Annotated in this window: 130 protein-coding genes, 3 tRNA genes and 1 other RNA gene (1 of these 134 running past the window's edge); 79 read left to right on the top strand and 55 right to left on the bottom strand. The window is 44.8% G+C overall.

From position 1 onward, the window contains the following. Positions 1–193 carry the 5' portion of a tyrosine-type recombinase/integrase gene (locus BMX02_RS12205; protein WP_210409172.1) on the bottom strand. It extends 92 nt beyond the left edge of the window, so 193 of the gene's 285 nt are visible here — the first part of the coding sequence; it begins with the start codon at positions 191–193; the stop codon falls past the left edge of the window. Positions 194–197: 4 nt separating this feature from the next. Continuing rightward, on the bottom strand, positions 198–407 hold the full coding sequence (locus tag BMX02_RS12325; protein WP_394328875.1) for a tyrosine-type recombinase/integrase: 210 nt from the start codon (positions 405–407) through the stop codon (positions 198–200). A gap of 71 nt (positions 408–478) precedes the next feature. On the opposite strand from BMX02_RS12325, the gene BMX02_RS11720 reads away from it, so the two are divergent. The 7 genes from BMX02_RS11720 to BMX02_RS00600 all read left to right on the top strand — a co-directional run bounded on the left by BMX02_RS11720 (position 479) and on the right by BMX02_RS00600 (position 5877). Then, complete coding sequence (locus tag BMX02_RS11720) at positions 479–664, top strand: hypothetical protein (protein WP_177165233.1); 186 nt, start codon at positions 479–481, stop codon at positions 662–664. Between the two features lie 167 nt (positions 665–831). Further along, the gene (locus tag BMX02_RS00625; protein ID WP_091688146.1) at positions 832–2094 is read left to right on the top strand and encodes a rhodanese-like domain-containing protein; all 1263 of its coding nucleotides are present in this window, start codon (positions 832–834) and stop codon (positions 2092–2094) included. Beyond that, positions 2091–3053: an L-histidine N(alpha)-methyltransferase gene (gene egtD, locus BMX02_RS00620; protein WP_091688144.1), complete on the top strand. Its 963-nt coding sequence runs from the start codon at positions 2091–2093 to the stop codon at positions 3051–3053. The genes BMX02_RS00625 and egtD overlap by 4 nt, the downstream gene beginning before the upstream one ends. Then, a complete protein-coding gene (locus BMX02_RS00615; RefSeq protein ID WP_091688142.1) occupies positions 3050–4231 on the top strand; it encodes an aminotransferase class V-fold PLP-dependent enzyme in 1182 nt (393 codons plus the stop codon). Before egtD ends, BMX02_RS00615 begins: the two co-directional genes overlap by 4 nt. Next, on the top strand, positions 4228–4644 hold the full coding sequence (locus BMX02_RS00610) for a SufE family protein (RefSeq protein ID WP_091688140.1): 417 nt from the start codon (positions 4228–4230) through the stop codon (positions 4642–4644). Before BMX02_RS00615 ends, BMX02_RS00610 begins: the two co-directional genes overlap by 4 nt. 21 nt (positions 4645–4665) lie before the next feature. After that, entirely contained in the window at positions 4666–5151 is a 486-nt protein-coding gene (locus BMX02_RS00605; protein WP_091688137.1) for a hypothetical protein, read from the top strand. Between the two features lie 141 nt (positions 5152–5292). After that, entirely contained in the window at positions 5293–5877 is a 585-nt protein-coding gene (locus BMX02_RS00600) for a metal-dependent hydrolase (protein ID WP_091688135.1), read from the top strand. Positions 5878–5918: 41 nt separating this feature from the next. Here the strand turns inward: BMX02_RS00600 and BMX02_RS00595 are convergent, their stop codons facing one another. The 3 genes from BMX02_RS00595 to BMX02_RS00585 form a co-directional block, all read right to left on the bottom strand. Then, positions 5919–6434, bottom strand: coding sequence for a phosphate-starvation-inducible PsiE family protein (locus tag BMX02_RS00595; RefSeq protein ID WP_244625081.1), 516 nt, complete (start codon positions 6432–6434; stop codon positions 5919–5921). A 130-nt stretch (positions 6435–6564) separates the two neighbouring features. Next, complete coding sequence (locus BMX02_RS00590) at positions 6565–7080, bottom strand: GNAT family N-acetyltransferase (protein ID WP_091688133.1); 516 nt, start codon at positions 7078–7080, stop codon at positions 6565–6567. Positions 7081–7137: 57 nt separating this feature from the next. Beyond that, the gene (locus BMX02_RS00585; RefSeq protein WP_091688131.1) at positions 7138–7740 is read right to left on the bottom strand and encodes an IMPACT family protein; all 603 of its coding nucleotides are present in this window, start codon (positions 7738–7740) and stop codon (positions 7138–7140) included. A 128-nt stretch (positions 7741–7868) separates the two neighbouring features. On the opposite strand from BMX02_RS00585, the gene BMX02_RS00580 reads away from it, so the two are divergent. From BMX02_RS00580 to comE, 10 genes are all read left to right on the top strand, one after another. Beyond that, positions 7869–9002 (top strand): aldo/keto reductase, encoded by a 1134-nt coding sequence (locus BMX02_RS00580; protein WP_091688129.1) that lies wholly within the window; start codon positions 7869–7871, stop codon positions 9000–9002. 87 nt (positions 9003–9089) lie between these two features. Further along, a complete protein-coding gene (locus BMX02_RS00575; protein ID WP_091688127.1) occupies positions 9090–11087 on the top strand; it encodes a PAS domain-containing sensor histidine kinase in 1998 nt (665 codons plus the stop codon). 242 nt (positions 11088–11329) lie between these two features. Then, the gene (locus BMX02_RS00570; RefSeq protein WP_091688125.1) at positions 11330–14080 is read left to right on the top strand and encodes a PAS domain S-box protein; all 2751 of its coding nucleotides are present in this window, start codon (positions 11330–11332) and stop codon (positions 14078–14080) included. A gap of 33 nt (positions 14081–14113) precedes the next feature. Further along, complete coding sequence (locus BMX02_RS00565; RefSeq protein ID WP_244625079.1) at positions 14114–14362, top strand: cytochrome b5 domain-containing protein; 249 nt, start codon at positions 14114–14116, stop codon at positions 14360–14362. A 185-nt stretch (positions 14363–14547) separates the two neighbouring features. Further along, entirely contained in the window at positions 14548–15801 is a 1254-nt protein-coding gene (locus BMX02_RS00560) for a cysteate synthase (protein WP_091688123.1), read from the top strand. Between the two features lies 1 nt (position 15802). Then, the gene (locus BMX02_RS00555; protein ID WP_091688121.1) at positions 15803–16567 is read left to right on the top strand and encodes an ATP-binding cassette domain-containing protein; all 765 of its coding nucleotides are present in this window, start codon (positions 15803–15805) and stop codon (positions 16565–16567) included. Continuing rightward, positions 16564–17262, top strand: coding sequence for a GTP-binding protein (locus BMX02_RS00550; protein ID WP_091688119.1), 699 nt, complete (start codon positions 16564–16566; stop codon positions 17260–17262). Before BMX02_RS00555 ends, BMX02_RS00550 begins: the two co-directional genes overlap by 4 nt. Positions 17263–17265: 3 nt before the next feature. Next, a complete protein-coding gene (locus tag BMX02_RS00545) occupies positions 17266–17892 on the top strand; it encodes a (Fe-S)-binding protein (protein ID WP_091688117.1) in 627 nt (208 codons plus the stop codon). A gap of 4 nt (positions 17893–17896) precedes the next feature. After that, complete coding sequence (comD, locus tag BMX02_RS00540) at positions 17897–18394, top strand: sulfopyruvate decarboxylase subunit alpha (protein ID WP_091688115.1); 498 nt, start codon at positions 17897–17899, stop codon at positions 18392–18394. Then, complete coding sequence (comE, locus tag BMX02_RS00535) at positions 18391–18954, top strand: sulfopyruvate decarboxylase subunit beta (RefSeq protein WP_091688113.1); 564 nt, start codon at positions 18391–18393, stop codon at positions 18952–18954. Before comD ends, comE begins: the two co-directional genes overlap by 4 nt. Here comE and BMX02_RS00530 read toward each other — a convergent pair. The 6 genes from BMX02_RS00530 to BMX02_RS00505 form a co-directional block, all read right to left on the bottom strand. After that, positions 18923–20200, bottom strand: a complete 1278-nt coding sequence (locus tag BMX02_RS00530) for a methanogenesis marker 16 metalloprotein (protein ID WP_091688111.1) — start codon at positions 20198–20200, stop codon at positions 18923–18925. The two genes, comE and BMX02_RS00530, sit on opposite strands and share 32 nt — an antisense overlap. 19 nt (positions 20201–20219) lie before the next feature. Continuing rightward, a complete protein-coding gene (locus BMX02_RS00525) occupies positions 20220–22220 on the bottom strand; it encodes a monovalent cation:proton antiporter family protein (RefSeq protein ID WP_091688109.1) in 2001 nt (666 codons plus the stop codon). 131 nt (positions 22221–22351) lie between these two features. Continuing rightward, the gene (locus BMX02_RS00520) at positions 22352–23488 is read right to left on the bottom strand and encodes a hypothetical protein (RefSeq protein WP_091688107.1); all 1137 of its coding nucleotides are present in this window, start codon (positions 23486–23488) and stop codon (positions 22352–22354) included. 98 nt (positions 23489–23586) lie between these two features. Continuing rightward, entirely contained in the window at positions 23587–24540 is a 954-nt protein-coding gene (locus tag BMX02_RS00515; protein ID WP_091688105.1) for a tyrosine--tRNA ligase, read from the bottom strand. A gap of 121 nt (positions 24541–24661) precedes the next feature. After that, a complete protein-coding gene (locus BMX02_RS00510) occupies positions 24662–25393 on the bottom strand; it encodes a tRNA(His) guanylyltransferase Thg1 family protein (protein WP_091688103.1) in 732 nt (243 codons plus the stop codon). 8 nt (positions 25394–25401) lie between these two features. Beyond that, positions 25402–25674 (bottom strand): PRC-barrel domain-containing protein, encoded by a 273-nt coding sequence (locus tag BMX02_RS00505; protein ID WP_048195595.1) that lies wholly within the window; start codon positions 25672–25674, stop codon positions 25402–25404. A 180-nt stretch (positions 25675–25854) separates the two neighbouring features. On the opposite strand from BMX02_RS00505, the gene BMX02_RS00500 reads away from it, so the two are divergent. The 3 genes from BMX02_RS00500 (at position 25855) to BMX02_RS00490 (ending at position 29337) form a co-directional block, all read left to right on the top strand. Further along, the gene (locus BMX02_RS00500) at positions 25855–26616 is read left to right on the top strand and encodes a ribonuclease H-like domain-containing protein (RefSeq protein WP_091688101.1); all 762 of its coding nucleotides are present in this window, start codon (positions 25855–25857) and stop codon (positions 26614–26616) included. 49 nt (positions 26617–26665) lie between these two features. After that, the gene (gene uvrC / locus BMX02_RS00495; RefSeq protein ID WP_091688099.1) at positions 26666–28471 is read left to right on the top strand and encodes an excinuclease ABC subunit UvrC; all 1806 of its coding nucleotides are present in this window, start codon (positions 26666–26668) and stop codon (positions 28469–28471) included. 164 nt (positions 28472–28635) lie between these two features. Further along, positions 28636–29337, top strand: coding sequence for a YkgJ family cysteine cluster protein (locus BMX02_RS00490; RefSeq protein ID WP_091688097.1), 702 nt, complete (start codon positions 28636–28638; stop codon positions 29335–29337). Positions 29338–29343: 6 nt separating this feature from the next. Here the strand turns inward: BMX02_RS00490 and BMX02_RS00485 are convergent, their stop codons facing one another. From BMX02_RS00485 to BMX02_RS00460, 6 genes are all read right to left on the bottom strand, one after another. After that, the gene (locus BMX02_RS00485) at positions 29344–30450 is read right to left on the bottom strand and encodes a TIGR04013 family B12-binding domain/radical SAM domain-containing protein (protein ID WP_091688095.1); all 1107 of its coding nucleotides are present in this window, start codon (positions 30448–30450) and stop codon (positions 29344–29346) included. Positions 30451–30460: 10 nt separating this feature from the next. Further along, a complete protein-coding gene (locus tag BMX02_RS00480; protein ID WP_091688093.1) occupies positions 30461–31579 on the bottom strand; it encodes a site-2 protease family protein in 1119 nt (372 codons plus the stop codon). 18 nt (positions 31580–31597) lie between these two features. After that, complete coding sequence (locus BMX02_RS00475; RefSeq protein WP_091688091.1) at positions 31598–32011, bottom strand: phosphomevalonate dehydratase small subunit; 414 nt, start codon at positions 32009–32011, stop codon at positions 31598–31600. Next, entirely contained in the window at positions 31998–33185 is a 1188-nt protein-coding gene (locus BMX02_RS00470) for a phosphomevalonate dehydratase large subunit (protein ID WP_091688089.1), read from the bottom strand. Before BMX02_RS00470 ends, BMX02_RS00475 begins: the two co-directional genes overlap by 14 nt. A gap of 18 nt (positions 33186–33203) precedes the next feature. Then, on the bottom strand, positions 33204–34469 hold the full coding sequence (locus tag BMX02_RS00465; protein ID WP_091688087.1) for an anhydromevalonate phosphate decarboxylase: 1266 nt from the start codon (positions 34467–34469) through the stop codon (positions 33204–33206). Between the two features lie 575 nt (positions 34470–35044). After that, the gene (locus BMX02_RS00460; RefSeq protein WP_091688085.1) at positions 35045–35509 is read right to left on the bottom strand and encodes a DUF5806 family protein; all 465 of its coding nucleotides are present in this window, start codon (positions 35507–35509) and stop codon (positions 35045–35047) included. Positions 35510–35634: 125 nt separating this feature from the next. Here BMX02_RS00460 and BMX02_RS00455 point away from each other — a divergent pair, with 125 nt between their 5' ends. The 3 genes from BMX02_RS00455 (at position 35635) to BMX02_RS00445 (ending at position 36984) form a co-directional block, all read left to right on the top strand. Further along, a complete protein-coding gene (locus BMX02_RS00455) occupies positions 35635–36066 on the top strand; it encodes an ABC transporter permease family protein (RefSeq protein ID WP_135644015.1) in 432 nt (143 codons plus the stop codon). A gap of 8 nt (positions 36067–36074) precedes the next feature. Then, positions 36075–36401, top strand: a complete 327-nt coding sequence (locus BMX02_RS00450) for a Fe-S-containing protein (RefSeq protein ID WP_091688081.1) — start codon at positions 36075–36077, stop codon at positions 36399–36401. 172 nt (positions 36402–36573) lie between these two features. Then, positions 36574–36984, top strand: coding sequence for a universal stress protein (locus BMX02_RS00445; protein WP_091689029.1), 411 nt, complete (start codon positions 36574–36576; stop codon positions 36982–36984). Positions 36985–37061: 77 nt separating this feature from the next. Here BMX02_RS00445 and BMX02_RS00440 read toward each other — a convergent pair whose 3' ends face one another. Further along, on the bottom strand, positions 37062–37871 hold the full coding sequence (locus tag BMX02_RS00440) for a sugar phosphate isomerase/epimerase family protein (RefSeq protein ID WP_091688079.1): 810 nt from the start codon (positions 37869–37871) through the stop codon (positions 37062–37064). A 94-nt stretch (positions 37872–37965) separates the two neighbouring features. Here BMX02_RS00440 and BMX02_RS00435 point away from each other — a divergent pair, with 94 nt between their 5' ends. The 10 genes from BMX02_RS00435 (at position 37966) to mtrH (ending at position 44491) form a co-directional block, all read left to right on the top strand. Further along, positions 37966–39000 carry a peptidase U32 family protein gene (locus BMX02_RS00435; RefSeq protein ID WP_091688077.1) on the top strand — a complete coding sequence of 345 codons (1035 nt, stop codon included), beginning with the start codon at positions 37966–37968 and terminating at the stop codon, positions 38998–39000. Continuing rightward, a complete protein-coding gene (locus BMX02_RS00430) occupies positions 38997–39383 on the top strand; it encodes a DUF5402 family protein (protein WP_091688075.1) in 387 nt (128 codons plus the stop codon). Before BMX02_RS00435 ends, BMX02_RS00430 begins: the two co-directional genes overlap by 4 nt. 185 nt (positions 39384–39568) lie before the next feature. Continuing rightward, on the top strand, positions 39569–40474 hold the full coding sequence (mtrE, locus tag BMX02_RS00425) for a tetrahydromethanopterin S-methyltransferase subunit E (RefSeq protein ID WP_091688073.1): 906 nt from the start codon (positions 39569–39571) through the stop codon (positions 40472–40474). A gap of 5 nt (positions 40475–40479) precedes the next feature. Further along, the gene (gene mtrD, locus BMX02_RS00420) at positions 40480–41190 is read left to right on the top strand and encodes a tetrahydromethanopterin S-methyltransferase subunit D (protein ID WP_394328874.1); all 711 of its coding nucleotides are present in this window, start codon (positions 40480–40482) and stop codon (positions 41188–41190) included. A 1-nt stretch (position 41191) separates the two neighbouring features. Next, a complete protein-coding gene (gene mtrC, locus BMX02_RS00415) occupies positions 41192–42004 on the top strand; it encodes a tetrahydromethanopterin S-methyltransferase subunit MtrC (protein WP_091688069.1) in 813 nt (270 codons plus the stop codon). Then, positions 42001–42324, top strand: a complete 324-nt coding sequence (locus BMX02_RS00410; RefSeq protein WP_091688067.1) for a tetrahydromethanopterin S-methyltransferase subunit B — start codon at positions 42001–42003, stop codon at positions 42322–42324. The genes mtrC and BMX02_RS00410 overlap by 4 nt, the downstream gene beginning before the upstream one ends. 1 nt (position 42325) lies before the next feature. Beyond that, a complete protein-coding gene (gene mtrA / locus BMX02_RS00405; protein WP_091688065.1) occupies positions 42326–43051 on the top strand; it encodes a tetrahydromethanopterin S-methyltransferase subunit A in 726 nt (241 codons plus the stop codon). A 5-nt stretch (positions 43052–43056) separates the two neighbouring features. Further along, positions 43057–43296, top strand: coding sequence for a tetrahydromethanopterin S-methyltransferase subunit F (locus tag BMX02_RS00400; RefSeq protein ID WP_091688063.1), 240 nt, complete (start codon positions 43057–43059; stop codon positions 43294–43296). After that, positions 43293–43520 (top strand): tetrahydromethanopterin S-methyltransferase subunit MtrG, encoded by a 228-nt coding sequence (gene mtrG / locus BMX02_RS00395; protein ID WP_091688061.1) that lies wholly within the window; start codon positions 43293–43295, stop codon positions 43518–43520. Before BMX02_RS00400 ends, mtrG begins: the two co-directional genes overlap by 4 nt. Positions 43521–43534: 14 nt before the next feature. Beyond that, positions 43535–44491 carry a tetrahydromethanopterin S-methyltransferase subunit H gene (gene mtrH, locus BMX02_RS00390; RefSeq protein WP_091688059.1) on the top strand — a complete coding sequence of 319 codons (957 nt, stop codon included), beginning with the start codon at positions 43535–43537 and terminating at the stop codon, positions 44489–44491. A gap of 112 nt (positions 44492–44603) precedes the next feature. On the opposite strand, the gene hdrB is transcribed toward mtrH, so the two are convergent. Together hdrB and hdrC are read right to left on the bottom strand one after the other, a co-directional pair. After that, positions 44604–45485, bottom strand: coding sequence for a CoB--CoM heterodisulfide reductase subunit B (gene hdrB / locus BMX02_RS00385; RefSeq protein ID WP_091688057.1), 882 nt, complete (start codon positions 45483–45485; stop codon positions 44604–44606). A gap of 25 nt (positions 45486–45510) precedes the next feature. Next, on the bottom strand, positions 45511–46005 hold the full coding sequence (gene hdrC / locus BMX02_RS00380; RefSeq protein ID WP_394328870.1) for a CoB--CoM heterodisulfide reductase subunit C: 495 nt from the start codon (positions 46003–46005) through the stop codon (positions 45511–45513). Positions 46006–46224: 219 nt separating this feature from the next. Here hdrC and BMX02_RS12200 point away from each other — a divergent pair, with 219 nt between their 5' ends. The 8 genes from BMX02_RS12200 (at position 46225) to BMX02_RS00345 (ending at position 53891) form a co-directional block, all read left to right on the top strand. Further along, positions 46225–46347, top strand: a complete 123-nt coding sequence (locus BMX02_RS12200; protein WP_135644011.1) for a hypothetical protein — start codon at positions 46225–46227, stop codon at positions 46345–46347. Between the two features lie 71 nt (positions 46348–46418). Continuing rightward, positions 46419–47471, top strand: a complete 1053-nt coding sequence (locus BMX02_RS00375) for a class II glutamine amidotransferase (protein ID WP_091688055.1) — start codon at positions 46419–46421, stop codon at positions 47469–47471. Beyond that, complete coding sequence (locus BMX02_RS00370) at positions 47468–48979, top strand: glutamate synthase-related protein (RefSeq protein WP_091688053.1); 1512 nt, start codon at positions 47468–47470, stop codon at positions 48977–48979. The genes BMX02_RS00375 and BMX02_RS00370 overlap by 4 nt, the downstream gene beginning before the upstream one ends. Positions 48980–48983: 4 nt before the next feature. After that, positions 48984–49727, top strand: a complete 744-nt coding sequence (locus BMX02_RS00365) for a GltB/FmdC/FwdC-like GXGXG domain-containing protein (protein WP_091688051.1) — start codon at positions 48984–48986, stop codon at positions 49725–49727. A gap of 4 nt (positions 49728–49731) precedes the next feature. Next, positions 49732–50748 carry a Coenzyme F420 hydrogenase/dehydrogenase, beta subunit C-terminal domain gene (locus tag BMX02_RS00360; protein ID WP_091688049.1) on the top strand — a complete coding sequence of 339 codons (1017 nt, stop codon included), beginning with the start codon at positions 49732–49734 and terminating at the stop codon, positions 50746–50748. A 139-nt stretch (positions 50749–50887) separates the two neighbouring features. Continuing rightward, on the top strand, positions 50888–52111 hold the full coding sequence (gene xseA, locus BMX02_RS00355) for an exodeoxyribonuclease VII large subunit (RefSeq protein ID WP_091688047.1): 1224 nt from the start codon (positions 50888–50890) through the stop codon (positions 52109–52111). A gap of 4 nt (positions 52112–52115) precedes the next feature. Beyond that, on the top strand, positions 52116–52397 hold the full coding sequence (gene xseB, locus BMX02_RS00350) for an exodeoxyribonuclease VII small subunit (RefSeq protein WP_091688045.1): 282 nt from the start codon (positions 52116–52118) through the stop codon (positions 52395–52397). Between the two features lie 111 nt (positions 52398–52508). After that, complete coding sequence (locus BMX02_RS00345; protein ID WP_091688043.1) at positions 52509–53891, top strand: ATPase domain-containing protein; 1383 nt, start codon at positions 52509–52511, stop codon at positions 53889–53891. Positions 53892–53960: 69 nt separating this feature from the next. Here the strand turns inward: BMX02_RS00345 and BMX02_RS00340 are convergent, their stop codons facing one another. Then, positions 53961–54188, bottom strand: a complete 228-nt coding sequence (locus BMX02_RS00340; RefSeq protein ID WP_342210523.1) for a transcriptional regulator — start codon at positions 54186–54188, stop codon at positions 53961–53963. A gap of 122 nt (positions 54189–54310) precedes the next feature. Here BMX02_RS00340 and ffs point away from each other — a divergent pair. The 3 genes from ffs to BMX02_RS00325 all read left to right on the top strand — a co-directional run bounded on the left by ffs (position 54311) and on the right by BMX02_RS00325 (position 55092). Further along, positions 54311–54625, top strand: an RNA gene (gene ffs / locus BMX02_RS00335) — signal recognition particle sRNA. A gap of 79 nt (positions 54626–54704) precedes the next feature. Then, positions 54705–54789: transfer RNA gene (locus tag BMX02_RS00330), tRNA-Ser, on the top strand. Between the two features lie 57 nt (positions 54790–54846). Continuing rightward, positions 54847–55092, top strand: a complete 246-nt coding sequence (locus BMX02_RS00325) for a hypothetical protein (protein ID WP_091688039.1) — start codon at positions 54847–54849, stop codon at positions 55090–55092. Here BMX02_RS00325 and BMX02_RS00320 read toward each other — a convergent pair. Further along, the gene (locus BMX02_RS00320; protein ID WP_091688037.1) at positions 55089–55421 is read right to left on the bottom strand and encodes a ribonuclease P protein component 4; all 333 of its coding nucleotides are present in this window, start codon (positions 55419–55421) and stop codon (positions 55089–55091) included. The genes BMX02_RS00325 and BMX02_RS00320 overlap by 4 nt on opposite strands. A gap of 45 nt (positions 55422–55466) precedes the next feature. After that, positions 55467–56132, bottom strand: coding sequence for an MBL fold metallo-hydrolase (locus BMX02_RS00315; RefSeq protein ID WP_091688035.1), 666 nt, complete (start codon positions 56130–56132; stop codon positions 55467–55469). A gap of 263 nt (positions 56133–56395) precedes the next feature. On the opposite strand from BMX02_RS00315, the gene BMX02_RS00310 reads away from it, so the two are divergent. After that, positions 56396–56791 carry a DUF1699 family protein gene (locus BMX02_RS00310; protein WP_091688033.1) on the top strand — a complete coding sequence of 132 codons (396 nt, stop codon included), beginning with the start codon at positions 56396–56398 and terminating at the stop codon, positions 56789–56791. Between the two features lie 84 nt (positions 56792–56875). Here the strand turns inward: BMX02_RS00310 and BMX02_RS00305 are convergent, their stop codons facing one another. Continuing rightward, complete coding sequence (locus BMX02_RS00305; protein WP_091688031.1) at positions 56876–57295, bottom strand: secondary thiamine-phosphate synthase enzyme YjbQ; 420 nt, start codon at positions 57293–57295, stop codon at positions 56876–56878. 13 nt (positions 57296–57308) lie between these two features. After that, positions 57309–57488 carry a hypothetical protein gene (locus BMX02_RS00300; RefSeq protein WP_091688029.1) on the bottom strand — a complete coding sequence of 60 codons (180 nt, stop codon included), beginning with the start codon at positions 57486–57488 and terminating at the stop codon, positions 57309–57311. 109 nt (positions 57489–57597) lie between these two features. On the opposite strand from BMX02_RS00300, the gene BMX02_RS00295 reads away from it, so the two are divergent. Beyond that, positions 57598–58098 carry a hypothetical protein gene (locus BMX02_RS00295; protein ID WP_091688027.1) on the top strand — a complete coding sequence of 167 codons (501 nt, stop codon included), beginning with the start codon at positions 57598–57600 and terminating at the stop codon, positions 58096–58098. Between the two features lie 22 nt (positions 58099–58120). Next, the gene (locus BMX02_RS00290; protein ID WP_091688024.1) at positions 58121–59509 is read left to right on the top strand and encodes a RecJ family nuclease; all 1389 of its coding nucleotides are present in this window, start codon (positions 58121–58123) and stop codon (positions 59507–59509) included. On the opposite strand, the gene BMX02_RS00285 is transcribed toward BMX02_RS00290, so the two are convergent. Continuing rightward, positions 59510–60268 carry a DUF128 domain-containing protein gene (locus BMX02_RS00285; RefSeq protein ID WP_091688022.1) on the bottom strand — a complete coding sequence of 253 codons (759 nt, stop codon included), beginning with the start codon at positions 60266–60268 and terminating at the stop codon, positions 59510–59512. A gap of 93 nt (positions 60269–60361) precedes the next feature. Further along, positions 60362–61093 carry a glucose-6-phosphate isomerase family protein gene (locus BMX02_RS00280; RefSeq protein ID WP_091688020.1) on the bottom strand — a complete coding sequence of 244 codons (732 nt, stop codon included), beginning with the start codon at positions 61091–61093 and terminating at the stop codon, positions 60362–60364. Between the two features lie 201 nt (positions 61094–61294). Between BMX02_RS00280 and BMX02_RS00275 the strand changes: the two genes are divergently transcribed. The 9 genes from BMX02_RS00275 (at position 61295) to thiC (ending at position 75012) form a co-directional block, all read left to right on the top strand. Continuing rightward, a complete protein-coding gene (locus tag BMX02_RS00275) occupies positions 61295–62746 on the top strand; it encodes a metallophosphoesterase family protein (RefSeq protein WP_091688018.1) in 1452 nt (483 codons plus the stop codon). Beyond that, entirely contained in the window at positions 62743–65409 is a 2667-nt protein-coding gene (locus BMX02_RS00270; RefSeq protein ID WP_167879293.1) for an AAA family ATPase, read from the top strand. The genes BMX02_RS00275 and BMX02_RS00270 overlap by 4 nt, the downstream gene beginning before the upstream one ends. A gap of 111 nt (positions 65410–65520) precedes the next feature. Continuing rightward, positions 65521–66297 carry a magnesium transporter CorA family protein gene (locus tag BMX02_RS00265; RefSeq protein WP_091688014.1) on the top strand — a complete coding sequence of 259 codons (777 nt, stop codon included), beginning with the start codon at positions 65521–65523 and terminating at the stop codon, positions 66295–66297. A gap of 20 nt (positions 66298–66317) precedes the next feature. Then, positions 66318–69842 carry a chromosome segregation protein SMC gene (gene smc, locus BMX02_RS00260; RefSeq protein ID WP_091688012.1) on the top strand — a complete coding sequence of 1175 codons (3525 nt, stop codon included), beginning with the start codon at positions 66318–66320 and terminating at the stop codon, positions 69840–69842. Continuing rightward, positions 69839–70660, top strand: a complete 822-nt coding sequence (locus tag BMX02_RS00255; protein WP_342210522.1) for a segregation and condensation protein A — start codon at positions 69839–69841, stop codon at positions 70658–70660. The genes smc and BMX02_RS00255 overlap by 4 nt, the downstream gene beginning before the upstream one ends. 19 nt (positions 70661–70679) lie before the next feature. Beyond that, complete coding sequence (gene scpB, locus BMX02_RS00250) at positions 70680–71783, top strand: SMC-Scp complex subunit ScpB (RefSeq protein WP_091688010.1); 1104 nt, start codon at positions 70680–70682, stop codon at positions 71781–71783. 103 nt (positions 71784–71886) lie between these two features. Beyond that, a complete protein-coding gene (locus BMX02_RS00245; RefSeq protein WP_091688008.1) occupies positions 71887–72438 on the top strand; it encodes a TATA-box-binding protein in 552 nt (183 codons plus the stop codon). Further along, complete coding sequence (aglJ, locus tag BMX02_RS00240; RefSeq protein WP_091688007.1) at positions 72439–73368, top strand: S-layer glycoprotein N-glycosyltransferase AglJ; 930 nt, start codon at positions 72439–72441, stop codon at positions 73366–73368. Between the two features lie 360 nt (positions 73369–73728). After that, positions 73729–75012, top strand: coding sequence for a phosphomethylpyrimidine synthase ThiC (thiC, locus tag BMX02_RS00235; protein WP_091688005.1), 1284 nt, complete (start codon positions 73729–73731; stop codon positions 75010–75012). A gap of 232 nt (positions 75013–75244) precedes the next feature. Here the strand turns inward: thiC and BMX02_RS00230 are convergent, their stop codons facing one another. After that, complete coding sequence (locus BMX02_RS00230) at positions 75245–75505, bottom strand: hypothetical protein (protein ID WP_135606474.1); 261 nt, start codon at positions 75503–75505, stop codon at positions 75245–75247. Between the two features lie 335 nt (positions 75506–75840). On the opposite strand from BMX02_RS00230, the gene BMX02_RS00225 reads away from it, so the two are divergent. From BMX02_RS00225 to BMX02_RS00215, 3 genes are all read left to right on the top strand, one after another. Further along, positions 75841–76266: a peptidylprolyl isomerase gene (locus BMX02_RS00225; RefSeq protein ID WP_091688001.1), complete on the top strand. Its 426-nt coding sequence runs from the start codon at positions 75841–75843 to the stop codon at positions 76264–76266. A 162-nt stretch (positions 76267–76428) separates the two neighbouring features. Next, on the top strand, positions 76429–77172 hold the full coding sequence (locus BMX02_RS00220) for a hypothetical protein (protein WP_091687999.1): 744 nt from the start codon (positions 76429–76431) through the stop codon (positions 77170–77172). Between the two features lie 66 nt (positions 77173–77238). Then, positions 77239–77451, top strand: coding sequence for a DUF1059 domain-containing protein (locus BMX02_RS00215; RefSeq protein WP_091687997.1), 213 nt, complete (start codon positions 77239–77241; stop codon positions 77449–77451). Between the two features lie 23 nt (positions 77452–77474). Here the strand turns inward: BMX02_RS00215 and BMX02_RS00210 are convergent, their stop codons facing one another. Further along, on the bottom strand, positions 77475–77831 hold the full coding sequence (locus tag BMX02_RS00210; RefSeq protein WP_091687995.1) for a winged helix-turn-helix transcriptional regulator: 357 nt from the start codon (positions 77829–77831) through the stop codon (positions 77475–77477). A gap of 90 nt (positions 77832–77921) precedes the next feature. Between BMX02_RS00210 and BMX02_RS00205 the strand changes: the two genes are divergently transcribed. The 6 genes from BMX02_RS00205 (at position 77922) to BMX02_RS00180 (ending at position 81785) form a co-directional block, all read left to right on the top strand. Next, on the top strand, positions 77922–78581 hold the full coding sequence (locus tag BMX02_RS00205; RefSeq protein WP_091687993.1) for a nitrite/sulfite reductase domain-containing protein: 660 nt from the start codon (positions 77922–77924) through the stop codon (positions 78579–78581). Between the two features lie 133 nt (positions 78582–78714). Beyond that, the gene (locus BMX02_RS00200; protein WP_091687991.1) at positions 78715–79497 is read left to right on the top strand and encodes a DUF166 domain-containing protein; all 783 of its coding nucleotides are present in this window, start codon (positions 78715–78717) and stop codon (positions 79495–79497) included. A 27-nt stretch (positions 79498–79524) separates the two neighbouring features. Continuing rightward, a complete protein-coding gene (locus BMX02_RS00195) occupies positions 79525–79845 on the top strand; it encodes a CGGC domain-containing protein (protein WP_394328869.1) in 321 nt (106 codons plus the stop codon). Between the two features lie 30 nt (positions 79846–79875). Further along, complete coding sequence (locus BMX02_RS00190) at positions 79876–80244, top strand: ATP-binding protein (RefSeq protein ID WP_091687987.1); 369 nt, start codon at positions 79876–79878, stop codon at positions 80242–80244. Positions 80245–80250: 6 nt separating this feature from the next. Further along, positions 80251–81225, top strand: coding sequence for a formylmethanofuran dehydrogenase (locus tag BMX02_RS00185; protein ID WP_244625077.1), 975 nt, complete (start codon positions 80251–80253; stop codon positions 81223–81225). Between the two features lie 107 nt (positions 81226–81332). Beyond that, positions 81333–81785 carry a metal-dependent transcriptional regulator gene (locus BMX02_RS00180; RefSeq protein WP_091687985.1) on the top strand — a complete coding sequence of 151 codons (453 nt, stop codon included), beginning with the start codon at positions 81333–81335 and terminating at the stop codon, positions 81783–81785. A gap of 67 nt (positions 81786–81852) precedes the next feature. Here BMX02_RS00180 and BMX02_RS00175 read toward each other — a convergent pair whose 3' ends face one another. Further along, a complete protein-coding gene (locus tag BMX02_RS00175; RefSeq protein ID WP_091687983.1) occupies positions 81853–82116 on the bottom strand; it encodes a helix-turn-helix transcriptional regulator in 264 nt (87 codons plus the stop codon). Between the two features lie 406 nt (positions 82117–82522). Here BMX02_RS00175 and BMX02_RS00170 point away from each other — a divergent pair, with 406 nt between their 5' ends. Further along, the gene (locus BMX02_RS00170; protein ID WP_091687981.1) at positions 82523–82963 is read left to right on the top strand and encodes a flavodoxin; all 441 of its coding nucleotides are present in this window, start codon (positions 82523–82525) and stop codon (positions 82961–82963) included. Positions 82964–83016: 53 nt separating this feature from the next. Further along, positions 83017–83409 carry a DUF2023 family protein gene (locus tag BMX02_RS00165; protein ID WP_210409171.1) on the top strand — a complete coding sequence of 131 codons (393 nt, stop codon included), beginning with the start codon at positions 83017–83019 and terminating at the stop codon, positions 83407–83409. 617 nt (positions 83410–84026) lie between these two features. Here BMX02_RS00165 and BMX02_RS12045 read toward each other — a convergent pair. From BMX02_RS12045 to BMX02_RS00130, 8 genes are read right to left on the bottom strand one after another with little or no spacing between them, the layout of a single operon-like run. Then, positions 84027–84215 carry an iron dependent repressor, metal binding and dimerization domain protein gene (locus BMX02_RS12045; protein ID WP_244625075.1) on the bottom strand — a complete coding sequence of 63 codons (189 nt, stop codon included), beginning with the start codon at positions 84213–84215 and terminating at the stop codon, positions 84027–84029. A gap of 23 nt (positions 84216–84238) precedes the next feature. After that, the gene (locus BMX02_RS12040; protein ID WP_244625073.1) at positions 84239–84451 is read right to left on the bottom strand and encodes a metal-dependent transcriptional regulator; all 213 of its coding nucleotides are present in this window, start codon (positions 84449–84451) and stop codon (positions 84239–84241) included. Beyond that, the gene (locus tag BMX02_RS00155; RefSeq protein WP_091687979.1) at positions 84432–84776 is read right to left on the bottom strand and encodes a hypothetical protein; all 345 of its coding nucleotides are present in this window, start codon (positions 84774–84776) and stop codon (positions 84432–84434) included. The genes BMX02_RS12040 and BMX02_RS00155 overlap by 20 nt, the downstream gene beginning before the upstream one ends. A gap of 39 nt (positions 84777–84815) precedes the next feature. Continuing rightward, complete coding sequence (locus tag BMX02_RS00150; protein WP_091687977.1) at positions 84816–85106, bottom strand: FeoC-like transcriptional regulator; 291 nt, start codon at positions 85104–85106, stop codon at positions 84816–84818. Between the two features lie 9 nt (positions 85107–85115). Next, positions 85116–85556: a hypothetical protein gene (locus BMX02_RS00145; RefSeq protein WP_091687975.1), complete on the bottom strand. Its 441-nt coding sequence runs from the start codon at positions 85554–85556 to the stop codon at positions 85116–85118. Positions 85557–85577: 21 nt separating this feature from the next. Next, positions 85578–87605 carry a ferrous iron transport protein B gene (feoB, locus tag BMX02_RS00140; protein WP_091687973.1) on the bottom strand — a complete coding sequence of 676 codons (2028 nt, stop codon included), beginning with the start codon at positions 87603–87605 and terminating at the stop codon, positions 85578–85580. A 29-nt stretch (positions 87606–87634) separates the two neighbouring features. Next, positions 87635–87865, bottom strand: coding sequence for a FeoA family protein (locus BMX02_RS00135; protein WP_091687971.1), 231 nt, complete (start codon positions 87863–87865; stop codon positions 87635–87637). 6 nt (positions 87866–87871) lie between these two features. Next, positions 87872–88111 (bottom strand): FeoA family protein, encoded by a 240-nt coding sequence (locus BMX02_RS00130; protein ID WP_091687969.1) that lies wholly within the window; start codon positions 88109–88111, stop codon positions 87872–87874. Positions 88112–88324: 213 nt separating this feature from the next. Between BMX02_RS00130 and BMX02_RS00125 the strand changes: the two genes are divergently transcribed. Continuing rightward, entirely contained in the window at positions 88325–88816 is a 492-nt protein-coding gene (locus BMX02_RS00125; protein ID WP_091687967.1) for a metal-dependent transcriptional regulator, read from the top strand. 166 nt (positions 88817–88982) lie between these two features. Here BMX02_RS00125 and BMX02_RS12035 read toward each other — a convergent pair whose 3' ends face one another. Continuing rightward, positions 88983–89150 (bottom strand): PAS domain-containing protein, encoded by a 168-nt coding sequence (locus BMX02_RS12035; RefSeq protein ID WP_244625071.1) that lies wholly within the window; start codon positions 89148–89150, stop codon positions 88983–88985. A gap of 624 nt (positions 89151–89774) precedes the next feature. Between BMX02_RS12035 and BMX02_RS00115 the strand changes: the two genes are divergently transcribed. The 5 genes from BMX02_RS00115 (at position 89775) to BMX02_RS12195 (ending at position 96697) form a co-directional block, all read left to right on the top strand. After that, entirely contained in the window at positions 89775–90959 is a 1185-nt protein-coding gene (locus BMX02_RS00115) for a nucleotidyl transferase family protein (RefSeq protein WP_167879292.1), read from the top strand. Positions 90960–91106: 147 nt separating this feature from the next. Next, complete coding sequence (locus BMX02_RS00110) at positions 91107–95234, top strand: DUF7286 family protein (protein ID WP_244625069.1); 4128 nt, start codon at positions 91107–91109, stop codon at positions 95232–95234. Continuing rightward, a complete protein-coding gene (locus BMX02_RS00105; RefSeq protein ID WP_091687960.1) occupies positions 95231–95821 on the top strand; it encodes a sarcinarray family MAST domain-containing protein in 591 nt (196 codons plus the stop codon). Before BMX02_RS00110 ends, BMX02_RS00105 begins: the two co-directional genes overlap by 4 nt. Positions 95822–95921: 100 nt before the next feature. Further along, positions 95922–96332, top strand: coding sequence for an HIT family protein (locus BMX02_RS00100; RefSeq protein ID WP_091687958.1), 411 nt, complete (start codon positions 95922–95924; stop codon positions 96330–96332). A gap of 230 nt (positions 96333–96562) precedes the next feature. Beyond that, complete coding sequence (locus tag BMX02_RS12195) at positions 96563–96697, top strand: hypothetical protein (RefSeq protein WP_280176517.1); 135 nt, start codon at positions 96563–96565, stop codon at positions 96695–96697. 193 nt (positions 96698–96890) lie between these two features. Here the strand turns inward: BMX02_RS12195 and BMX02_RS00095 are convergent, their stop codons facing one another. The 3 genes from BMX02_RS00095 to BMX02_RS00085 form a co-directional block, all read right to left on the bottom strand. Next, entirely contained in the window at positions 96891–99782 is a 2892-nt protein-coding gene (locus BMX02_RS00095) for a DEAD/DEAH box helicase (protein WP_245725348.1), read from the bottom strand. Between the two features lie 34 nt (positions 99783–99816). Next, a complete protein-coding gene (locus BMX02_RS00090; protein ID WP_091687954.1) occupies positions 99817–100212 on the bottom strand; it encodes a (deoxy)nucleoside triphosphate pyrophosphohydrolase in 396 nt (131 codons plus the stop codon). A 149-nt stretch (positions 100213–100361) separates the two neighbouring features. Beyond that, a tRNA-Gln gene (locus BMX02_RS00085) sits at positions 100362–100433 on the bottom strand. A gap of 368 nt (positions 100434–100801) precedes the next feature. Here BMX02_RS00085 and BMX02_RS11535 point away from each other — a divergent pair. After that, positions 100802–101008 (top strand): hypothetical protein, encoded by a 207-nt coding sequence (locus tag BMX02_RS11535; protein ID WP_143052414.1) that lies wholly within the window; start codon positions 100802–100804, stop codon positions 101006–101008. A gap of 410 nt (positions 101009–101418) precedes the next feature. Here BMX02_RS11535 and BMX02_RS11715 read toward each other — a convergent pair whose 3' ends face one another. The 4 genes from BMX02_RS11715 to BMX02_RS00070 form a co-directional block, all read right to left on the bottom strand. After that, positions 101419–101559, bottom strand: a complete 141-nt coding sequence (locus tag BMX02_RS11715; RefSeq protein WP_177165232.1) for a hypothetical protein — start codon at positions 101557–101559, stop codon at positions 101419–101421. Continuing rightward, the gene (locus tag BMX02_RS00080; protein WP_091687952.1) at positions 101559–102185 is read right to left on the bottom strand and encodes a hypothetical protein; all 627 of its coding nucleotides are present in this window, start codon (positions 102183–102185) and stop codon (positions 101559–101561) included. The genes BMX02_RS11715 and BMX02_RS00080 overlap by 1 nt, the downstream gene beginning before the upstream one ends. Positions 102186–102549: 364 nt before the next feature. Next, on the bottom strand, positions 102550–103239 hold the full coding sequence (locus BMX02_RS00075; RefSeq protein WP_167879290.1) for a minichromosome maintenance protein MCM: 690 nt from the start codon (positions 103237–103239) through the stop codon (positions 102550–102552). Positions 103240–103361: 122 nt separating this feature from the next. Beyond that, positions 103362–103592 carry a hypothetical protein gene (locus BMX02_RS00070; protein ID WP_135644007.1) on the bottom strand — a complete coding sequence of 77 codons (231 nt, stop codon included), beginning with the start codon at positions 103590–103592 and terminating at the stop codon, positions 103362–103364. A 397-nt stretch (positions 103593–103989) separates the two neighbouring features. Here BMX02_RS00070 and BMX02_RS00065 point away from each other — a divergent pair, with 397 nt between their 5' ends. After that, entirely contained in the window at positions 103990–104547 is a 558-nt protein-coding gene (locus tag BMX02_RS00065) for a c-type cytochrome (protein ID WP_244625060.1), read from the top strand. A 53-nt stretch (positions 104548–104600) separates the two neighbouring features. Here the strand turns inward: BMX02_RS00065 and BMX02_RS00060 are convergent, their stop codons facing one another. From BMX02_RS00060 to cas1, 6 genes are all read right to left on the bottom strand, one after another. After that, the gene (locus tag BMX02_RS00060; RefSeq protein WP_091687946.1) at positions 104601–106232 is read right to left on the bottom strand and encodes an ABC1 kinase family protein; all 1632 of its coding nucleotides are present in this window, start codon (positions 106230–106232) and stop codon (positions 104601–104603) included. Between the two features lie 474 nt (positions 106233–106706). Continuing rightward, positions 106707–106781: transfer RNA gene (locus BMX02_RS00055), tRNA-Thr, on the bottom strand. A gap of 89 nt (positions 106782–106870) precedes the next feature. After that, the gene (locus tag BMX02_RS00050) at positions 106871–107950 is read right to left on the bottom strand and encodes a radical SAM protein (RefSeq protein WP_091687944.1); all 1080 of its coding nucleotides are present in this window, start codon (positions 107948–107950) and stop codon (positions 106871–106873) included. Positions 107951–108201: 251 nt separating this feature from the next. Continuing rightward, positions 108202–109287 carry a radical SAM protein gene (locus BMX02_RS00045; protein WP_091687942.1) on the bottom strand — a complete coding sequence of 362 codons (1086 nt, stop codon included), beginning with the start codon at positions 109285–109287 and terminating at the stop codon, positions 108202–108204. A gap of 127 nt (positions 109288–109414) precedes the next feature. Continuing rightward, complete coding sequence (locus BMX02_RS00040; RefSeq protein ID WP_091687940.1) at positions 109415–110065, bottom strand: Dph6-related ATP pyrophosphatase; 651 nt, start codon at positions 110063–110065, stop codon at positions 109415–109417. A gap of 69 nt (positions 110066–110134) precedes the next feature. Further along, a complete protein-coding gene (gene cas1, locus BMX02_RS00035; RefSeq protein ID WP_244625058.1) occupies positions 110135–110536 on the bottom strand; it encodes a CRISPR-associated endonuclease Cas1 in 402 nt (133 codons plus the stop codon). On the opposite strand from cas1, the gene BMX02_RS12190 reads away from it, so the two are divergent. The 4 genes from BMX02_RS12190 to BMX02_RS00020 all read left to right on the top strand — a co-directional run bounded on the left by BMX02_RS12190 (position 110445) and on the right by BMX02_RS00020 (position 112446). Continuing rightward, entirely contained in the window at positions 110445–110738 is a 294-nt protein-coding gene (locus BMX02_RS12190; RefSeq protein ID WP_280176516.1) for a Sir2 family NAD-dependent protein deacetylase, read from the top strand. The two genes, cas1 and BMX02_RS12190, sit on opposite strands and share 92 nt — an antisense overlap. A 1-nt stretch (position 110739) precedes the next feature. Then, entirely contained in the window at positions 110740–111024 is a 285-nt protein-coding gene (locus BMX02_RS00030) for a Sir2 family NAD-dependent protein deacetylase (RefSeq protein ID WP_280176515.1), read from the top strand. A gap of 77 nt (positions 111025–111101) precedes the next feature. After that, the gene (locus BMX02_RS00025; RefSeq protein WP_091687938.1) at positions 111102–111803 is read left to right on the top strand and encodes an SDR family NAD(P)-dependent oxidoreductase; all 702 of its coding nucleotides are present in this window, start codon (positions 111102–111104) and stop codon (positions 111801–111803) included. Between the two features lie 13 nt (positions 111804–111816). Continuing rightward, positions 111817–112446, top strand: a complete 630-nt coding sequence (locus tag BMX02_RS00020) for a phosphoribosyltransferase (protein WP_342210527.1) — start codon at positions 111817–111819, stop codon at positions 112444–112446. Positions 112447–112485: 39 nt separating this feature from the next. Here the strand turns inward: BMX02_RS00020 and BMX02_RS00015 are convergent, their stop codons facing one another. From BMX02_RS00015 to BMX02_RS00005, 3 genes are all read right to left on the bottom strand, one after another. Beyond that, positions 112486–112995 (bottom strand): archaemetzincin family Zn-dependent metalloprotease, encoded by a 510-nt coding sequence (locus BMX02_RS00015; RefSeq protein WP_091687935.1) that lies wholly within the window; start codon positions 112993–112995, stop codon positions 112486–112488. A gap of 25 nt (positions 112996–113020) precedes the next feature. Then, the gene (locus BMX02_RS00010; RefSeq protein ID WP_091687932.1) at positions 113021–113323 is read right to left on the bottom strand and encodes a secondary thiamine-phosphate synthase enzyme YjbQ; all 303 of its coding nucleotides are present in this window, start codon (positions 113321–113323) and stop codon (positions 113021–113023) included. A gap of 182 nt (positions 113324–113505) precedes the next feature. Then, the coding region (locus BMX02_RS00005) for an SDH family Clp fold serine proteinase (protein WP_449288723.1) at positions 113506–113828 on the bottom strand (323 nt) is incomplete at its 5' end.

Raw genomic sequence — 113828 nt, 5'->3', positions numbered from 1 at the left:
TGCTATGATTCAACCTGAACGAAATAACTTCCATAGGAACACCTTGTGACAGCAAATACGTCGCCAATCCATGCCTGAAAAAGTGTGGATGAATCTTCCTTATTCCTGCAATTTCCGAGTACTCTTCAAGCATCCTATTGACATACTGCCTCGTAATCACCTTCTCGTCCTTGCCAAAGCCCTTGAAAAGCACGCCTTCAACCCTTCCATGTCCTGATATAATTGGAAATAATCAATGCAATATCCGAATCAATACTCAATGTATGCCAAATCCTCCTATTTTTCACATAGAAGCGGATTGTCAGTTTGTTGAAATCAATATCCTCAGTCCTGATACTCAGAACATCGCTAATCCTTCCTCCTGTAACCCACATCATCTGCAAGAGGAGTTTGTTCCTTTCCTTAATCTGAAGGTTCCTGAGAGCCTTCCTTTCCTTTCCATTCCATCATACTTCACCTCAACTGCTCTGAGCAGGGTTTGATACTCGTTGATTGTGAGGTGGTCGGTCTGTTCGCACTGGGAGGGATCGGGCCGACCCTCAGTGCCATTGTCCTGACATACCGTACACAGGGTCGGGAAGGGCGTTATAATACGCTGACTCAGCTTGACAAAATCCCCTTATGTGCTTTCACCATTTCCTTTTTGCTTCCCGGTCATAAATGATGGTACAAGATCATGCAGTTCCTCCGGAGAATACCTGATCGCAAGCCTACGCACGATTCCCAGTACCAGTATCAATGCTGCAAGAGCAAGGATGAATCCGGCATCTAAGGATTATTACAATGTCAAATCCCAAACAATAATATAATAATTAAGATAAATTATATTGTATGGGGGAAATTACAACTAAAGAATTAGCTGAAAACTTGCATAAGTATAAGGTAATTGATATCAGGCCTATTGATGCTTATAATGGATGGAAGGAAGGTGGAGAGGCAAGAGGCGGACACATAAAAGGTGCAAAAACGCTACCGTACAAATGGTTACACTATATTGACTGGATAGAGATCGTCAGAAATAAAGGAATTCTGCCGGAAGATCCTCTGGTCATTTATGGGTATGACATGCATAAAACAGAAGAAGTGGCAAGGCAATTTGAAAAGGCCGGCTACCCTGATGTAACTGTTTTCAACTCTTTTCTTGAATGGGCGGAAAAAGATCTACCCATGGAACATCTTGAAAGATACAGTCAACTGGTCTCAGCGGATTGGCTCGATCAATTGATCACTACAAATAACGCGCCGGAATATAACAATAATAAGTTCGTGTTATGTCATTCTCACTACAGGAACCCTTCCGATTATGAGAAAGGGCATATTCCGGGAGCAATATCTATTGACACCAACTCCCTTGAATATGAGGACACATGGAATCGCCGCTCGCCTGAAGAACTAAAGGAAGTCCTGGAAAATGCAGGCATAACACATGATACCACAGTCATTCTTTATGGAAGATTCTCCTCACCAAATAATGATGATCCGTTTCCAGGAAGCAGCGCAGGCCATCTGGGTGCAATGAGGTGCGCATTCATCATGCTTTATGCCGGCGTAAAAGATGTTCGCATACTTAATGGCGGTATTCAGTCATGGCTTGATTCAGGTTATGAGATCACCAAGGATCCTGCTAAAAATAATAAAGTATCTTTTGGAATTGACATTCCTCAAAAACCGGAAATTCTTGTTGATCTTGAAGAAGCAAAAGAGATCCTTTCCTCTCCTGACAAAAACCTGGTGTGCATTAGAAGCTGGAGAGAATACATTGGAGAAGTAAGTGGTTATCATTATATTGAGGAGAAGGGAAGGATCCCGGGAGCAGTATTCGGAGATTGCGGAACAGATGCCTACCACATGGAAAACTACAGGAACCTGGATCATACCATGAGCGAAGCTCAGGAAGTTGCAGAAATTTGGGAGAAGATCGGAATTGTTCCCGAAAAGCGCAACGCATTCTACTGCGGAACAGGCTGGAGGGGTAGTGAAGCTTTCTTTAACGCATGGCTTATGGGCTGGGATAAAGCAGCAGTCTATGATGGTGGATGGCTTGAATGGAGCAATAACGATCTTCCTTCTGAAAGGGGAGTACCCAAACAATGATCATAGAAGATTTCATGCCAAAGATCGGAGATAGTTCCATTAGGGAAAAACTAGCAGCGTGCCTGAGATCAGATCCTAAAACACTTCCTTCCATGTTCTTCTACGACCATCATGGATCCGAATTGTATGAGAAGATCACTAAGTTAGAAGAATACTATTCTTCAAAGATCGAGATCCCATTGCTTAGGTCAACTGCTCAAAAATTGAAACAAGAGCTGGAAGAAAGCGATCTTGTGGAGCTTGGAAGTGGGGACTGTTCTAAAATTTCAGTATTTCTCGATGAAGTGCCAAGAGAGATTCGTCAGACTATAGTATACTATCCAGTTGACGTCTGCAAAGATTCTATAGAGAAATCTGCCTGTAACCTTCAGGATAAATATCCCGAAATGGGAATCCATGGTATTACTGCTGACTTCCTTGAGCATATTGAAAAGATTCCGGGAAAAAGAAAAAGGTTCTTCTGTTTCTTCGGAAGCACAAACGGCAATCTTACTGAAGAAAAAGCAATTGAATTCATGGCAGATCTCGGCAAGGTCATGAATGAGAACGATAGGCTTCTCCTTGGAGTGGATATGGTAAAAGATATTGGCATCATCGAGAAAGCCTACAATGATAGCCAGGGGATCACTGCAGAATTCAATAAGAACATATTGAAGGTTGCAAATGATCATCTTGAGACCGATTTTGATCCGGAGGAATTTGAGCATGTTGCATTCTTCAACAGGGAATATTCCCGGATCGAGATGCACCTGAAAGCAAAAACAGATCAGGAAGTAGCAAGCCCCATATTAAATGAGAAAATAATCTTCAAAAAAGGAGAGATGATCCACACAGAAAATTCTCACAAATATACTGTTGATGGTATCAAAAAAATGGCAGAGGCTGCAGGGCTTTCCGTAGAGAATATCTTTAGCGATGATAAAAAATGGTTCTCTCTTGTTGAAATGGTGAAAAGATGACAGATTTTGCAAAAGATTTTCCGATACTTGCACAAAAGGTGTACGGGAAAAGATTGGTTTATCTTGACAATGCAGCAACAACCCAAAAACCAGACTCTGTGATCGATACGATATCTGAGTTCTATAGGACAGATTATAGTAATATCCATAGGGGCGTGCATTACCTGAGCGAGGTCTCAAGTGAAAGGTATGAGGAAGCAAGAAAAAAAGTTAGTGACTTCATAGGTGCTCGCAACCCGAGTGAAGTGACATTTACTTCCGGAACAACCGGTTCCATTAATCAGGTCGCACGCTCGCTTGGATCTTCCTTAAGGGGAAACGAAGTTTTGGTAACCGGTGTGGAACACCACTCAAATATTGTACCATGGCAGCTTGCAGGAGCAAAAGTAAAGGCAATTCCGATGGATGACGATTGCAATTTGCTGATAGACTCAATGGAGATCACGAATAAAACAAAATTGATAGCGATAGCTCATGTTTCAAATGTTCTTGGTTCTGTAAATGAGATCAAAGAGATCACTGAAATTGCCAAAGATCACGACATCCCGGTTCTGGTGGATGCAGCCCAGTCAATACAGCATTTACCTCTTGACGTAAAAGACATCGATTGCGACTTTTTGGCTTTCTCAGGCCATAAGATGTATGCATCAACCGGAGTTGGAGTGCTTTATACAAGCGATCGCTTCAGTGATATTATGCCGGCAATAGGCGGAGGGGGCATGGTTGATAAAGTAAGTCTTGAAAAAACAACTTATCTAGATCCTCCTTTGAGGTTTGAAGCAGGCACACCAGATATTGCAGGAGCAATAAGTATCGGTGCAGCAATTGATCACATGCAAAAAATAGGCATGGATAAAATAAAAAAGCATGAGCATGATGTCCATTCCTACGCAAGAGATAAACTGCTGGAAATGGATATTGTGACAGTTTATGGAAATACTAATGAGATGTGCGGAGCTGTCTCATTCAATCTGGACAATATTCACCATTATGATACAGGATTGATATTAGACAAGATGGGGGTTGCTGTCAGGACCGGACATCATTGTGCCCAGCCACTGATGAGATTCCTCGGAGTAGAAGGCACAGTGAGAGCAAGTTTTGCATTGTATAATACAAAAGAAGATGTTGACATGCTGGTTGAAGGAATAAATAAAGTAGAGATGATGTACAAGTGAACGATGCTATTCAGGATGAAATTATAAAAGAATTTGACGGTCTTGAATGGTTTGACAAATATGGTCTCCTTATTTCTTTTGCTAAAGAACTCGAACCGATGGATGAAGAGTTTAAGACTGAAGACAATTCGATCAGCGGATGCCAATCCAAAGTTTGGATCAGAAGTTATAATAAAGATGGCAAATTGATCTTTGATCTCGATAGTGATGCGATGATAACTAAAGGGATCATTGCTCTTGTAGCTAAGGTAGTAAACAACCGAGCCCCTCAAGAGATATTAAATGCTGACCTATATTTTATTGACAAAATTGGATTGAAGTCAAATCTCTCCCCTGCAAGATCAAATGGACTGGAGTCGATCATCAGTAGGATAAAAGAGGTAGCTGAAAAAGAGGCTTCCCAAATAAATTGATTAAGATGGGATGTGATTGAGATGAACGATAAGCAAAAAGAAGGTATGAGAGTCTTAATGAGAGAGGTCGGTGTTGAGGATAATGAGGAGGCTGTCAAGATTGCAAAGATTGGAGTGGGTATTGGCCTAGTTGGCCTGATCTTTGGGCTGGCGGCTATTGGCATGGTTTTGCAGAGCAATGGACTTGTTGAGGAAGTTGTGGATACTATTGTTTTGATGGGAGATGTTCAGAACAATCATGTGAATCTGACGATGCAGGATAACCAGAGGATTGACAGATTGGAAGAAGAGGTTTTCGAGAAGGAAGAGTCTTTGATTAAAATAACTAATGATACGATTGAATATTATGATTTGGAGTATCTGGTTGTGAGAGAGAATATGAGTGGGAATGTGATGATTTTCGGGGATTTTAATGCCGATGGTTCACATGTAGAATGGGATAGTTCTGTGATGTATTCTGTTTTGGAAGATACTAATGAGAGTATAACGATTCGGATGGAGAAGTGATTGTGGTGATGGTGAAAGGGCATAGAGTGTGAAGCGGAATTTTGGAGAATGATCTTTTCATTGGATCAGTAGTAGAGCCATTAAACACCCCACCAGCATATCTCAGATAATTTTATACCCTCAGGTGTTCTATCTATTAATATGCCATATCCAGTTGCGCATGTTATGTTCTTCGTGTTCTGCATCTGTGCAATAGCAGTCTATACAATCTTTGTGGCGCTCCTTCGCAGAGATATTTCATCCAGAGATATCAGGCATCTCCTGTTGCTGCTGTTTATAGGAGCGTTTTTTGCACTGTACCCGGACATTACGGCTGGTTATAATATCATTGTGAATGGTACTCTGGAACACACCCTGATCGGACCAATCCCAACGCATTCACTGCTGTTCAGTTCCTTTGCACTCCTGTTTGGAGCGATTATTGGATATATGCTATATCGGGAATTTGGCAAGGCTGTATATATGGGGCTTTTTGCCGAGTCTGCGTCCCTTTCGCATCTATTGCTGGATGATCTTGCCAGAGGCGGCATACATTATTTTTATCCAATATCCAGTAGAGCGATCAGTGTGTTCTCGTATATGGATGTAGGATTGGCATGTGGTAATCTCATAAATTATATGCTCGCATCCTATGCAGCGGTTTTCTATCTCATTGCTGTGATGATGATGGCATTGTTTGCGTTGAATCACCTTGGTTTTGAGTTCAGATATAGGTCCGAAAAGTGAGATCCTGTCTAGATATAGAAACATCCCTGTTGTCTTAAACCTCATTCATTTCCTGTTTCTTTTTGCTTTCCGGTCATAAATGATGGCACAATATCATGCAGGTCCTCAGGTGAATACCTGATCGCAAGCACACGCACAATTCCAAGTACCAGTATCAGTGCTGCAAGAGCAAGGATGAATCCGGACTCGAACTCCTTTGCGTACATGCCCACAGCGATCTCGCGCATCACGATCAGGATGGTGGCGTCAGTAACGTATGTCAGTTTGATGCGCTCATGCTCGTGGTAATCTACAAAAGTGTTGAACAGGTCGATCAGTATGAAGATCGTGAGGACACTGGAGACCATGTGATTAAAACCAACATCCAGAGATGAGAATATAGTGAACCTCAGGTCCAGCACTGTTTTAGCCATTCCAACGACCAGTGTCAGGAGAAGGATGTACAGGACAAGGGTCGTTATTGAATCGATTATTTTTCTAAATACTTTTGTATTGTCTATCATAATGTTGCCTGAAGGAGGAGCCATTTTCACGACCCTCAGGCGAGGAATAGACATTGGGATATATAGAGCTTGTCTGGATAGAATATAGATAGGACTGTAGAATAAATAGAGTATATAGATAAAGAAGGGGAGAGGAGAGAATAACTGGAGGGTTGAATTATGGAAAAGCCTGGTTTAAAGAACTTCAGACCTCACAGAATTCCTCAGGATATTCCACAACACCTCTGACATTATCCAGTGCGCCATCAACAAGCTCTATTGCCATGAATGCCTCATCCGGCACATCTTCAAAAGGAGCTCTGATATCCCACTGAGATGCAGGCCTGAAACCAAAGCGTGGATAGTACTCGGGATGTCCCAGAACAATGACCGAACTGTATCCGAGGTTCTCAGCCACAGTAAGTCCTTCCTTTACAAGGGTACTGCCAATACCCTGCTTCTGGAATTCCGGGAGAACGGACATTGGTGCCAGTGAAAGGGAATCATATTCCTTGCCATCGTCAACAACTTTGATCGGGAAGAACAGGATATGCCCTACAACCTTGCCATCTACCTCGGCAACCAGTGAAAGCTCAGGAACAAAATCGGAGTGCATCCTTAAGTTTACAACAAGCTGGCCCTCGTACTCCTGGCCAAAAGCATGATCGTTCACCTCTGTGATCGCGATATAATCGGTATCTTCTTCTTTTCTGATCTGCATATGATCCCCACAAAAAAGATAGATTGCCTGAAATAAATAGTTTACTCGCAGTTGGGATCAATCATTAATATATGCCACATTAGCCCTGTTCCTTGTCAGGTCCGTGATCTGTGAGATGAAAACGTCCTCGGTGCCTTTTCTCACTTCAACAGATAGTTCCACAATATCGGTGTAGTTCTCATTTAGCAGGTTACCATATTCTTCGATCAGTTTCTTCACAGGCTGGATGTCGGAATAGGTGACCTTCAGTTTCAGGGTCGTCATCTCATGCACTTCAATGATACCGGCTTCCTCGATAGCTGCTACCGCTGCCTCCCTGTAGGCTCTGGAAAGACCTCCGAATCCCAGTTTTATGCCACCGAAATAACGGGTCACCACCACTGCCACATTGCTCAGCTCTTTAAGCTCCAGCACCTTGAAGACCGGCTTCCCGGAACTGCCTGCGGGCTCACCATCATCATCATACTTTGCCACAAGGGTGCTGCCGTTCTTGATCAGATAAGCAGAGACGTTATGGTTAGCATCACCATATCGCTCCTTAACGGCAAGCAAAAAGGTCTTTGCAGCGGCTTCATCCCTTATAGGAGCAGCATGGCCTATGAAGACCGAGTTCTTGAACTCCTTTTGGGCAACACCATCAGACCTGACCGTTCGATACAAAGGATCACCAGCACAACGAGTGAATATTAATAGCGGTAAACATCTATCATAAAAACTGTAGAAGAACTTCGATGCAATACCGTGCAACCTCAAGAGATAGCTGATGATACATAAAATAGAGGGATGAGATGTTATACCGCAAATTTGGAAGAACAGGAGAGAACGTTTCAATACTTGGCTTTGGGTGTATGAGGTTTCCTGTCATCGATGGAAAAGACGACCAGATCGATGAAGAGCAGGCAACCAGGATGATAGAATACGCCATCGACCAGGGTGTGAACTATTTTGACACAGCTTATCCCTACCATGAAGGAAAAAGTGAGCCCTTCGTGGGAAAAGTGCTGAACAACGGTTATCGTGAAAAGGTCTACCTCGCAACAAAACTGCCACTATGGCTGGTGGAAAAAAGAGAGGGCATGGACCGCTTCCTTGACGAGCAACTCCGCAGGCTTCAGACAGACTACATCGATTTCTACCTCATGCACGGATTTACCAGAGGCCACTGGGAAAAGATGAAAGAGCTGGGAATGTTCGACTTTATTGAAAATGCAATATCAGCCGGGAAGATAAAGTATATAGGATTCTCCTTCCATGACAATATCGAAGTGTTCAAGGAGATCGTGGATGGCTATGACTGGGACTTTTGCATGATACAGTACAACTTCATGGATGAGAACTACCAGGCAGGAAAGGAAGGTCTGCTGTACGCTGCCGATAAAGGCCTTGGTGTTGCCATCATGGAACCACTGCGTGGCGGAAGTCTTGTCCGGATCCCCGATGGCGTGCAGCAGATATGGGACAGTGCAGATGTTAAACGCACACCTGCAAACTGGTGTCTGCAGTATCTCTGGGACCAGCCACAGATAAGCATCGTACTGAGCGGAATGAGCAATTTTGAGCAGGTGGAACAGAATATCGCCTATGCAGAAGAAGGAGTTGCAGGATCGCTTTCTGAGAAAGAGCATGAGCTCATCGGGAATGTTCGGGATGTATATCTTGAAAAGATCGAAGTTGATTGTACCGACTGCAAATACTGCCTGCCATGTCCTTCCGGAGTGAACATACCTGCTGCATTTACCTACCTGAACAGTGCTTCCATGTACGGAAATCTTGAAAAAGCACGTCTTCACTACGATCTGTTCGTACCACCTGAGGAAAGAGCATCCAGATGTGTTGAATGCGGACTCTGTGAACAGAAATGTCCACAACATATTTCGATACAAAAGATGTTAAAACACGTTTCAAAAATACTTGAGAACTGAAGAAATAAATACATACTCAAAAAAATTCATATAGAATTAAGTACTCATAATTATAAGTATAATTTATTTTTTTGTAGGCAGCCCAAAATGACAGGTCATATAGAGAGCGTCACCATGCATGATGCATTGAATGTGGAAGAAAATAGATGCGACTTCCTCATCGAAAACATCAGCGATATATCCTATATCTTAGATTCGGAAGGTGTTATAGATTACATCAGTCCCCAGATAAGGAAATATGGGCTGGACTCTGAAAAGATGTATGACACTCATTTTTTGAACTATATCAATTCATCAGACCGTGAAAATCTGGCATCCGGATTCCAGAAGATGATGACGGAAAACACATCTTTTGACACATTGCTCAGGGTTTTTGACCAGTATGGGAAAGAACACTGGCTTGAGAACCATGCCGAATTCCAGAGCGGTAGAAATGGGAGCCCTTCCAGGATCATCGGCATCATGAAAGATGTCACTGAACACATCGCAATGGAAAAAGAGCTGCAGAGATATCGTGATGAATTTGATGAAAACCTGGTACTTCGAAATGCGGAACTTACAAGGTCCAGGGAACCCCTTGAGCAGGAGATAGAGGACCTGAAAAGAACAGAAGAAAGGATCGTCAGCCTGAGCCAGTTCCAGCAAACCGTCATTGAGAACGCGGACATATGGCTTGATGTGCTTAACAGGGACGTAGAGGTCGTTATATGGAACAATGCTGCAGAAACGATCAGTGGTTACACAAGGGATGAGGTTGTCGGCAGCACGATGATCTGGGACCAGTTATACCCGGATAAAGAATATCGCGATGAGGTCTTTTCAACAATTTCCAGGATCATAGAAAAAGGATCGGAGATATCCGACCTGGAGACCACCATTACAAGAAAGGATGGGGAAAAACGTGTCGTTTCATGGAACTACAAGAAACTCCTGAACTCAAAAGGCGAGAACATCGGAACTATCGGCATCGGTAATGATATTACCAGAAGAAAAGAAGCAGAAGAGATGCAAATAAAGCATGTCCATTTCCTGCAGGAACTCATTGATGCCATACCTGCACCTATATGTTACAAAGATAAAGATGGGGGTTATCTTGGATGCAACAAAGCATTTGAGAACTTTTCCGGTATCAAAAAAGAAGATATAACTGGAAAAATAACCTCAGAACTACAGGTTGAAGACCCGACCGGTGAATCATATTACACGGACAGGGAACTCATCGAGACAGGCGGATCAAAGACCTATGAAAAGGAAGTCATCTACGCCAGTGATCAGAAAAAGCACAACATTATGGTCAATAAATCTGTTTTTACTGACATAAAAGGGAATATCCTTGGAGTTATAAGTGTAATTCTTGACATCACTGATCGCGTCAGATCTGAAATGATCCTGAAAGAATATGCTGAACAACTTGAGCATTCCAATGAACTTAAAGAAATATTCACGGATATCATGCGTCATGATCTCCTGAACCATGCAAATGTGGTCAACGGATTTGCATATATGCTTCTTGAGATGGAAAAGGATGAAAAGAAGATAAAGAAGCTGGAGAACATCGAGTTCAGTAACCGTAAGCTTATGGAACTCATAGAATCCGCAGCATCTTTTGCTAAGTTCGAAACCATCGATGACATCAAGTTCGAGTCAATAGAACTTGCAGGAATGTTAAAAGATGTCGTGAAACATTTCCAGTATCAGGCCAACCAGAGAAACGTTTATATCGAACTTCCGATACACGGAGAATACAATGCATTGGCTAATCCTATGATAGAGGAAGTGTTTGCAAACCTGATATCGAATGCCATAAAGTATGGTCCCGATAACTCAAAGGTTATTGTTAATATCCTGGATAAGGACAGGGATTGGATGGTCACAGTTACCGATTATGGAGATGGGATACCGGATGATGAAAAGTCACTGGTGTTCGACCGTTTCAAACGTGTGGACAAAAAGGGAGTGAAAGGTACCGGACTCGGACTTGCTATTGTTAAAAGGATCGTTGACCTCCATGGAGGAGATCTCAGTGTGGAGGACAATCCAGGAAACAGAGGAACTGTGTTCGGGGTAACGTTCAGAAAAGTATGAAATATCTCCAATTATCCTATGGATCAAAAGTAGCTGTCAGATCATAGATCGATCATTTATCAAATTTTGTAGACTCATTTTCAACTTTATAGATCATATTGTATCATTAAGATAAACAATTTACAAGTATTGTTGAACCGGTAAGTATTACTTTTTTGGATTTGACAAATATAGTTATATATGGATTCAGGGCATACATAATACCTGTTTTGTTTTTTTACTGCTCAAGGGGACAAACTACAATGACAGCTACTGCAGACTATGTTTCCATAGACGATCTGGTGAATAAAGGGGAAGAAAAATACCGATACCTGATCGAGAACACCAATGATATAATCTACAGCATAAATGAAGAAGGTGTTGTACTTTACATAAGTCCTCAAATTAAACGCTATGGGATCGATCCTGAAGAGATGGTGAACAACTATTTTGAGAATTACATTCATCCGGAAGATCGTGAAAAGGAAGTAGCTGATTTCAAAAAAGGAATGAGGGAAAAGAAAGCATTTTCCACTACATTCCGATTGCTCGACAGTGAAGGAAATGTGCACTGGGTCGAGAACTACCCACACTTCCAGAGCGATAAAGAGGGTAATTCCCCGGGAATAATTGGCGTGATCCGGGATGTCACCAGATACAAGATCGCGGAAGATGAGCTAAAAAAGTACCGTAACCGTCTCGAAGAGCTCGTCGAACTTCGAACTTCTGAACTGGAAAAAGCCAATGAACAGCTCAAAAAAGATATACTAGAAAGAAAACGTGCTGAAGAGACGTTAAAACAGAAAGAGAAACATATAAGTCGTCTTTTTGATGTTGCTCCGATCGGAATGGGAGTTACGTGTGACAGAAAAATATTGGATTCTAATGAAGAAGCTTCTCACATACTTGGATATTTAAAAGAGGAGATCATCGGAAAAGACACCCGTATGTTCTATCCATCTGATGAATGTTACAGGATCGTCGGGGAAGAAATGGAGGCCGTTATCAGGGAAAAACGCACAAGAACAACAGAAACCCGATTCAGGCACAAAGACGGAAGAATTATTAATATTTCCATGAAACTTGCACTTCTGGATAAGGAAGATCCATCCAGAGGGATCATTTATACATTGCAGGACATCACCGAGAAAAATAATTATGAGAAGGAGATCAAGGAAAAGGAAGCAAAGATCAGAAGTGTATTCCTTGCAACACCGATAGGAATTGGGGTGGTCTGGGACAGGGCATTCAGAGATGTTAATGACAATATGTGCGAACTGGTCGGATATTCAAGAGAGGAAATTGTGGGAGTTAATTCAAGATTCCTTTATCCTGATGAAGAAGAGTACTACAGAGTCGGCAATATATTGAAAGGACTGGTCGAGAACAAAGAACCGATCCAGGCACAGGGAAAATGGATACGCAAGGACGGAAAGAAAATTGACGTTGCCTTTACTTTTGCCCTTATAGATCCAAAGAACCCACCATCAGGAATTACTTTTACAGTAGAGGATATCACTGAAAAGTTACTGGCTGATGAAAAGATATGCAACCTGACGCAATTCCAGCAAACCGTTATTGAAAATGCAGATATATGGCTTGACGTTCTCAACAAAGATGCAGAGGTTGTCATATGGAACAATGCTGCAGAAAAAATAAGTGGATACGCCAGAGAAGAGATTATTGGCAGTACTAAGATCTGGGATCTACTGTATCCGGATGAAAAATATCGTAATGAAGTATTTGCAGAAGCTAAAGCTATTTTAGAACAAGGTAAGCGAGTAGCCGGACTTGAGACCACTATCACAAGAAAAGATGGTGAAGAACGTATAATATCATGGAACTCGAGAAACCTTGTTAATGAAAATAGAGAAGTTATTGGGGCTATAGCTATTGGGAATGATATTACACAAAGGAAAGAGGCCGAAAAGGTCCAGAGAACATATTTCCATTTCCTGCAGGAACTTCTAGATGCTATCCCCTTACCTGTGTTCTACAAGAATAAAGATGGCATGTATCTTGGATGCAACAAAGCATTTGAGGATTTTATAGGAATAAAAAGAGAAGAACTCGTCGGAAGAACTGTTTTTGAACTGGCTCCCGAGGATCTTGCACAACAATACTATGAGAAGGACAATGAACTTTTCGAAAACGGTGAAATACAGGTATATGAATCATGGACCGAATCAATAACAGATGGTTCAAGACGTAGAGTGATGTTCAACAAATCGCTATTCACAGATCTGAACGGGGAGAAAGCCGGACTTGTCGGAGCAATTTTTGATGTGACCGAGATCAAGGAAACTGAGGAAATGCTCAGGAAATATGCAAAGCAACTTGAGAACTCAAATGAATTTAAAGGTATTTTTACGGATATCCTGAGCCATGATCTTCTGAACCATGCAACTGTCATAGACGGATATACTCATCTTTTGCTTATCGGGGAAGATGATGAAAATAAGTTACAGAAACTGGACAGAATTGATAACACAAATCAAAAGCTCATCGAAGTTATCGAATGTGTGGCAGCTTTTGCCAAATTGGAATCGACGGATGAGATCGATTTCGAACCAGTGGACATTACAAAGATCCTGAATGATTGCCGATCTCATTTTGAATACCAAGCAGCCCAGAAAGAGATGGAGATCGTGCTTGAAACAAAAGGCAGGTATGATGCACTTGTAAACCCGATGATAGAGGAAGTTTTTGCAAATCTGATATCAAATGCTGTAAAATACGGTCCTGAAAACGAAAATATCAAAATTGACGTGAAAGATCAAGATGAATACTGGAAGGTCACAGTAACTGATTCAGGAAAAGGTATTGCAGACGAGGACAAAAGCATGATATTCGATCGTTTCAAACGAGCGGTGGGGGATTGCAAAATAAAAGGAAGTGGGCTTGGGCTTGCAATTGTGAGGAGAATAGTAGACATTCATGGCGGGGAAGTCGGAGTTGAAGATAATCCGGATGGGGCTGGCAGCGTATTCTGGGTAACGTTGAAGAAAGCGTAAATCATTATTAACACAGAATATCAGATATTGAGAATGGGGGTCATTGAAGTGGAAGAATTCACAAAGGAAGAACTTGCAAAGTACAACGGTAAGGATGGAGCAAAGTGCTACATAGCATATCAGGGAGAAGTCTACGACGTAACTGACAGTATGCTGTGGGATGATGGGGATCACCAGGGAATGCATGAAGGTGGCATTGACCTTACTGAGGAAATGGACGATTCACCCCATGATGACGACGTTATGGAAGATTTCACTGTTGTCGGGAAATTGATCGATTAAAGATCTTTTTTGAGGGATACGTGATCCCTTTTAAGGGCATGACTGAAAATGCCCATAAATATTTATTTTACATTTTTGTATATTTGTCACCCAATAGTCCATACGATTAAGCAGAATGAACCTAAAACGGCAATTTTTGCCCATTTAATGAAAAAGTATATAAGCAGATTCCCCGACTTGAACTCATGAATAAGTATGTCGTGAAATGTCCAGAGTGTGGACAAGTCAGGGATCCGTATGCATTACATTGCCCCAATGACGATGCATTGCTGCGTACAGAGTATTCTAAGAAACAGATAGAACCGACAGACATGCCGGGGATCTGGAGATATTACGACTGGCTGCCGGTAAACGGCATTATAGAGGAAGGTTCCGGCAGACCTGTGACATACAAAAGTGAGGGGTTTGCAAAAGAGCTTGGAGTAAAGGACCTGAACATCACTTTCAACGGCTACTGGCCCGAAAAAGAGGCTTTCATAAGAACATGCAGCTTCAAGGACCTTGAGTCATTCCCCACAATGCAGAGATTAATAGAGAATAATGAAGACCGGATAATGGTGGTTGCATCTGCCGGCAACACTGCCAGGGCCTTTGCACATGTGGCATCCATAACAGGACAGAAGTTGCTGCTGATAGTACCAAAGAACAGCACACACCGGGTCTGGACAACGAACGATGACACTTCCTCTATCTGCACGGTGACCGTGGACGGGGACTACTATCAGGCTATTGTAATGGCAGAAAAGATAGCATCAAGAGATGAATTTGTAAGCGAGGGCGGTGCCCGCAACATTGCCAGAAGGGATGGAATGGGAACCGTGATGCTGGATGCAGTACTTACGACCGGAAGCCTGCCACAACACTATTTCCAGGCAGTGGGCAGCGGAACCGGAGGGATCTCGGCCTGGGAAGCATCGATGAGGCTCATTGAGGACGGACGTTTCGGGGACAACATGCCGCGATTACATCTTGCACAGAACCTGCCATGTGCACCACTCTACTCATTATGGACAGGCATTGAACTTACAGGACGCTGTCCTGAAGAAATGCATGATGATGTGCTCTACAACAGGAAACCGCCATATTCAGCCAGCGGCGGGGTAAAGGATGCACTGGATGACACGAACGGGATGATCTACGGGATCACTAACAAGGAAGCTGAGGCCGCACAGAAGCTCTTCGAACAGAGCGAAGGTATCGATATACTACCAGCACCAGCTGTTGCCTGTGCTGCACTGATCAGGGCAGTGGATGCAGGCGAGGTCAAACCTGATGAGCAGATCGTACTGAACATAACCGGAGGGGGGCTAAAACGATTACAAGAAGCATTGTCTACAAAGCAACTGGGCGTCGATCTTACCGTATCCCAAACAGATCCGGATGCAGAGAAAAAGATACTGGAAAAGGTTTCCGAACTTTTCAGTAAAGGAGGTTACTGAAATGAGCAATTCTATCAAGCTGACGATCATCGGAGGCGTTAACAAGGATGGTACAAAGGAACCGGTGGACAGGGTCGAAGTGAATCCCGGAGACATACTTGGAATAGTCGGTCCCACAGGCTCCGGAAAAAGTACACTTATTGATGATATCGAGCAACTGGCACAGGGAGACACACCAACCGAACGCAGGATACTTATCAATGACGAAGAACCGGATGCAAAAATGAGGGTTGACCCACGCCTGAAACTTATAGCACAGCTTTCACAGAACATGCATTTCCTTGCTGATATGAGCGTTTCTGAATTTCTGCAAATGCATGCCAGAAGCCGGGGAAAAGATCCCGAGCTTATGCACAAGGTCATCGAACTGGCAAACATCCTTACAGGAGAACCCATCCATGAGGACGACCACCTTACCGTCCTGAGTGGTGGCCAGTCACGTTCCCTGATGACTGCAGATATAGCAGTGATCAGCGATTCACCCATCGTGCTTATCGATGAGATCGAGAACGCAGGAATTAAAAAACAGGATGCATTGGCCCTTCTTGCAGGAGAAGGGAAGATCGTAGTTGTAGTTACACACGACCCTGTACTGGCACTTATGGCATCCCGCAGGATAGTCATAAAGAACGGAGGAATGTCCGATATAATCACGACAAGCACTGAAGAGAAGAATGTCGGGAATCGTGTCTCAGAAGTTGATAACTGGATGATGGACCTTCGCGAGATCATTCGACGAGGGGAGATCGTGGAAGGTGTTGTATGAAACTCGTAGTTGTTGCAGGAACCCCTGGTTCCGGAAAAACGTCCGTATTATTGCATACCATAAAGGCCTTGAAAAGGCGTGGCAATAAGCCTGCAGTTGTCAAGGTCGACTGTCTCTGGACAGATGATGACAAGAGGTTTGGAAGGCTTGATGTGCCAATTCGGGTAGGTCTTGCAAGGGATATGTGCCCTGACCATTTTACCATCTATAATACAGAACCCATGCTGCAATGGGCAGAAGAAGAAGGTGCCAACGTCCTGCTCAATGAGACCGCCGGACTGTGCTTAAGATGTGCACCATATCCGGATTCATGTTTAGCGGTCTGTGTCATCGACGTGACCACCGGTCCGAACACACCTTTGAAGGTAGGACCGTTACTGACCACTGCAGATATCGTGGTCATGACAAAAGGCGACATCGTCTCACAGGCAGAACGTGAGGTTTTCAGGGAAAGAGTACTGGAAGTTAACCCCGATTCTCTTGTGGTAGAAGCTAACGGTCTTAGCGGAAAAGGTGCCATCGAACTTGCAGAGCTCATCGAGGATGGAGTTGAAGCAGGAGAAGATATGGTACTCAGGTATAACCCACCACTCGCCATCTGTACCCTTTGTAGCGGTGAAAAACGCGTTGAACGCAAATACCACATGGGAGTTCTTCGCCACCTTGACGGATTCATGGAATATAAGGGGGAGTAATCAATGGAAGGGATACTTGAGCTGCTTCCCGGATATAATTGCGGCAAATGCGGATACAATCAATGCCGTGATCTTGCAGAGAATATGAGAAAGGCCGAGGACATAGGCCTCTGCCCTTTCATGGGAAAGCAACAGTTCTCTGAGAACAGGAAGAAGCTAAAGGAACTGTTGAAGGACAGGTCTGACGGTACGAATATTATTGGTGTGATCGATGGTCTCGAAGCAGACTTCACCCTTGCACCACTGACCGGCGAACCATCATGCAGGGAGGACATTCATCCTATAGACGGCACCGAGCTCAAAGCAGGTGATCTCGTAAGGTACCGGCCACTTGGTTGCCCTATAACTCATTTCGCAAAGGTCATTAAAACATCCCGCGGAATGAACACCATCCATATGGTGGGACCTCTGCAGCGTCTTGGAAATGAGGATGTTGAATTTCTCGATGCAGGGATATGCCTGATATTCGCTTTTGACGGAAAGGTCGAAAAGGGACGCATCCCGAGAGTAGGTGAGACCGTGAAGTTCATCCCCACGCATTGCATGATGCAGAAAGTGCATTCAGGCATCATCGTGGGCGTGGAGGAAAGGAACGTCAGGATCGAAGCGATCGACCTGAAAGTATGGTGAGAAAATGGATCCAAGCATATCGGTATTCAATGGTATGAGGATGACAGGAATCGACCTTGTTGTCAGTGTACCCTGTATCAACCTGAAGGATATACTTCCGATGATCGACAGTGATCCTTCCATGATCCACGTGCCTGTGACCCGTGAAGAAGAAGGAGTGGGCATCTGTGCCGGCGCTTACATGGGAGGAAAGATCCCTGCAATGCTCATGCAGAATTCCGGGCTCGGAAACTCCATCAACGCACTTGCATCCCTGAACAAACTATTCCACATCCCCCTGCTGTTGATCATGAGCCACAGGGGCGTAGAAGGTGAAACTATCTGTGCTCAGGTACCCATGGGTCAGCTTACAACCTCTTTGCTTGATGCACTTGATATACCATATGTCGTGCCTACCATAGACAATGTGGAAGAAACAATACTTCATGCATGGGCGATCGCATCTGAAAAGGGACGACCTGTTGCAGTCCTTCTCGAGATCGGTTTCTGGGAGGCAGAATGAAACGCATAGACGTGATCTCCATGATCGCCAGAAAGGCAGAAGAGAAAAATTCCCTCATCGTGTGCAATATTGGATTACCTTCAAGGGAACTGCACCACGTGAAGGACAGAACCGGGAACTTCTACATGCTTGGTTCCATGGGACTTGCATCTTCCATTGGTCTCGGGCTTTCTCTCTCAGTTCCAAAAAGACATATTATTGCAATTGACGGCGATGGTTCTGTTCTCATGAACATGGGCAGTCTGGCAACCATTGCACACCAAAGACCTGAGAACTACCTGCTTGTTGTGATAGACAACGGCACATACGGTTCGACCGGAGACCAGCCTACAGCTACATCCCTTGGAACTGACCTTGGTGCTGTTGCAAGGGGAGCAGGGGTACAGGAAGTTCATACTGCAGACAATGAAAATGAGATTGAACATATACTCAAAAAAATTGACAGGGGAGTGATAGTTGTACGTGTGGATGCCGGAAATGCATCTGTACCCGTGATCGGCCTGTCCCCTGAAGAGATAATCGAGCGTTTCATGGCTGAATGTGCTCGACCATCTGAGTAAGTCTGAAAGAGCCTTCAAGGATCTTTTCTTTTAATTTTTCTGACATCTGCAAAGCCCTTTTCTTGTCAGACTGGCGTAGGACGATAGGAACGTTCGCCGAATGGTCACCGAGCTCGAAATTGATGGAGCCCATCTTACCGGTGAATACATCTCCCACACACAACGTTGTGCATAGCCCACAGTTAAAGCATGCATACCTGTCAAGTCTCACTTTGTCTTCATCAAAGCTTATAGCAGCCATGGGACATTGTTCCTTAGGCTCACATACAGCACAAGTGATGCATTCCTTCGGATCGAACTTTACTTCCAGATCCACATCTTCCCACACGTCACCATAAGTGGAATAACCCACACATGCCCTTTTGTCCACGGCCATTACTGACATCTTGAGCTGCCTGTCACGCTCTGCTATTGCATCCACTACTGAAGGATCGGTCACAGCTATGGGGACTGCCCATGAAACTATACATTCCGGACCTGCTGATGTGAAAAAACCACCCATGTATTCAGGGTCCATGTCATGCATATCCGCAAAGGCCGTCAGGTTTGGTTTCTCTTTCGCACTACGGGTCCCAGGTCCCAGTATGAACCCTTCTGAACCGTTCATGAGGATGCGTGTTCCCACACCGATGGATCGCAGCAACGGATCGTTCTTTACAGGATTTATCTGGCCACATCCGGAGATCGTGGCCTCTGTAAGCCTTGGTCCGAAGTCCATTGCATGGAATATGGAAGATACCGGGTCATCTGAGGTGTTAACAAAAGCAGAATAGTTCTTGAAAGCGTGGCGGGTACCATACATCATTGCATATGGCATATCAGCAAGTGTCACTTTTGTTGTGAAGGTCACATCGCTATCTGTAACGACCTTTACGTCCACAGGGTTTCCTGCTGCAAGGTCACGGAAGAGATGTCCGGCACCATAATGATGGTCATCAAGACTGTGATCGGTGCCAAAAAGCATCAGATCAAGGATACCAAGCCTTTCGTTGGGACATGGACCTACATGGGCAGGAACCCCGTTCATATAGACTTCCTTCGCACGCAGGAAACTGCAGGGTGCGTCCACAGGGAAAGAGAGGATCGCATATGTCCCGCTCATGATAGCACGTGTAGCTGCTGTCACAACATCCACTTTTTCGATATTTTCCCCGCGGCCTGCAAGTTCACAGACCTCCTGTGCAGTAAGCACAATAGCTTCACCTATCCCGATGCTTTCGTTTATACTTTCAATGCTACGTTCCATATTAACCCCTCCATGTTCCTTATTCTATATCCCCGCCTGCAAATAACGGATCTACTTTTGAGATCATTTCCGGCGTACCCATCAGTACGACCACGTCACCCGAGATCAGGGAGATATTAGCATCCGGACTTGCAAGAATTTCCGAGTTCCTGCGGATCGCAAGTATTGTGACGCCATATTTTTTCCTCAGACCAAGTTGGGTAAGTGTTTTGCCGACCACATATGAAGATGACCTCACCCTTACATTCGTAATGTTCATTTCCGGAATATCAACTTCCATGTCATAGATGTTCATTGTACCTGACAACGTCCTGAACATCTCATAACCGTCCGAGCGTATCTCTGAAACTAATTTGTCGATCTCATCCTTTGGAATAAGATATCTCTTCATCAGTCTTACGAATATCTCGATGGATGTCTCAAACTCCTCAGGAATGACCTCATTTGCACCCAGTGAATACAAAGGTTCCATTTCCTGCAGATACTGTGTACGCGTAATAATGTGCAGATTGGGATTTAATTTCCGGGAAAGTGCAACCGTTCTTCTGGTTCCCGCCGGATCGGATATACATACCACAAGTACCCTTGCATTCTTGATATCCGCATGCTCCAGTACACCTTTCTGAGAAGAATCCCCATAATAGACCAATTCACCCTTTAGCTGTTCCTTTCTCACCGTTTCCGGATTTGTATCGAGAATGATATAAGGAATTCCTGCCACTGTTGCTGCCTTTGCAACGGTTCTACCATTGAACCCGAATCCTGCAATGATCAGATGGTCTTCAAGATGGGTCTTTTTATCCAGAACATCCATCATCGCCCCGGGGTGAAAGCCACATTTGAGCTTTGATGGCAGAGGAAGGTTCACTACCCGGTCTGCGACCCTGGGTGAAAGTGACATGACAGATGAAGTTACTGCCATTGTAAGGATGGAGACCACAAGGAACAGCTGGTACACGTCCTGATCAAGGATACCAAATTCCAGACCGAACCTGGACAGAACAAATGAGAACTCACCAACCTGTGCAAGTGCAAGTCCGCCCAGAACCGCAGTACGCATAGGGAAGCCAAGTAAGTATGAGGCAAGGCCTGCTATAACTGATTTTAACAACAGTACCCCGGCAGCCACAAGTATGAACAACACCGGATTCTCAAAGAAGTGACCAATGTCTAGAAGCATCCCGATGGAGATAAAGAAGAAGCTCATGAAGATATCACGGAAGGGAATGAGATTACTGAGTGCCTGATGGCTGTACTCTGACTCAGAAATGATCAATCCTGCAAGGAAAGCACCCAATGCCAGGGACAGGCCCATGCTGGATGTCAGCCATGCGACCGAAAGGCATACAACAATGATGCTCAGAAAGAAAAGCTCCGAATCACGGGTCTTTGTTATCTGATAGAGAACAGTTGGAACGACCCATTTCGCACTGGCCATGACCAGAACGATCAGGCCTATACCTTTTGCAATTATGGGAAGCAGCGCTGCGTCCCCTGTAGAACCCACACCTGCTAAGAACGGTGTCACCAGTATCATGGGAACCACAATGACATCCTGGTAAAGCAGAATTGCAAGAGAAAGACGTCCATGCGGGGCATGCAACTCACCCCTCTTCTGCAAAAGCTTGAGCACGATAGCCGTACTACTAAGAGAGAACAAAAAACCAATAAAAACGGATTCCGCAAAACCGGACCCGATCCAGGAAGATATGAAATAGACAACTGCTATTGTAAGCAGCACCTGTATAGAACCGCCAATAAGAACAGCCCGTTTCATGCTCCAGAGATCCTTTAACGATAGCTCGACACCGATCGTAAAAAGCAACAGTACGATACCTATCTCGGCAAGTACTTCTACTTCTTCAATGGCATCTATGAGACCATAACCATGGGGTCCTAATAACATACCCGTGAAAAGAAATCCGACGATTATGGGTATATGAAGACGGTGACAGAAATAAAGGATGGCGATGGACAAACCGAAAATTATGGTAAGATTATTTATTATGAAAGATTCCATCCAGCCTTCCCCCGAATAAATACCAGAGATGTTCTAATGTTAACCTCTGTTTCAGGTAATATATAAGATAATAAGATAGTGAAACAGATAAAAAGATAGGTCATATTAGGGACCATCCGGATCTAAAAGTATCAGGAGCTCTCTACACCAAGAAGGCTTGCAAGTTCCAGACCTTCACTTCCAAACTCTGAAAGCTGGTCGAAAAGTTCAGTCTTGCCCACATATTTCTCAGTACGGGTTCCGTCATTCTGCTCGATCTTTATTGTGATCTCACCTTCAACATAACCTCGGCCAATGCATTCGTTGATGATGTCCGTGAACTGCTCAGCTATGAGCTTCAGGCAATCGAATGTCTGGTTGTTACGAATCGCATCTTCACCATCAAGCATAAGCCTGACAAGGGTCTTCTTCTTAACATGGGACCTGATATAGTCTTTAAGGGCATCCAGCATTGATTTTACATTCTCTTCTTTGACAGAGTTCATGAGTGCGGGGTCTGCTGTGACCTCATTGCCATCATAATATATTTCCAGAGCATCTCCACTCATGTCAACCTTGAAGCGCTTGGTAGATTTCTTGTTAACGAATGTAGCACTAATATGATTATCATCAAAATCCAGAGATGACAGAAGGAAATCGGAAACTTCTTCCAGTTTCACTTTATCTTCCTTGTATATGATACCGGATCTTGTCCACGTCGGTAAAAAGAGAGTGCCATACAGCCCCCTCATGGTGATCGTATTATCGGTGAAGGCCAGTTCGGACTCATATTCCATTCCAACAACAGTTGACGTCAGCTTACCTCGCAGAACATTTCTGTCCATTGAAGCAAAATATTTTTCTGTTGTGCCATAAACGCCACCTTCAAAGAAGGGATCGAGTATGGAAAGGATCTGTCTTTCCACATCATCCAGTCCGTCATCTATATCCTTGTTAATGATCTCGATCTCGGAAAGCATGGAACCTGAACTCTTGTTGAAAGAAGTTTCACATGCATCAAGAATAGAGTTCCTGTAATCAAGGAGATCTTTTTCTTCAACTTCTCCGGTGATGCTGTCAATGAAATCCAGGATCTTACTATTGATGGACTCCAGTTCTTCAGACCCGTTTTCCAGAGATGTTCGCCTGCTGATCAGATCATCATTCTTCTCAATGGAAGCATTCTCAATAGGAAGAACTTTCCTGGACGTGTCAACAAAATCCTGAAGATCCTGTATAACATCTCTCTGGATGGATAATTCATTAGAATCTTGAAATGTATATTTCATGCGGTTCCCCAATTCGACTAATTCTTATTGAGTTAATTCTTATAGTGCAAACGTTAAATAGATTACGTAGGCAGCAGGGATTCTGCTGCCCTATCATATTATCCAAGAACTGCCCTTACATGGTCAAGTATCTCATTGATGTACTTGCCGGCACCGTTCTTCAGGTCCATTGGGTGAAGACTTCCGTCTGCAAATACTGTCTCAAGTTCTGCATAGCTCTTGCACACAAGGTCGCCGCCAAACTTTTCCGGCCTTTCGAAGACGATCTCATCGTAGCGAGGCATTATGTGATACTTGAATAGCTCAAGCATCGGATTATCTTCAACAACACCTGCCGGACAGAAGGCTTTCTTAAGTTTCTTCTTTATGGATGCTTCATCATCGTCCACTGAAATGTAGTTCTCGTTGGATGATGACATCTTGGTACCGTCCAGTCCGAGAAGTATCGGGGTGTGGATACAGAGCGGAGCCTTGAAACCAAGTCCTGGAAGACCTTCCCTTGCAAGCATGTGGATCTTTCTCTGGTCAATGCCACCTACTGCGACATCAACTCCGAGAAGTGCGATATCGACAGCCTGCATGATCGGGTAGACCATCTGGGATACCTTTGGGTCTTCCATCTTCCTTCCGACCTCATCCATGCTTCTCTTTGCCCTGTTCAGTGAAGTGGACTGGGTGAGCTTGAGCACATTGAGCATGTAGTCAGGAGAAAGCTGGAAATCAGAGCCATATACGAAATTCGTTCTTTCCGGATCCAGTCCGAGTGCAAGGAAACATTCCTTGTTGTAGTCCGCGGTCTTGCGCACCTCTTCCATTGTACCTTTCTGGTTCAGGTAGGCATGGACATCCGCAAGAAGGACAGTGATCTCAAACCCTGCTTTCTGAAGGTCCATTAACTTGTTCACAGTAAGAACGTGACCCATGTGGATCTTCCCACTAGGTTCGTAGCCGGCATATGCTGAAGGGTGCTCCTTGGTCTCCAGCAATGTTGTAAGCTCCGCTTCTGTGACAATCTCCTGCACGTTTCTTTTTATAAGATCGATCTTTTCCATGAATTCACCTTCAATATCATAGTAGAATTTAAACGGATCACTATGAATGATGGAACTTTAAAGTCAAGTCATCACCATAATAGGTTACGGTACATTCGTAACCAATATAGATTACTGTACATCAGTGACCCATAATATATTTTTTCAAAAAATCTGTCCCATCATCGGATGAGAACATAGGAATATCCCAATCCTGGACCACTTTGCTCCTTTTACTTCGGGTCCTTTCGTTTTTCACAGGGTCAAAACCGGTCTTATGGTACTCGGTCTTATGTATGACAACACCCCTTTTTTGCCATGCCGGAACCTTATCAAGGTTTATGCCACGCTGGAACAGCATCTCATGTATGTCCTGCGCTTTCTTGCCCTTGATAGCAGCTGCAGCTTCCCTTTCGCTCAGGCCTTCTGAACGCAGTGTGTAATATCCGTATGAACTTACACAGTTTCTCCATGCCTCGTCCTGGCGCCAGACCAGATACTCAGGAACCTGCCCTTTTTCGATGGGAATAATCCTGGAGTCAAAGGATACAGGCTCATCCAGACCCATCTTAATGGTAAAAGCGCTGCTAAGGTAGCTGGCGACCACTGAATCGAGTTTCTCCACCCTGCCATCAAAAGGCAGGTCGAAGAAGAGAATGCTCGCCTCGTCAGAAAAAGTATATGCTAACGCTGCACTCATTCCGCTTTTTTTGAAAAAAAGTTCCAGAGAATCTGCCATGGCAGATGCAAACCTTTCATCATACGGCTTTTCACAACCAAGCCGCGATAGCGTATGTTTGAATGTCCTGCCATCAACACGTATGATCACAGGAGGAATGCAGCGCAGATCTGAATAGATCTCCCGCTGTTTCATGAGAAGGATCAGTCTTCTTTTTCTTCCTCTTTTGCAGGTTTCTTGAACCTTTTAACGATATCACGTATGAGGACAATATCCCCTGTGGTTACCACCCAGCGGTATGGAAGGATGACCCCTCTTGTTGCAACATCGAAGATGTCACGGTTGATGTCTGAAAGAGCAAGGCCGGAAACGACCCTCTCATCCACATCAAAAACGAGATCGTTCACTTTTCCCACATACGTACCCTGATTCGTATACACATTTAATCCAAACAGTGATGTTATATCTGCGCGCATGATAGCCCCTGTTGTTTTGATCTATTAAAATTGTAAATATGATTTACATGTTGATGATATATATAAAATGCGTACTCTTACGCCTTAAATCCTTCTAAATGCCTTATATTAACAACGCATCATCCAACGCACCATAATTAAATAGAAGTATAGCTGAAAGGTTCGAAGGGGCAAAAGAACATGCTTACAAGCACCTACATACATATTCCCGGCATAGGGAAAACAATTGAAAAACGAATATGGGAGAGCGGACACTGCCAGTGGGACGAATACCTGGAACATCAGGACTGCATTTCAATACCGGAAACGAGAAAAGAGAGGATCGAAAAGGGGATCAGTGAATCGAAAGAGCACCTTGAGATGAGGGACTTCGAATACTTCGCGAACTGTCTCCCGGGTGCAGAACACTGGAGAGCTTTTGAGCATTTCTCGGATTCTGTCGCTTATGTTGATATTGAGACGACCGGCCTGTCTGCCAACAGTTCTTACATTACCGTGGTCGGGATCTACGACGGGAAGGATGCTAAAACGTATGTAAAAGGCATTGACCTTGATGACATCGTCGAAGAACTGGAAAAATACGAGCTTCTGGCCTCCTTCAATGGGGCACGTTTCGACCTGCCGTTCATCAAGCACGAATTCCCTGAGATAAATTTCAACCAGCTCCACGTGGACCTTATGTATCCGCTGCGCCGCATTGGGCTCACAGGAGGACTTAAGGCCATCGAGAAAAAGCTGGGGATACAGCGAACTGATGAAACGGTCGACATTACCGGATTCGATGCGGTCAGGCTCTGGCATGAATACGAGCGCGGAAGTGAGGAAGCACTGGACCTTCTTCTTGAATACAACCGGGAAGATATTGTCAACCTGAAGACAATTATCATGCAAACATACCCACAGTTCATCGAAAGGACATTCCAGAAAACCCTCGGAAAATGAGACAAAGCGTCGTTCTTTTCCTGCAACATACAGAGGATGACAAAATATAATGAAACCGGACATATCCAGCATACCTAACCTGCCGGGCGTCTACCTGATGAAGGATGGCTCCGACAACATAATCTACATAGGAAAGGCAAAATCCCTGAAGAAAAGGGTCAGCCAGTACTTCCAGTCCGGAAAGAACCATTCATCAAAGACCAGGGCAATGGTCAGGAAGATCGAGGACATCGATTACATTGTCACCGATTCCGAAGTTGAGGCACTGATACTAGAGGCCAATCTTGTAAAGAAGAACCGTCCCCATTACAACATCGACCTGAAGGATGACAAACGGTATCCTTACGTAAAGGTCACGATCAACAAGAAATTCCCGAGGATATTCATAACACGCAAGAGGCTCATGGACGGAGCACTTTATTTCGGGCCCTATACCAACGTTAAGCCTGTACGCCGTACACTTGACATGATATCGCAGGTATTCAGGATCAAGAGGTGTAACCGGAAGGTAGACGGAAAGAGAACGCGGCCGTGTCTTAATTATCACATCGATCGCTGCTATGCGCCCTGCAATGGATCCATTTCCGAAGAAGAATATCGCAGGAACGTTATGGAGGCAGTGAAGTTCTTCAAAGGAGACACCTCGAGCATTCTTAATTCCCTCCAGCAAAAGATGCAGGAGCATGCAAAAGCACAGGAGTTCGAAGCTGCTGCTGCGGTGCGTGATCAGATAGAAGCTCTCAAAAGCCTGTCCGAGCAGCAGACCGCCACCGCCGGCAACAATGACAGTGACCTGATAGCTACGGCAGCCGATGAGGATAATATTTTCGTGCAGATCTTCTATATCCGTGACGGGAACATGGTAGGTAAGGCCGACTTCTCACTTTCATGGGGAGATGCAGCGGGAGACATCCCCAGGATCGTCGCGGAGTTCATCAAGCAATATTACCAGGATGCACCGGTACCTCCGGAGATCCTTGTGCAGTATCCCATACCTGAGAAGGAACTTATCACAAAATGGCTATCCGAAAAAGCATCCAGAAGCGTCCATGTACAGGTGCCTGCAAGAGGAGACAAGAAAAAACTGCTTGACATGGCTGCAAGGAATGCGGTCATGACAATGGAACAATCCCACATCAAGAGAAGTGACCGGGAGAATGCCCTGCAGGCACTGGTACAGCTTCGTGATGAACTTTCACTGTCGACCCTTCCTGTACACATCGAGGGTTTTGACATATCCAACATCTCAGGAACTGATGCGGTAGGATCACTCGTGGTATTTAACAACGGCATGCCTGCAAAGAACAAGTACAGGCATTTCAACATTAAGACCGTAAAGGGTATCGATGACTTTGCCATGATGGCAGAAGTGGTCAAGCGCCGGTACAAAAAACAGAAAAATGAGGATAACAAACTACCTGACCTGATCCTCATCGACGGTGGACCGGGGCAGGTTGGTGCAGCAATGGGATCGCTCAGGGAACTGGGACTTGATATCCCACTGGTTGGACTGGCGAAACGGTTCGAGCACATCATCGTCCCGAAGGAAAGGGAGGATGAGGTTGTCATACTTCCACATACATCTGATGCGCTCAGGATGCTCATGCAGGTGAGGGATGAATCACATCGCTTTGCAGTTTCTTCACATCGAAGAAGACGTACTGCAAGGTTGTCCCATTCCGAACTGGATTCAATACCCGGCATCGGTTCATCCAGGAAGAAAGCCCTGCTGAACCATTTTGGGTCTATTGAGAAGATAAGACGTGCTTCTGTAGAGGAGCTTGCGGAAGTGGAAGGTATCAGCAAAGGGCTTGCTGAGAAGATCGCAGACCATTTCAAGAGCAAGCGGGATTGAACATGGAAAATATCCAAACTCGATACTAATACAGCCTCAGGCGTTATTCCCGGACAGATGAAAAAGAGACACACTGAACTCAGGCTTTGAAACTGAGATAGTATTTTATTACCGAAGTATCTTAATGTCGAAACTGGATATTACATACAGAACAGCAAAAGGTGATGGAAGTTAATTCTATAGACGAACAGATCAAGGATACAAAGAAGGAACTTGAGGCAATGCTTGCATACCCTGATGAGAAGCTGATCGATATCATCAAGGAAGTAGGGTTCGAATGTGACCTCTGTGCAAGGTGCTGTACTAAAGAGTTCAACGACCATGTGTTCCTGCTCGACAAGGATACAGAGTTCATTAAAAGTATTGACCTAGGCCTTATCAAACCTGCACCTTATTACGAGTTCTGCGACCAGAACGGGCGATTCTATGTTTCAGGATATGCACTGAGAACAAAGGAAGATGGAAGTTGTGTCATGCTTGAGGGCAAAAGATGTACCATGTATGACAGAAGGCTCACTATATGCCGGCTTTATCCTTACATGCTCCACAGGGAAACGGATGAGGAAGGAAACCTTGACTGGAGACAGATATCCGGACTTAATGAGCACGGGTGTTACCACTCCGAAATATCGGAAGATGAAGCTGAAAAGATAGCCGCCGACACAAAGGCTTATGAGGAAGCATACCTTCGTCAGCAGATCAGGTTCTTCCGGAAGGTCAGGGATCACTTCAAAAAGAACGGGCTTCGCCATGTCAAATCCACCTATGACAGGAAGATGCGTGCTTTTGGCAGAGGCGAAGAGATCGAAGTTTACGTATATTACAAGGACGAACTCGAACTTTCACGAATATCCGTTGATGACTGAATATTTTTATTTATCCCAGTTGCCGTTGAGCTTGCCGTCCCTTGCCATTCTTCCCAGTACCTTGTGGACCGGGTCACTGATCGCCGACGGAACGATGTTCTCATAGGGAGTGGATGGTAGCGGGGTCAGGTAATGTGCCCTTACTTTTCCACCTTTGCGACATATCCATTTGATCTGTTCAAGTGTACTCTGCTGATCCTCTTCACGCTCATCCGGAAAACCAAAGATGAAATCCACGATCGGGGTTATTTGATGCTCAAAGCAGCGTTCAACTGCAACCGTGACATCATCCGAAGTATGGCCGCGGAGCATTTCTTTCAATATCCTGTCACTGCCGGATTGTGCACCCATGCTGATCGTTCTGTTGGTGCAGTACCTGTCGATCAGGTCCAGACCTTCATGAGTTGTGAATTCCGGGCGGATCTCTGAGGGAAAGGTACCGAAATATATCTTTTTACCTTCCATTGAGTGTAGCTGTGACAGAAGTTTCTCCACCTTATCAAAACGTGGATGGACACCATCGCCCCCATAAGCAAAAGCATTCGATGAAGTAAAACGCAGGTCGCTGTAGTGTTTTGCGAACCTCAATATGGAATCAATGCTACGGTGCCTCATTCGATTGCCAAATAACCGGGGTGTCTGGCAGTATTTGCATCGCCACGGGCAACCCCTGCTGATCTCGATAGGAGCACGTATGCCTTCCGGATCAAAGCATGGATAAGCATCAAGATTCACGGGTTCACGTTTTTCAGTATACACCACATTACCGTTCCTTCGATATGCGATTCCCCTCACATCAGAAGGACTGTTTCCGCTAAGAAGTGTCCTTACAAGTTCCGGAAGCGTTTCCTCCCCTTCCCCGATAACAACATAATCGAAATGCTCAAGGGTATCCTCCACAGAACCGGATGGATGGGGACCTCCTGCAATGTAAATGGAATCGGTGGATGAATTGTCGACTTCTGCGAAGATGTCTTCTTTCTGTTTTGTGGCAAAGCTGTATATCATGATACCATCATGAGACTGCTTCACAACCATGTTCCCGGGAACAAGAGGTACAAGTGATGCAAGGCTGTAAGTGTTCTTCTGCATCCACCTAAAACAAATATCCATACATCTCACCTCAATTCATAACCAGAGTTAACGGCACCAATGTGAAACACAGGATCCCCAGTATAAAAGTGAGAATTCCAAGTGCCATCCTTTTGTTGTCAAGTATTATTTCATCATTTAAGGGTTTTGGATGACCGGCCAGAGCAAAGAGTAAAAGGAAGAATGACCAGAACAACCAGATGCCTCCATTTTGCTCGAGAACAAAGATCACATACAACGCAAGAGCGCCCAATACCATCGGCATCATGAGGGATACTTTCCTAGCACGCTCACCCAGCATGGCACGCATGATATGACCGCCATCAAGCTGCCCTGATGGTAACAGGTTAAGAACCGTTACCAGCATGCCCACCCATCCTGCAAATGCAACCGGATGCATCATTTCGGATGTACTGCCCATTATCTTAGTTATCGAATCGAACAGCAGCGGTGTCTGGATATCTATCATGATAGTTCCGGGATCGGAAGTAAACTCCACCGGCGGCAGTGAAAGGCCTATGAAGGTCACGATCACAGATGCCACAATGCCCACAAGCGGACCTGCAACTGCTACATCGAACAATGCCCTGCGGTTAGGGATGATACCCCTGTGTTTTATAACGGCGCCCATGGTTCCGATAAAAGTAGGAAAGGGAATGAAATACGGAAGCGAAGTTCGCATACCATGCATCTTTGCAGCCATATAGTGCCCCATCTCATGGGAACCCAATACGAACATTATCGCCAGGGTGAAAGGCAGACCTTTTATGAAACCGGAAGGTTCGCTGAATATATCCACCCCGAACATTGCTGCACCGGCGAACATCGTTGTGAATACAGTAGCTATTGCCAGCACCACATTGATCCAGATGCGTTCGGGAACATCATGAATAGGAGATGCGATCAGCACATCCTCACCAAGCTCGGAGACCAGAGCAAGACGATATCCTTTTGCTGCAAATTTGCCCCATAAGCTATTGTTAATGATCCGCTTATCCGCGGTTGGAACGCCATAGAAGTATATGTCCCCATCAACATATCCCACTTCATATACCTTAAAAAAGGGATGGACATCCCCGTAAAGGCCCATGACCAAAGCTTCTATTTGTTGATCGTCCAGATGCCCCGGATGAGAGTCGTTTTTTTCCATTATGCCACACTAATGATTTCACTTATCCGGGATGTCAATGTATCCATTGCTGCTGTCGACCCTGATATGATCACCGTCTGAAAGGACCTTATATGGGTCCTCTTCCAGCCTGTCCACAAGAGGAATATCTGATATGATAGCACCAACTGCTACTATCGGTTCGGAATCTATGTTGATCATGCCTGCTGGCGCCACATTGTTCTTTTTCAGTTGGTAGATCACATAGGAACCGACAGTAGAGCCTTTCCCATGAGGGAACACCAGGATCTTGTCCTTGATACACTGACCATAGATGGCATGTGAAGGATCGACCACCACTCCGGTCTTTGGATCAACATTACCTAAAAATGAGAGAGCGTCAGTTGATAGGAGTACCTCACCTTCTGCGACACCCCTTGAGATAGTACGACATTTGATCTTAATTGTCACCACCTACCTTGTTGATACATTCTTCAAGACTGCCGATCTTTGCGGCAACCTTGCACATTCCCGGAACATATGCGAGCGCTTTTCCTGAGTTCACCATCATGCAATTATGTCCTTCCGTAGCAGGAGACACGACCATACATGTGTCACAGAGCACTTTTGCTCCACTCTGTTCTATTCGTTTTACAAGTTCAGCGTTCTTTTCGGCAACTTCTCTTGAAGTACATACCCATAGTTCCTTCTCAATTCCTTTTCCTTCCAGAAGCCGGGCAATGTCCTCCAGCTCATCCGCTGAACAGTGCGGACAGCCAACTGCCGCAATATCGCACTCCAGATCATCGGTACCTCCGATGACTTCTTCGTAGACCTCATCTATCTGGCTGCGTTCGATCACGATCCTTTCTTCGGGGTTCGCAAAACCGACCTTTTGTGCTTCAGGTGTTATGTCCTCCACATGATACAATGCAACTGCTCCGGATGCTGCCATTGCTGCACCCAGTGCTTTGAGGTTGTCAGATGACGGAGTGGAGGCCATGTAGAAAATAGGGACCCTGTTACCCACTTCTTTTCCTGCAAGATAGCCCAGTGCACCGTAATCAGACCCTGTTAGTTCACATTCAACGGTCACGGAAACTGTGGGCACACGATTCTCATCAAGATGATAACCATAGTTCGCTGTCTTTCCCACAAGTGCTGCGGAAAGTGCAGACGGACCGCCTTCACGGTTTGTGCGTGCGCCTATCACTGAATTTGCATAGGATACAGCAGAGGATTCACTCCATGCCAGATGGTCACCATAGGTGGCTGAAAAACCTTCAAGATAATATGGTGTGCATGTGCACATGGAACGGATACCAAGGCTTTCGTATGCCTTGATGACCTCCACCTGTTTCTCAGCGAAATCCGGTTCAATGCCCATGTCTCGCCAGCGCTGCATGTCCATGCCCGCCGGATTCAGGATGGAAGGCACTTTTACCTTGCCATCAAGGTCAGATATCCATTCAAGTCCCGCACCCCCTATGGTCTTATAGGAAACTCCTGCTATCTGTGCGCTCTTGACAGGGATCAAACTGTCCGCACCATAGATATCACCAAGTGCGACAAGGATCTCCATTGCTTTCTGCAAGGTTTCCCCGTCCTCACCATTCAAGGTCCGTTCTTCTTCTTTTGTAAGATACATGTTACATCCGCTTAAGATTCACTCTGGCATCTTCGCACGTTCAAAATTCTCTTTCTCTGCAAGCACTTTCGTGGCATCGATACCTACCTTGGTAGTAGTGCCATCAGGTGCGCCTCTGGGATCAAGTGAACTGCCGCGAACGTTCGGGATGATCATCATATCAGAATCACCCTTCACACGTGTTGCGATAGCAAATTCCACATCCTGCATATCGAAGATGTCAATGTCCTCGTCCACAATTACAACATGCTTAAGACTTGTGTGCGCTGCAAATGCCGCCATAATAGCATTCTTGGCATCACCTTCGGTCTGCTTTTCGATCTGGACAACAGCATGCAGGTAGCAGCAACCGCCTTCTGTGAGCACGACGTTCTTTACAGTAGTTACCTCGGAGACAGCATTGTATATCTTAGGCTCATAGGGCACGCCCATCATGAGAAGATGTTCCGGACCTGCTGGCAGTATGCCATGATAGATAGGGTCATGTCTGTGCATTACCTTTGTGATACGGATCACCGGCTCCTTGCGCACAAGGTCGTATGTTCCTGTAATGTCCACGAAAGGACCTTCATCCACCCTTTCCACAGGATCGATGTAACCTTCGAGTATGATCTCTGCATGCGGCACTTTGACACCGTTCTCACATTCGAACAGTTCCACAGGAGCACCGCGAAGGGCTGCTGCATATTCGAACTCTTTTCCTGCAGGCACACGGGTGGTGGAAGCAAAAGTGATGACAGGGTCTGCACCAAGGACAATTGCCACTGGCAAAGGTTCGTTGTTCTCGGATGCCTTCTTGTGCAGGACGAAGCTATGACGCGGTGGAACAAGGCGTGCAGCCAGTTTGTCCTTTCCTACTATCATGAGCCTGTGGATAGATGCATTCATCATCCCGTCGTACTCAGAAACCACAACACCTGCAGTGATGTAAGGTCCGCCATCCTTCTCAAAGTGTGTCATAAGGGGCAGCTTTGAAAGATCGACATCCTCAGTTATGACCTCCTGTGTCGGAGATGAGGCGACGATCTTAACTTCCCCATCCGGGCGAACTTCAGAAAGCCTTCGGATAATACCATCCTTTGGCACACCGAACATATCAGCAAGCTCATCCCTGGAACCAAGAAGGTTCATGATGGCCTTCTGTCCGTCAATGTCATGGAAAAGTATTGGACCATTGCTCTTTTTTGCAAGTCTTGGTGCTTCGAAGACCTTCGAAACAGGATCAGTGATCTCAACAAGCCTGTCGCTTGCCCTTAAATGATCGATAAAATCTCTGAAACTCATTGTATCGATATAGTAAAAAGGGTCTCTCGATAAATACATTGTCGTCTTTTTTACGTTCAGTTCTTTATAAGTGCATAAAAAAAGAAAGCTGTCTTCAAGAAAAGGAGTCGCTCCCATCGGTGATGAAAATGGGTTTGGAAATCAGAACTGAAGGAAGCCTGATGGGAGCTGTTGGAAGACAACACATAGAACTACACATAGAAATGCATTATAGTATAAATAGTAATGCTTTTAGATAAGTTATATTATTCTAAGGGATAAGTTGATGTGATTAGAGATAAGCACATCTGAACGATATCGGCATCTAACGACCTATATAGTAAGTACGGACAATTTTTTTGAAGTGAAAAACATGCAAAACATGAAAACCATTTAACACTTACAAAATTTGTGATTAGAAACAGGAGGTGCTCCCATCTAAAGTGAATAGGTTGGGAATCAGATGGAAAGGAAGTACGATGGGAGCGGTTGTAACACAAACCATAGAAAGGTTCATAGCATAAATAATAATGGGTTTGAATAATAAACCTTATTTAAAATGATAATATGCTTTGCAATGAATTGTGGACAGCACATCAATCCAGATCAAGAGACTCATTGATCCTGTGCAACGCATCTGCCACCAACATTTGCACATCGGTCATATGCTCATCGGACACTTCCCCGTTCTCGGTCTCGATCAGTTTTTGGAGGTCTGTCACGATCTTATGGATGATCAGGATCATTTCCTCTTTACTGATAAGTCCGGCATAATAAGCATAAAAGAAGGTTGTTCCACTGCGCTGGACCTTATGCTTGAAAGCAGCATGTGCATTAGAGACCTCCTGCCTTGTGTACGGCTCATCCACGAATGGGACCAGATCAGGTAGGTTCTGACCAATCCAGGTCATTTCGGAACGGTTTGAAAGATTCTTGAAGTCTGCACATAAGCGGGCAATGATCCATTCACGTGCAGTCAGATGAGTGGTCTGTTTCAGGAAGCGTGTCACATCTGAATAGCTCTTATGCTCCAGTTTTGTGAATTTCTCATATTTGTTCATTTCATTCCCTCAATGACCGGTAACATAAATGTATTGCAACCAGATAAATACTTTCTTATGGTGGTTAAGCTTAGCACAATAAAGGAGATATTAGAAGCGTATAAAATTATTTTCAATCACATATCATGAGTCACAATGAGATGAGATCAATTTCAAAAGAGAAAATACTCAAATCATGGTGGAATATAAACGGGGAATGGCTTTCTGATCCCGAAGGCATGGAAATTCTACTGGGACAGGATATCGCAACTCCGCTTGGCCTCGCTACCGGATCGACCCTTGCGCTTGAAAGAAATGGAATTGTTATGGACCTTGAAGTAAAAGGTATTATTGAGAGTACCGGCGGGGAAGAAGATGGCTATATTATAATGCCTCTTCTGGTCTCGCAGAAACTTCTTGACAAGGAAGGCAAGGTCAGCAGTATCGAGATCCGTGCCCTATGTAATGATTGTCCTGTATCGGAAATGAGTCGGCAGATAGAAGAGATACTGCCGAATGTCTTGATAATGATGCACAGGCAACAACCTCGACGATCCCTGTTACTGCGACATGGATAGAACCACAGGTGATCGATAATACGGTTGTGATCCCTGTTCAGACCATAGATGAAAAGATAAATACGCACTTCAAAGTGAAAACAACAACCGGGGAGATAGCAGTCATGGCTTACAGGCTTGGGGACGACATCATGGTCCGATCTAATGTTTGCCCTCCCTGCGGATCAATTGGTTTTAGCCTTGACAATGACATTCTTATTTGTGACAGATGCCGGACAACCTTTGATGCGGGGAGTGGGCAAGGCATACAGGGAGCGTGTGTCGATTATCCAAAAGAGAGCATACCTTTTACAGTTTCAGATGGAAATATCGTTATGGAAATGGATATATTGTGATAGCTCACACAAATACGACACATAGAGGATGAAAGATCCATCCGCTTTACACTTTTTCATATGCTGATGTGCATAAGTAATAGCATTGACCGGTCCGGGAAACATTCGGAAGAAATTGCCATGAATGTGAAATCCAATAACTTAAATACATTCAATGCTAACCCAAAATTATATGAAACTATTACTACCCACGGACGGTTCCACATATTCAAGGAACGCAGCAAAAGTTGCGGGCAGGATCGCAACGAAACATAATGCAGAGATAGTAATAGTCCATGTGGTCGAAGATAAAGGGCTTGGAAGGAAGACCTGGCGTGAGACCGGTGCAGAACAGGTCATAAGTTCCATAAAAGAGGAACTGGTCTCAATGGGATGTGAAGGATCAAAGCTTCACGCCGAGATCGTGGATGGCAATGCGCCGGAAAAGATAGTCAAAACTGCAAGGATCCATAAAGTTGACAGGATAATCATTGGGACACGCGGGCAGACCGGTATCAAGAAGATAATGGGTTCTGTCACACAGAAAGTGCTTCAGATGTCCGACATCCTTGTTCTTGTAGTGCCACCTGATTACAAGATATAAAGTTCTAAAGAATGAATCATTGTGACATTAACCGTTATTTAAAACAGTTCTTTAAAGATTGTAACTTAAACTAATTTTTACGGCCTCACGTATTTATCTATCACTTTTTTCCCGGCAAGAACATCATCCAGGGAAAACACTTCCAGATTGAATATCCCATTGTATTCTTTGAGTCCTTTCAGGACCGAGTAATCAATTGTACCGCTTCCGGGTGCCATGTGTTCATCACCGTCATAATTGGAAGTCCAGAAACCGTAGTTATCGTGTAAGTGTACATGAACCACGTGTTCCGAGATGGTTTTCACAAAATCAGCCAGTTTTTCAGGATCACCGCCACAGGTCAGATTTGCGTGCCCTACATCAAAGGTCACACCGAGGTTTGGAGAATCCACAGCATCGACCACCCTTAACAGTTCTTCTGCCTCACAGCAAAGGTTCCCGGGATCGGTCGCTTCCTTGTTCTCAAGTCCGAGCATTACATTGTTCTCAGATGCAAATGCTGCAAGCTGCCGGAGATTGGACGTCATCCTCCCCAGTGATCTTTCCCTGTCATCACCGACCCTTCCGGGATGGAGTACCACAGCTTTTGTACCAAGTTTACCTGCAAGTCCTATACATTCCTCCATCAAGGAGAAGTGTGTTTTGTCCATTGAAGCAGTGTCCACAACAAGTTCTTTAGGATACGTGGGAACATCCGCAAAATAGTGTGCATGCATGGATGTTTGAAGGTCACATGTTGAAAGCTCATCCAGGATCATCTCCAGCCTGCCCTTTTGAAGTTTTGAACCTTCATAGACACCAAGTTTTGGCATATAAAGCTCAACTGACTGTACATGACCATCCAGTTCCCTTAGCTCACCTGCAAAGGAAGACGCACCTATCATCATATCAATTAGAACGAAAATGGGCTTTAATAACTATTTTGGTCCGGGACGAACAAACCAAAATCCTTATCTAAAGTCACCCGATAACAAAGTTCCAATGAAGCTGTATGTACCACACATCGGTCATTTTGAAGGACTTGAGGAGCTTTTAGCGGGCTCTGATAATATATACGCAGTATACATGGCGGGATCCCCCGAATATGTAGGGACCGGCAGGACAAACCTGAGTGCCCCGAAACTCGAGGAGATAGCGCAACAGACCGAGTACGCACATTCAAAAGGCGTCAAAATGGAGATCGTGCTGAACAGCTCCTGCATGGGTGGACAGCACCTTACCCCTGAAGGTTACCGCGCTATAGACTGGTATTTCGATAAGCTGAACAGCATCGGGATCGATTCGATAACCGTTGCCGACCCATACCTTGTGGAAATGCTGGCAAAGGATTATGACATGGATGTAGTGGTCTCAGTACTTTCATTCGTGGACACACCGCAAAAGGCAGAGTTCTATGAGCAATTGGGAGCTACGACCATTGTAGTGGACCCTGCGGTGAACAGGCATTTCGACAAGCTGGAAGCTATAAGGGATACGGTCTCATGCAAGCTCAAGCTGCTCGTCAACGAAGCATGCCTTTACCAGTGCCCTTTCAGGTACGCCCACTTCAATTTCTTTTCACATGCCAACGGACCCGGACCTAAGCCGAACGTCCTTGACGATTATTATTACTACAAGTGCCTTTCCCTGAGGATAAAGGACCCACAGCAGATCATTAAATCACCATGGATCAGGCCCGAGGACCTGAAAGAATACAAACATATCACTGATACCTTCAAGATCGGAGGGCGCACTCATTTCGTTAACTGGATCCTCAATAATGTGGAAGCGTACGCAAATGAAAGATATGATGGCAATCTTATGGACCTGCTGGACAGCATAAAGGATCTCAAAGACACATTTTACATACCAAACAGGGAACTGGACGGTGCCATCGAGCAATGGAAAAAATGTGATAAGGTATGCCACAAATGCGGCTACTGCAAGCGCCTTGCTGAAAAGGTGATATATACATATTCCGGAAGTGGAGAGGAGATCCGGAAAATTCCACTGGGATCAATAGGAGATAGAACATGAGCATGACACAAGAATTGCTGAAAGCGCGCACATCCCTGGAAAACAACCTGCGGGAACTTTTAGGGGTCCCTGTGTTCCTGATAGAGATGGATGCTTTCGCACTCCCATGCGGATGCGGAGGAGTCACGATCAACACAAGAGGACTTCAACTGGATGACCTGGAGGTCTTTGAGGAACACATACTAAAGTACCTTACGGATACGGTGACTTCACTTGATATTGAACCGTCTTTTCTTTTTGCGCGCCTAATTCCCGGCACATCAGAGATCGCTTCGATCAATGCACGTGTACTTTGTAACAGCTGCTACATGGACTTTGGAAGAGGAAGTGGAAAACAGCCAAGGCCTGACATTTACATAATGAGATTTGACAGAAGGGAATGAGGATCCCTCCTGTCAGCACCGCCTTTTTTCAGGAAAGTTCCGAAAGGTTTATGAAGGATTTCAGATAATCCCCACCATCTTACGTTAGTCTATGCCATAATTATAGACATGGCTGAATTATCGAAGGACGTGCAGTATTTCGCACTTATACATATCGATTTAGAACTAGGAAGGAGGATAAATAAATGGAACCACTCATGGGCATGGGTGTTTTAGCACTTATGGGTGCTGCCGCAACTATTGCTGGCACAACTGAGGATCTTGAATCTGATGTCGGATCTCAGAGTAACCCTAATTCACAAGTGCAATTAGCACCCCAGATGATGTACCCACACAGGATCTATAACAAAGCAATATCCGGTGAACCACCATCGAATGCATTGATCTGCGCTATTGGCGGAACCGTGGCATCTGTATTGATGACCGCTGGTCTGTCCGTGGTCTTTGCTATCGCTGTTGGTGCGCTCATTGCTACAGCAGTACATGGAACATATGCTATTACGTCTTACATGGGACGTACTGCAAGTCAGAAGCGTTTCAAACAACCAATATATCTTGATATTATCCGATCACACACGCCGGTGATCATGGGATATGCATTCATTACAACATTCTGTATCCTTGTTGTATCATACATCATGGTAGCTGTTCTCGGGCATCCATTCCCACTTGCACTAATTGCATTCATTTGGGGAATCACTGTCGGAGCTATCGGTTCATCAACTGGTGATGTTCACTATGGTGCAGAACGTGAATTCCAGAACGTCGAGTTCGGATCAGGTCTTAACGCTGCAAACTCCGGTAACATTGTGAGGAAAGCAGAATCAGGACTTCGTAACGGTATCGACAACTCATGGTTCTGTGCAAAGTTCGGAGGACCAGTAACGGGTCTCGCATTCGGTATGACCGTTTTCTTAAGCGGTTGGGTAACAGCCGTATTTGATCCTGCAATAAGCATCACATGGGGATGGCTTTCAGTTGTAGCAGGAGTAGTTCTTGTACTACTTATGATCATCTGGAACAGAAGGATCGAAGTAGCAGCACGTGAGGCATACGGACCTTACAAGGAAGACGAGGAGGTCGCTGCATGATAGATATAGCAGGAATTCTCGCAGAGAATATATTATACATAGTAATGGTCACCCTTGGTGGCATGTTAATTTCATGGAGTGTTCACTTCGTACCTGTAGGTGGAGCACCTGCAGCTATGGCACAGGCAACAGGTATTGGTACCGGTACTGTCCAGCTGGCTGCAGGAGCAGGTCTTACCGGACTTGTCACCGCAGGAGCAGTTATGAACGTCAGTGACAGTTTTGCACTGGTGGTCGCATCAGGCGCGGTCGGTGCAATGATCATGATCGCTGTGACAATGATCGTTGGTACATTGGTATACGTTTATGGTGTTGGTGTACCACCGGCATCTGCAAAGGTAGACTATGACCCGATCACAAAGGACAGGCAGGACCTCTATGTATCCCAGGGTACAGAGGGACACGGACTTCCAACCGTATCATACGTAAGTGGTGTTATCGGTGGAGCTCTCGGAGGTATTGGTGGAGCGACCATATACTACTCACTTATGAACACAAGCACAGGCCTGAGCCAGAGTGACCTTGTAGCACTCGCAAGTATATTCGCAGTAGGTATCTTCTTCGTGAATGCGGTAATCCCTTCATACAACATTGGAGGAACCATCGAAGGATTCCACGACCCTAAGTTCAAGAAATGGCCAAAGGCAGTTTTCGCATCCTTTGTAGCAACATTGATGTGCGCATTTGTTGGTGTACTGGCAATAGGAGGTCTATAAGATGTCAGCAGGAGGAGCTGGTGGAGAAGCCACCGGAGGAATTCCACAGAACAAATTAATCGCTGTCGGAGTACTTGGCGGACTTATTGCAGCATACGCAGGACATTTCCTTGTACAGGCTGCAGGACCAGCATTCGCATTTATTGGTGCTCTTGGAGCAATCTGTGCGATCGTGTGGGGCTGCGCAGCAGTAAGACGTGTAGCAAGCTACGGTCTTGGTACCGGTGTACCATCCATCGGTATGATGGCACTTGGTATGGGAGTCGTTGCATCTCTGTTCGGACTTGCCGTTGGTGGCATTGCCGGACCTATCGTCGCATTCATAACAGCATCCATCATTGGACTCGTCATTGGTGCACTCGCTAACAAGGTTCTTGGAATGGGCATTCCTATTATGGAGCAGTCCATGACAGAGATCGCTGGTGCAGGCGCACTTACCATCATCGGACTCAGTGTCGCAATGACAGGAACTTTCATGTTCGATGCTGTACTGGAAACCGTTGTCGCAACAGGATACATCGCTGTGATCTTCATCGCAGGCGGTATGGCAATTCTGCACCCATTCAATGCAAACCTTGGCCCTGATGAACAGCAGGACAGAACACTCACAACAGGTGTTGAGAAGGCTGCGATCGCAATGGTCGTTGCAGGTATCGTTGCAACTGTATCAGAAGATGCATCAGCCATACCAACGATCATGATCGGTCTTGCCCTGTGGTATGTTGCATTCAGGAAATACGTTGAGCTCGTTAACAGGGACGCTTACAAGGTAATTGGAACGGGTCTCCTGCCAACTGAGGAGGAATTAGAATGAGCATGGTACATGTAGCACCAGAAGCACATCTTGTACTGGACCCACTTACATCAGTCCTTGCAGAAGAGCGTGAAGACATCATCTGTTACTCAATGGACCCTATCATGGAACAGATCGATGAGCTTGACAAGATCGCTGACGATCTTATCAATTCACTCGCACCTGACAGGAAGCTGTTGAGCTCATACCCAGGAAGGGAGCAGACATCACTCAAAGCAGGTTTCTACGGAAACACTTTCTACGGAGTTGTTGTCGGTCTTGTATTCTCAGGTATGGTCGCACTGGCCCTTTACATACTCAGTCTGATCGGAGGATTCTAATATGGCAGATAAAAGAGAACCAGCAGATGGCTGGCCAACCCTGAAAGGTGAATATGAAGTAGGAGACGTAAAGAACTGCGTCGCAGTCATCACCCTTGGATCACACCTGCCAGGCGCACCTCAATTAGAAGCAGGAGCTGCTATCACAGGTCCATGTAAAACAGAGAACCTTGGTCTGGAAAAAGTAGTTGCACAGATCATCTCAAACCCTAACATCAGATTCCTCATTGTAACAGGATCTGAAGTAAAGGGACACATTACCGGTGAAGCATTCATGATGATCCACAAGAACGGTGTCAGTGACAACCGTATTGTTGGAGCAACAGGTGCGATACCTTATGTTGAGAACCTGACCGATGAAGCAGTCGAAAGGCTCCAGCAGCAGGTAGAGCCTATAGACATGGTCGGTACCGAAGATATGGGACAGATCGTTGCAAAGATCAAGGAATGTGTAGCAAAAGACCCTGGTGCCTTTGATGCCGATCCTATGGTCGTCGAAGTAGGCGAAGGTGGCGGCGAAGAGGAAGAAGAGGCTGGCGGACTTAAGCCAATGGCAGCAGAGCTCGCTACAGTCAGGCACAGGATCCTTGATATTGACAGGGAAATGGTCATTGCCGGTAACTGGAACAAGTACCACGCAGGTGTACACGCAGGTAAGGTCGAAGGTATTATGATCGGTCTTGCAATTACGCTGTCACTACTTGGCCTATTGTTATTCGGGAGGTAATTGACATGGCAGAAGAAATAGAATCCGGACAGGGAGTCCCAATGGTCATCAGCCCACAGATGGGTGCCATTGAAAACGTTGTCGAAAGAATTCGATACAGGGCTCAGCTTATCGCAAGGAACCAGAAGCTCGATTCCGGAGTTAATGCCACAGCTGCAACCGGTTTCATTGTCGGTTTCGCATTCGCAGTGCTGATGGTACTGATACTCCCACTGATCATCTGGCAGGTAGGTGGTGTAATATGAGCGATGGACAAAACACAACACCAAGTGTTGTAACAGACCCTGCAGATTTCAACGAGGTTCTTGAGAAGCTCAATGAGATCGACGAAAAGATCGAATTCGTAAACAGTGAGATCGCACAGAGGATCGGAAAGAAAGTAGGAAGAGACATAGGAATAATATACGGAGCAGTAGCAGGTATATTGATGTTCCTCATCTACATTTCAATATCCCCGATACTCATCTGATAAGAGGTAATAACATGTTTAAATTTGACAAGAAACAGGAAGTATTCGAGGTTGGTGGCGTCAAGTTCGGCGGTCAGCCTGGCCAGTACCCAACAATTCTGATCGGTTCAATGTTCTACAACAGACACAACATCGTGACCGATGAAGATGAGGGAGTTTTCGACAAGGAAGCAGCAGACAATCTCTGGAACCACATGCGTGAGATGGCAGACGTAACAGGTAACCCATGTGTTAACCAGATCGTCGGTGAAACACCACAGGCAATCAAGAAGTACATCGACTGGTTCGTTGCAGAAGATGATAAGACACCATTCCTTATCGACTCTTCCGCAGGTGAAGTACGTGCTGCAGCAGCAGATTACGTAACAGAGATCGGTGTAGCTGACAGGGCTATCTACAACTCTATCAACGGTAGTATCCACGACGATGAGATCGAAGCTATCAGAAAGAGTGACATCGATGCTTCAATTGTCCTTGCATTCAACGCAACAGACCCAACCGTCAAAGGAAAGCTCGAGGTTCTTGAGTCCGGTGGTCCAGGTCAGAGCATGGGTATGCTCGACATCGCAAAGGACTGTGGAATCACAAAGCCACTCGTCGATGTAGCTGCAACTCCACTCGGAGCAGGCGCAGGTGCATCCATGAGAGCAGTCGTTGCTGTAAAGGGACACTTCGGTCTCCCTGTTGGTGGTGGATACCACAACCTTGCATCCGCATGGGACTGGATGAAGGAATACAAGAAATCCTTCGAGACAAAGGAACAGCGCAAGGCAGTTTACATGCCAGCAGATATCGGAACAAACCTTGTCCCACAGACACTTGGTTCAAACTTCCAGCTGTTCGGTCCTATCGAGAACACTGACACAGTCTATCCTGCAACCGCACTGGTAGACATCATCCTTGCTGAGACCGCAAAAGAGCTCGGTCTTGAGATCATGGATGAGAACCACCCAATCAACAAACTGGTTTAAACAAACCAGTTTCTTTTTTCTCTTTTTTATTAATATAACCAGAAGCAACGAACCTGTAGCTGTGGCTTTGGCCATATGGTCAAAAAGATAAAGATAGAAAAATAAGGAAATATTATACGAATTTCTTAAAGAACTCTAAGTTCTTCATCTCATTCAGATCGATCCCCAATTCCTCCACTGAAAAACCAAGTGCCAGTCCCAGAAGCTGTGTGTAGTGAAGCACAGGAATGTTGTGTGAGGTGCCATCACGCCCATTAAGGTCCACCTGCCCGGCATCCAGCTGCATATGACAGAAAGGACATGCATTCACAATGCAATCAACACCCACGGATTCGATCATGGACAATTTGTGGCCGGTGAGTGCAAGAGCTTCATCAGGCAATGCAGAACGAACTCCACCGCCAGCTCCGCAGCATTCCATCTTATCGGGATATTCGACACTTTCCGCACCTGTAGCTTCCACAAGCTCATCAAAGAACGATGGTCTCTCCACACTTGAACCTACACGTCCCTTAGACGGTTTCAAAAGGTGGCAGCCATAGTGCACAGCAACCCTCAGCTCCAGCGGCCGGGTGATAACATCACGGATCTTCCCGGGACCAACCTCTTTGTGCAAAAATTCAGTGATGTGGCGAACATCGTGGCTGCCTTTGATGTTCCTTCCTATCAGGCCAAGATGAGAGTTAACTTCTTTTTTAACCTGCTCGTCTGCTTTGATCTCATAATTTGCATCAGCAAGTGAGCCATAACAACCATTGCAGATCGTTAGCAGGTCGCGGTCCAGTTCTTCGGATAAAGCAATGTTCCTGCCGGCCAGGGCAAGCCATGTAGCTTTGTCAAATGAACGGAGCACCCCTGGTGCAGGACAGCATGATGCGCCTTCCAGATCAATACAGTCTACTTCGAGTTTATCGAGACAGAGCTTTGTGCTCTTTTCTATACCCGGATAACGATTAGGGATCACACATCCCAGAAAAAGTGATACATTTGCCATATTTATTCCTCCCGGAAATGAAGCATCATTCTTCGGACATCAGTTCATCGAACCCACATGATGTCAGCAGCTTCTTTACCTCTTCCAGTCCTTCAGGGAAACTGTGAACAGTGGGTGGTAGCGGATCAAGTCCCAGAGCTTCCCTCTTTGTTCTATTCTCTTCGTTAATTGGAACGGCATGTCCGTGCTCCAGAAGTAGCTCACCGACCTTCCTGTGCTCCGGATAAATGATACCTTCTTGAACAGCAAGTGCACGCATCTCAAATATAGCATCAACGATGTCTATCCCCCGCGGACATCTCTCCTGGCAATTATAGCAGGTAGTGCACATCCAGAGGGAATCATCAGAAAGTACTGCCGGATCATTACATGCCTTCCTCAGGAGCTTTCTGACATTCAGGCTTGTATGCCTTCCCGAGGGACAGCTACCGCTGCAGACACCGCAATGCATGCATTTTAGAATGGTAGAGCCGGTCTTTTCCATGCGGGAAAGTACATTCGGTTCATTTCTGACAGACATCAAAGGGAGTTATCTTTTCATACATTATAAAAGATGCCATTGCACACTTTGGTGCAAACCATGAAAAGCAATAGTTATATTCGAGTACATTTATAAGATTTATATATTCAGAGTGTACCCGTCAATATGACTGCTCACAAGGGGGATAAAATGAGCAGCATAAGGTAGCATAAATTTCCGGAAAGAAGTTATTGAAGCAGTTACCAAATGTGATGATTCGTGAGAAACGCTCTTGGAGACCATGTATTCCTAAATTATCTCGCTGCAAAGACTGTGGAATGGGATGACTACAAGGCACGTGTACATCAATGGGAACTTGGCACGTACCTTAGCATACTCTAAGGGGTTTTCCCTCAGGATCTTACTCCCTGGCAGCAATATGCTGTCCATATAAATTTAACAAGGTGATAAAAATGTGTGGAATAATAGGTGTGATCGACAGGAAAAGAGCACTAATGGATGGCTCCAGTATTCGCGATGCACTAAGTCTTATGAATGAAAGGGGAAGTGGAGAAGGTGCAGGTTATGCCGCATACGGCATATATCCTGATTTCCAGGACTGCTATGCCATACACGTATTCTTTGACAACCTTGTGGAACCAAAGTCCCGGGTCGATCATATGCTCCATAAATGGGGACGAATCGTGCATCAGGAAGCCATACCAACATATGAGCAGGACGGACTTAAACGAAGTCATATCCCCTGGAGATACTTCTTCAAGCCTTACAGCGACCTGATGGCAGGAAGTACAACTCCAGAAGACGATGTCATGAAGTACATTGTCATGGAAACAAATTCCAACATACAGGGAGCACTGATATTCTCATCCGGAAAGAACATGGGAGTTTTCAAAGCTTCCGGCTGGCCTGAGGATGTTGCCAACTTCTACCGCATTGAAGACTACAAAGGGTACATCTGGCTTGCCCACAACCGTTATCCCACCAATACACCCGGATGGTGGGGAGGAGCACATCCGTTCAATCTTCTTGACTGGGCAGTAGTGCACAACGGAGAGATCACCTCATACGGTACGAACAGACGTTATGTTGAAAGCAATGGATACACCTGCAGCATGTTCACCGATACCGAAGTAGTCGCATATCTTTTCGATCTTCTCGGCAGAAGGCATGGACTTCCGGAGGACGTTGTGGTAAAAGCACTTGCCCCGCCTTTCTGGGATGAGATAGACAATATGCCCGAAAAGGAACAGGAACTCAACCACGCGATCCGCCTGACCTACGGACCTGCTCTCATGAACGGACCGTTTGCAATAGTAGTGGCAACCCATGAAGGGATCGTAGGATTTACTGACAGGATCAAGCTCAGACCACTGGTCATCGGGGAGAACGAAGACCGGCTTTACATCTCAAGCGAAGAAGCTGCCATCCGCGTCATGGACCCTGAGGTACAGAACATACACATGCCAAGGGCAGGGGAACCTGTGATAGGGAGGGTGATCGTATGAGCCTTGGAAGTGTACCCCTTAAATACAAGGTTACCATCGACCGCGAGCAGTGCATGCACTGTATGCGATGTATCAATAACTGTTCATATGGCGTATTCCACAGGGAAGATGACAGGATAATCATCGATTCCCGAAAGTGTACAGCCTGCCATCACTGCATCTCCATGTGCCCGAGGGACGCCATATCACTGCAGGAAAGACCTGTGGATTACCGCAGCCATCCGCTCTGGACAGCTGAGGCACGCGAGGATATCATCAACCAGGCACGTACAGGGAAGATCATTCTTGCGGGCATGGGAAATGCAAAACCCTATCCGGTGATCTTCGACAGGCTTGTCCTCGATGCCTGCCAGGTAACAAATCCAAGTATCGATCCGCTGCGTGAACCCATGGAGCTTCGGACATATATTGGAAAGAAGCCACCAAGGCTTGAGATAGACAAGAAGGATAACGGTGACATCGAGATGCTCACCAAACTTACCCCTAATCTCAAGCTTGAAACCCCCATCATGATCGGACACATGAGCTATGGTGCTATCAGCCTGAACGCACAGCTAAGCCTTGCTAAAGCTGTGGAAAAGACAGGAACATTCATGGGAACCGGAGAAGGAGGTCTTCATGAGGCTATCTACCCATACCAGAAAAATATGATAGTACAGGTGGCATCCGGCCGTTTTGGCGTGGACATCAACTACCTCGAAAGAGGAGCTGCCATAGAGATAAAGATCGGACAGGGTGCAAAGCCCGGTATTGGAGGCCACCTTCCAGGGGAAAAAGTGTGCCAGGATGTGTCCTGCACCCGTATGATACCCCTTGGAAGTGATGCTATCAGCCCTGCACCGCATCATGATATATACAGCATAGAGGACCTCGCACAACTTGTGAGAAGCCTTAAGGAAGCTACCGAGTGGAAGAAACCCGTGTTCGTAAAGATAGCAGCTGTGCACAATGCTGCGGCAATTGCAGCAGGTATTGCACGTTCCTCGGCAGACGCTGTGGTAATAGACGGATTCCGCGGAGGTAGCGGAGCAACACCAAAGGTCTTCAGGGACAATGTAGGCATTCCTATCGAGGCAGCTGTTGCAAGTGTTGACCAGAAGCTAAAGGACCAGGGTATCAGGAACAAGATCTCGGTCATTGCAAGTGGCGGTATCCGCAACAGTGCAGATATTGCAAAATCGATCGCACTCGGAGCAGATGCAGTCTATATTGGCACAGGAGCACTTATCGCAATGGGCTGCCGTGTTTGTGGCCAGTGTTACAGAGGCATGTGCCCATGGGGTATCGCAACCCAGAGACAGGAACTGGTCGATCGCCTCGATCCGGAGATCGAATCCGAGCATGTGGCAAACCTCATCCGCTCATGGACACTTGAGCTTAGCGAGCTGATGGGTGCTGCCGGGATCAATAGTATTGAAAGCCTGAGGAGCAACAGAAGCCGTCTGCGAGGATACATGCTGGACGAAGGGACCCTGGATGTCCTGCAGGTCAAGCCGGTGGGGGCCTGAGAACATGAAAAAAGTAGAGATCGATGCAAAAGGCATGCACTATACCCCCCTCAATAAAATGATAAGAGAGGCGGTCAAAAACGGTGCAAAAGAGATAATCCTGGACAATGTGATAGGCCAGCGGTTCATTGCTGATGGATTGAAAGGTGATGTCACCATCCGGATCAATGGAGTTGCCGGAGGGGACCTTGGAATGTTCATGAACGGCCCCACCTGCATAGTGAACGGAAATTGCGACCATGCCCCTGGCAATACCATGGATGGAGGAACAATTGTTATCCACGGAAGTGCAGGAGATGCCGTAGCACATAGTATGCGCGGCGGAAAACTGTTCGTGGAAAAGAACATCGGCTATCGCGGAGGCATCCACATGAAGCAGTATGAGGAAGATCGCCGCCCTGCACTGGTCGTAGGTGGCGCTTCACATGCATTCCTGGGAGAGTATATGGCCGGAGGCCTGATCATTGTGCTGGGTATCGGACAGGAAAATCCGGTAATGGACCGTGGGATCGGCAGTGGTATCCACGGAGGTATGATAGTTATCCGCGGGGAAGTGAAGGATGAGCTTCTGGGAGTTGGTGCCAGAAAAATGGAATTCGGAGAAAAGGAACTTGAAATGATCACCCCATATGTGGAAGAGTTCTGCAAACATTTCGATACGGAACCCTCAGGATTGCTGGATACGAACTATACCTGCATAGTACCTGCAAGCACCAGACCGTTCGCAGGAAAGTACACATGGGAGTGATAACATGTATGACAAGAATTATACTGATCTTGAGAACAACGTGTGGCATACAGGAAAATGTGCATGTTGCGGCGCCTGTGTTGCAGTATGCCCGGCAAACTCACTTTTCTTTGAAACAGGAGAGAATTCCACACACCCGATGAATGACGGATACTGCAAATCAGCTGTTGACGGAGTGCCCTGCGGCGCCTGCCATGAGGTTTGCCCGAGGATAGATGAAAGGGAGATTCAGACCATTGGAAATTCGATCGATATAGTATCCGCCTCGGCAAACTTCGATGTTGAGAAGAAGCAAAGCGGAGGTGCGGTCACTGCCATTCTTATGAACGCACTGGAACAGGGTCTTGTGGATGCGGTCATCACTGTTGCCGAAGATCCATGGAGCCTCAAGCCCAGGTCAACGATCATAACTTCCAGTGAGATGCTAACCAGACAGGCCGGAAGCCGGTACAACTGGTGGGTACCCCTATTATGGGCATTAAAGGAAGCTGTCATAACCAAAAAATACCGCAATGTAGCGATAGTAGGTGTACCCTGCGTGGTCCAGGCGATCAGCGAGATGCGCAAAAGTGAGCATGACCTTATACGACCGTTCAGGGATTCCATCCGGCTGATGATCGGTCTTTTCTGTGCAGAGACATTTGACTATGAGAAAATGGTTGAAGGAAAGCTCAAAAATGAACTGGGTATCGACCCATGGCAGATCAAGCACCTTGATGTTACGGGAAAACTGGAGATCACCACCGAGAACGGAGAAATTCACACGATCCCGCTTTCCGAACTTGATGACTGCATACGTCCGGGTTGTGCCATTTGTACAGACCTGACAGCACTTGATGCGGATATTTCTGCCGGGTCCATTGGGAGTCCGCAGGACCAGACCACACTTATCATACGCACACCTGTAGGGAACAAGTTCTTCAGGAGCGCTGTTGATGAAGAAAAACTTGTGGTATCAGATGAGGTGGACCTGCGACCCATAGAAACCCTTGCGAACAAAAAGGCGAAAAGGAGAGTATAAATCAGGATCTGCCTATCAGGCATCACCGCCTGATAGTTTTTGCTCGCAGTGATACTTTCTGTTATTACTTTCAATATGCTCACAGCAGGTACAAATAATAGGTACAATATAACGTTATGCGAAGTTGGAGAAAGTGTCAATGCCTGCCTATACCGTTACGGAACTGAACAATTTTATCAAAAATATACTGACAACTGACCCGAATCTGAACAATGTCTGGGTACAGGGAGAGATATCAAACCTCACAAAGCATGGGTCAGGACATTATTATTTTACCATCAAGGACAAAAAGAGCCAGATAAGCTGTGTTAGTTTCAGGTCCGTGAACAGGACGCTTCGGTTCGAACCTGAAAAGAACATGAAGGTCCTTGTTTTCGGATCTGTGGACGTATATACCATCCGAGGCCAGTACCAGCTGCGTGTGATGGACATGCGCCCGGATGGGATCGGGGAATTGTACAAAGCTTACGAACAGCTTAAGGAGAGACTGGAAAAGGAAGGACTTTTCAGCGATATCCACAAGCAAACCATACCGAAATTCCCGAAAAAGATCGGTGTTGCCACCTCTGCCACCGGTGCTGCAATACATGACATACTTAATGTGATCGGGCGCCGATACCCTGTTGACATACTGCTCTCACCTACCATCGTACAGGGAGAAAAGTCTGCGGAAAGTATCGTACATTCCATAGAATTACTGAACAGGACCGATGTGGATGTGATAATAGTGGGTCGTGGTGGCGGCTCCCTTGAAGACCTCTGGTCCTTTAATGAGGAAGCGGTCGCAAGAGCTATTTTCAATTCAGAAAAGCCCATTGTTTCAGCAGTGGGCCATGAAACTGATTATACCATATCTGACTTTACATCCGACCTTCGGGCACCAACGCCTTCTGCAGCTGCAGAACTTGTAGTACCCGACCAGAAGGAGGTCAAAAGGCACCTCACGAACCTGTCCATGAGGATGGAGAGCGAAATGCGACACCTCATGTCTGAAAGAAAGAAGCATCTGGAACATCTTCGGGAGAAGATAGAACCTGAACATTTCAGGGATATGCTAAGACAGGATTACCAGCATCTTGATGAGCTCACATCAAAGCTGACAACATCCATTGGTAGAATTGTAGATAACAAGGCATCCGAACTCAGGCTTCAGGCATCCAGGCTCAATTCGGTCAGCCCTTTGAACACCATGGGAAGAGGGTACAGCATTGCAGTATCCCCTGATAGCAGGAGGATCATCACAAACGTTGCCGATGTAAAAGAAAAAGATGGGGTTGATGTAATTGTCAGCGATGGTATTCTGGAATGCAATGTTAAGAGCATAAGGGACGACAGGAAGAAGTACCTGCTATTTGAGAGGTGAACATATGGGAAAGACGGATAGTACCGACGATATTAGTGAAGACAATATTAATGAAGAGAGCATTGATGAACTTACATTTGAAGAAGCGCTTGAAGAGCTGGAAACCATTGTTGAGCATCTTGAAAGGGGACAGCTTACCCTGGATGATAGTATCGGGACCTTCGAGAAAGGCATGAAGCTGGCACTCCTCTGTAACCGGAAAATAGAGGCTTCTGAAAAGAAAATAGAGCTCCTGATAGAAAAGAACGGTAAACTTGCGACAGAACCATTTAGTGAAATGGAATGATCAGGAAGGAAGAAGAAACAATCATATAATATGATATGATATATTTTTATAAGTAGATATCCATGGAATCAAGAAATTATAAGTAACCCTTTATCCATATGGAAAATTACAATGTCAGAACTTCAAAATTTGTCATGCTGTATCGACGGCCTTGATGAGATCCTCGGGGGATTCAGGAAACCATCAACAATACTGGTTGCAGGTACGGCAGGGGTTGGTAAGACCACAATGATACTGCAGATGCTATCAAATGCTGCCAAAAAGGGAGAAAAAACACTATACATACCTCTTACAACGGAAACTGCCGGGAAAGTTGAGAGGCTGCATTCCATATACCCGTTCCTGGATGAGAATGTCAAAGTATATCCGGTAAGCCGCCCTGCATCTGAAAAGGACCCGTTGAGTACATTGATAGATGTAGGAAATGTAATTGCATCAGAAAATCCCGACCGTCTGGCCATTGATCCGATCACACCCATAGGATTTGGTTTTGTTGAGCAGGAAAGAAGGCGTTTCTTCTACACACTGGATTCCATGCTTAAAGAATCAGAATCCCTTGTAATGCTCACAGGAGAACTTCTTGAAGACCAGATACATGGATATGTTGCCAGCCACCTTACAGATGGTATCATATATCTTTCAAAAGAGAACTCCGGTTATCATACTGCCCACAAACTGAAAGTCCTGAAGATGCTTGGCATCGAACCGAACAACAAGGCAAGGCGTACTGCCCGTGAATACAGTTATGACGTCAGCTCAGAAGGATTTACAGCATACCCACGCTTGATCGTTGAAGATGTAGATGAGCTTACTGAGACCAGGATAAAGTCCGGAGTGGAAAACTTCGACCTTATGCTTCACGGCGGGATGATTGCCGGCAATAGTACCCTTATTGCAGGTGAGCCCGGAACAGGAAAGAGCATATTTGGATGGCAGTTCCTCATGGAAGGACTGAAGAACGGAGAGAAGGGCATAATAGTCACATACAACGAACTCCCACAGCAGATCATTCAGGGAGCATCAAAGTTAGGATATGACATGCAGCAATACGTTGATTCCGGAATGCTGAAGTTCATACATTCTAATCCGGAGGAGATCCATCCCGATGAGCATGCCACAAGGATAAAAGAACTTGTGGAAAGCATGGAAGCTACAAGGCTTGTAGTAGATGGATTGATCAATCTGGAAATAACGTTCCCCGACATTATCAAACTCCGCGGGTATCTTCAGCGCCTTACAGCCTATCTGAAGACCAGAGGGGTCACATCGGTCATTACCACGGAACTGTGCGCCCAGGAAAATGACAGGATCATGAGCAAGGATGCCTCTTTTATTGTTGATACCGTAGTAACGGTCAGGCAGGTCGTATTCTCAAATGAGGTCAAACGATACATCAGAGTACTCAAATCCAAAGGTTCCAAACATGCACTGAACATGCGCGAGTATGTAATAGAAGATACAGGAATAAAGATCAACTGTGATGTTATTCTTTAAAAAAAGCTTCCAATGAACTAAAAATAAAAAAAAAAGAGAGCAAGATAGCTTTCAAATATATCTTTTTTATCAGATCGCGTGGATCGACCTCTCAACAGTGGTTCCGAGCTCCGTGAGGTCGTACACGCCACCATCTTCGCTTAACAATTCTTTTTCGACAAGCTCGGCCAGTATCTTATCAACAGATGGCTTTACCACGTGCATGTTCTTTGCGATGCGTGCTGCATCCATCTCCCCTTTAGATCCAAGCAGAGCCAGTAGTTTCTGCCTGTTCTTGTTACCTGTTATAAATCCCATTAATTCATCCATGATATCACCATAACAATGTATACTAATGCATCATATAATTATTCACTCACAATCGCCTTTCAATTGATGAAAGAGGAATACTTTTATTACCTGTAATGCATATGTATGCGTGACGGGCTAGTCTGGGTAGGCCGGCGTTACCTGTAACCCGAAATCGCCGATATGCGGGAGACGAAGCCAAAAGAAGTTGTTTTGATCATTTCCAAACCTGTGATCTCAACTGAGAAGCCCCGTCCTGCTTGGATGGTGTTGGTAGAAGAACTAATTGGAGAATTGGTCCTCTTATCTTCACCGTGGGAACCAGTCGAGGCCCGGAAGGGAGCAGACCTACCATGGGCACTTGTCGCTTGTAGGGCTGCGGGGTGGAGGAGAGATCTCAGACCATTTGGTTGTGTGATGGACAGCAACTCGCGGTGTGCCCGTCACTTTGAACTTCAAACGAAAAGCATTAAATATTGCTATTGCCTTTAAGGAGAACGCGTGGCAATAAAATGCAAACCCAATGACGAGATAGCCAAGCCCGGTATGGCGCAGGATTGCTAATCCTGTGGTGCTTTGCGCCTCGGGGGTTCGAATCCCCCTCTCGTCGCTTTTTTATACACCATTGAACTCATAATGGATAATATAATCGTTGCAGGCGAAGATCATGCCAAAAACAAAACCAATTATTTCAGTGCTTAACGAAATGCCAGCAGAGAACGACGTAGCTGAAAAAGCACCCAGCGGGTGTGGTGGCTGTACCGGTGGCACTTGCGGAGCTTTTGGTATCAGGGCAGGATCTGAAAAGGACGTAGTGATCAGGAACCTGCTTCTCTTTGCAATTATGGGAATCGGAATGCTCCTTGCATCATACCTTATTGTGAAGCTCCTGAACCTTGTCACAGGGAATTAAGAATTAACTTTTTTGTCTGTTCTATAGGGATAACGCATCTCTTTTCCACATTTAAGGCAGGTTATTGTCATATACCTGCCATGAAGCCTTATCCTCGAGCTGTTACCGGGAACCAGAAAAGAATGGCAACCCTTGCATATCCTGCGTTTTAAGTAAGAAGGAAGCCTTATACGATATCGCATTCCGATCCGTCTTGCCAGAGCTACGTACCGGTCGCTCCTATGAGGATTGGAACTATAGCTCTCCCCTGCAAGTTTGAAAAGGCATTCGATCCTTTCAGTAGCTATATCCTTTATCAGGTTCTTTTGCTTCTTTTTTATTCGTGCCATACAAAAATACCTTTGTGTATCTTACTTGCTTACTTACGTACCTACTTACTTATCCCGTAGAATGATAACTTCGATGCGAGGGTCCTTTTCGTTCACAAGCTCCTTAAACCTTTGCGGGTCAGACTCCGTGCCTTCCACACAACCATAATGCATGGGTATAGCAACTTTCGGACCTATAAGCACAGCAGCATCTGCCGCTTCCTCTTCACCCATAGTATAAAGAGCACTTATAGGAAGAAGGACAACATCTGCCTTCAGATCCTTCATTTCAGGGATGAGGTCCGTGTCACCTGCATGATATATTCTCACACCATCAAGCTCAACAATATATCCCACACCTTCTCCGCGGGGATGATTGGGCTTGTTCAGGTTATACGCAGGTACCACTTCGATGTTGACACCTTTTATTGCAAGATCACCGGTCAGAAGATCACCTTCAGCGATCCGTCTTGCATCACCCTTGAATTGTAAGCTCATTTTTTCAGGAATGAGAGTTGTAGTTGTGCTTCCACGCACCTCCCTTATGGATGCAGGATCACAATGATCAAAATGTTCATGCGTCAACAATATAATATCCGCTTCATCACCATACCCAGAGTCATCCGGCAGCACATACGGATCGATGTATACGACCCTACCCTGACCTTTCAATATAAATCCGGCATGACCGAGCCATTCTATAAGGACATTACCAACCTGTGTACTTCTCATCCTATACCCTCTTTAATATCATCGAATCATTACAATTTCATCTTAAACCTGAATGTGAGAACAACACGATCCATCTTAAAACTGCCGAATTCTTTTATAGTACTCGTATATCAGATGATAAAACCGTGTAATTTTTTGTACCATCGTTCGATAATATTTATATAGAAGTGGGTGTTGTATATACAATAATGCGTTGTGTGTAAATATATTTGAAAATGGGTTTGGAAAATATAGATACACTCTAAAAAAAGGAAGTGACTAAAATGAAGATCAGAGTTGTAAGTTCAAAAGAAGAAATCCAGTCATTAAGTGAAAATGAAGAGATCGTTCACCTTGCATTCAGACCATCAAACACAGACATATTCTCATTAGTTGTAAAATGCCCTAGTGTTAAAGCACTTCACATCCCAAGCTCATACAAGAAAACAATATCCAAATCCGCCAAGATGTATCTTGAAATGCAGGGTATCAACCTTCTTGAAGGTGACGTATGGGGACACAGAAAAGATATCAACGAGTACTCTGAAGTCTCACAGAGCGTCTACGACCGCATAAAGGATTACAGGAACGAAGGTCTTTCCGAAGAAGAGATCAATGAGAAAATGGTCCGGGAAACAAGACTCAGTCCTGATTTCATAGAGTTCCTTATGAAGCAGTAATACTGCAATTGAAAAACAAAAAAGCTAAAAACGATAGAGGACTGTCCCACAACGGACGGTCTTTTCCACTCTTTTTAAATAGATTCATTCACCAACGATCTGAACGACCAGTTTGCGCGACCGGGCTCTGTTATCCAGATCGATGAATATTACCTGTTGCCAGGTCCCAAGAAGCATACTGCCATCGATCAACGGGAACGATTCACTTTGCCCCAGAAGAGATGCACGCACATGAGAATGGCCGTTACCATCGTGCCATCGTTCATTGTGCTTATATTCGATGTCCTTCGGTGCTATACGTTCAAGTGCCTGCTGCAGGTCATGGATAAGTCCGGACTCATACTCGAGTGTCGTCACTGCCACAGTAGAACCTGCCGCAAAAACAGTAACGATCCCATTATTAATTCCGGATCCGCTCACAGACCTTATGACATCGTCAGTGATATCGATGATCTCGGAATTACCTTTTGTATCATATTCCAGATATCTTGTAAGAACCGGCATAATATTGATCTGCTTAGTCAATGCGTGTTATTTTGATACCAGCAAGAGATACAGCCAGTACGAACAACATGAGAGCTGCCGTAAAACCATACCCCTGTGGCTCTATTTCAGCAAGGTGCACGAATATAAGCATTACAATAAACATGAGTACTGAACCTATGCTCAGAACGATCTCCATTGTTTTCTTGTTCATCACACCCTACATTACATCAGTAATACATCAATTTAACGCCGCCTTAAGAGAACAACATTTTAAAAGATGCAAATAGTATCTAAACAAAAACACATAATGGGGTTATGATATGACAGAATTCGAAAGGGAACTTGTACAGTCGTTCAATGCTTTTTTTGAAAAGAATAACGTAAGGGGGATAGCGCATCGTCTCAAACAGCACCGCTTCACACCGCAGTTTCTGGATGTCCTGGTAGACTCCCTTAACCCGGACTACTATATGGGCATAGAATGTAAGAGCATATCAGTTGAAAAAGGTGCCAATGCACTTTATTTTACTCAGCATTTCACAGTAGATAAGAAAGGTTCACACCAGATAGACCGCATATCCGACTTCCTGAGAAGATCCGGACGTAACGGATTTCTGGCGGTTGAACTGAGAATGGGTGCCGGGTGTGCAAGGAAAGCACATATTATCCCATGGGATGACCTTTACAGCAGGTTCCATGACGAATCGTCGCTCAAATACACGGTCAAAGAGATACAAACATACCCACCCATCGAACGCAAGAGCGGGCATTATCTAATAGAGCCTGTCAAATGGAGAGCCGGAAAAAGGATCATTGAATAATAGATCTTACTGGAGCATATAAATGATTGAAAAAATCCAACAGATCAGGTCAAAAGCTTTAAAGTGTTCGGTTGAAATACACAAATCCAATTCTGTATATGTAGTATCCCACATAGATGCTGACGGTCTCACATCAGCAGGGATCATTGGCAAAGCTCTTGAAAGGGCAGGTATCGATCATTCCATCCATTTTGTCAAGCAACTGGATGAAATTGAAATTGAGGCTATCGCCAACCAGAATCCGGAACTTGCGATCTTCACGGACCTTGGGAGCGGCATGATAGAGTCCCTCAACTCACACGGCATAAATTCGGTAATATCAGACCATCACCAACCAAGGGGAGAACTGGAACATCACTTAAACCCCCATCTTTTCGGCTTCAATGGATCATACGAGCTCAGCGGCTCCGGAATGACCTACATGCTTGCGAATGCCCTTGGGGATAACAGGGACCTTGCCGACCTTGCCATAGTCGGAGCCATAGGGGACCTCCAGCATTTGAAAAAAGGACACCTTACAGGAATTAACCGCTACATTCTCGAAGAGGGCGTAAAGGAAGGCAGCCTGCATTACGAGAAGGACATAATGCTCTTTGGAAAACAAACGCGTCCTGTCTTCAAATTGCTCCAGTTCGCATCCGACCCATACCTTCCCGGACTTACCGGAAATGAAGATGCATGCATCGGGTTCCTGCATGACCTTGGAATACGCTTCAGCGGGGATGAACGCTGGAGAAGATGGATCGATCTTGAGCAAAATGATAAGCAGAAAGTGGTCTCCGCGCTTGTGCAATACTGCCTTCGTTCAGGTTTGCCACCCTACAAGATCGAGAGGCTCATTGGAGAGGTCTACCTGCTCATGAAAGAGAAGGAAGGCACAGAAATGAGAGATGCTTCGGAATATTCCACTTTGCTCAACGCCACAGCACGCTACGGACATGCGGATATCGGCCTGGCAGTCTGCATGGGCGATCGCGGCAAAGCTTATGAATCCGCCCGCCAGCTGTTGAGCGAGCACCGGCAGAACCTTGTGAACGGACTCATGTTCGTCAAGGAGAACGGCATCACAGAACTCAACAACCTCCAGTATTTCGATGCAGGTTCCAATATCATGGAGACCATTGTTGGCATCATTGCAGGAATGAGCACATCCATCGTCGGAAACCGTTCCCTTCCGATAATAGCCTTTGCAGATTCGAAGGAAGGTGTCAAGGTGTCAGCCCGCGGAACACAGGACCTGATCAGGAAAGGACTCAACCTCTCTGAAGCCATGGCAGTGACAACAGCAGAGATAGGAGGCGCAGGAGGAGGTCACGATATCGCAGCAGGCGCCACCATACCATTCAATGTAAAAGAAGAATTCCTGCAAAAGCTCGATTCTGTTATTGGTGAACAATTGCGCAAAAAGTGATCAGACAAAATCATCGACGTGTTTCATCTCATCTATGTCTATCAAAGTTGACATCGCGTTCGTGCGAACCTCAAAGCCCTGCTCCTTTGCCATTGCCATGGGGTTGGTCCCGCCAATGACAACAACACCGAGATGATCCCGCTCCACCGGCACATCAAGCACGCGGGAGTTTGGCTCCCCAACTTCCATAATTCCACTGATACCTGCATCCAGCATATCGGAGAGAATATGATCAAGATCATCCCTTGCGACCAATGGTGCTTCACGAAGATTGGCAAGGATCTTTCCCGAGCCTGTTCTTAGCATCTGGGTTACAGAGGTGACATCCTGCGACATCAGGACCTCAAGAGGGTCTATGGTTGTGCTCACATAGGTCACAACATCAGTAAACCTCACCGGGTGTCCGTTCTTGATCTGTACGACCCCTCCAAGTTTAGGGTTGATCATCACACCACCTTTTAAGAGCACACCATCAATAGTGATACTGCAAACTGTGGCAATGCCCACATCGCCCTTGGATATCCTGAAATCGCCAATACTCTCCCCCCCTTTGATGATCTTGAGGAAAGGACTGACCGATAATCCGCTCCGGATCGCCAGCGCGTATACCTCGAGAATCGATTCAAGATCTTCTCCCTTAATGAGAGACAGATTGACTATAACATCACCTGCCATTGCAACCGGGTCGAATGTGGTCCTGAACATAAGGTCTTCAATACGTGACGAAGTGAACTGGACACGATGTGGTTTATTGATCATAGAGACACCTTGTCATTTCCATAAAGTAAGGAAATTACCCTATTATAGTTTTGTGTATCCCGAACACTTCTACGAGATTTGAGAATATTGTTCTCAAATAGTAACAATGCTCTCAAATACGCCAACGAAGTCCTGTGGCTGTTTCAGGAACCGAAGTTTTTCGGTGTCGTTTACGAGTTCATACATATCCCTGCCACATTCAAGACCAAATTCAGGAATATCTACAGGAGTGATATATCTTAGCTCAGGAAGGTCCTCATAACAAGGATTCCTGACAAACCCTTTATCCAGCAGATAATATGCACCACCTGCCATATCCCTGAATGGTGCATAACTGGAAGCAAAGTCACAGCATACCCAGTTAGCCATCTTCAGAGGTTCATCGGATGCATTTATGGTCACATGACCATAATCCGGAGGAATGAGTGCAATATCCCCTGCTTTTGCCTTTATTACAACAACATCGACAATATCATCGAATTCATGCTTCTGCAAAAGGTAGGTTGCCTCTCCTTCAAGCACCTGATATACCTCAGGATAGGATATTTCCTCACCCGGAACGTTCGGATGATAGTGACCTGCGGTCTTGACAAACTCACGCCCCAGCATTCCCGGAGGAATTACCGTAATGTCATAACGCAGGTGCTGCTTGTTGATAGTTTTAAGTTCGGCCTCGGACATGGAAAGATGCCTGAACATATAATAGAGTTCGAAGTCATCTACTGAATCGAACCATTCCCTGTCACAGACGACCTCTTTCATATCATGAAGCATCCTGATACCAGGTTCCCTTTCAACCCCACCAAATTCAATAGTATAAACCATATTTAGTACCCTCCTCTAAAACCGACCGGACCCCACCGGTCAACTGATAACGATAATAGTCAAAATACATGTTTAAGATACGCCTAATACATATTAAATTTAACTCATCACAATAATAAAAATTGGACATTATTAGCATTAATCCTTCGAGATAGGCAAAACAACAAGCTTAAAAGTACATGAGGGACTATACAATGGGACATGGAGAGGGAGATCAGAATACTGCATACTGCTGACACACATATTGGATACCGACAGTACCATAGTGAAGTGCGCAGGCAGGATTTCATTGATGCTTTTTCCAGGGTCATTGACGATGCCGTTGAGATGAAGATGGATGCTGTTATCCATGCAGGTGACCTCTTTGATTCAAGGAACCCGACACTTGAGGACATCCTTGACACCATCAATATACTCTCAAAGCTGAAACAATACAATATCCCGTTCCTTTCCATAGTGGGAAACCACGAGAGCAAGCAGCATACCCAATGGCTAGACCTGTTCGAAAGCATGGAGATCGCCATACGGCTTGGGACCGATCCATACAGGATAGAAGATGTTGCCATCTACGGAATAGACAATGTCCCGAGATCGAAGATACAACTTTTTGATTATTCGAAATTCACAGATGAGAACTGTGGAGAATACAACATTGTAGTAATGCACCAGCTGATGTCCCCATTCCCCTTTGGCGAGTGGGATTGCGAGGAGGTCATCAAAGGACTTCCCTTTGAAGTACATGCCATCCTGCTGGGAGATTATCACAAAAATGAGAAGACAAAGGTCGACCAGACCTGGGTGACATATTGCGGTAGTACAGAACGTAACAGTGCATCAGAAAGCGATGCCCGCACATACAATATAATTACGATAAATGACAATGGCATCGACATCGGCAGACGTAACATCCTCACCCGCGAGTTCCTGTTCATTCCGGTTGAGCTCCGGGACAGGGATACTGCCTATGAGCTGATCATCAATAGCATCAAAGAATATGATGTTTCTGAAAAGGTTGTCTTTGTGGACATTTCAGGAAACCCGGAAGTTGCCATATCCTACAATGAGATAGAGGAGTTCCTTGCGAGCCAGAATGCCCTTGTCACCCGGATCAGGGACATGAGACGCGGGGAAGATATCCTGGAAGATAAGGCTGTGGAGGTTTCCTTTTCAGACCCTGATGAGGCAGTTAAAAGAGAGATCAGGAAAATGACACTTACCAGCGGCGGCATCATGATCGATGAGATCGTAAGGGATCCGGACGTTCCAAAGACAAAGGTCGACCTTGAAGCTGAAACGCGAATCGGGAACCTGCTTTCAAGCATTGATTTCATGCAGCCGGGCACCCACATGATCCCAAAGAATACAGAAACCGACGCTGATACGGAAACTGGAACCCCAGTCGATGAAATTTATGCCCTCGAATCTGTTAATGATCAGAAGGTCGCAGAAAATACTGACGAATATAATGCAAGCACTGGAACTGAAAAGGGTACTGCCCCAGAAGACATTATTAGCCAGGATGAAGCCGAGCTATCAAGAACATGTGAAGAAACAGAAGAAGAACTATCCGAACCACCGGGGAACAGTGCTCCAACGAAAAAGAAAGTTGAAGCCCCGAAACCAAAGCAATACAATCTGGGGGACTACCTGTGAAACTGAAAAGGGTACGTGTTGAGAACATCAGGAGCTACAAGGACCTTGACATCAGCTTCGAGGATGGTGTCACCGTGGTATCCGGTGTGAACGGGAGCGGGAAATCCAGCCTGCTGGAAGCATGTTTCACAGGACTTTTCGGCAGCCGCACCCTTTCAAAGGATTTCGTGCTCTCGGACATTATCCGCAAGGGTGCCACAAAGGCATCCATAATAGTTGATTTTGATAACAAAGGGCATGAATACAACATTGAACAGGGGTACAAGGTAAATCCCAAAACCGGAAGTGCATCTAACAACAGGTCGGTCTTCAAGATCGACGGGGATATCATGGTCGATCAGGCCAGCCAGACCTATGAAGCTGTAAAAGCGCTTCTGAAGATGGACGAGGAATCCTACAAGAACTGTGTGTACATCCGGCAGGGAGAGATCGATGTACTGATCAACGCAAAGACAAAGGACCGACAGCGTATGATCGATGACCTGCTTCAGATAGGGAAACTGGAAGAGTACAGGGAGCGTGCAAGTAGTGCAAGGAAAGGCGTGGGAAGGCACCAGAGAGAAACAGATGCGCGCATCAAGGACAATGTTGCAGATATCGAACAAATTGAAACCCTGGACCCATATCAGGTGCTTAACACTGTCAAAACTGAGATGAATGAGACCGGAGCGAAAATTTCTGATCTTGATGCAAAGAAAGAGCGTGCCAGGGGAATTGTGGAATCCATTGAAGAGAGGATAAGCAGATACACAGAAACCCAGGAGCAAAAGAAAGCGATCGATGTTGAGATAAGGGGCTTCAAGTCAAAGGTAACGGTAACATACAGCGAAATGGAAAAGGGCAGGAACCTTGTAAGTTCCGGCAGGCAGGAAGTCCAGCAGCTTCAAAGTGCAAATGCCGACCTTTCTACGCGGATAAATATCCCTGATGACGCTGATATTGAGAATTATGCTGTATCCATAGAAAAAGAAGAAGTCAGTGCCCGGGATGTGGTCAGCAGTATTGTCAAAAAGAGAGAGCTGGCACAAAGCAGTGAGCGATCACAGAATGAATTCCTGCTTAACCTGAATGAACAGGTGAAGAAGACTTCCATTGCCATACAGAATAAGGAAGCTAAGATCAAAAGCATTCAGGAAGATATTGAAAGACTTTCTGCAGACAGCAGGAAACTGGATGATGAGAACGAGAACAGATCAAAAGAAGCCTCAGAACTTGGATTCCCTGCTGATAAGCTCGAAAATATAGATGATATTGCTGAACTTCTGAGCATGAAGCAAAAACAGCTTCATGGAAAAGAAAGGGAAAAGTTTGCCACCCTTACAGAACTTGAAAAAAGGGTGAAGAAAGCTAAGGAGCTACTGGATAAGGGATTATGTCCCACCTGCGGACAGGACCTTAAAGGCTCAAAGATATGCGAAGAAACAGCAGAGGATGAAGAACAAAAAGCTGGTCTGTTGAACGAGCTCCAGAGCATACGTTCCGAACAGGCAGATGTGGAAACAAAAGTGGAACGTGTCAGGAATGCAAAAGAAATTGCAAAAAGGATCGCAGAGAACGATCACCTGACCCAGATAAAGAAGAAAGACATCGCTGCCAATGAGAAACTGATCGAAGAGAACCACATATCCATCAGGGAAGAGAAGGAGAAGGAAAGTGGTCTTAAAGAGCAGATCAGTGAGGTCACGATATCGATCAGGAAGATCAAAGAAGATATTGTTACTCTGGGAAAAGATGAAACTGCTGCGATGAATTCTCACAAAGTTGTAAAAGATAAGCTCGATATTGCAAGAAAGATACGAACTAACCAGCTTGAGATCAGGAAAGTCCAGAACGATATGCAGCGATCCCAGGATAGGATAAATAACGGGCTGGAAAAGGTCGGACTGTTCGAAGAGCAGATAAAGGACCGGAAGCAACGTCTTGACCAGCTCGAAAAGGTACTTGGTGATGTCGATATAGACAAGCTCCGAACCGAAAAGATGCAGTACGATAGTGCATACAAAGGTATCGTTTCCGAACTGGAGAAGTTTAACCTGAGGATAAAGGAACTTCATAAGGAAGTGGGGCGCGTCGAAGGTGAGATCAAGAGGCTTAATGAGCTTAAGCAAAAGCACAGGATGCTTACCAATAAAAAGGAGTTCCTCGCAGCCGTCTACAATGATGCGGAAGAGCTTGAGACCATGTACATTCGCCTGCGTGCTGAACTGCGTGCAAAGAACATTGATGCGCTTGACAGGTTACTCAATGAGATATTCTCTTTCATGTACACCAACAATGCATACTCGCACATCAAGCTTGATCAGGAGTACAATCTTACCATCTATGAAAAGGATGGCACTGCCCTTGAACCTAAATTGTTAAGTGGAGGAGAAAGAGCGATATTCAACCTTGTGCTAAGGTGTGCCATCTATCGTTTATTATCACATTCACCCGGAACTACAGGCAGTTCTGAGCTCCCTCCCCTGATACTGGACGAGCCCACTGTTTTCCTTGATCGCGGACACGTCCATCAGCTGATAAAACTTATTGACATGATGCGGGACGTCGGGGTTGGTCAGATCCTGATAGTATCACATGATGAGTCACTGATCGATTCTGCAGACCATGTGTTCGTAGTTGAGAAAGATCCCATCACGAACAGTTCTTCCATTTCTGCAAAATGAACATCTACAGAGAAAATTGCGACCATAAGATATATTATAGCTTTTATCATTATTACTGGACAGGATAAGGGTTTGATATTAAGAGGGATCGAAAGGTTTGTGAGGTATTGAATGAGCTCCGAGAACAGGGACTTTGTCATAGAAAGGCTTGAACGAAAGCTGACTGAAAAGGAAGAAGAGATAGAGACGATCAGCACCAAACTTCGTGATTCGATCATGCGGGAACTTCGCGAGAACCTGAAGAATGACCTTGACATCAACAACCGTCTTATCAAGATAGAGCAGAAGGTCCAGGAGCTTTCAAGCAACTTAAGTGGCATTATGGACGAGTTACTTGACCAGAAATCACAGCTCAGGTCCATGAACCCTGCAACCCGGAAATCAGAGCCGGAACAATTTAAAGTAACGGCAACGCAAGATCCTTTCAACTCGCCTTCACCAAAGCCGGCAGGGGTTTCCGGGAATAAAGGTCAGCTTGCAGATTCCCTGTTCGGTCAGAAAAAAGCTGCACCAACCACAATTCCGGAAAGGACCATACCTGAGCCACCAGTACCAAAGATGACACCCCCTGGGTCAAAACCATCTTCAGGATCACAGTGGAGCAAACTGGTAAACCCGAACGAGGTCAATATGGAGATCAGGGAGATAAGGACCGAAGAACCTGCACAGGAGAAAACAAGGGACATACCATCCGAATACATTGTAGCAGATGGGATCGATGCCCCTCGGAACAGTAATTATTCAAGGCCTCCGGAAAATGAATGTGAATATATCGTTGCGGAGGAAGGCAAACCTTCACGTACTCGCTCAGAAACAGAGTATGAGACCGTAGAAGACCGTAATGATGAAGATACTGTGGTCACAACGACCCGCAAGAAACCTTTTTAACTCGATGACAGAGGAATCACGTGTACATCAAGGAAATTGAATTTACAAACTTCAAGTCTTTTGGGAAAAAAGTTAAAATACCATTCTTTGATGATTTTACCACCATATCGGGACCTAATGGAACCGGAAAATCCAATATCATCGACGGGATACTTTTTGTGCTCGGACTTTCCAGCTCACGTACCCTGAGGGCTGAAAAGCTGACAGACCTTATTTACAATGGAGATAAGGCAAAAAAACCTGATTTTGCACAGGTCACAATAAAGTTCGATAATGCTGACCGTGAGATGCCTGTGGACGAGGAAGAGATCACTATCAGCAGGAAGATCAGGGAAACCGAGAACGGATATTATAGTTATTTCTATTTCAACGGCAAGGCGGTCAGCCTTACAGACATCCATACCCATCTTGCAAAAGCACGTGTGACCCCTGAAGGGTATAATGTGGTCATGCAGGGTGATGTCACCCGTATCATCACTATGACAGCAGGCGAGCGCCGCAAGATCATCGATGAGATCGCCGGTGTTGCTGAATTCGACAACAAGAGAGATCGAGCTATGAACGAGCTGGAGATCGTCAGGGAGCGTGTCGAAAGGGCTGACATATTAATAGAAGAAGTTGAGAAGCAGCTGGAGAAGCTCAAGGTCGAGCGCGACCAGGCTGTGAAATACCAAGGCCTCAAACAGGAGAAAATGAAGTTCGAAGGCTTCGTACTGCTTGCAAAGCTCAAGGATGCAAAAGTGGAGCTTGAGAATATCAGCGGGGACATCGGTGCAAAAAAGGAAGTCCGGGAGAAATTACAGCAGGCCCTTAAGCAGAAGCAGGAAAAGCTGGAAGAACTTGAGAATGAGCTTAAGGAGCTCACATCCGAGATCCAGAGGATGGGAGAGGACGAGCAGATCCAGGTCAAGAAGGACATCGAGGAGATAAAGGGAGATGTCTCAAGATGTGTCAACAGCATAGAACTTGCAGATAATGAGATCGAAGACATTGATTCCAGACGTAAGAAGGCATTCCTTGATATCGAGCAAACGAAGAACAGGGTCAATGAGATCGATTCAAAGCTGTCTGAGGAAACACTCCGCAAGGACAGTATCTTTTCAGAGATATCCGAAAGAAAGACCGAGAGGATGATCCTGCAAAGCAGGATAGCGGACGTGGATGAGAAGTTTGCCCAGACCAGGGATGAACTTACATCGTTCAAGAATGAGCTGGAAAATTTCAGGAACGACAAGAGCGAGCTGATGCGACAGGAAGATCGCCTGCTTGACTCCCTGAGAAGAAGGTCAGCAGAGGTCAGGGATATCGAGAACGAGATCGAGGATGCAAAGGTAAAAGCAGAATCATCAGACAGCGATACAAAGTCTGCGCAATATGAGATAGAGAAAAATACCGAGCAGATAAATTCCCTGACAAAGGACCTTGATGACCTTGAAAGCAATCGTTTCCAGATCAAGACCGTGGTAACAGACCTTGAAGCCACACTCCGAAAACAACAGCAGGATTACGCGATGCTGGAAGCACGTGTCCGTGCGGCAGAGGATACCAGTAATTATTCCAAAGCTGTGGACATGATAATTGCCGAGAAGAAACACCATGGACTTCCCGGCATCTACGGCACCATAGCCGAACTTGGAAGCGTGGACCAGAAATATTCCACGGCCCTTGGCGTTGCAGCCGGCGGACGTATGCAGGCGATCGTGGTCGAAACTGACCAGGACGCATCGCGCGGGATACAGTTCCTGAAACAGCAACGAGGAGGACGTGCAACCTTCCTGCCACTTAACAAGATGGAAGCAAGGCGGCCTTACAAGGACCTTTCTGACCGCAAGGGTGTCATCGGCTATGCCATTGACCTGATAGACTTTGATCCAAGGTTCGAGGCTGCATACTGGTACGTCTTCCGGGACACACTTATTGTTGATACGCTTGAAAATGCACGCCGGCTCATCGGCGGCCTTCGCATGGTCACACTTGAAGGAGAGGTCATTGAAAAGAGCGGTGCTATGACCGGCGGATCGATGCAAAGGAAGTCAGGACTCTCATTTGCAGCCTCTGAAAAGGACAAGCTCATTAAGATCGCTGAGAAGCTTACCGAATTTGAGTCAAGGCGCAATACTGCCATCAAGAAACTGGACAGCGTAGAGGGACATATTGCGGATATAAACCGTGAGATCCATGAGCTGGAGAAGGAGATCTCAAAGAAAGAGATGATCTTTGAGGAAATAGGCAGCAGGGCAGAGCGCCTCAGCCAGCTTATTGAGGCAAAGAACGTCGAGCTGACACAGATAGAAGAACAGCGTCTGAAGCTCCGCGAAGAAATGGAACTTGTCGTTGCCCAAAAGAATGAGAAGGACGAGAAGTCCGGGGAACTGGAAGAGAAGATCGCTGTTATTGAAGAGAAACTTTCCGAATCAGAGATACCTGAACTTAACAAACAGGCTGAACGCATCGATGAAGAGATGCGAAGGCTGGACGGACGTATCCGTGACATTGAAGCTGATATCAATGCCCTGAACCTTGACCGCGAGTATGCTTCATCCAGGATCGAAGACAGTCGCCAGCTTGTCAAGGAGATGGATGAAAAGAGATCGAGCCACCGTGAACGTGTGGACGGCTTTAAAGCGAAGATAACCGAGCTGGAAGCCACTCTTAAGAACAAGCAGCAGCGTGAACAGGAACTTACGGACGAACTTAAGGAGATGCAGCAAAAGCGTGCCATTAAGCAGACCGAGTATAACGCTGCGGAAAAGGATCATTTGGCCACCAGATCAAGACTGGCCGATGCTGACAAGGCTATGATGGCACTGGAAGCCACACTGAGCGCCCTTGTTGACCAGACAAAGGACCTGAAGGAAGAACTGGAAAGGCGCGGTATCGAAGAGGTCGAAGACGTACCAAACTACGAAACCGTCAGCACAAGGATAGCATCCATAGAAAAAGCCATGGAACGCCTGGAACCTGTGAACATGAGGGCCATTGATGAGTACGACGAGGTGGACGCAAGGGTTGTAGACCTTAAGACCAGAAGAGCCATTCTCTTCAATGAAAGGGAGCAGATCCTCGACCGTATCGACCAGTATGAGACCCTGAAGAAAGATGCTTTCATGGAAACATTCAACGGCATCAATGAGCCTTTCAAAGAGATATTCAACGAGCTTTCCGATGGTAGCGGAGAACTTGTACTTGATGATCATGAAGATCCTTTCAATGGAGGATTGACGCTTCGGGCACAGCCAAAAGAGAAAACGCTCCAGCGTCTGGAAGCGATGTCCGGTGGAGAGAAAAGTCTTACCGCCCTGGCTTTCGTGTTCGCCATCCAGCAATACCGCCCGGCTCCTTTCTATGCATTTGACGAGATCGATATGTTCCTTGACGGTGCAAATGCGGACAGGGTCGCCCAGCGTGTGAAGAAGGCCGGAACAAAAGCACAGTTCATTGTAGTATCCCTGCGTAAACCGATGATCGAAGCGGCTGAACGTACCATTGGCGTCACCATGCAGGAGAACAATATCACGAGCATTACGGGTGTGAAATTACGTTGAACGAACTTTCTGAAGGTATGGAGGAAAGCGAGAGCAACACCCAGGAAATCACTAACATCTCAGGCAGCTCTGTTGACCCGGAATTCCTGGAAACACTACGCACTCTCGGTGTTGATGAGTCGCTGATAGAGTTCTCAGATGATGTGCTCTGCGAACCTGTGGAGATCTTCGTCAAGCTTGCCAAGGACGGGGACATCAACCCATGGGATATAGATATCGTGCAGGCTACAGACAAGTTCCTTGCATATATTGAAGATATGAAGCTGATGGACCTGAGAATATCAGGCAGGACGCTTTTGTATGCAGCCATACTCCTCAGGATGAAATCAACCGGTATCGTTCAGGAAGAAGAGGAAGAAGATGAGGATTTCCTGGACGATGAGATGGATTTCTATGAAATTGAAGAATACCCGGTCCCAAAACTGCCCATTCGCCGTACTGCGACCCGACCCGTAACTCTCCAGGAGCTTATTACAGAACTTAAAAAGGCAGAAAAGGTCGAGACCAGAAGAAAGGACAGAAGAATACGCCATCGTATCGAGGTAATGGACAGGGCGACCACCGAAGATGTACTTGGTATCGCGCATGAGGAAGATATCCGGGGCAGGGTAGATACCCTTTATGAGTACCTTGAAGAGCTGTTCAGGGATCGCGAAGAAGTTATGTTCTCGGACCTGATAGAGAACTCCAACAGCCGCTCTGAAAAGATGATGACATACATTTCATTGCTGTTCCTTGCATCTGAAAAGAGAGTATGGCTATCACAGGAAGAGCTTTTTGGTGAGCTATATGTCCACCAGGGTTGCGAGATCGAATGACATTTTGAAGAGGAAAGATATGAACGACAAGGAGATCATAGAAGCCGTACTTTTTGCGGCAGGGGGAGCTGTTGACACCCAGACGCTCGCAAAGGTCGTTAACAGATCAGCAAAGACCATCACACCCGTTATCCAGACCCTTATGGAAGAGTATTCAACAAGGGATTCCGGGATGGAGATCGTTGACCTTGGCGGACGCTATGTGATGCAGGTCAAACCAAAATATACTGACCTTGTAAGCCCGGTAGCTCCAAAAGAATTGAGAGCCCCGATCCTTCGTACGCTTTCCATGATAGCTTACCATCAGCCTGTGGTCCAATCAGAACTTGTGGACATGAGAGGCAATTCAACATACGACCACATACGTGAGCTTAAAGAAAGGGGATTTATCGAAGCAGTGCCTCACGGAAGAACAAAATTGCTCCAGACAACGCCACTTTTCGCAGATTACTTCGGACTTAGCTCCAACGATCCGGAATCCATAAAGAAAAGGATAGTTGAACTTTCCCGCCAGCAGAGTGGAAATGAAGGACTTGACAGATGGCTTGGAAGGAAGTTCGTGGGCATCACACCCATGTACCGGTCACTTGCTGATCTTTGCGGGATCAAGGATTACAGGGTCATTAATGCCTACAATCCCACAGAGGAAGAACTTGAGAGCCTTGCTGACGTATTTAAGCTGGTAGTCTCCAGAGGCTATGAGGAAAAGGTCAGCAAATTTTACGATGGCGAGATCATCGAGGTCAGGTCCACCACCTTTGGTGACATAATAGATGCCATAAATGCACTTGAGAGCGTTGCGGATCCTGAAAAATCAAAGGAGAACATCGAGCTGATAACGGATCTGCGGGACAGGTATGTGTCAAAGGCGCTGGTCATCAGCAAGAAGGTGAAACCTGCAACAGATATGATCGCACGTATCGTCAGCGACCTGAGGCTTGGGGTTTCTGCTGAAGGTTGTGTCATAGCTCCCGATTATGGCACATCCAGTGAGGGAATGAACATCTCAGAGGGAGCCGATATCCTTGTTCCGACACACTCAAAGGTGGACGGGGACATTGTGGACAGGGTCTGCAGGAAATATGATGCTATCATAGATGGCCTGAAAAATCTTGAAAAATAACACTTTTTAAATGGCATTTAAATAGATATATAAAGAGAAGGGTATAAGTATATATACAGTATTGGCAAATATACCCATCCTTAAATACTGAGGATCAAAGAATATGACGGAATATAATATCAAGATAGAGAACGTGGTTGCGTCAACCAAACTTGCTGAAGAATTCGACCTTGTAAAGATAGAAGCGGAATTCGAAGGCGCAGAATACAACAAACAGAAGTTCCCGGGACTTGTGTATCGCGTTACCGATCCAAAAGCCGCATTCCTTGTATTCACATCCGGAAAAGTAGTATGTACCGGTGCAAAGAACGTCGCGGATGTACACACTGTCATTGGAAACATGGCAAAGAAGCTCAATGGCATCGGGATCGAGACCATTGCTGACCCGGAGATAACTGTACAGAACATTGTTGCTTCAGCTGACCTTAAAGCAGTGCTCAACCTTAATGCGATTGCTATCGGACTCGGTCTTGAGAACATCGAATACGAGCCAGAACAATTCCCCGGACTTGTTTACAGGATCGATGTGCCAAAGGTTGTCGTACTTATCTTCAGTTCCGGAAAACTTGTGGTCACAGGTGGAAAGTCACCTGAGAACTGCGAGGAAGGAGTTGAGGTCGTAAGGCAGCAGCTTGACAATATGGGACTTTTGTAAATGGATATTCAGATCCCCCTGGACAAGAACGATGTTTGCATCCTCATTCCCGCACTGAATGAGGAAGCAACAATAAAGCAGCTCATCGAGGATTTCCAGGCAGAAGGATTTGAGAATATCCTTGTCATCGATGGACACAGCCATGATCGCACCCGCGAACTTGCTGAAGAGAGCGGTGCAAGGGTCGTAGTCCAGGAAGGAAAAGGCAAGGGCCAGGCAGTTCAGGAAGCTTTCCAGCTTATCGAGGACCCCTACACCGTCATGATCGACGGTGATGGAACCTACCTTGCAAGCGATATTTATACTGTACTGGGACCGCTTCTTGAAGGACGTGCTGACCAGACGATCGGTAACAGATTTGCAAACTATGAGCCGGAAGCATTTACAAAATTGAACCTGACAGGAAACAAAGTGCTTAACAAGCTTTTTGGTCTGGCATATGGCATCTGGCTGGAAGATATCCTTACAGGATACCGCGGTTTCACACGTAAAGTGATCAAGGGTCTTAGCCTCAACGAGATGGGATTCGAGATCGAGACAGAAATTACTGTTGAGAGTGTAAAGAATGAGATGAAGATCGAGGTCGTACCTATCACATACGTCTCGAGGCATTCAGCAGCAGCCACCAAGCTCAACCCATTCAGAGATGGGATCAAGATCGGAAAAACGATATTCAGGATGGCAAAATTGCACAACCCGATGTTCTATTTTGGGATATTCGGCACGATACTGACGCTATCAGGTATCGTCGTGGGACTTTATGTGGTAAATGAGTGGTTAAGCGGAGTTACCCGCATACCAATGACAATACTGACCGCCTTATTAATACTTACAGGCATACAGATGTTCATTTTCGGGATGTTGAGTGATCTTATAGTCTCACTCCACAGGGAAACTATGCGAATGTTGCGCAAGAACAACGAGCGTTAACCCTTTTACCAGACTAACTTTTTATAGTTATTTTTTGATAGCATACCAATGTTCTTTTGCTGAGAGCAACTTTTGAAGAGCTGCACTCAAGTAAACTGTATTTGTTTTAATTGCAAGCAAATCTTAATACTTTGAGATTGCCAAAATACACCCGGCATGCAAGAGTCCCAAATCAAAAAAGTAATGGCTAATAGATAGCGATTATGAGCTACTATTCCGCCCGATTGGTGGATGGCTATAATATGTGTTGTTTGCAAGGAAATGCTTCAATTTTACTTTACATAAACTAAAGTTGATTTTTTGACAATGCTTATATAAAATACCTCCTTTTTTTAGTCAACTAATAACGAGGTTATAATAATGACAATAGTAGAAGATGCCAAAGCTGGTCAAATTACAGAACCAATGAAAGTTGTCGCAGAGGTCGAAGGTCTTGAGCCGGAATTCATCAGACGTGGAATCGCTGCAGGAAGGATCGTAATCCCAACCTCCCCATACAGGGATGTTAAGTACTGTGGTATTGGTGAAGGATTGACCACAAAGGTCAATGCATCCATTGGTGCTTCCTCAGATATTGTCGACATCGACATGGAGATCAAAAAAGCAAAGGCTGCAGAAGCTGCTGGTGCAGACACACTTATGGAGCTTGGAACCGGTGGAGATTTCCTCGGAATCAGGAAAGCTGTCTGTGATGCGACATCACTTTCAGTTGGATCAGTTCCTTTATACCAGGCATTTATCACAGCTGCAAAGAGAGACGGTTCGATCATCCACATGACAGAAGATGACCTCTGGAACGCAACTGAAGAACAGGCAAAGCTTGGTACAAACTTCATGGCAATCCACACAGGTATCAACAACATCGTACTCGACAGGCTCAAAGCACACGGTCGCTATGGTGGTATCTGTTCCCGTGGCGGTGCTTTCATGACTACATGGATGCTCCACAACGAGAAGGAAAACCCACTTTATTCTGACTTCGACTACCTTTGTGAGATCCTCAAGGAACACGAAGTTGTCCTCTCCACAGGTAACGGAATGCGCGCAGGTGCAATCCACGATGCTACCGACAGGGCACAGATACAGGAGCTCATCATCAACTCAGAGTGCGCACAGAAAGCACATGACAAGTACGGTCTTCAGGTCATTGTCGAAGGTCCGGGTCACGTACCACTCGATGAAGTAGAGATGAACGTTAAACTTATGAAATCCATGAGCGGACACAAGCCATTCTACATGCTCGGTCCACTTGTAACAGACATCTCCCCGGGAAGAGATCACATCGTAACTGCCATCGGTGCAGCAACATCTGCATCACACGGCTGTGACTTCCTCTGCTACGTAACTCCTGCAGAGCACCTTGCACTTCCAAACATCGAGGATGTTATTGAGGGTGTCAAGACATCAAAGATCGCAGCACACGTCGGTGACATGGTCAAACTCGGAAAGCGCGACCAAGACCTTGCAATGGGCAGGGCACGCAGAGACCTTAACTGGGAAAAGATGTTCAATCTTGCACTCGACCCGGAACTCGCAAGAAAGATCAGAACCGAGAGAGCCTCAGCAGATGAAGATGCATGCACAATGTGCGGTGACTTCTGTGCTGTGAAGATCGTCAACCAGAGCTTCGACCTTGCAAAGTAATGCCATTGGCATTACTTTAATCTTCTTTTTAAAAGGCCACCAATGGTGGTCTTAATAATTTCTTTACAACTACAACTTTTTTTACATCTTTTTTTAGTTAAGGCAGAAAGCTATAGCTATGCTTTGAGAACTTTAATTAAAATATCAAAATAAAATAAGCGAATCACCATTCCATGTCAGAATGGTGCTAAACATCGAGCTAGCAGAACTTACCCCCAAAGAAAAAATAAGATCAATAGGGAGTCTTAGTTACGTATGACAGGTCGATCTTTGAAACGTTGGCTTTCTGAACAAGGAGAATAGACTTCCCATAGTCAGGGTTCTCATAATTGAAGATCAACCATGTGATCTCGTCTTCTTCTACTTCACGGCAATCCGTGATGTTATCATACCATATGATAGATGATGATGCACCGTCAAGCAAATAGAGATAACCTGACAGCTCGTGCCCCTCAGGCACATTTTTAATCATTTCAAGAATGGAATTAATCATCTTAGTAACACCCATTTTAACAAACCCTGAATGTATAAAATGATTTTGGTAAAAACACCCTTGAATAGACATCGGCCTTAACTTTTTTAGAATATTTGCCCACCTGACAATACCATATAAATAATGTCTCTTCGGGCAGAAAAACCGGGCACTCAGATCCTGAGGGCGATGATATAAATTCATAGACAAAATTGTGAATCAGAACAATTGATCACCAGGTCACAAATAAACTCTTAAAGTGTGGCCTAATCCGTTATTTCCATCTATTCCGATTTCTTACCTAACAGAAACCCTTAAATCCAGATTCACCATAAATCCCGATGGGAGACACATTAATGAAAAAAGCAATTATTGATACAAACAAAGGTCAGATCGTTCTGGAACTATTCGAAAAGGATGCACCCAAGACAGTTGCAAACTTTGAGAAGCTCATCAAACAGGGATTTTACAATGGCCTTACCTTCCACAGAGTAATACCAAACTTTGTCATCCAGGGAGGATGTCCAAAAGGAAACGGTTCAGGTGGACCCGGATACACCATTAAGTGCGAGATAAATCCTAAGAAGCATACAAAGGGCGCACTTTCCATGGCACATGCCGGAAAGAATACCGGAGGAAGCCAGTTCTTCATTACACATTCCCCACAGCCCCACCTTGACGGAGCACACACTGTTTTCGGAAAGGTCATCGAGGGTATGGACGTGGTCAACAAGATCAAAGAAGACGATGTAATGAACAAGTTAAGAGTGGAAGAGGAGTGAACTAACACTCCATTTCCGTTTTAAAAAACAGAGGGAAAAAAATGGAAGCAATAAGAGGGCTGTTCACAGCATGCGGATATGTATACCCGGTCATGAAGAAGCTAGCCCTGTTGTTGATCCTTGCCCTCGTACTACTATTAATAATTAGATCTGCGGTGTAACATGGATCAAAAGACATTCAACAAAGTCAGGGTCGCAGGACTTGTCATCAACGAGATCGAGGACCTTGCACCAAAAATGTACCCATATGTCGAATTCGTAAAGAACGAAGATGAAAGCGAAGGCAAATACAGTGTAACCCCGCTCTCAGGAGAGGGACTGGAAATGCACGAAATGCTCCAGAACAAATACCAGAAATGGTATGCTTGCGTTCTGGAATTGCTAGAGCAGTATTATCCTGAAAAAGCCGAGGAATTCACACAAGCATATGAGAACGCTATCCCTTACGTCACTCTTGAATGCAAACCAAGAGTTCCAAACAGCTGCAAAATGCAGTTCGAATTCGTCAAGTACCTGACAGCCCAGAAGACAATACTATCCCACCTGTTCTCAAGGATCTCCACCATGGAGATCACAGAAAGCGAACCAGATACAATCGAGAGTGAAGATGTTGGAATTACAGGCGGGGAGATCTCACTGGAAATGAAGGCTTTGCTTTTCAAACAGGCCATCAAACCGGTCCTTGATGAAGAGATTCAAAAATTCATGGACAAACTGGCTCAGGAGGAGTGCGCACTCAGCGAGGTCACAGATCTTTCCGAAGACATAATCGCCTCTGATGCTGCAGACATAGAGCAGATAAAAACCAAATGTGCCCGCCTTCAGCAGACCTGCCGTAAAGATGCCTTGTGCACAGAAAACATAAAGCAACTGGCACCACTATTCAATATAATAAGCAGACTCTGAGTTCTGCTTTTTATACTGCTTTTTATAATATTTTAGTATAGCATCTCAAAGGATGGAGGAAAGCAGATGAAAATTATAAAGTGCAGGGACCTTGGATTCAATTGTGACTTCATGGCAACAGGCGCTGCATCTGAATCTGATGATGTGAAACAAAAGATGATGGATCACATAACTGAAAAGCATCTCTCAGAGAAAGATATGTCAAAAGAAGACCTTGAAGAGATAGCCTCACGTATCGACATTGTGTTGAGCAGAGGTTGCGGCTGCGGAGCCCTTTAAGAAAGCCACAATGCAACATAATGTTATAATTTGCAGTTCTTGCAATTGGAAAGGCCGCAGATCTTATTCTCGAACTTCCATTCGAGACCCCACTTCTTAATGGATTGAATAATCTGTATGAACTCTTCCCCGCTTCTGGTCAGAGAATAAGTGTGTATAACAGGGTCCTTTGAATCATCAAGCGTCTTCTTCACAAGACCTTCCTGCTCCAGTTCCTTGAGCCTTACTGAAAGGGTCTTCGGGGTAATGGTCTGTAACTTCTTCTTAAGTTCATTGAACCTTTTTTCCTCGTTGTTACCCTTATAAAGCTCCAGCAATATGCACAAAGTCCATCTTTTGCCAATTATATCGATCGTTTTGTAGATGGTACAATCTTTCATAGTATCAGGAAAGAAACTGGCATTATATATAGAGGTATCCCAAATATACTTAGTAACGAAAAACAACAAAATTTTAGAGGAGAGTACTAAATGACAAAGGACATACCTGAAAAGGGAGCAATTATTCAGAGGGACAAGGAAACATTCGCGATCGCACCACATATCGCCGGAGGCATAGCATCACCGGACCTACTCAGGAAGATAGCTGATGTATCTGAGAAATATGGTGCAGCTGCTATTAAGGTAACATCCGCCCAGAGAATGGCCATCGTAGGTCTCAAAGAAGAAGACCTTGACAACGTATGGGAAGAACTTGGAATGAAGCCAGCCGCTGCGATCGGCCTCTGTGTCAGGAGCGTTAAGATCTGTCCGGGAACCACATTCTGTAAACGTGGACAGCAGGACTCTGTCGGACTTGGCCTCAAACTTGATGAGATATACCATGGAATGGAGCTGCCATCAAAGCTCAAGATCGGTGTATCAGGCTGCATGAACTCCTGTGCTGAGAACGCCATCAAGGACATCGGTATCATGGGCACACCTAAAGGATTCACCGTTATGGTCGGTGGCAGTGCCGGACTCAGACCACGTCTTGCAGAGGTCATTGCAGAGGAGCTCGATGAGGAAGAGGTTCTTGCTCTTGTTGACAAGATCATCACATACTACAAGACCCACACAAAGAAACACAGGCTTGGAAGGATCATTGACGACATCGGACTTGACACCTTCAAGAAAGAAGTCGGTCTTTGAGCAAACTATTATTACGACCGCCAGGGTTCTTTTCAAGAACCCTGACATCCCCGTGCATCGCTTACGAACACGATCTACAGGGTGATCCGGACAAAGGATCCTGCTTATTTTCCTGATGAATATAGAGGAGACCATGCAGATCAGCTTTTATTATACCGGAGAGTTCGGAAGGAAGGTTATCGGCAATGTGGTGAATTCCAGCACATTCTGCACGTCCTGTGGAGAGCTTTGTGACCACTGCAGGGAGAAGAAGAGATCGTATGCTGACCGGATCGTTGACATATACGAGTTCCCGGCCGACCTGCCACAATTCATCGAAGAGCCTGAAGAATACCTGCCTGAGAATATGGGCAAATGTGATCTGCTGATAGCCATGGACCTTCATCCGGACATTCTTTCCGTCCTACCGAAGATGGCGGAAATGTCAGGTGCAAAGGCTGTTATCGCACCCATAGAGGTTCCAAAGCTTGCACCTGCCGGACTTGTCCAGCAAATAAAGGAGAGCCTTGAAGCAGAGGGAATAGACTGTGAGTTCCCAAAACCATTCTGCTCACTTGTAAAGACAGGAAAGACACTGATCGATGAATTTGTAGATATGGGATTTGGCAGGCCACTGCTTGCCATAGAGGTCGACAAAGAGAGGAATATATTCACACATGCAAAGGTCCTGAGGGACGCTCCATGCGGATCCACATGGTATGTCGCTAAAAAACTTAGCTGGTCGGATATCGAAACCTACAAGGAGACCGTATCCGGAGCACACCACGCATACCCATGTACTGCAAGTATGGACAAGGACCCGCAACTGAAAGATACAATCCTGCATGAAGCCGGATACATAATCAGGAAAAGCGTTGAAGAAGCAGCCCATATTAAAAATAAAAAAGAAGAAGTTCCGTCTGAAGATGAAAAATGAGGTGAGAACATTACTGAAGATAACCCTTTGAAGATAGCTGTTCTCAGATGCGATATCGTATCCGAGGCCTGCCCGGGAACAGGATGCTTTAAAGCTTTCAACGAACGGAGAGTAAAGTTCGCCGACTATGATGATAATACACAAATGGTTGCTTTTTTCACATGCGGAGGCTGCTCAGGCAGACGCGTATTCCGGTTGGTGCGCTCACTCCGGAAAAACGGAGTGGATGTGATACACCTAAGCTCATGCATGCAGATGAAGAACTACCCGGAGTGCCCGCATATCGATACCATCAAGAGAACGATCGAAAATGCAGGTATCAAAATTGTTGAGGGAACACATCACTGATAACTAATAATTGAGAATGGAGAGGATACAATGGTTAAACGCATGATAGTTAAGATCGATGAAGATAAGTGTACAGGTTGTGGACAATGTGTTTCTCCCTGTGCCGAAGGAGCCATACAGATAATTGACGGCAAGGCAAAGGTCGTTTCCGAAGAACTCTGTGATGGTATGGGATTCTGTATAGGGGTCTGCCCTGAGGGAGCTATCACCATCGAAGAGAGACAGACCGTGGAGTTCAATGCTGAAAAAGCAGAAGCGCAGCCAAAGAGCACAGATGTCTCCATCAGGTGTTTCAGCTGCGGTGCCGGGGAAGATGAAAGGTACCTCATGCCTATGAGGCATAAGATGGAGAGTCTCTGGGTCTGTACACGCTGTCTGCCCCAGCTTATCCATGGGTGAAGCAAATTGATAGAGCTTGAACTCACCTCAAGGGTGAATCACCTCTGCGACTACACGTTCAATTTCTACTGGCATGAAAAAGAACTTGAACCTGCTGCAGTTATCCCGCACCAGAAAAATAGTGAATATACATACCAGCAACTTGTGGACGAACTCAAAAAAGGAGAGGACGTTCACATAAAGGGAAGTGTCGGTTCAAGGTTCGCATATAGCCTAGGGGTTAACCTTGCACATTTTGGCGGGTCTGGTAAGACCGAGCCTGCAGGATGCATTTTTGTAGACGGCGATATAGGACCGGAAGCAGGGATGGGCATGCCAGCCGGTACACTTTATTTAACGGGAGATATTGAGGAGCCACTGGGAAACATCATCGAGGTCAGTTCCGATGAGGAAGGATACAGGAAGTTCATTTCCATCACAGAGCTACTCTGTGGCAACAGCTCCGAAGTCCCCATTGGGAACAGTTTCGATGCAGGGAACAAAGAACTGGTACTGACAGACAACATCCTCCGCGGAACCCTTGCTTCAAGATGTGACTGCAATGCAGAGATCATTGTCGAAGGACATGTTTACAACGGCACCGGACTCCTTATGGAGAACGGTACCATCACGGTCAGGGGCGATGCAGGGCTCAACACCGGTGCACACCTGAACGGCGGCAATGTTGTGATCGAAGGCACTGTAGGTGAATTTGCAGGTGCTTACATGAAAGCCGGCGTCCTGCTGTTCAATGATGCGAAAGGATATGCCGGTGCAGGCATGCTTGGTGGCACCATCTATTCCAGGAAGAAGATACCGCCTGCACCCCCTGCTGAGAAAATGAGGATGGGAGGCAAGGACAGCTCAACCGTACGAAAACTCACCGGCTCAGGACGCGTGGAGTCCATGCTTTACAACAAATATGAGGTCGGTGAGGAGAAAGCGCAGTATGTCAAGGTGAAGATGAGGGACGGTTCCATCGTTATGCGGAAAGTGGACTGAGATGACGAATCTGGCATTTAGCCTTGAACACCCTTCTTACATAAAATATATATAAACCAAAATTGTATCCTGATAGTATTAGATATACCGAAAAAGGTTGGATATGCTTGACTACTGAGAGAACTGAAGATTACCTGAAGGCTATTGACACCATAATTGAGAAAAAAGGATACTCGCAGGTTAAGGATATTGCGCGGTTCCTGAATGTCAGCCCTTCCAGTGTTACCGGAATGTTCAAGAAGCTAACCAAAGAGGGATACATCAATTACGAGAAATACGGAGGAGTTACCCTCACTCCGGAAGGAAGGAAAGTTGCCAGGAGCACTAAGGAAAAGTACAGTGTCCTGCATGAGTTCCTGATCCTGCTTGGAGTTGATGAGCTCACCGCTGATGACGATGCATGCAAGATGGAGCATGCTGTTACACCCCAGACACTTGAAAAACTCACGAAATTCAGTGAATTCGTCCACCGCAATGATGATATGCCAAACTTTTTGAGCAACTTTAAAATTTACTGTGAAACTGGCAAGATCCCAAAATGTGACAAGTCTAAAAATTAAAAAAGACGAAGAAGAACAGTATGAACAGATCATCACGATATGTTACACACTTTTTCCCCTTTTCGAGTTAAACTGTAGGTCCGAGTTGTATCTGAGGGACGCTAGAATAACCAGTCCCGCAGCTTCTGCCACAACAGCCTGAACAGGATCCAGAGATCGATGAACATGATCTGCTGTCGGTTATTTCAATATATCCCATTTTTTCCATCATATCGATCATACCATTTAGCTGGTTCTTACTAATATCCAACTTCTTTGCAAGCTCGTTAAAAGTTAGATGTCCACCAACATCACGGATCTGTTTTAGAACGTATCTGAACCCAACTACCATTCCATAACCTCCTGATCAAATGCCCGACAATACCGGGAAGTCTTTTTTAAAGCAAATTTTTTGGCTAATTTTTTGAGCATTTCTCAATATTTAAAACCCTAAATTGGTTCATATGAACCTATCTTGGGTTAAAACACCAGAAGGGGTGGTGAACTATCTAGCCGTAAGGAAAGGATATTGGGAGGGGGACACCTCCAAAAAACTTCAACATCGCCGTTTTTGACAGCCACGCAGAATCAACACACATTATTACCACCTGCTGAACATAAAAGCACTCGTTTGTTTGCATGCCAAAAAGAATTAGCAATTACAACAGATTTATATAATATTCATACGCAGTTTGCATGACAATACGATTTTGGGTTACCCAAAAAACAAATTGTTCGAAAAAAATCGAGGACAAAATATGACGAAAAACATTATTGTGTATGGAAGTACTACAGGGAACACCCAGATCCTGGCTGAGGAAATCGAAGATACCTTGAAACGATCTAATGGGGACTTCGAGCTGATGAAACTAACAGACCTGCAACCATCTGACCTGACAGCCTATGACCTGATACTTTGGGGATGTTCCACATGGGGAAAACGTGAATTGCAGGATGACTTCATCTCTTTCAAAGATGGTATGAAGGATATCGACCTCAGCGGAAAGAAAGTTGCCTGTTTCGGATTCGAGGATAGTGATTACTCACTGTTCTGCGAGGCTGTGAACATGCTCGAAGAGTGGTTAAAGCACTGCGGTCCACAGGTCATTATCGAGGGTGTGAAGATCGATGGTGATGTAGATGCCCAGCTTGTCAAGGCAGAAGAGTGGTCAGAAAATGTTGTCCAGGCAGCAAGTTGATCGAGGTCACAAGCGATCCCATATAATAAAACCGATAACAGGGTGAAATTCAATTGAAAGCAGTAACCGAAGAACTATTAAGGAAACATTTTGATGGGAATATGCAAGTATTCCGGCATCATATGTATGAGTACCAGAAAGGACTCAGAGACCTTATCCTGCACACGACCTCCAGTGGTTTCCGGGATGAGATGGTCAGGATGGTCGAAAAGAACAATGTGGCCTATCTTATTTATTCTCCTGCAGATACAAAAGTAAATGTATTCTTCGGAGACGAGAGATGTATCAATGTCCTAAAAACCATAGGTGAAAATAATCTATCGGAGTACACCGATGAGGAAGATTTCATGCTCGGCATCATGCTTGGTTATGATCGGTTGAAGCAGTGCGAACGTTTCCTTGAAAGGAACGTTAAGAATGGGATGGTCGAAGTACTTGTGGGGTAATGAAGCTACTTCGATCTATGCTCCCCACTTTCCGCAGGCACATCTTAAATTTAACTATTTTTACTGCTATTGTTTTTTCCATTAAATATTTAGCATTACATCCAAGTGCTTTCGTATAGATTTCGTGTAACTTGCACAGTCAAGCACGCCAAGGTCTGCGAATCTTGTTCTTTGAATCCTGCACAGAAAAAATAAATCTTGAATTTTAGGTGTGCACTTAAGAACAACAGCAAGATAATTATAGTCAAGCACCAATGTTTTTAACTGACAATATCTAAAAAACTGTGATCAACAGATGGTACAACAGTAAGACTGGAACTATAATTGTATATTTATTGATATCCGTGGAAAGTGAGATGATTGAAGAAGAATGTCTTATTGCTTGCTTGTTAGTTGCGATGATTTTAGAACTCGATTTTGACAGTTATATCTCCTTTGAAAACTAAAAAATTGCTGAACAAACAATTTGATATAAAAATGGATGTAGAATGACAATATCGAAAAACAATAGCAAAAAGAATATTGATTTTATTGAGATATCTGCGGAAACCGTTTTATTCCTTTTTGGTGTATTCTGTTTTACAGGCTCAGATCGATCCAGTTGATACTGAGATCTATTAATTTCTTGTTAAGCAGAACATTTCAAAACGTTCAAGCCACAGAGGTGAGTCTGTTGCAGTCTCAACGAATTTAACAAAGTTCTTGATCTGTTTTGTCGTAATATCATTTAGTTCATGTTCCATTGTGCATGCATCCTTATCGGCGATCTCTCTGGGTACACTTATGATCTCCAGAAAAGCTTTCAAAGCATCGTGGCGGTCCTTTATAATCAGTGCGACCTCCCGCCCCTTTCAGTCAGTGTCACACCTTTATATCTCCTGTAAATTACATAACCCAAGTTGTCAAGTTTCTGTACCATTTCAGTAACACTTGGAGACCTGATATCCAATGAATCGGCTACATCCTTTACTCTTGCGTATCCTTTATCATCTGCGATATTAAGAATAGCTTCCAGATAATCTTCAGCTTTCCGTGACAGCATGGCCGATACCCTGGATCCCTCTTTGCACATGGTATTTCGTTATGTTATGACAAGCCCCAAATCCCTTCTCTGTAAGGATGTACGTAACCCCGCGCGAATAGATCGAATAACTGTCCAATGGTGAGCAAACCATTGGGCAGCAAGAGCTGTTTTGGGAATCACAACCCGATTTGTTGATATAACCTCTGTGTTCCATTAACTCCAGTATAAATTCCAGTTCATTACGTGTTATTCCCAGTTTGCCGATTATCTCGTCAAAGGTCGTGTTCCCCTGTGATACAAGGTCCAGTATCCCCCTTGAGATGGTTTTGTATCCGATTATCATGAACTACTCCCCCTTTTGTTCATTATTTTCTAAATGGTATTATTCACAACATACCTTTCTTCCTTTCTCGGTAAGACGATATGTTTTTCCGATGCCAAGATTCGATCCGGAACAGGCGTGCCCCATGCCACAACCTGCGCAACTTGTTGTGGCAGGAGGCGAGCTCATGCATGTGCTCTCGATGTCGCCTTCATGTTCCATGGACTCAAGAAGGTCCTTCAACTCTTTTGTGCCTAGGTTAAGCCTTCGGGAAAGTTCCCCGAAGGTTATGTTGTCCTGAGACAGAGTCGTTGCGACCTCCTTTAGCATGTATCGATAGCCGATTCTCATTTCATCATCTCAAGCCTTTGTCATCTCTGTGGTGAACCTGTCCTTCCAGAAGAAGTACCCGATAAGGGACAGGATCCCGAGGTAGATGCCAGGCCTCATGCTGTCAATAATGCGCCATCCTTCATAGTCCTCGCTCTTTACCACGTAGAACATAAGGATATCTGACCCCATGACCAGGAGATAGACTGCCATGAACACCAGTGACATCAGGATGCCAACATAGATGTAGGACACGCCCATGTGGACCCCTGCGGTTAGTTCTTTGACCGCGTACAGGAACACAGCCCCGATCACGACAAAGCAGAAACCACCGAAGAAATCTCCAGGGATCAGCAACAATTCAGCCAGACCTGTCTCGATCCCGAATCCTTCCAGCATCTTCAGGATACCGAATACTACATAGAGTATTCCTGCCACCATTGCAAAGATCATTTTATTTGTATTTGCCATCAATATCACCTCAATTCAAGTTCATACTCCCCATCCTATGGCTGTACCTATGCGGTAGATGAGGAATGCAGCTATCCATGCCAGTGTTGTTCCATAGACCATCATAAAGAGCGTCCATTTCCAGCTACCGGTTTCCTTCTTTACCACACCAACACATGCAATGCATGGCACGTACAGGAGTGTGAATACCATCAGTCCAAGGGCTGTCAGCGGGCTCATAGCTCCTGCTGTTAAGATTTCAGCAAGGGCGTCTTCGTCCTCCCCTGTTCCGTACAGCACTCCCATGGAACCTATCACGATCTCCTTGGCAATGAATCCAAAGACCAGGGCTACTGCTACTTTCCAGTCAAACCCGAGAGGTGAGACAAGGGGCTCCATTACGTGCCCTAGCACACCTATCATGGAATCTTCTGTACCGAGGATCTCCTCGGACGCGAACGCTGCATCCACTCCCGGAGCCGGGATGGCTGACAGCAACCACACAAAGACAACACCAACCAGGATGATAGTACCTGCCTTTTTCAGGTATATGGAACCTTTTTCCCACATGTGTATCGCACTTGCCTTGGCTGTGGGAAGCCGGTATGGGGGCAGTTCCATGATAAAGGGAGACGGTTTGCCTTTTACCACTGTGCCACGTATCAATTTTGCAGAGAGTATGGCAACGATGATACCTAATATGTATATACCAAAGATCACTGAGCCTGCCTGTCTTCCAAAGAACGCTCCTGCCAGCATGAGATATACCGGCAATCGTGCACCGCAGGAAATGAATGGGTTCACAAGAATTGTCACCAGTCTGTCCCTTTCGTCCTCGATGGTCCGGGTGGCCATGATCGCAGGCACATTACAGCCGAACCCCATCAACAGTGGAATGAACGATCGTCCATTCAGACCGATCTTGTACATGAGCTTATCCATGACGAACGCGGCTCGTGCCATATATCCAGAATCTTCCAGCAACGATATCATGAGGAACAGTAACAGGATATTGGGGAGGAATATCATAACAGCGCCCACACCGCCGACGATACCATCGCCCAGCAGGGAGCCAAGCACGGGATTTGTGATGCTATCTGCAACCACTCCAGCCAGCCAGCCAAAGAACATATCAACGAATTCCATGAGCGGGGTTGCGACCGTGAACGTCACCTCGAACGCTGCCCACATCATGGCTAAGAATATAGGTATTCCAAGATACTTGTTGGTGACCGCCCTGTCGATCATATCCGAGAATGTCACCTCTTTGACACACTTGACGCAGACCTGTGGAAGCACCGTATTGATGGCCTCGTATCGTTTCTCTGCCATGGCTGCTTCATAATCTTCCTTTTCGATCGTGCTGAGCACACTGTTGACTTGGGTACCCACTGAACTTCCCTCAATCTTTTCCAGGATGTTCTCATCGCCGTCCAGCAGCTTCACACTCAACCATCGCACCGGATACTTGCCTGACAGTGCGCTGTCTTTACCAACAATTTCTTCCAGCTCGATGATCTTTTTCTCGATATCATCACCGTAGCTTACCTCGTGTTCGTGGTGTTCACCCTTGTCGGCTTCCCTGACGACCTCTTCCAGTAAAGCGTCGATCCCTTCTGCCCTGTTAGCAACTGTCTTTACAACAGGGATCTCCAGGAAATCTTCCATTTTTCTGGTGTCTATTTTATCTCCCCTGGACTCTGCAAGGTCCCACATATTGAGGGCTATGACCACCCTGGAACCAAGTTCCATCAACTGTGTGGTGAGATACAGGTTCCTCTCAAGGTTCGTGGCATCCACGATCTGTACCACCACATCCGGTTTCTCTTCCACCACATAGTCCCGTGCCACGACCTCGTCAATGGAGTATGCCGTGAGACTGTACGTCCCCGGAAGGTCCACGACCTCTATCTCCGTATCCTTGTACGTCCTCTTTCCGGTCTTTTTCTCCACCGTCACCCCTGGCCAGTTCCCCACATGCTGTCTTGCACCTGTGATGGCATTGAACAAGGTGGTCTTTCCAACATTGGGATTACCTGCCAGGGCGATGGTTATTTTTTTCTTTTCCATATATATCCAATCCTGATTTCCAACTTCATTTAACAATCTGATACCATTATCTTTGTAGCCATACCTTTGCCCAGGGCGTATTTGGTGCCGTTCACAACGACAACCAGGGCACCCCGCTCAGACCTGTGGACCGTGACAAGACTGTCCTCGCAAAACCCCATCTCGACCAGACGTCGTTTCAGGCCCTGGCCCGCGTTGATAGAAACAACTGTTCCCTCTTTTCCTTCGGGCATCATGGTCAGAGGTAGAACATGGGGCATGGCAGGTCACGCTCCCAGGGGCTGGACCACGATAAGTTCAGCTTCTGCTTTTCTCAGGGACAGGTTGTAGCCTTTGACAAGGAACTCCAGAGGATCACCCATAGGGGCTTTCCCTATCACCTCGATCTCGGCTCCCGGCACCATTCCCATGTCAAGGATCCTTCTTCTGGCAGAGCCTCTGCCAGTTATCTGTATTACTTTTGCTTTGCTGCCCGGTTCGAGCAGGTTAAGCGTAGTTTCGGACATTTAGATCAAACTCCATTTTTTGTTAATACAATACAATGTTTGTATACCAAAAAGGAATGGTCATATATAAAAGTTTCGTGGAACCTAAACATCTGGCAGAGATATGTGCAGATCTGTATTTTTGTATTCCAGCCGCAGACCAACGCTATGTTTATATATGACCGCCACCAAGTTCCAAATATATTTTGGCAAACCAAAACAGGATGATCAGGTATGGCAACAGAAAGAACTGAAGATTATTTGAAAATGCTGGATTCAATTATAAAGAAGAAAGGGTATGCAAGGGTGAAGGATATTTCTGAGATCATGGGACTGAACCCCTCCAGTGTCACAGGGATGTTCAAGAAACTGAACAGGGAAGGTTACATCAATTACGAAAAATACGGTGCCGTCACCCTGACCCCAAAAGGAGAGGAGATCGCCAGGGCAACCGAGGAAAAATACGATGTCCTGCAGGAATTCCTCCAGATACTGGGAGTGGATGCTAAAACAGCCGATGAGGATGCATGCAGGATAGAGCACGGTCTCACCCACGAGACCCTGGACGTGTTCACGAAGTTCGTTGAGTTCATCAATAAGAAAGAGGGATTGCCGCTGTGGTTAGAGCATTTCAGGTATTTCTATAATACCGGGGAATACGTTGAATGCACCCCTGCAACACAGGATAGCTGTCCCGTGCATGGGATAAAGAAGAACAGCGAATGAACGGGATGGCCTTGCCATTTCGCCCATCAATGTTCAAACGTTTTTTAGTTCATACCTTGTTTGTGTTCTGTAATATCAACAATGATGCTCTGGTAATGGGTGATCACGCCTTCCTCGCGCTGGATAAAGGTCTTTTCTTCGACCCGCCGTACATCCCCTGATCCTGTCAGTATCCTGTACTCTTTGACAAAATCCCTGCCCCCTCCTTACCGGTCTCTTCGAGCTCGGTCTCAACATCCGGCAGGTCATCGGGATGCACAAGGTCAGCGTACAGGACGCGCCCAGAGGTAAAGTCCTCGACTGTATAGCCAAGCTGTGTGATGTTCTCTGACACGAACTCAGTGGGCCATTTTTCTTCCGCCTTCCAGCAGAACGCGATGGCAGGACTGTTGTTGATAATGGTCTCCAGTGCGGTCTGCCTCGCAAGTAGTGCTTTCTGTGTTTCCAGTGCCTTGCTCCGTGCGATCTACTGTCCTTTTGTTCGGTAATGTCAAGGAGAATGCCATGGACATGTTCAGCTCTCCCATCCTTTATCTCAAAAGACACAGGAGAAACACCCGCGAAACCCATGATGGCACGGGCAACTCGTATATCCCATTCAGAACCATGCACAGCGTCGGGATCTATCAGGTATTTATGTTGCTGGTAGATGGCGCAGGCTTGCTGGCGGGTGGCCTCGCTTACATCCTAAGTTTGACACTCAAAATTGGGTTCAATGTTTTTTCAGCCAGATTGTAGTTCCTCACAAATTATGTACATCCTAATATTATGTATGATGTACAATATGGTGAGAACAGATAAAACTTTTGGGTATCCTAATAAGATATGAGAGTTCAAAGAAATATAAGCATTCGAAATATGATTACAGAACCTAAAAGAGAATGAGAAAAAGGAAATTATATCGTCATTGGAAACAAGAAACATTATATTTATATAAAAATATATGAAATGGCAATTTATGACAAGTGAGATCATATTGAAAATAAACCAGCATCCATGCAAGATCGTTCTTGCGATAACAGGCGGAGGCAGCGAAGCTATCGGAGAACTTCTCAGGCACGGAAGCGGGTCGTCAACACTTCTTGAAGCAATAGTCCCATACAGTTCAGTCTCACTTGACCGGTTCATAGGAAAGACCCCGCAAAAGTACGCCTCGCAGGGAACTGCAAGGTCAATGGCAATGGCAGCCTATCGACGTGCCCTGGAGCTCTTGCAGGAAAACAACAGTATCGACAGGACCGATGTGATGGGAGTTTCCATGACCTGCAAACTTGCAAAGGGAGTGGACGAAAGGGAAGGGCGCGAACATGAGATCCATGTTGCCATACAATCGTACTACAAAACATCGGTGAGCAGCCTCCGGCTCCGGCAGGGACGCTCCCGGGAAGAAGAGGAAAGGATCGCCTCATGCATGCTCATTGAGATACTTGCGAGGGAGTGCGGCCGGGAAGAGGGTCATTCACTCATTGAGGACCTATTAGGCGAAGAAGAGACTGTCGAATCTGAAGAAGCGACCGTAGGGGAAGATGTTGCCAGGATACTTGCCCAGCCTGACAGGATAATGAAAGACCTGGAACATACCTCCGATCTTGTGGAAATTGATATCGGGAACAGGAAGATCAAAGACAGGCCGGAGATCATTTTTTCGGGTTCGTTCAACCCATGCCACAGGAACCATATCGCAATGGCAGAGCAGGCTTCCAGGAGATATGGGAAACCTGTTCATTTTGAGATCTCGCTTACGAACGTGGATAAACCACCCATCGATTTTATCTCCCTCCGGCAGCGACTTGAGTCCCTTAAGGTGTACAGCGACCGTGAGTTCATGGGTAATGTGTATCTCACCGCTGCACCGCTGTTCCTGCAGAAGGCAAACCTTTTCGAGAACGCTACGTTCATTGTGGGAGCAGATACCGCCAACCGTCTTTTCAAGGCCAGATACTACCGCAGCGAGGAAGATATGAAGGCCCTTTTTGAGCATTTCAGGGAAAAGAACATCCGTTTCCTGGTGTTCAGGAGAAAGGGTGTGGAACCGGAGATCGAACCGGAGGTCTGTGACCTTTGTGAGGTCGTACCTCTGGAAGATTATCGGGACAACGGCATTTCATCCACTGCGATCAGGAAAGAGAGGGACATTGAATGAACTCCGATCCTGCTTCTTTTTGTAATTTTTAACTTCTAAAATAATAGGGTTGCTGTTATTAAATATTTATATAAACCATTAACCGGAAGACTTGCCAGATTGACCTGTCCCCTTAAGATAAAATGAGGACAGATGGCAGGTGGAGCCATGAAAAACGAAGCTGTGCGACACCAACGAATTGCACAGGACAGAAAAACGAAGCGAACCGCATACAAGTGTTGGAAACCACTGAAAAAAGTGAACTTACTTGCCCGTAATACCGATGCGTACATTCCTTTCTCGGTCATCGGTATCTTTGTCATACTCGGAGCTGTGCTCACGTCAGCATACTTCCTGCAGACGGATTACGATATCGCACAGACCATCTACACCACCGAAAAGACGGATCCTGAAAAGGTAGCCATCGGGTTTGCTTCTGCGGACCTCTCACGATGTCTCAATTATGCAGGGATGGAAGCACTGAAATGGAAAGGTGAGCACCCGATAATCCAGCCTGTGAACTCGTCCGGAGGTACGACCTCGGAAGATGATTTTATGGTCAACGCCCGCACCCATGACCTTGAGGCAGGGAATACATTGTATGTCAGGGTTGACCTGCCATCGGATGTGTGGTACAGCATATCCTCGCTCTGGAAAGACCAGGCCATCATACTGAGGATAAAGGACAGCAACGGCCAGACCATTGATTCCGTGGACTACGGTGAAGCTGTCAGTATCTGGAAGACCGTGTCCTTTGAGGAGAATTTCCTGCTGCCACTGGAGATCGACCCCGGCTACGGAACAATCGAGCTTGACTGCGGAGGTACTGTGAAGGCCACCGACTGGTTCAGCGTTGCCATGAACCCTGTGAAGGAGATCTCTGCGAAGCATTTCAACGAACTGATCACAGGGAACTACCAGTATGATCAGTATGTCTATGACAAATATGCCATCAACGTAGTGCCGGACATCCAGCCGCACCAGATACTCATCGAGGAGATCAACGGGACACTTGAAAGGCAGATAAACGACGATAACAGGACTTATTCCATCTATTATACATTCTCCATCAGGGACCTGAACTATACGCTTGTTGACCTTGGGACCGGCGAGTCCTTCAACCGCAGCATGGACATCTCCACACTTGTGACCTCTAGGGAACCATTGCTTGAAGAGCTTACTACGGAATATGAGCGCTCACTGAACAGTGCCGAGACATCGAACATCGTCCTCGGTGCCATGAACATCCGCTCGTTCACCTACGGACCGTGGCAGCACTATGCCAACGGGCCGCTGAACATCATCACCAATCCCGCACTGGCATCTGCTGTCAATGCCGGGACAGCCTATTCCCAGAAGCGCATATTTGATTCGGTAGACCCCTGGGCACTGATGTACACTACATATTACAATGGCAAGGTGTTCTACGAGGATGTGCACGGGACAGCCGAGCAGTATGACATTAACGGCTCTGCCAACCTGACATCCACCTACGACAAGCTGGCAAATAACGGTTCGTTCAGCGTGGACATCGAGGAAGGTATCAGTGAGTCGATGACAGAGACCGGCACAAGCTTCGAGCAGGTGGATGAACAGTCGACGATCCGGGTGGCAGCATCGGATTACATCCCGAGCCTGGTGGACGGCTGGGTGTTCAATGACCACGTCTGGACCGAGGAACAGGACCTTGTGCACGATGTTGCCCGGGAGGTATATTCTGCCGGGGTGCAGGCACAGGTCATAAGGGACGGTTTCAATGATACAATCCCGCTTTTCACTGATATCAGCGGGAAGTTTGAATCATCATCCTACGACTGGCACACGGTGTCCTGGAAAGCCTCGTATGATATCGAGGGAAAACATACCGGAGCCATCGAGCCGTCGTATCCATGGAATGAAACATGGAGCCGATCATATGACCGGACACTATCTCCGAAGATCGATCCGCCCCGTGGAAGGCTCACAAGCTGGAAACTTACAGGTGCCACCGTGTCCCTTGAATCGGTAGAGACCGAGGTTACAATAACACCGGTTTTCCGCCACAAAGAGAACGACAATGTCACCAGCATGGTGCGTACTGACGGATACCTGGAACGTGAAGACCATGTATTCGACTGGAATGTGACATACAACATCGACTACCGCGTCAGTTCGAAATGGAAAGTATACTACAGATATTCCTACAACTACAAGTGGAAGGAGATCACCGGATACCATACCAATCAATTCGGTGCAAAGATACCGGAATACAGCCATTATTCATCAAGCAGCACAGGATCAAAGACAGAATATATCACGACCACGGACACCCGCTCGACCTCACATCTCGAGACAGAGACCGAGAAACTGAGCATCCTGTACCACAAACGTCCGCCCACAGGAACCTACGAAGGTATTGAGACCTACACCGACCCGGTGACCCGGGGGTACCGCATGACCTCCATAGAGATCGACGGTACCGAGCGCCAGGACCCTGCATGCAGTGATGCTGCTGATAAGTATAAAGAACAGTACATCGATATCCATGATGTCGAGACCCGCTACATGCTGTTCCCCAACGACTACTACCTCCAAGAGCAGAAGGTGCAGTGCGACATCCCCGACTGGCTCCACAAAATGATGGCAGATGAACTGCTGGAAATGGTCGGCTCCATCGAAGCAGCGGACCCGGCAGTGAACGTGTCCCTGATGGAAAATCCCGGTGCAGACCCGACACTTCTCAGGTATGAGGCTGCAAAGGAGCTGACAGCCGACCTAAGGGATGATACCGAGAATTACGTGAACAGGCAACAGTACCTGACAGGCGGCGAGATGTACACCAGCAGCGATGCAGCACGCTATATTGCAAAAAATGAGGCTTACCTGAAGCTCATGGATGAGATCGAATCACAGAACCGGAAGCTGAACAGCGATCTTAATGATTACCTGCTGGATAAGCTCACTGAAGCGAATGTTGACATCCCGGGTCTTGACACCGGAGCACTGGACAGCGTGACCTCCGGCTCACTCTCACTTTTCAACAACCCTGCCGTGAGCATGGCCGGCACTGCACTCGGTACCGAGATGGGGATCATCGATACCATGACCATCACAGGCATGCCGGAGAGCAAGTACAACTGGACCGAAGGCATGACGCTGGTGGTGGACCAGTACCCGGATTACCTTTACCATGATCCGGAGTTCGACCTTAATGGAAAATACACTTGGGTAGATGAACTAAGTGGCAAGACCATCTATCCCCTCGGCGTGAAGAACACCTGCGTATTCTCCACCGGCATTGCAGATGACATCGCCGGCCTCCTGGACGAGACCAGCAGCCCTGTAAAGGAAGCCACGTCACAGATGGTCAGCAGGAGCATTGAAGACCTCAGTACAGAGGTCAAGTCACTCGAGCAGAACCTGAGCGAGCAGGCCATACCCCTTGATACCACAATGCTGGACCAGCAGGTAAACGGCCTGACAAGCACCTACAGCAGCCGGATGAGAGATGACATCCCGGAAATGATCGCAGAGGAAGTGAAAGCCGACCCTGTAGTATCCCTCTGGATCACAGAGACCGAAGTGATCACCATCACCCGGAGCCATCTCAACAGCCTGTCAAACCGGGAGATCATCAACCAATCTGCCGACGGAACCCTTCCCGCCGGGATCTCTGAAAAACTGAGAGCAACGGTCATAAAGGACAATCCCACCCTCACCGGCGATGAGATGGATGCGGTCCTGAACCGCCTGGACACCGATATCCGGGTGGGGATCGCTGAAGGCATCAGCGTTGTGATAATAGACAACAGCGCAATGATCGACGCCTCCTTTGAAGCCGTCAGCAACGAACTCCAGAAACTGACAGACGACGCCACCACCCAGCTAAGCGAGGATGTCGCGGACAAGGTCAACAAGCGCCTGGAGAAGACCATGAAACACGTCCCCATGGGATTGCCTGTGCTTCCCCCGCACTGGATGTTCACCGTCAATGTCTGGACCTACGATGTGATCGGCAAGTATGAGTATTTCAGGGTAACCGATAACGACAATGAGGTTATTCTGAACACTTATATCGGGCATGAGGGGCAGGTGTATGTGAGAAAGGAAGAAAGCATATACCACCCCTACAAAACTAACCATTTGGGTCACTTTATTCAATTAGGTCGAAATACTCCTATTATATTCAACTTTAAAGGATATGCTGCCACTATAGTTGGTCCTAGTCCAAGAGGCGTTGGTGACAAAGTTAATGGTAGAACTGAAACTTCAACGGGTTATGATATTTTAATTAATGAATTGGATGAAAAATTATGAAAGCTATCAGACTATTTATAGCAGTGAATCTTGTTTTGTTACTAAGTCCCTTGGTAGCAGTAGCCGAAAGCACTTACGGAAATATAGACGTTTATTATAATGGTGAATTATATCCAAATTCTGAAGTCCCTAAACCTATTTTAAAAATTGGAGAACCATTTACATTACGTATAGAATTGACTGTTTTCCAAACCAGTTTTGTTAATGTAGTATTAACAGAACTTGGAGATGATGATTTTGTTATTTTAGAGGGACCCACTAACAAAATGGGAGAATATACCGGCTTAATTACACTGCAAGAAAATTCAACTCAAATTTATGAGTGGAAAATTGCACCTACTGAAAAGTGGGCAGATGGGACAATGCCTATAGACCTGCATTATGAAATATTAGATCCAAGTAGTCCAGAACCAATTGTGAGTAGTACATTCACAGCAGTCCTCCCCTACATCTCCACCGAATACTACGACGCCCCAGAAATCACACCAGCAGAACCCCCGGAAACCGACACCAACCAGACCCCCGCATTCACCCTCCCGGCCACCCTGCTGGCAATAGCACTTGTTGCCCTGCGCAAAAAGTGCTAACCATTCTTTTTTTGGAACCAGATACAGATCATTAAATAATTTGCCAGTCGTAGAATCCTATATATAAGTGAAGGCTGCATTATTTGTGAGGAGTCGAACTATGGAATGTCTGTTCTGTAACATAATAAAGGGAGAGATCCCTTCCTACAAGGTTTACGAAGATGAAGTAGCCTATGCTTTCCTTGACATAAACCCCTGTGCCAGAGGACACACAGTGGTTGTCCCGAAAGCACACTACGAAAACTTCACCGAAATGCCTGCCGAGGAAGCCGGCGCCCTTTTCGCCACCGTAAGGATGATCGCAAGACTGGTAGAAGATGCTGTATCCGCGGACGGCTCGAACATCGGCCTGAACAACAAGCCCGCCGCCGGTCAGCTTGTCCCGCATGTCCACGTCCACATCATCCCCAGATCCGAAGGAGATGGCGGCGGATCCATGCATTCAATTGTATCCGTTCCCGGCGCAGCGGATGATCTGGAGGAGATGGCGGAGCTTTTGGTGATGGAGTGAGGAGTTATCCTCATTTTTGACTTTTCTTTGAGATAATTCGATCAGATCTTTTTTTGTTATCTTAATTGATAATACTTGCCATCTAAAACGATAGTACTAAATGCTTCCACTTTTTAACTTATGTTCAGGGTACCCGGCAGATCTTACTCCAGTCTCCCTCCATACAGGTAAGGAGATCCCAGGAAAACTGCCTGAGTCCATATTACCAGACAACTGAACGAGATGAAGAAATGAGAGAAGAATCTGAACAACCGATGGAAACATGTAAGCAAAACAGTGACAGGAATCTGTGCTTGTTCATACGTACCACAAAGAACTACCATAAGATCGCAAAGGAGCAGGACTACTACACAGGACCGAAATAATTGAAGTGAACCAGTAGTAGTGGGGATATCAAGGGCATAGTAGAGTTTTCAACGGGTAGCTTGTCCCACGTGTCCATGCCCACGTCCACATCAGCCCCAGATCCGAAGGAGATGGCAGTGGAGTTTTTGGTGATGCAGTTTGGAAAACTGGAAATCAGGCACTTGAAAAAACTTTAAGTCTAGTCTAAATTCATTAATCACTTGGTGCTGTAATGTACTCGTAAATCGAATCTTCAACAGGATGATTCATCCTATACCTTACTTTTACAACTGAAACGTTTTTATTATCATCATCAACCAAAGTAGCTTCTTCGAAGCTTTCATCAATGGGAGTCACATCACCCATATAGTAGAAATCGTTACTTTCGCCATTACTTTTTTTGACGAATAAAAGCAACCTAAGTCCGTTTCTGTAATTTCTGATAGTAGTAACGTCATCACTATCCAGTTTTCTTCTAGATTTAGACATCCATTCAAATTCAGAGTTATTGACAAAGCCCTCTTCATATTTCGTAGTGCTCGAGATATGTTCTTCTTTGTGATAGTTTACGAATATTGGACAATTTGTCTTTTGAGGACTAATAAGATAACCACCAACATTCTGTGCTAAAGGATTCTGCTCCCTATTCAGAATTCTAAAAACATCTTTCCGGGAATATTTCTGATACAATAGGAATCCATCAACATATTTATTTTTGTCAAAATTTCTATCATAAATTGTTTCGGAATAGTTCAGCATATCATTTAGAAAACGCAAGAAGTTCCCATTTTTAAGTAAATCTATAAATTCATCATTAAATGTGATCACTTCGTTTGTATAAGAAATGATATTTAAATCATATATTTTCCTAACACTAACTAGATTACCATTGTGTTTTTTAGTTACAAATTCAAAATTGATATTTTTGATACACGATTCTATTGTTTCATCAGAAAGCGAAATTCCATATCTATCAAAAACAATTGCTTTAAATTCTTCCTTTAGCAGAATACTTCCAGAAATCAATTTTTTAAGAATAAGAACTTCTTCGACCCTTTTTGTGTTTGCAATTTCACTAGAGAACAACTCGAGGAGCTTGGTTTCCTTTTCAGATAGTTTATTTTGCAATGATTCCTCTTGACTTGATACAAAATTAAAATACGATTTTGAATAGTTTACATACAATTGTGGATCTCGAGAACCGTGTTCGACAAAATCCATCATCATAGGAATACTGCCGATCTTGAATTTTAAGAGCTCGTAATCTTTTACAAGGTCTTTTTTGAGATGTAAATTCGCTTTGTCAATTGCTGCAAAAATCCTGTCATGCGTAATTTTATCGAAATTAATAGTTGAAGCACCCGGAATTAAACTGCTTCCGCTTAACATCAATTTACGCAATGTGTCCTTGTTGTAAGTAGTGTCTCCGTATAACGCAATTGGGACTAAGTAACTATTATTGTAATTGCCTATGAAATCAATCACAGTAAGGTATTCTTTGTCGTTAGCTTTACGCAATCCTCTTCCTAATTGCTGTACAAAAATAATGGCTGATGCAGTGGGTCTCAACATAATAATTTGATTTACTTTTGGAATATCCACTCCCTCATTGAAGATATCAACCGTAAAGATATAATCTAATTTTTCAGAAGGAACATAACTTTCCAATCTGTTTATTGCATCAATTCTCTCTTCCTCACTATTTTTGCCAGATAATGAAATTGTCTTGTATCCCCTTTCATTAAATGCATCAGACAATCCCTGACTTTCAGCTACACTGCTACAAAAGATAAGTCCTCTCACACAGCCATTGTCACAGCCATAAAATTCAGCTTTTTCAATGATCCTATCTACACGTTCTTTTGCTGTTAACAAAGAAAAAGCTGCATCCTCCTCTAAAACTTGATAATCTACCGTAACATCAGTTACACCAAAATAATGAAAAGTCGATAACATTTTTTCTTCTAAAGCTCTATGCAAACGTATTTCGTATGCAATATTGTGTTCAAATTGAGAAAAGATGTCAAAACCATCTGTCCTTTCAGGAGTAGCAGTCATACCTAACAGAAATTCTGGTTTAAAATGATTGAGGATTTTTTGATAGCTTTCTGCTCCTGCTCTGTGGGTTTCATCTATAACGATGTAATCAAAATGTCTTTGATTAAATTTAGTTAAATGTTCATCTCTAGAAATCGTTTGAATAGTCGAAAATATAAAATCAGCATCAATTTCTCTCTCATTTCCTGAGTAAATGCCCATGCTTCGACTATCGCCAAAAATCTTTTTGAAGCTTTTCATAGCATTTTCTGCAATGTTTCTTCGATGTACTACAAATAAAAACTTTTTCGGATTATATGCTTTTACATCAAATGCAGACAGATATGTTTTCCCTGTACCAGTTGCAGAAATTAATAAAGCCTTATCTTTATTATTTGATCTTAAATCTTTCAGGTTTGCCAATGCTTCAATTTGCATTGTATTAGGAGTTATTGAATCATTGTGAAGAGATTCAATGCTGTTTCTTGAACTTGAAATGAACTTCTTTTTCAAATTATAATCTAATGCATAAGAATCAATGAATTTATCATCTACCAATACTGCATTTTCAAATTCATTTCTAAATTCGTTAATAGAATCAGCTATCAATTTAGAGTCGCAAGTAGCTGAAATTTTTAAGTTCCACTCTTTATTTGAGCATAATGCATTAGCTGTAAGATTGCTACTCCCAATAATCAAGTCATATCTATTGCTTTTTTTGAATAGATACCCCTTCGCATGAAAATCACAATTTACTGCTATTTTTAAGTCAATATTTTTAAACTTTGATAAAGACCTCAATGCTTCTGGCTGAGTGAAATATTGATATTGAGACACCAATACTTTTCCATTAATCCCATTGTTTTCAAGTTCTTGGAATGAATTAATTAAACTAGTTACACCACTTTTTGTTGCAAATGCTACTGAAAACCAAAATTCATCACAATTTTTTAGTTCTCTAGATATGGTCTGTAGTACTTTTTTGCCATTATCTGAATCATTTACTAGTAACTCTGGGAGGTACTCTTTTTTTGAAGTTAAGGACTGATCAATAAAGCCAGTTTTCAAGCTATCTAATAAAGATACAGGAAAGTTATCCATTTTAACATTCCTTCATTAATTTTGAGACAATTGGAAGATCTGCTTCAGCCCAATCCAAAATTGATAAATTTTCTGGATTTAACCATTTGAACGCAATGTGTTCTTTCAGATTCAATGTTGAATTTAAAGCACTGCAAATGAAACTGTGCATAGTAACACTAAAATCAGGATACTGATGATTTACAGTTAGAAACTCCCTCTCAATTTCTATGTTCAGATCGAGTTCCTCTAATAATTCGCGTTCTAATGCTTGTTCTTTAGATTCAGAAGGCTCTATTTTTCCACCTGGAAATTCATATTTTAAAGAAATGTAATCATATTTTCCATGATCTCTTTGAACACATAGAACTTTATCATCATCCATGATTATTGCTGCAACTACTTCATAGTGCTTCATTTGTTTTGTACATCCCGGAAAATATGATGACTGAGATAATTTATAAACCTTTTTAATATTAACAAGAAACTCTATTATTTTTCAAAAACACAAAGATTAGAATAAGGCTGAAACAAAGCACTAAAATGAGTTTTTTTAGAAAATACAAATAGTCCCGTCCGAATTCGAATCGGGGCCCCAGGCTCCAAAAGCCTGAATGATTGACCGCTACCTAAGAGACTTCACATCCTAGCATATTGCACAATAAACCCTATTTGTTGTGTAGAAATTGACTGATTTCCGGATAATCAGGGACAGATCATAACCATCTTCCATCTTGTGCTCAAGAACGGCTCGCTGGCCGGGCTGTTTGGCTGACGAAGGCCAGCTCATCGAAGTTTCTTCCAGTGCCCTACAATTTCCTGAAGCCGGCCACAATGACCATATGAATGCATTGATGCCACTATTTCTGTATTGATGTAGAAAAAAGTCTCGCCTTATGTTGTTTTACAATGACTTCGTGTATAAATGGGGAGGATAAACTTTAAATAACACATAGTTTATTTTATACAAAAAAACTATAAAAATTAATATCTAATGTTATAAAGTGGTGATCATCATACAAGACAAAAACGTGAAAGCAATTATCATTTCATTAGTTGCAATTTCTTTGTTGCTAATATACAATTTAAGCTCTATTTTAGGAAGGAGTGTAAGTTCATCGAAGACTATTCCATTGCTTTTGATTACAGTGGGATTTGCAACGATCGGGACAATCTACCTGCTGGAAGCAAGAAGAACTAAAGCGGAAGAATGAGAATGAAAGCAACCTTGTTGCAGGGGGTTGAGTCGTCCTGCAACGTTGCAGATACGAAAGAAGAAGTTCTCGTCTTATGCTGCGTTGTAATGACAGAAGCACGGTAACCTGTGCCTCAATGAGCATATTGTTAACTTCACGAGTTTGCTTTGATCACTATGGAATGGTCAAGGAAAAATGGTTAAAAGGGGCCTATGGCAACTTAAGACCATCTTATTTTTTTATCAGGAATGCTAATGCGATCATAGCAATGCAAAAAATGCAGTGAATCCATTCAGTGAAGTATTGCTTTCATCAGATAGATAATTTCCACTCTCCCCTGTGGTTTCCGGATAGTCGGTGCCAAAACCATCCCGGCGAATGAAAGTCGGTATAACATAATGAAAGAATAATTGGGAAAACAGCTCTGGTCAAAAAATCTTTTTCTTGTCTGATTTTTCTTTAAACTGCTCAAATGCCTCTTCTATTTCCTGGGTTAGATTTTCCGGCAGAGCTTTCTGTTTCATTAGCACTTTTTCGATCAATTCCTTCTCGCGATCACTTTCATCCATCATTCCACCTCGTATCCTAATTTCCCCAGCACAGTCTCAACAGTTGTATCCTCTTCCCTTGCCACCTGTTCTATGGCAGAATAATAGCCTTTGTAATATGCAGCATGGGTTTCTTTGGTCAATAGTTCCTTCATTTCCTTGAGATCTTCGTCGTCCTTTTTATCCCTTACCTTTCTTCTCTCATCACTGTCTTTTTTGATCGCAAATATACCAAGGAACCCTGTCCATCCCGCACCAACAGCAACCGCTTCCAGCACACCATTAGCCAGGACGGATGCAATCACACCGCCAATAAACAGGTACAATATGACCCCAAGGTTTCTACTGTCTTTCTTTTCCGCATACAATCGCCTCTCTTCGATGTCGATAATATCCTCCCATTTTTTCCTGGTATCAACATCATTCGGACCATTCAGTTTTTTTGCGGTCTCTCTCTTGGACCTGATCTCCTCTTCAAGTTCCAGTATACGAGCACTTTTTCCCATTAATTTGTCCCATTCACCGAGATATACCATTATCGCAGCACCGGCAACTCCAAGAAACCAAAAAAAGATACCTATTGAAATATTCGGCCACCATGCAGGCATGTCTGCAACGCTTGCAATGTCTGTAGCATCTAAGCTCATTTTGTTCCCACCCCGAATTTAAACTTATATAATAAATAATTATAACAAATGATATAATTTTATTGCTTCAGCCTAATTGGCTGTCGGATACATGATCCTGAAATGTGTGTCAAGGTCACGTGTTTGGTTTACATGAAGGATTCTGCAGAACCAGAATATTAAGCGGAAAACCGACAATGAAAGCAACTATGTTGCAGGGGTCGGGTCGTCCTGCAACGTTGCAGATGCGGAAGAAAAAGTTCTCGTCTTATGCTGTGTTGCAGTGACAAATGTATGGCAAACATCATGAACAGGCGGTAGAAGAGAGGGAAGACCTGATATTTTTATAAAAAATGAAAAAGGTGTGGTCAACATTTGAACCAGATCACCAAAGAGCTCTTAAATGTTTCTCATCCGGTAAATATGCACAACCCTGGCGTCTAAGTTTTGCAATATACTTTTCAGCACGTTCTCGTCCAATATGTAAATTTGAAGCTTCCCGGTAAATATCTTCAAGTAAAACTTTATCGGAAGGGGAAGATAATCTGAGCTGGTCAATTATTTCACGTATGATCTGTATTTCTCCACTTGAGTCTGTTCCCTCTTTATTATCGCTAACCACTTTCTTCTCTTTCATTTTTTCAACTGAGTTAGCTTCTAAAACAAAATCACCCGTAGTAGATGTTGATTGGAAGTGTGCTTTTAGTACCCCGATTACAACAATCTTATCTTCAATTTTTATAGTATCCACCAAATCCCCTTCCAAATGAACGATCAATGACCTTGGATCACAAATATTATCCAATTCCTTGATCTCGATTTGCTGAGAATCAGTCTTTGAAGATTTATCTTCCAAATGAATAAAATCAGATCTTTTACCGCAACTTTCATTTTCACAATGTACCGGTTTCCCAATTTCAGATCCTTCTACTGGTAAACACACAATTCCTTCACAAATATTACACATATAAGCAGCAGTTTTCAATTTAGGACGAATTTCATTTATGGTTGAAACTTCACCTTCAACAGATATTGTATTTGAAATGTCCTTGCTTCTAATATCCCTTATTTTCAAAATTCCACTCCCACTAATATGAATAACATACTCAACTATTATTTATGTTGTATCAGTGGTTTTTGCCCAGGTCAGAATAAGAAGATCCTACATACGGATAAATGGAGAAAGGGAGAGGGGGCTTAGTCGAGGATTGAAGTGATGATATTAAGGGTTATGTATGCCGTGAGCAACATCACGATCCCTATAAGTAAATAGGTAAGGATGTTCCTGTATACGACGCTCTTTTCAGACCCTGCTCTTATCCCGAAGCCTCCAGCACAGGCACCAGTTCCACAACCTTTGGTACTACAGCTTTCTTTAGTTTTTTGTTCACGGGTTACCACAGGAAGTGTTTTGAGCTCTTTGGACATTATTATTTCTTCTATTCCTGTTGAATATAAATGTTTGTATCTTGACATTATTTGAACATATCCTGACCGCCAGATGGGCTTTTTGGAAGTCCTATTGCTTGATTGCCACTCAATATAATAGATAATTGTAGAACTTAAAGATTGTAGCTTAGGGTTTCATTATATCGATTTAACGGCGATGCTTTTAGACACCATCTGCTACAAAAAATACTTATTGTTGTATTATCTAACTTTTAATGTATCTATCTGATGAAGATTGGGGGCAAACTATGGGAGCATTAAAACCATCTGCATTTGGACTATCGTTAGCTGTGATATCTGCAATAGTGATGCTTTTGCATTTTTGTATAACAGATTACTATAATCTATAATTTGTAATAAAGTGGGGGAATTCAATTTGACAAAAAGAATTGTCATGACATTTGTTTTGATTGGAATAGTACTAATGATAGCTGGATGTGTGAACGAAAGGACTGATCCTTACAGCATGCCACATCAGGAATATGGCTGGCATGAACCTGGATTCATGTATCCTGAACAATATGACCCATCATTGGATTCGAATATTGTCACAGAATTCGAGTCTAACGGAGAAATGATCTATTATACCGGTTTTAATGAGAATGAACAACAAATACCAGTTAGTGGAGGGCCTCATTGGCTTTATGTTCATGGTGGTAGTTGTGTAAGCTGTCATGGAACAGATGGTAAAGGTGGAGTACCAATCATGATGGGTACGGTGATCCCTCCGGATATAACCTATGAAACTCTGACTGCTGAAGAAGAGCATGAGGATGAACATGAGGAACATCCTCCATACACCGATGAAACGATCAAGATCGCTATAAGAGAAGGTAAGGGTCCCTCTGGCGAGGAACTTGATCACACAATGCCAAAGTGGGATATGTCAGATGCAGACATTGAAGATCTAATTGCCTATCTGAAAACACTTTGATCGATCAATCTGCTTTAAGGTGGGGTAACCAAACCCCACGTTTGCTGTTTTTGTCATAAAGAGCTTCTCAATGTATAGGCACTCAGGATCAGGGCTACAAAAAATCCAACGACTCCTAAAGAACTGAAGTCTCCCTGAATAATCAGATATACAGATGAGATTATCAGGACTATTAGTAATGAGTATCTCAGTGATTCTCCAAGTATGCGGTACCTTTTGAGAGTATTGCTCTTGGCTTCTAACCTTTCAAGTTTGTATCCGCGAATAGTTTCAATTACGTCATTGATCCCGGACGGTAGGTTTTTGAATATTTCTATATATTCATCGCCTTCCATTTGGACGAACTCAACTGCATGCGTTGGCGAATAACGTTCTTTTAGAGCTTTGGATATGATCGGGCGTGCTTCATCCATGATATTGTAGTTTGAATCAAGGCTAAGACAGACTGCTTCAACAAGTATAAGTGCGCGTTCTAGTGTAGAAAATGCACTTGGAAGCGACATGTTGTATTTCAAAGCAAGAAGTGCATAATTATCGCTTTTACGCTCCCCAATGCCTCTATGTTGTTTTGTAATTAGTTCATCAATGTCCCACTTAAATCTTGAAATATCGATGTCCTCTTTGTTCAGCTTGCCAATTTTCAAAAACGCATCTGCTGCCATATCCACTTTCTTTTTGTTTATAGCATAGAACAGGTTCAACATATTGCGTCTTAACTCATTATTGATCTTACCGACTGCACCAAAATCAATGAATGCTATCGTACCATCTTTAACTACAATGTTCCCTCCATGTGGATCGGCATGGTAGAACCCATCCAAATATACCTGCTTCAGATAACTCGAGCTTATAAGTTGGACATATCGGGTTTTTATTTCCTGGTCAGTGTCACCTAAATCTTTGACCAGGGTCCCTTCTACAAAATCCATGACCAGTACGCTTTCTCTACAGTAATCGAGGTAGACTTTTGGAATTATTACGTCTTCTACTTCTTCAAAATTCTCGTGGAAGCGCATCATGTTCATGGCTTCTATTTTGTAATCAAGCTCATTATGCAGCATTTCTCTGAATTCCCGAAGAAATAGATCAGAATCAAAGTTATCTCCAACTCCCATTAATTTCATTAAAATTGGTTTTAGATCATTGATAATTTCGAGATCTAAATTTATTGTATCAATTAGGTTTGGACGCGCAATCTTCACTGCAACTTTCTTTCCATTAAGGAACCCTTGGTATACCTGACCTATTGATGCACTTGCTATTGGTGTTGTATCAAGTTCATCGAATATGTCCAATATGTCATTACAATGATAACAGGTCGGATTGTGTTTGTGGTCTCCCTTCCCCATCTCGCAGATGCACTCGGTTTCAAAGGATTCACGCATCTTATCAAAGTCAAGAGGTTTGACGTTGTCCTGTAATTTTTCGAGTTCCAATATGTAGGCGTATGGAACTAAATCAGGACGCTTGCTCAACATCTGACCTAATTTTATAAAACTTGGTCCAAGTTCTTCAAAAGCAAGACGGAGCTTTGTAGCATTACTTCGATTCTTTAAATCTAAAGCACAAGTACATTTCTTGTTGGAGATATGATCTTTATGAATATCCTTGTACAGAAGTGAAAACAGGTTGTACTTCAAGAACACCCTAATGATAGTTGCATAGCGTTTGGATTTTTCCAACATTATATTACATATTTGTATTCTTATTGAAGAGGATTTCTATATATTATAGATTTTTATATCACAACAGTGCCTTATACCAGACTTTCTTTTCCTCTCATTCTCCGAATTCCCAAAAAAACAGACTTCGCCCTTTTGTCATTGTGTATTGATATTTTCCATCTCATCAAACACTTCCGGATATCGAGATCTCAACTCAGCATATTTCCGAATAACTGAGAAAAGACTTTATCCGATATAGAATAATTAAAAAACCCTATTGTAAAACAATAGGACTGTCTGAAAAATTTAGTAGCCCCGCCCGGCTTACCTAACAAAAGTATAAAACGTAAAATTGGACCCATTAGCCAAGCATTTGAAACAATTCATGGAAAGATGTTTCGATTGCAAGCATATTCTCACATTGATCTTATGTCTGTTACTTGCTTAGAATGCTTTTTGTAATATGAAAATAAGGGGGCTTTTAACCCCGTGATTTGGAGCCTCGGGCGGGATTTGAAACCGCGACCTCGTCCTTACCAAGAACGCGCTATACCCATAAGCCACCGAGGCACTCTGATTTTAGTCTGGAAATTGCACCTAAATTGAGGGTACAAAGCCCATCTTTGTTTAAAACCGAAATAATTTCAGTTTCAAAATATTCAGGCAAGAAGATGGACATTCCCTATCCTAACATTCTTTAATCCTTCTTCCTTTGCAATTCTCTGGAATCTGAGTGCATCTTCCCTTTTGGTAAGGGGCAGATCCCTCATATCAAAGTGAGGATAAAATGCGAGAAGAGAATATGGGATTTCTTCATCAATACTTGCTATAAAGCTGGCTATTCCCTTTACCTCCTTATCATCGGTATAACCCGGGACCATAAGGGTAGATGCGGTGAGAAAAGGTATCTCTTTTCTTTGTTTGTAGAATCTCTCCATCCGTCTAAAATTTTCATATGTATTTTTGTTGCTGACTCCGGTAATCGCTATATTAAGATATTCATTCCAGAATTTCAGATCAAATTTTATATTCCCTCCTGAGCGCAGCCCTATCTCTGCGAAGTTTCCCAGCAATTTTGGATTTGCGTTCCCGTCAGTCTCAAGGCAGAACCGAAGGACCCTATTCTTTCCTTCGGCTTTCTTGCAGATCCTTGTTATCTTATCCAGCTGGGGTGTAGGATCCCCGCCAAAGAAACAGATACATGTGGTATTTTCACTTATTGCGTCCAGGAACTCTTCATCGTCCACCTTAGGCTTTACAGCAATATCCTCCCTGAAGTGCCAGTTCTGGCAGAAAAGGCAGTCAAATGAGCATCCTATACAGAAAACAGCAAGGTTATTGTAACCATATTCTATTCCTTTACACATTGAATATTCAGGATAGCCTATGCCGCTTGCAGGGCATGCCCATTCGGCTACACAATTGGTTGGATGCGGGTCGTAGTAGTAGGTAGCTATCAACTCCCTGTCCCTGAGCATCTTTCCTTTTTCATTTCCCACCAGTCCACAATAGCCTTTGCTTCCCTCATGGATCTCGCACTCATTCCCGCAGAATTTACATTTTACACCTCCCCCTTTTGGTACTTCAGGAACAAGGCCAAATCTGCTTCTTGATAAGGCATGGGCTTTCTTTGCAAGAGGAAGCGCTTCTTCGGGTCTATTCCTTATGCATTCCAGGCAGAGACCCAGAAAACTTGATATCAGCGGGCTCTCTTTCCCGCATATTTTGCATTTTCCCATATTATTCACCCAATTTATCAATAAACGAAACAAGGGCTCTGTAGAAATCCCTGTCTTTAACCAGTTTCGGCAAACTAAAATTTAGAAGAAGAGACAAACACTCTTTATCCCACAACAGTAAAGCGGCTAAAAGCATATCTTGATCCAGAATTTGCTAAAAAACTGGAAGAGGAACTAACTTAACTTTTGTACCTATCATAGATAAATGATGCTGGATGTCACGTAATCCAGGATATAAATGTCTAATGTGGTTAAGGACCGAAGTGTCCTTTAGATGTTTGCACTATAACCGTTTTGAGTCCTGTTTCGTTCAACGTCTTCTTTACATTCATCATCTCTTCCACGCTAGGTCTCTTCATCTCTTTCCTCTTGAATGCCGGAAAATAATCTAGCACACAAACCTGAACCTCCGGATTTATCCCCGCAAGCTTTTTCCCAAACTCAGAAACCTCATCTAACCCCATGAAATAACTGTTGTACGGAAATCCAACGCCTAAGAAGACCCTGTCCAGATAGTTTTCCGTTATATGGCGAATTCCCTGCCACTGTGTATGCTGATATCTCTTTACAAGCTTTTCATCTTCGATCCCGGTTATCTTCATGAAAGTCTCTGTCCTCACACCTTTTGGCTCAATGCCTATATCGGTTACTCCACACTCGAGCACCAGCTCATCTATGTAATCTTTAGTCAGTATGGTTCCATTGCTATCCAAATGAAGCCTGGCCTTTTCATCTTGGTTTAAATGTTTCAGCTCTTTGAAATACTCCACGAGCCATGGCTTATTCAAGGTGGGTTCCCCACCGGATATAGCCATTCTGTCTACTTCATAGTTCCTTCTGGCAAGGGTAACGCGCTGAGCCGCTTCATAGGGAGTTATGGGACTGCTTTTCCCGTCATAAGTGATGGAGTAGTTTTGGCACTGGGGACAGCGTAGGTTGCAACCAGCCGCCCATATAGCAACTTCAATGTAGCCTTTCGCTTTCAACCACCAGGGGGTTGCTTTCCCTCCCACTCTATGAGGCTGAGGACCATGAATTATCCTTTTGGGAACAAAATCCTCAGGAAGCCTTGTCTCTATCGATGCATTCTTTTCGATCAGAGTGACACAAGTTCTGACCGGGTCCCCGTTTAGTAATACCATGCAGGTGTAGCAGCCCCCAAATCCACAAGGGGACTGAAGGTCCCCTTCCTTGGAGAATATCCCAAATTCGAAGCCAAGAGATTCGAGAGCCCTCTTGATAGTAGTCTTTTCAGCGACCTGGTAATGCTTCCCATTTACAGTTATTGGGATGCGTTTTTTTGATGACTCCTCGTTCACCCGAATGCTTTCATACATAGCATCTCCCCAAACCTCTTTTGCATTCAGAAGTAATTAAACGTGCTGTTCAAACTGTAACAAAAAAATTGATGATAACGTAATTGTATGGCTGCAATGTGGAGTTAAGAATGATTAGCAAAATTCTTTAACAATATTCAAGAATATCTAAAAACCAGAATCTATCTCTTATGATTGTCCTGCTACTGGTTATTTTTATTTTTTTCTTGAACAGGGGGCCATCAGTCACAAATGTATGATATTCCCCATTTTCTCCGCAGACATCGATATTGTTATCTTTTAAATATTTCAAAAAATCTCTATCAACTTTTCGGCCAATCCATTCTTTGTCGAATAAATTTGAGTCAGCACTGACTATAGTTGCCTCAAAACCATAATCTATGAACTCAAGAAGAATTTTTTCAGGATCATTCCCCCAAAGTGGCTCAATCAGTTTAATCCCTAAATCTCCACAAATCCTCTCCATCAAATTTCTAGTCTCTTGTAAATATATATCGCCACAAACGATGCCTTCTACACCATTCGGAATTAAACCTCCTATTGCATCTTTAACCTCCTGTTCATATCCACTCCCTGTAGTTTCTTTTTGAAATAAAGGAATGCCAATTGCCTCGGCCTGTAATTGAATTAATTTTGCTTCTGTTCCATGAAAACGTACTCGTCTATATTCTTTGGAGAGAAAATTTGCAAGATAGGAAATATCATATCCATCAAGAATTGCCTGATAACAAGCAAAACAACTATCCTTACCTCCACTCCATGATGCAATGTAACTCATAAGATTGTTTCTCTCCCTCTATTTGTGATGTTTTGAGATCAAACTCCATATTATATAACTCTGGTATATTCACAATGGTTTGTTAAACCACCAATTGATCTCTTCAGTCAGTTTCTTAGCCCCACTGGGCCTGAGCCTCAATGAATAATTCTCTGTCCTAATGAAGTCCTTCTTGTCTATCCCATTTGTCTCTATCAGATTAAGAACAGCAAAATCAACAAGGAATCTGAAAGGTTCCTGAAGATCATAAGCTAAACTATTCTTGCTTGGACTCATTTCATGCAAGAAGCCCACGTGAGGATCTGGGCCCACAGAGTTAATGGCCCTCGGGCACTCTGCCTCTAACAATGCGTAGCCGTAGTTAAGCATAGCATTTACCATGTCTCCAGCCCCTATGGCCCTCCCGCTCCGGTTAAGTCGAGATTCAAAATCATATTTTTCAGGTATAGCTTTTGAAGCATTATCCAGCACAGGAGCAGGTGACAGTCAGGGGACTGAAATCACCGTGTACACCCAGAACATCGACATGCTCCACCAGAAGGCAGGTTCAAAGAATGTGATAGAGATACACGGCTCTCCCGAATATCATACATGTCTTTCCTGTGGTACTAAGTACCCCTTCTTCGATATGATCGCAGAGATCGTCAAGGAGGGGGAAATCCCCGGTCTGTGAGGTGTGCTGTGGACTCATAAAGCCGGACATAATCTTTTTCGGGGAGATGCTGAACCAGGAATCCCTGGAAAAAGCAGTTGATGAATGCTCAAAAGCCGATCTTATGGTGGTGATCGGATCTTCCCTTGTGGTCCAGCCGGCAGCAACACTTCCCTGCTACACCCTGAAGAACAACGGGAAACTTGTGATCATCAATAATATGCCAACACCCCTGGACTCTTATTCATATCTAAAGTATGATAGCCTTGAAGAGGTTTTCAATTACCTGAACAGCAATCTCCTTTGATAGTAGAAACAATCTTTAGAATCTATTTTCCCAAAAGCATAAGACCTGTTGAATCCAACTTTTAAGTAGTGAATGCTATGGAACTGAAAGGTCAGACCGCTATTGTCACAGGTGGGGGCAGGGGGATAGGGAGAGCCATCTGCCTGAGCCTTGCAGATGAAGGAGCCAATATAGTTGTGGCTTCAAGGACAGAGGAAGAGATACAGCAGACCAGGCAAATGGTTGAGGATACAGGAGCAAGCTGTCTTGCCATAAGCACAGACATCAGAGAGGAGGAAGGTGTCAAGAAACTCATCTCAAAGACCATGGATGTTTTCGGTAAGATCGACATACTGGTCAATGATGCTGGTGTTGCCTATAGGAAACCTCTTCAGGACATCTCAACTGATGAATATGATGAGATAATGGACACCAATGTCAAGGGCATGTTCCTCTGCACAAAATACGCCCTTCCACATATTCTCAAAAGCGATTCAGCCAGGATCGTTAACATATCTTCTGGTGCCGGAAAACAGGGGATACCCCAGCTTTCTGTCTATTGTGCCTCCAAATTTGCTGTTATCGGCATCACAGAGTCCCTTGCCAGCGAACTTGCTGGAAAGGTGAAGGTATATGCAGTATGTCCCGGGGGCGTTGATACCCAGATGTATAGATCCCTGTTCTCCGATGAGCCAATGCTCAAACCAGAGCACATTGCACAAAAGGTACTGGAATTGTGCCTCCCTGATTCAAAAGTACCGTCAGGCTCATCGATAGAAGTCTACAGGCCACCTTTCTAAGAGAGATGGAGGGATTCCCATATTCAAGAACAGAAAAGAAGCAGGAGACAAGCTTGCCATAGCCCTTGATAAATACAGGAAAGAAAAACCAATCGTCCTGGCCATCCCGCGTGGGGGTGTTGAGATAGGGTATCGTGTGGCAATGTACCTAGAAGCAGAGATGTCCCTGATAGTTGTCAGGAAACTGCCATTCCCGGATAATCCAGAGGCAGGGTTTGGTGCGATTGCAGAGAATGGAAGCACCTTCATCTTCCCTGAAGCAGGGAACTGGCTCTCAGGTGAAGAGATGCAAAGTATAGAAGAAGCCCAGATAGCAGAGATCGAAAGACGGATAGATGTCTTGAGGTCAGGAGAACCCCTGCCAGACATAGAGGACAGGACCGTTATTCTGGTAGATGATGGAATAGCAATGGGATCCACGATGAGGGCTGCCATAATGCTCTGCAAAAAAAAGAAGGCAAAAAAGATCGTAGTTGCAGTACCTGTAACAGGAAGGGAGACCGCCGCAAAGATAGGGGACCTGATAGATGATATGGTAGTCCTGGAAAGGCCCCATCAATTCTATGCGGTCGCACAGGTCTATGAGAACTGGTATGATGTCCCTGACTTCGAGGTTCTTGAGATCATGAAGATGATTGAATAAGAGATTTTGGAATTCGATCTGCCTTAATAATAGAACGGTTCACAAAAGGGCCTTACACCGTGCACATGGCTCGCAACCCTTGATATCAGTATCATCAAGGGTATTTGAGAAATGCATCACACATCCTATATCAGGACAATGCACAAGCCCGAACATATGTCCGATCTCGTGTATGGCTTCTTTGAGAATCCTCTCCTTGAACAAAAACTCATTTGGCGGGAGTCCATAGTACTCCTCCCTCAACCTTGTGAGTGAGATCACAGCTACCCTCTCAGCCGCAAGTCCAAAGATAAAATTGAAAGACTTTACATATATGTCCTTATCGATGATGCCCAGCACCTTTGAACCATCACTGGGTATTGACATCATCATATCAGCAAGAATGGTCGATGCTTCATACTGCCCCCTATCAGGATTATAGGCATAAGACGGAATTGACATTGCCGGGTCGATCTTGACAGGCAGGGAGAAGATAGAGCTTATATGGTCTTTCAGCCCATCCAGCAAACCCTTTTCGACCTCACCTATCGGCCTTATATGCAACAACATTCCCCAAAACCCCCAATCCTTCTGTTCAACTCTGCCTTATGATCATGATGTTCACTTTTCTGTGCCTGGGCCCATCCATTTCAGCAAAAAATATACTTTGCCAGGTTCCAAGCACCAGCTTTCCATCTATTATGGGGATGGTCTCACTCGAGCCCAGAAGGACGGCTTTGAGGTGGGAATCGGCATTGTCATCTATCCTGTCATGCTGATAGCCGGCCGAAGGGGGAACGAGTCTTTCCAGCAGGTTCAGAATATCGAATCGAAGACCGGATTCGTTCTCATTGACAAACACAGATGTGGTTGTATGGGGAGTGCTGACAACACATATTCCCTGCTCAACACCGCTTTTGCTTACCTGCTGTGAGAAGGCTAATCAGTCGTTTACTCTAAATGCTCATATTAGGGAAAGGTTGGAGATGTGGGATAGAAGGGTTAGTGGAAAAGTTTGAAAAATGGTAATAAGAAAGGTTGTTAACCCTTTCTTAAAATCAAGTAATTCAAAAAATCAATTTACTCAATATATTCCACGCTCATCTTTGCAGACCTGAAAAACTTCATGAAATCATGGACTTCTGAAGGCAATTCAGTGCTGACCGGCAGACCCAGTTCAATAGCCTCTTTTGCAGAGATCGGAGTGACATGTATCATCTCTCCACTTAATAGTTTTTGAGCAACGGACTTCCTTTTTTCTTCATCTTGAATTTTGTTCTCAAGCAATTCCATGATAACATCTTTTGTAAGCTCCATTGCTTTTTTTGATATATCGCTCATGATGATGGTCGTGTCATCAGCATCCATTCCTTTCTTTTCGGCTGCATAGATCCATGAGGGTG

It is taken from the genome of Methanococcoides vulcani, from assembly GCF_900111645.1.
GTDB lineage: Archaea > Halobacteriota > Methanosarcinia > Methanosarcinales > Methanosarcinaceae > Methanococcoides > Methanococcoides vulcani.
This window is presented reverse-complemented; position numbering and strand designations above follow the sequence as displayed.

Coding starts and splice junctions, on each gene's coding strand:
- BMX02_RS00625 (WP_091688146.1), top strand. CDS start 832: ATGGGGGAAATTACAACTAAAGAATTAGCTGAAAACTTGCATAAGTAT.
- egtD (WP_091688144.1), top strand. CDS start 2,091: ATGATCATAGAAGATTTCATGCCAAAGATCGGAGATAGTTCCATTAGG.
- BMX02_RS00615 (WP_091688142.1), top strand. CDS start 3,050: ATGACAGATTTTGCAAAAGATTTTCCGATACTTGCACAAAAGGTGTAC.
- BMX02_RS00605 (WP_091688137.1), top strand. CDS start 4,666: ATGAACGATAAGCAAAAAGAAGGTATGAGAGTCTTAATGAGAGAGGTC.
- BMX02_RS00600 (WP_091688135.1), top strand. CDS start 5,293: ATGCCATATCCAGTTGCGCATGTTATGTTCTTCGTGTTCTGCATCTGT.
- BMX02_RS00595 (WP_244625081.1), bottom strand. CDS start 6,434: ATGTCTATTCCTCGCCTGAGGGTCGTGAAAATGGCTCCTCCTTCAGGC.
- BMX02_RS00590 (WP_091688133.1), bottom strand. CDS start 7,080: ATGCAGATCAGAAAAGAAGAAGATACCGATTATATCGCGATCACAGAG.
- BMX02_RS00580 (WP_091688129.1), top strand. CDS start 7,869: ATGTTATACCGCAAATTTGGAAGAACAGGAGAGAACGTTTCAATACTT.
- BMX02_RS00575 (WP_091688127.1), top strand. CDS start 9,090: ATGACAGGTCATATAGAGAGCGTCACCATGCATGATGCATTGAATGTG.
- BMX02_RS00570 (WP_091688125.1), top strand. CDS start 11,330: ATGACAGCTACTGCAGACTATGTTTCCATAGACGATCTGGTGAATAAA.
- BMX02_RS00565 (WP_244625079.1), top strand. CDS start 14,114: ATGGGGGTCATTGAAGTGGAAGAATTCACAAAGGAAGAACTTGCAAAG.
- BMX02_RS00560 (WP_091688123.1), top strand. CDS start 14,548: ATGAATAAGTATGTCGTGAAATGTCCAGAGTGTGGACAAGTCAGGGAT.
- BMX02_RS00555 (WP_091688121.1), top strand. CDS start 15,803: ATGAGCAATTCTATCAAGCTGACGATCATCGGAGGCGTTAACAAGGAT.
- BMX02_RS00550 (WP_091688119.1), top strand. CDS start 16,564: ATGAAACTCGTAGTTGTTGCAGGAACCCCTGGTTCCGGAAAAACGTCC.
- BMX02_RS00545 (WP_091688117.1), top strand. CDS start 17,266: ATGGAAGGGATACTTGAGCTGCTTCCCGGATATAATTGCGGCAAATGC.
- comD (WP_091688115.1), top strand. CDS start 17,897: ATGGATCCAAGCATATCGGTATTCAATGGTATGAGGATGACAGGAATC.
- comE (WP_091688113.1), top strand. CDS start 18,391: ATGAAACGCATAGACGTGATCTCCATGATCGCCAGAAAGGCAGAAGAG.
- BMX02_RS00530 (WP_091688111.1), bottom strand. CDS start 20,200: ATGGAACGTAGCATTGAAAGTATAAACGAAAGCATCGGGATAGGTGAA.
- BMX02_RS00525 (WP_091688109.1), bottom strand. CDS start 22,220: ATGGAATCTTTCATAATAAATAATCTTACCATAATTTTCGGTTTGTCC.
- BMX02_RS00520 (WP_091688107.1), bottom strand. CDS start 23,488: ATGAAATATACATTTCAAGATTCTAATGAATTATCCATCCAGAGAGAT.
- BMX02_RS00515 (WP_091688105.1), bottom strand. CDS start 24,540: ATGGAAAAGATCGATCTTATAAAAAGAAACGTGCAGGAGATTGTCACA.
- BMX02_RS00510 (WP_091688103.1), bottom strand. CDS start 25,393: ATGAAACAGCGGGAGATCTATTCAGATCTGCGCTGCATTCCTCCTGTG.
- BMX02_RS00505 (WP_048195595.1), bottom strand. CDS start 25,674: ATGCGCGCAGATATAACATCACTGTTTGGATTAAATGTGTATACGAAT.
- BMX02_RS00500 (WP_091688101.1), top strand. CDS start 25,855: ATGCTTACAAGCACCTACATACATATTCCCGGCATAGGGAAAACAATT.
- uvrC (WP_091688099.1), top strand. CDS start 26,666: ATGAAACCGGACATATCCAGCATACCTAACCTGCCGGGCGTCTACCTG.
- BMX02_RS00490 (WP_091688097.1), top strand. CDS start 28,636: ATGGAAGTTAATTCTATAGACGAACAGATCAAGGATACAAAGAAGGAA.
- BMX02_RS00485 (WP_091688095.1), bottom strand. CDS start 30,450: ATGGATATTTGTTTTAGGTGGATGCAGAAGAACACTTACAGCCTTGCA.
- BMX02_RS00480 (WP_091688093.1), bottom strand. CDS start 31,579: ATGGAAAAAAACGACTCTCATCCGGGGCATCTGGACGATCAACAAATA.
- BMX02_RS00470 (WP_091688089.1), bottom strand. CDS start 33,185: ATGTATCTTACAAAAGAAGAAGAACGGACCTTGAATGGTGAGGACGGG.
- BMX02_RS00465 (WP_091688087.1), bottom strand. CDS start 34,469: ATGAGTTTCAGAGATTTTATCGATCATTTAAGGGCAAGCGACAGGCTT.
- BMX02_RS00460 (WP_091688085.1), bottom strand. CDS start 35,509: ATGAACAAATATGAGAAATTCACAAAACTGGAGCATAAGAGCTATTCA.
- BMX02_RS00455 (WP_135644015.1), top strand. CDS start 35,635: ATGAGTCACAATGAGATGAGATCAATTTCAAAAGAGAAAATACTCAAA.
- BMX02_RS00445 (WP_091689029.1), top strand. CDS start 36,574: ATGAAACTATTACTACCCACGGACGGTTCCACATATTCAAGGAACGCA.
- BMX02_RS00440 (WP_091688079.1), bottom strand. CDS start 37,871: ATGATGATAGGTGCGTCTTCCTTTGCAGGTGAGCTAAGGGAACTGGAT.
- BMX02_RS00435 (WP_091688077.1), top strand. CDS start 37,966: ATGAAGCTGTATGTACCACACATCGGTCATTTTGAAGGACTTGAGGAG.
- BMX02_RS00430 (WP_091688075.1), top strand. CDS start 38,997: ATGAGCATGACACAAGAATTGCTGAAAGCGCGCACATCCCTGGAAAAC.
- mtrE (WP_091688073.1), top strand. CDS start 39,569: ATGGAACCACTCATGGGCATGGGTGTTTTAGCACTTATGGGTGCTGCC.
- mtrC (WP_091688069.1), top strand. CDS start 41,192: ATGTCAGCAGGAGGAGCTGGTGGAGAAGCCACCGGAGGAATTCCACAG.
- BMX02_RS00410 (WP_091688067.1), top strand. CDS start 42,001: ATGAGCATGGTACATGTAGCACCAGAAGCACATCTTGTACTGGACCCA.
- mtrA (WP_091688065.1), top strand. CDS start 42,326: ATGGCAGATAAAAGAGAACCAGCAGATGGCTGGCCAACCCTGAAAGGT.
- BMX02_RS00400 (WP_091688063.1), top strand. CDS start 43,057: ATGGCAGAAGAAATAGAATCCGGACAGGGAGTCCCAATGGTCATCAGC.
- mtrG (WP_091688061.1), top strand. CDS start 43,293: ATGAGCGATGGACAAAACACAACACCAAGTGTTGTAACAGACCCTGCA.
- mtrH (WP_091688059.1), top strand. CDS start 43,535: ATGTTTAAATTTGACAAGAAACAGGAAGTATTCGAGGTTGGTGGCGTC.
- hdrB (WP_091688057.1), bottom strand. CDS start 45,485: ATGGCAAATGTATCACTTTTTCTGGGATGTGTGATCCCTAATCGTTAT.
- hdrC (WP_394328870.1), bottom strand. CDS start 46,005: ATGTCTGTCAGAAATGAACCGAATGTACTTTCCCGCATGGAAAAGACC.
- BMX02_RS00375 (WP_091688055.1), top strand. CDS start 46,419: ATGTGTGGAATAATAGGTGTGATCGACAGGAAAAGAGCACTAATGGAT.
- BMX02_RS00370 (WP_091688053.1), top strand. CDS start 47,468: ATGAGCCTTGGAAGTGTACCCCTTAAATACAAGGTTACCATCGACCGC.
- BMX02_RS00365 (WP_091688051.1), top strand. CDS start 48,984: ATGAAAAAAGTAGAGATCGATGCAAAAGGCATGCACTATACCCCCCTC.
- BMX02_RS00360 (WP_091688049.1), top strand. CDS start 49,732: ATGTATGACAAGAATTATACTGATCTTGAGAACAACGTGTGGCATACA.
- xseA (WP_091688047.1), top strand. CDS start 50,888: ATGCCTGCCTATACCGTTACGGAACTGAACAATTTTATCAAAAATATA.
- xseB (WP_091688045.1), top strand. CDS start 52,116: ATGGGAAAGACGGATAGTACCGACGATATTAGTGAAGACAATATTAAT.
- BMX02_RS00345 (WP_091688043.1), top strand. CDS start 52,509: ATGTCAGAACTTCAAAATTTGTCATGCTGTATCGACGGCCTTGATGAG.
- BMX02_RS00340 (WP_342210523.1), bottom strand. CDS start 54,188: ATGGGATTTATAACAGGTAACAAGAACAGGCAGAAACTACTGGCTCTG.
- BMX02_RS00325 (WP_091688039.1), top strand. CDS start 54,847: ATGCCAAAAACAAAACCAATTATTTCAGTGCTTAACGAAATGCCAGCA.
- BMX02_RS00320 (WP_091688037.1), bottom strand. CDS start 55,421: ATGGCACGAATAAAAAAGAAGCAAAAGAACCTGATAAAGGATATAGCT.
- BMX02_RS00315 (WP_091688035.1), bottom strand. CDS start 56,132: ATGAGAAGTACACAGGTTGGTAATGTCCTTATAGAATGGCTCGGTCAT.
- BMX02_RS00310 (WP_091688033.1), top strand. CDS start 56,396: ATGAAGATCAGAGTTGTAAGTTCAAAAGAAGAAATCCAGTCATTAAGT.
- BMX02_RS00305 (WP_091688031.1), bottom strand. CDS start 57,295: ATGCCGGTTCTTACAAGATATCTGGAATATGATACAAAAGGTAATTCC.
- BMX02_RS00300 (WP_091688029.1), bottom strand. CDS start 57,488: ATGAACAAGAAAACAATGGAGATCGTTCTGAGCATAGGTTCAGTACTC.
- BMX02_RS00295 (WP_091688027.1), top strand. CDS start 57,598: ATGACAGAATTCGAAAGGGAACTTGTACAGTCGTTCAATGCTTTTTTT.
- BMX02_RS00290 (WP_091688024.1), top strand. CDS start 58,121: ATGATTGAAAAAATCCAACAGATCAGGTCAAAAGCTTTAAAGTGTTCG.
- BMX02_RS00285 (WP_091688022.1), bottom strand. CDS start 60,268: ATGATCAATAAACCACATCGTGTCCAGTTCACTTCGTCACGTATTGAA.
- BMX02_RS00280 (WP_091688020.1), bottom strand. CDS start 61,093: ATGGTTTATACTATTGAATTTGGTGGGGTTGAAAGGGAACCTGGTATC.
- BMX02_RS00275 (WP_091688018.1), top strand. CDS start 61,295: ATGGAGAGGGAGATCAGAATACTGCATACTGCTGACACACATATTGGA.
- BMX02_RS00265 (WP_091688014.1), top strand. CDS start 65,521: ATGAGCTCCGAGAACAGGGACTTTGTCATAGAAAGGCTTGAACGAAAG.
- scpB (WP_091688010.1), top strand. CDS start 70,680: ATGAACGACAAGGAGATCATAGAAGCCGTACTTTTTGCGGCAGGGGGA.
- BMX02_RS00245 (WP_091688008.1), top strand. CDS start 71,887: ATGACGGAATATAATATCAAGATAGAGAACGTGGTTGCGTCAACCAAA.
- aglJ (WP_091688007.1), top strand. CDS start 72,439: ATGGATATTCAGATCCCCCTGGACAAGAACGATGTTTGCATCCTCATT.
- thiC (WP_091688005.1), top strand. CDS start 73,729: ATGACAATAGTAGAAGATGCCAAAGCTGGTCAAATTACAGAACCAATG.
- BMX02_RS00230 (WP_135606474.1), bottom strand. CDS start 75,505: ATGATTAATTCCATTCTTGAAATGATTAAAAATGTGCCTGAGGGGCAC.
- BMX02_RS00225 (WP_091688001.1), top strand. CDS start 75,841: ATGAAAAAAGCAATTATTGATACAAACAAAGGTCAGATCGTTCTGGAA.
- BMX02_RS00220 (WP_091687999.1), top strand. CDS start 76,429: ATGGATCAAAAGACATTCAACAAAGTCAGGGTCGCAGGACTTGTCATC.
- BMX02_RS00215 (WP_091687997.1), top strand. CDS start 77,239: ATGAAAATTATAAAGTGCAGGGACCTTGGATTCAATTGTGACTTCATG.
- BMX02_RS00210 (WP_091687995.1), bottom strand. CDS start 77,831: ATGAAAGATTGTACCATCTACAAAACGATCGATATAATTGGCAAAAGA.
- BMX02_RS00205 (WP_091687993.1), top strand. CDS start 77,922: ATGACAAAGGACATACCTGAAAAGGGAGCAATTATTCAGAGGGACAAG.
- BMX02_RS00200 (WP_091687991.1), top strand. CDS start 78,715: ATGCAGATCAGCTTTTATTATACCGGAGAGTTCGGAAGGAAGGTTATC.
- BMX02_RS00190 (WP_091687987.1), top strand. CDS start 79,876: ATGGTTAAACGCATGATAGTTAAGATCGATGAAGATAAGTGTACAGGT.
- BMX02_RS00175 (WP_091687983.1), bottom strand. CDS start 82,116: ATGGTAGTTGGGTTCAGATACGTTCTAAAACAGATCCGTGATGTTGGT.
- BMX02_RS00170 (WP_091687981.1), top strand. CDS start 82,523: ATGACGAAAAACATTATTGTGTATGGAAGTACTACAGGGAACACCCAG.
- BMX02_RS12040 (WP_244625073.1), bottom strand. CDS start 84,451: ATGCTGTCACGGAAAGCTGAAGATTATCTGGAAGCTATTCTTAATATC.
- BMX02_RS00155 (WP_091687979.1), bottom strand. CDS start 84,776: ATGATAATCGGATACAAAACCATCTCAAGGGGGATACTGGACCTTGTA.
- BMX02_RS00150 (WP_091687977.1), bottom strand. CDS start 85,106: ATGAGAATCGGCTATCGATACATGCTAAAGGAGGTCGCAACGACTCTG.
- BMX02_RS00145 (WP_091687975.1), bottom strand. CDS start 85,556: ATGGCAAATACAAATAAAATGATCTTTGCAATGGTGGCAGGAATACTC.
- feoB (WP_091687973.1), bottom strand. CDS start 87,605: ATGGAAAAGAAAAAAATAACCATCGCCCTGGCAGGTAATCCCAATGTT.
- BMX02_RS00135 (WP_091687971.1), bottom strand. CDS start 87,865: ATGCCCCATGTTCTACCTCTGACCATGATGCCCGAAGGAAAAGAGGGA.
- BMX02_RS00130 (WP_091687969.1), bottom strand. CDS start 88,111: ATGTCCGAAACTACGCTTAACCTGCTCGAACCGGGCAGCAAAGCAAAA.
- BMX02_RS00125 (WP_091687967.1), top strand. CDS start 88,325: ATGGCAACAGAAAGAACTGAAGATTATTTGAAAATGCTGGATTCAATT.
- BMX02_RS00115 (WP_167879292.1), top strand. CDS start 89,775: ATGACAAGTGAGATCATATTGAAAATAAACCAGCATCCATGCAAGATC.
- BMX02_RS00110 (WP_244625069.1), top strand. CDS start 91,107: ATGAAAAACGAAGCTGTGCGACACCAACGAATTGCACAGGACAGAAAA.
- BMX02_RS00105 (WP_091687960.1), top strand. CDS start 95,231: ATGAAAGCTATCAGACTATTTATAGCAGTGAATCTTGTTTTGTTACTA.
- BMX02_RS00100 (WP_091687958.1), top strand. CDS start 95,922: ATGGAATGTCTGTTCTGTAACATAATAAAGGGAGAGATCCCTTCCTAC.
- BMX02_RS12195 (WP_280176517.1), top strand. CDS start 96,563: ATGAGAGAAGAATCTGAACAACCGATGGAAACATGTAAGCAAAACAGT.
- BMX02_RS00090 (WP_091687954.1), bottom strand. CDS start 100,212: ATGAAGCACTATGAAGTAGTTGCAGCAATAATCATGGATGATGATAAA.
- BMX02_RS11715 (WP_177165232.1), bottom strand. CDS start 101,559: ATGGATGAAAGTGATCGCGAGAAGGAATTGATCGAAAAAGTGCTAATG.
- BMX02_RS00080 (WP_091687952.1), bottom strand. CDS start 102,185: ATGAGCTTAGATGCTACAGACATTGCAAGCGTTGCAGACATGCCTGCA.
- BMX02_RS00070 (WP_135644007.1), bottom strand. CDS start 103,592: ATGTCCAAAGAGCTCAAAACACTTCCTGTGGTAACCCGTGAACAAAAA.
- BMX02_RS00060 (WP_091687946.1), bottom strand. CDS start 106,232: ATGTTGGAAAAATCCAAACGCTATGCAACTATCATTAGGGTGTTCTTG.
- BMX02_RS00050 (WP_091687944.1), bottom strand. CDS start 107,950: ATGGGAAAATGCAAAATATGCGGGAAAGAGAGCCCGCTGATATCAAGT.
- BMX02_RS00045 (WP_091687942.1), bottom strand. CDS start 109,287: ATGTATGAAAGCATTCGGGTGAACGAGGAGTCATCAAAAAAACGCATC.
- BMX02_RS00040 (WP_091687940.1), bottom strand. CDS start 110,065: ATGAGTTACATTGCATCATGGAGTGGAGGTAAGGATAGTTGTTTTGCT.
- BMX02_RS12190 (WP_280176516.1), top strand. CDS start 110,445: ATGTCTCCAGCCCCTATGGCCCTCCCGCTCCGGTTAAGTCGAGATTCA.
- BMX02_RS00025 (WP_091687938.1), top strand. CDS start 111,102: ATGGAACTGAAAGGTCAGACCGCTATTGTCACAGGTGGGGGCAGGGGG.
- BMX02_RS00015 (WP_091687935.1), bottom strand. CDS start 112,995: ATGTTGTTGCATATAAGGCCGATAGGTGAGGTCGAAAAGGGTTTGCTG.